This is a genomic window from Bradyrhizobium diazoefficiens, assembly GCF_016616885.1.
GTDB lineage: Bacteria > Pseudomonadota > Alphaproteobacteria > Rhizobiales > Xanthobacteraceae > Bradyrhizobium > Bradyrhizobium diazoefficiens_F.
This window is the reverse complement of sequence record NZ_CP067102.1, coordinates 3,076,527-3,191,869: the sequence shown is the minus strand read 5'-3', so window position 1 is coordinate 3,191,869 and position 115,343 is coordinate 3,076,527. Positions and strand designations below refer to the sequence as shown.

The 115,343-nt window shown below is 64.3% G+C and carries 93 protein-coding genes and 4 pseudogenes (2 of these 97 cut by a window edge); 40 read left to right on the top strand and 57 right to left on the bottom strand.

Going from position 1 to position 115,343, the window contains the following annotated elements; all coding sequences use genetic code 11:
• Nucleotides 1-1,855: the 5' portion of a bifunctional diguanylate cyclase/phosphodiesterase gene (locus JJC00_RS14480; RefSeq protein ID WP_200473218.1), read on the bottom strand. It extends 545 nt beyond the left edge of the window; 1,855 of the gene's 2,400 nt are visible here — the first part of the coding sequence; it begins with the start codon at nt 1,853-1,855; its stop codon lies off the left edge, out of view.
• 106 nt (nt 1,856-1,961) lie between these two features.
• Nucleotides 1,962-3,374, bottom strand: a complete 1,413-nt coding sequence (locus tag JJC00_RS14475) for an MFS transporter (protein WP_200473216.1) — start codon at nt 3,372-3,374, stop codon at nt 1,962-1,964.
• Nucleotides 3,375-3,603: 229 nt separating this feature from the next.
• On the opposite strand from JJC00_RS14475, the gene JJC00_RS14470 reads away from it, so the two are divergent.
• Nucleotides 3,604-4,878 carry an MFS transporter gene (locus JJC00_RS14470; protein WP_200473214.1) on the top strand — a complete coding sequence of 425 codons (1,275 nt, stop codon included), beginning with the start codon at nt 3,604-3,606 and terminating at the stop codon, nt 4,876-4,878.
• A 17-nt stretch (nt 4,879-4,895) separates the two neighbouring features.
• On the opposite strand, the gene JJC00_RS14465 is transcribed toward JJC00_RS14470, so the two are convergent.
• Nucleotides 4,896-5,402, bottom strand: coding sequence for a ferritin-like domain-containing protein (locus JJC00_RS14465; RefSeq protein WP_200473212.1), 507 nt, complete (start codon nt 5,400-5,402; stop codon nt 4,896-4,898).
• Nucleotides 5,403-5,823: 421 nt separating this feature from the next.
• Here JJC00_RS14465 and JJC00_RS14460 point away from each other — a divergent pair, with 421 nt between their 5' ends.
• The 10 genes from JJC00_RS14460 to JJC00_RS14415 all read left to right on the top strand — a co-directional run bounded on the left by JJC00_RS14460 (nt 5,824) and on the right by JJC00_RS14415 (nt 20,262).
• Nucleotides 5,824-6,906 (top strand): lysylphosphatidylglycerol synthase transmembrane domain-containing protein, encoded by a 1,083-nt coding sequence (locus JJC00_RS14460; protein ID WP_200473210.1) that lies wholly within the window; start codon nt 5,824-5,826, stop codon nt 6,904-6,906.
• A 109-nt stretch (nt 6,907-7,015) separates the two neighbouring features.
• Nucleotides 7,016-8,968, top strand: coding sequence for a hypothetical protein (locus JJC00_RS14455; protein ID WP_200473208.1), 1,953 nt, complete (start codon nt 7,016-7,018; stop codon nt 8,966-8,968).
• Nucleotides 8,969-9,204: 236 nt separating this feature from the next.
• Entirely contained in the window at nt 9,205-10,803 is a 1,599-nt protein-coding gene (locus JJC00_RS14450) for an alkaline phosphatase family protein (RefSeq protein ID WP_200473206.1), read from the top strand.
• Between the two features lie 277 nt (nt 10,804-11,080).
• Complete coding sequence (locus tag JJC00_RS14445; RefSeq protein ID WP_200473204.1) at nt 11,081-12,421, top strand: MFS transporter; 1,341 nt, start codon at nt 11,081-11,083, stop codon at nt 12,419-12,421.
• A 126-nt stretch (nt 12,422-12,547) separates the two neighbouring features.
• A complete protein-coding gene (locus JJC00_RS14440; RefSeq protein WP_200473202.1) occupies nt 12,548-13,453 on the top strand; it encodes a LysR substrate-binding domain-containing protein in 906 nt (301 codons plus the stop codon).
• 127 nt (nt 13,454-13,580) lie between these two features.
• A complete protein-coding gene (gene kdgD / locus JJC00_RS14435; protein WP_200473200.1) occupies nt 13,581-14,525 on the top strand; it encodes a 5-dehydro-4-deoxyglucarate dehydratase in 945 nt (314 codons plus the stop codon).
• A 26-nt stretch (nt 14,526-14,551) separates the two neighbouring features.
• The gene (gene gudD, locus JJC00_RS14430) at nt 14,552-15,895 is read left to right on the top strand and encodes a glucarate dehydratase (RefSeq protein WP_200473199.1); all 1,344 of its coding nucleotides are present in this window, start codon (nt 14,552-14,554) and stop codon (nt 15,893-15,895) included.
• 27 nt (nt 15,896-15,922) lie between these two features.
• A complete protein-coding gene (locus tag JJC00_RS14425) occupies nt 15,923-17,371 on the top strand; it encodes an aldehyde dehydrogenase family protein (RefSeq protein ID WP_200473197.1) in 1,449 nt (482 codons plus the stop codon).
• 114 nt (nt 17,372-17,485) lie between these two features.
• Nucleotides 17,486-19,027: a galactarate dehydratase gene (gene garD, locus JJC00_RS14420; protein ID WP_200473195.1), complete on the top strand. Its 1,542-nt coding sequence runs from the start codon at nt 17,486-17,488 to the stop codon at nt 19,025-19,027.
• Nucleotides 19,028-19,056: 29 nt separating this feature from the next.
• Nucleotides 19,057-20,262, top strand: a complete 1,206-nt coding sequence (locus JJC00_RS14415; RefSeq protein ID WP_200473193.1) for a mandelate racemase/muconate lactonizing enzyme family protein — start codon at nt 19,057-19,059, stop codon at nt 20,260-20,262.
• Nucleotides 20,263-20,436: 174 nt separating this feature from the next.
• On the opposite strand, the gene JJC00_RS14410 is transcribed toward JJC00_RS14415, so the two are convergent.
• The gene (locus JJC00_RS14410) at nt 20,437-20,793 is read right to left on the bottom strand and encodes a hypothetical protein (RefSeq protein ID WP_200473191.1); all 357 of its coding nucleotides are present in this window, start codon (nt 20,791-20,793) and stop codon (nt 20,437-20,439) included.
• 370 nt (nt 20,794-21,163) lie between these two features.
• Here JJC00_RS14410 and JJC00_RS14405 point away from each other — a divergent pair, with 370 nt between their 5' ends.
• Nucleotides 21,164-22,219, top strand: a complete 1,056-nt coding sequence (locus JJC00_RS14405; protein WP_246774214.1) for a hypothetical protein — start codon at nt 21,164-21,166, stop codon at nt 22,217-22,219.
• Between the two features lie 30 nt (nt 22,220-22,249).
• Here the strand turns inward: JJC00_RS14405 and JJC00_RS14400 are convergent, their stop codons facing one another.
• On the bottom strand, nt 22,250-22,846 hold the full coding sequence (locus JJC00_RS14400) for a DUF2147 domain-containing protein (protein WP_200474120.1): 597 nt from the start codon (nt 22,844-22,846) through the stop codon (nt 22,250-22,252).
• A 108-nt stretch (nt 22,847-22,954) separates the two neighbouring features.
• A complete protein-coding gene (locus JJC00_RS14395; protein ID WP_200473187.1) occupies nt 22,955-23,983 on the bottom strand; it encodes an NAD(P)/FAD-dependent oxidoreductase in 1,029 nt (342 codons plus the stop codon).
• A gap of 181 nt (nt 23,984-24,164) precedes the next feature.
• Here JJC00_RS14395 and JJC00_RS14390 point away from each other — a divergent pair, with 181 nt between their 5' ends.
• The gene (locus tag JJC00_RS14390) at nt 24,165-24,632 is read left to right on the top strand and encodes an acyl-CoA thioesterase (RefSeq protein ID WP_200473186.1); all 468 of its coding nucleotides are present in this window, start codon (nt 24,165-24,167) and stop codon (nt 24,630-24,632) included.
• Between the two features lie 10 nt (nt 24,633-24,642).
• Here the strand turns inward: JJC00_RS14390 and JJC00_RS14385 are convergent, their stop codons facing one another.
• A complete protein-coding gene (locus JJC00_RS14385) occupies nt 24,643-24,963 on the bottom strand; it encodes a 2Fe-2S iron-sulfur cluster-binding protein (protein ID WP_200473185.1) in 321 nt (106 codons plus the stop codon).
• 172 nt (nt 24,964-25,135) lie between these two features.
• A complete protein-coding gene (locus JJC00_RS14380; RefSeq protein WP_246774213.1) occupies nt 25,136-25,480 on the bottom strand; it encodes an Hpt domain-containing protein in 345 nt (114 codons plus the stop codon).
• A 422-nt stretch (nt 25,481-25,902) separates the two neighbouring features.
• Between JJC00_RS14380 and JJC00_RS14375 the strand changes: the two genes are divergently transcribed.
• Both JJC00_RS14375 and JJC00_RS14370 read left to right on the top strand, forming a co-directional pair.
• Nucleotides 25,903-31,551, top strand: coding sequence for a negative regulator of septation ring formation (locus tag JJC00_RS14375; protein WP_200473181.1), 5,649 nt, complete (start codon nt 25,903-25,905; stop codon nt 31,549-31,551).
• A gap of 89 nt (nt 31,552-31,640) precedes the next feature.
• Complete coding sequence (locus tag JJC00_RS14370; RefSeq protein WP_200473180.1) at nt 31,641-32,153, top strand: hypothetical protein; 513 nt, start codon at nt 31,641-31,643, stop codon at nt 32,151-32,153.
• Nucleotides 32,154-32,168: 15 nt separating this feature from the next.
• Here JJC00_RS14370 and JJC00_RS14365 read toward each other — a convergent pair whose 3' ends face one another.
• The gene (locus JJC00_RS14365) at nt 32,169-32,576 is read right to left on the bottom strand and encodes a hypothetical protein (RefSeq protein ID WP_200473178.1); all 408 of its coding nucleotides are present in this window, start codon (nt 32,574-32,576) and stop codon (nt 32,169-32,171) included.
• A 706-nt stretch (nt 32,577-33,282) separates the two neighbouring features.
• On the opposite strand from JJC00_RS14365, the pseudogene JJC00_RS38110 reads away from it, so the two are divergent.
• Nucleotides 33,283-33,459, top strand: a pseudogene (locus JJC00_RS38110) (NUDIX hydrolase); the annotation flags it as partial.
• A 3-nt stretch (nt 33,460-33,462) separates the two neighbouring features.
• Here JJC00_RS38110 and JJC00_RS14360 read toward each other — a convergent pair.
• The 4 genes from JJC00_RS14360 to JJC00_RS14345 all read right to left on the bottom strand — a co-directional run bounded on the left by JJC00_RS14360 (nt 33,463) and on the right by JJC00_RS14345 (nt 37,032).
• Nucleotides 33,463-33,759: a hypothetical protein gene (locus JJC00_RS14360; RefSeq protein ID WP_200473177.1), complete on the bottom strand. Its 297-nt coding sequence runs from the start codon at nt 33,757-33,759 to the stop codon at nt 33,463-33,465.
• A gap of 471 nt (nt 33,760-34,230) precedes the next feature.
• The gene (locus JJC00_RS14355; protein WP_200473176.1) at nt 34,231-35,109 is read right to left on the bottom strand and encodes an MlaD family protein; all 879 of its coding nucleotides are present in this window, start codon (nt 35,107-35,109) and stop codon (nt 34,231-34,233) included.
• A 16-nt stretch (nt 35,110-35,125) separates the two neighbouring features.
• Nucleotides 35,126-35,896, bottom strand: coding sequence for an ABC transporter ATP-binding protein (locus JJC00_RS14350; RefSeq protein WP_200473174.1), 771 nt, complete (start codon nt 35,894-35,896; stop codon nt 35,126-35,128).
• A gap of 2 nt (nt 35,897-35,898) precedes the next feature.
• Entirely contained in the window at nt 35,899-37,032 is a 1,134-nt protein-coding gene (locus JJC00_RS14345; protein ID WP_200473173.1) for an MlaE family ABC transporter permease, read from the bottom strand.
• Nucleotides 37,033-37,166: 134 nt separating this feature from the next.
• Here JJC00_RS14345 and dgcA point away from each other — a divergent pair, with 134 nt between their 5' ends.
• Nucleotides 37,167-38,162: an N-acetyl-D-Glu racemase DgcA gene (dgcA, locus tag JJC00_RS14340; RefSeq protein WP_200473172.1), complete on the top strand. Its 996-nt coding sequence runs from the start codon at nt 37,167-37,169 to the stop codon at nt 38,160-38,162.
• Here dgcA and JJC00_RS14335 read toward each other — a convergent pair.
• Nucleotides 38,132-39,328: an MFS transporter gene (locus JJC00_RS14335; protein ID WP_200473171.1), complete on the bottom strand. Its 1,197-nt coding sequence runs from the start codon at nt 39,326-39,328 to the stop codon at nt 38,132-38,134. The two genes, dgcA and JJC00_RS14335, sit on opposite strands and share 31 nt — an antisense overlap.
• 75 nt (nt 39,329-39,403) lie before the next feature.
• Between JJC00_RS14335 and JJC00_RS14330 the strand changes: the two genes are divergently transcribed.
• Complete coding sequence (locus JJC00_RS14330; protein WP_200473169.1) at nt 39,404-40,672, top strand: hypothetical protein; 1,269 nt, start codon at nt 39,404-39,406, stop codon at nt 40,670-40,672.
• A 160-nt stretch (nt 40,673-40,832) separates the two neighbouring features.
• Nucleotides 40,833-42,587: a caspase family protein gene (locus tag JJC00_RS14325; RefSeq protein WP_200473168.1), complete on the top strand. Its 1,755-nt coding sequence runs from the start codon at nt 40,833-40,835 to the stop codon at nt 42,585-42,587.
• 697 nt (nt 42,588-43,284) lie between these two features.
• On the opposite strand, the gene JJC00_RS14320 is transcribed toward JJC00_RS14325, so the two are convergent.
• From JJC00_RS14320 to thiD, 4 genes are all read right to left on the bottom strand, one after another.
• Nucleotides 43,285-44,268 carry a threonine/serine dehydratase gene (locus JJC00_RS14320; protein ID WP_200473167.1) on the bottom strand — a complete coding sequence of 328 codons (984 nt, stop codon included), beginning with the start codon at nt 44,266-44,268 and terminating at the stop codon, nt 43,285-43,287.
• 128 nt (nt 44,269-44,396) lie between these two features.
• Nucleotides 44,397-45,440, bottom strand: a complete 1,044-nt coding sequence (locus JJC00_RS14315) for a glycosyltransferase family 4 protein (protein WP_200473166.1) — start codon at nt 45,438-45,440, stop codon at nt 44,397-44,399.
• Nucleotides 45,440-46,252, bottom strand: coding sequence for a UDP-2,3-diacylglucosamine diphosphatase (locus tag JJC00_RS14310; protein WP_200473165.1), 813 nt, complete (start codon nt 46,250-46,252; stop codon nt 45,440-45,442). Before JJC00_RS14310 ends, JJC00_RS14315 begins: the two co-directional genes overlap by 1 nt.
• A 218-nt stretch (nt 46,253-46,470) precedes the next feature.
• Nucleotides 46,471-47,271, bottom strand: coding sequence for a bifunctional hydroxymethylpyrimidine kinase/phosphomethylpyrimidine kinase (gene thiD / locus JJC00_RS14305; protein ID WP_200473164.1), 801 nt, complete (start codon nt 47,269-47,271; stop codon nt 46,471-46,473).
• A gap of 277 nt (nt 47,272-47,548) precedes the next feature.
• On the opposite strand from thiD, the gene JJC00_RS14300 reads away from it, so the two are divergent.
• Together JJC00_RS14300 and JJC00_RS14295 are read left to right on the top strand one after the other, a co-directional pair.
• Entirely contained in the window at nt 47,549-49,528 is a 1,980-nt protein-coding gene (locus JJC00_RS14300; RefSeq protein ID WP_246774212.1) for a hybrid sensor histidine kinase/response regulator, read from the top strand.
• Nucleotides 49,529-49,643: 115 nt separating this feature from the next.
• Nucleotides 49,644-49,889, top strand: a complete 246-nt coding sequence (locus tag JJC00_RS14295) for an Lrp/AsnC ligand binding domain-containing protein (RefSeq protein ID WP_135162037.1) — start codon at nt 49,644-49,646, stop codon at nt 49,887-49,889.
• A 29-nt stretch (nt 49,890-49,918) separates the two neighbouring features.
• On the opposite strand, the gene JJC00_RS14290 is transcribed toward JJC00_RS14295, so the two are convergent.
• On the bottom strand, nt 49,919-50,845 hold the full coding sequence (locus JJC00_RS14290) for a c-type cytochrome (protein WP_200473162.1): 927 nt from the start codon (nt 50,843-50,845) through the stop codon (nt 49,919-49,921).
• A 153-nt stretch (nt 50,846-50,998) separates the two neighbouring features.
• On the opposite strand from JJC00_RS14290, the gene JJC00_RS14285 reads away from it, so the two are divergent.
• Nucleotides 50,999-51,418: a CHRD domain-containing protein gene (locus tag JJC00_RS14285; RefSeq protein WP_200473161.1), complete on the top strand. Its 420-nt coding sequence runs from the start codon at nt 50,999-51,001 to the stop codon at nt 51,416-51,418.
• A 166-nt stretch (nt 51,419-51,584) separates the two neighbouring features.
• Here JJC00_RS14285 and JJC00_RS14280 read toward each other — a convergent pair whose 3' ends face one another.
• From JJC00_RS14280 to JJC00_RS14270, 3 genes are all read right to left on the bottom strand, one after another.
• A complete protein-coding gene (locus JJC00_RS14280) occupies nt 51,585-52,868 on the bottom strand; it encodes a cystathionine gamma-synthase family protein (protein ID WP_200473160.1) in 1,284 nt (427 codons plus the stop codon).
• 147 nt (nt 52,869-53,015) lie between these two features.
• Complete coding sequence (locus JJC00_RS14275; RefSeq protein ID WP_200473159.1) at nt 53,016-53,465, bottom strand: cytochrome c; 450 nt, start codon at nt 53,463-53,465, stop codon at nt 53,016-53,018.
• 98 nt (nt 53,466-53,563) lie between these two features.
• Nucleotides 53,564-55,873, bottom strand: coding sequence for a xanthine dehydrogenase family protein molybdopterin-binding subunit (locus JJC00_RS14270; protein WP_200473157.1), 2,310 nt, complete (start codon nt 55,871-55,873; stop codon nt 53,564-53,566).
• Between the two features lie 275 nt (nt 55,874-56,148).
• On the opposite strand from JJC00_RS14270, the gene JJC00_RS14265 reads away from it, so the two are divergent.
• Nucleotides 56,149-57,690, top strand: a complete 1,542-nt coding sequence (locus JJC00_RS14265; protein WP_246774211.1) for a hypothetical protein — start codon at nt 56,149-56,151, stop codon at nt 57,688-57,690.
• Nucleotides 57,691-57,705: 15 nt separating this feature from the next.
• On the opposite strand, the gene JJC00_RS14260 is transcribed toward JJC00_RS14265, so the two are convergent.
• On the bottom strand, nt 57,706-58,305 hold the full coding sequence (locus tag JJC00_RS14260; RefSeq protein WP_200473155.1) for a class I SAM-dependent methyltransferase: 600 nt from the start codon (nt 58,303-58,305) through the stop codon (nt 57,706-57,708).
• Nucleotides 58,305-59,345, bottom strand: coding sequence for a glycosyltransferase family 2 protein (locus JJC00_RS14255; protein ID WP_200474117.1), 1,041 nt, complete (start codon nt 59,343-59,345; stop codon nt 58,305-58,307). The genes JJC00_RS14260 and JJC00_RS14255 overlap by 1 nt, the downstream gene beginning before the upstream one ends.
• 195 nt (nt 59,346-59,540) lie before the next feature.
• Between JJC00_RS14255 and JJC00_RS14250 the strand changes: the two genes are divergently transcribed.
• The gene (locus JJC00_RS14250; RefSeq protein ID WP_200473154.1) at nt 59,541-60,236 is read left to right on the top strand and encodes a class I SAM-dependent methyltransferase; all 696 of its coding nucleotides are present in this window, start codon (nt 59,541-59,543) and stop codon (nt 60,234-60,236) included.
• 99 nt (nt 60,237-60,335) lie between these two features.
• Here JJC00_RS14250 and JJC00_RS14245 read toward each other — a convergent pair whose 3' ends face one another.
• The 6 genes from JJC00_RS14245 to JJC00_RS14220 all read right to left on the bottom strand — a co-directional run bounded on the left by JJC00_RS14245 (nt 60,336) and on the right by JJC00_RS14220 (nt 67,511).
• Nucleotides 60,336-60,734 carry a DUF1127 domain-containing protein gene (locus JJC00_RS14245; RefSeq protein WP_200473153.1) on the bottom strand — a complete coding sequence of 133 codons (399 nt, stop codon included), beginning with the start codon at nt 60,732-60,734 and terminating at the stop codon, nt 60,336-60,338.
• Nucleotides 60,735-60,998: 264 nt separating this feature from the next.
• Nucleotides 60,999-62,525, bottom strand: a complete 1,527-nt coding sequence (murJ, locus tag JJC00_RS14240; RefSeq protein ID WP_200473152.1) for a murein biosynthesis integral membrane protein MurJ — start codon at nt 62,523-62,525, stop codon at nt 60,999-61,001.
• A 191-nt stretch (nt 62,526-62,716) separates the two neighbouring features.
• The gene (locus JJC00_RS14235; protein ID WP_246774209.1) at nt 62,717-63,904 is read right to left on the bottom strand and encodes a DegT/DnrJ/EryC1/StrS family aminotransferase; all 1,188 of its coding nucleotides are present in this window, start codon (nt 63,902-63,904) and stop codon (nt 62,717-62,719) included.
• 10 nt (nt 63,905-63,914) lie between these two features.
• Nucleotides 63,915-64,919 carry a Gfo/Idh/MocA family protein gene (locus tag JJC00_RS14230; RefSeq protein WP_200473150.1) on the bottom strand — a complete coding sequence of 335 codons (1,005 nt, stop codon included), beginning with the start codon at nt 64,917-64,919 and terminating at the stop codon, nt 63,915-63,917.
• 182 nt (nt 64,920-65,101) lie between these two features.
• Nucleotides 65,102-66,514 (bottom strand): mannose-1-phosphate guanylyltransferase/mannose-6-phosphate isomerase, encoded by a 1,413-nt coding sequence (locus JJC00_RS14225; RefSeq protein ID WP_200473149.1) that lies wholly within the window; start codon nt 66,512-66,514, stop codon nt 65,102-65,104.
• Nucleotides 66,515-66,521: 7 nt separating this feature from the next.
• Complete coding sequence (locus JJC00_RS14220) at nt 66,522-67,511, bottom strand: SDR family NAD(P)-dependent oxidoreductase (RefSeq protein ID WP_200473147.1); 990 nt, start codon at nt 67,509-67,511, stop codon at nt 66,522-66,524.
• 227 nt (nt 67,512-67,738) lie between these two features.
• Between JJC00_RS14220 and JJC00_RS14215 the strand changes: the two genes are divergently transcribed.
• Together JJC00_RS14215 and JJC00_RS14210 are read left to right on the top strand one after the other, a co-directional pair.
• Entirely contained in the window at nt 67,739-68,698 is a 960-nt protein-coding gene (locus JJC00_RS14215) for a lysylphosphatidylglycerol synthase transmembrane domain-containing protein (RefSeq protein ID WP_200473146.1), read from the top strand.
• A 26-nt stretch (nt 68,699-68,724) separates the two neighbouring features.
• A complete protein-coding gene (locus JJC00_RS14210) occupies nt 68,725-69,714 on the top strand; it encodes an MraY family glycosyltransferase (RefSeq protein ID WP_433996529.1) in 990 nt (329 codons plus the stop codon).
• Here the strand turns inward: JJC00_RS14210 and JJC00_RS14205 are convergent.
• The 6 genes from JJC00_RS14205 to rfaD all read right to left on the bottom strand — a co-directional run bounded on the left by JJC00_RS14205 (nt 69,702) and on the right by rfaD (nt 77,629).
• The gene (locus tag JJC00_RS14205) at nt 69,702-70,649 is read right to left on the bottom strand and encodes an NAD-dependent epimerase/dehydratase family protein (protein WP_200473144.1); all 948 of its coding nucleotides are present in this window, start codon (nt 70,647-70,649) and stop codon (nt 69,702-69,704) included. The two genes, JJC00_RS14210 and JJC00_RS14205, sit on opposite strands and share 13 nt — an antisense overlap.
• Nucleotides 70,646-71,866, bottom strand: a complete 1,221-nt coding sequence (locus JJC00_RS14200; RefSeq protein ID WP_200473143.1) for a glycosyltransferase family 4 protein — start codon at nt 71,864-71,866, stop codon at nt 70,646-70,648. The genes JJC00_RS14205 and JJC00_RS14200 overlap by 4 nt, the downstream gene beginning before the upstream one ends.
• A gap of 2 nt (nt 71,867-71,868) precedes the next feature.
• A complete protein-coding gene (locus JJC00_RS14195) occupies nt 71,869-73,782 on the bottom strand; it encodes an SDR family NAD(P)-dependent oxidoreductase (RefSeq protein ID WP_200473142.1) in 1,914 nt (637 codons plus the stop codon).
• 83 nt (nt 73,783-73,865) lie between these two features.
• On the bottom strand, nt 73,866-75,155 hold the full coding sequence (locus tag JJC00_RS14190) for an O-antigen ligase family protein (protein WP_246774208.1): 1,290 nt from the start codon (nt 75,153-75,155) through the stop codon (nt 73,866-73,868).
• A complete protein-coding gene (gene rfaE1 / locus JJC00_RS14185; RefSeq protein ID WP_200473141.1) occupies nt 75,152-76,636 on the bottom strand; it encodes a D-glycero-beta-D-manno-heptose-7-phosphate kinase in 1,485 nt (494 codons plus the stop codon). Before rfaE1 ends, JJC00_RS14190 begins: the two co-directional genes overlap by 4 nt.
• Before the next feature lie 12 nt (nt 76,637-76,648).
• On the bottom strand, nt 76,649-77,629 hold the full coding sequence (gene rfaD / locus JJC00_RS14180) for an ADP-glyceromanno-heptose 6-epimerase (protein ID WP_200473140.1): 981 nt from the start codon (nt 77,627-77,629) through the stop codon (nt 76,649-76,651).
• A 171-nt stretch (nt 77,630-77,800) separates the two neighbouring features.
• Between rfaD and waaF the strand changes: the two genes are divergently transcribed.
• Nucleotides 77,801-78,871: a lipopolysaccharide heptosyltransferase II gene (waaF, locus tag JJC00_RS14175; RefSeq protein ID WP_200473139.1), complete on the top strand. Its 1,071-nt coding sequence runs from the start codon at nt 77,801-77,803 to the stop codon at nt 78,869-78,871.
• Nucleotides 78,864-79,394 carry a D-glycero-alpha-D-manno-heptose-1,7-bisphosphate 7-phosphatase gene (locus JJC00_RS14170; protein WP_200473138.1) on the top strand — a complete coding sequence of 177 codons (531 nt, stop codon included), beginning with the start codon at nt 78,864-78,866 and terminating at the stop codon, nt 79,392-79,394. The genes waaF and JJC00_RS14170 overlap by 8 nt, the downstream gene beginning before the upstream one ends.
• A 204-nt stretch (nt 79,395-79,598) precedes the next feature.
• Here JJC00_RS14170 and JJC00_RS14165 read toward each other — a convergent pair whose 3' ends face one another.
• Nucleotides 79,599-80,636, bottom strand: coding sequence for a glycosyltransferase family 4 protein (locus JJC00_RS14165; protein WP_200473137.1), 1,038 nt, complete (start codon nt 80,634-80,636; stop codon nt 79,599-79,601).
• A 126-nt stretch (nt 80,637-80,762) separates the two neighbouring features.
• Here JJC00_RS14165 and galE point away from each other — a divergent pair, with 126 nt between their 5' ends.
• The 3 genes from galE to JJC00_RS14150 all read left to right on the top strand — a co-directional run bounded on the left by galE (nt 80,763) and on the right by JJC00_RS14150 (nt 84,435).
• Nucleotides 80,763-81,776 (top strand): UDP-glucose 4-epimerase GalE, encoded by a 1,014-nt coding sequence (galE, locus tag JJC00_RS14160; protein WP_200473136.1) that lies wholly within the window; start codon nt 80,763-80,765, stop codon nt 81,774-81,776.
• A 119-nt stretch (nt 81,777-81,895) separates the two neighbouring features.
• Nucleotides 81,896-83,698, top strand: a complete 1,803-nt coding sequence (locus tag JJC00_RS14155; protein ID WP_200473135.1) for an ABC transporter ATP-binding protein — start codon at nt 81,896-81,898, stop codon at nt 83,696-83,698.
• Between the two features lie 35 nt (nt 83,699-83,733).
• Complete coding sequence (locus tag JJC00_RS14150; RefSeq protein WP_200473134.1) at nt 83,734-84,435, top strand: fumarylacetoacetate hydrolase family protein; 702 nt, start codon at nt 83,734-83,736, stop codon at nt 84,433-84,435.
• A 77-nt stretch (nt 84,436-84,512) separates the two neighbouring features.
• On the opposite strand, the gene JJC00_RS14145 is transcribed toward JJC00_RS14150, so the two are convergent.
• The 10 genes from JJC00_RS14145 to JJC00_RS14100 all read right to left on the bottom strand — a co-directional run bounded on the left by JJC00_RS14145 (nt 84,513) and on the right by JJC00_RS14100 (nt 95,127).
• Complete coding sequence (locus JJC00_RS14145) at nt 84,513-85,853, bottom strand: MFS transporter (protein WP_200473133.1); 1,341 nt, start codon at nt 85,851-85,853, stop codon at nt 84,513-84,515.
• 164 nt (nt 85,854-86,017) lie between these two features.
• Nucleotides 86,018-86,476, bottom strand: coding sequence for a YybH family protein (locus JJC00_RS14140; RefSeq protein ID WP_200474114.1), 459 nt, complete (start codon nt 86,474-86,476; stop codon nt 86,018-86,020).
• Between the two features lie 32 nt (nt 86,477-86,508).
• Nucleotides 86,509-87,438, bottom strand: a complete 930-nt coding sequence (locus JJC00_RS14135) for an aspartyl/asparaginyl beta-hydroxylase domain-containing protein (protein ID WP_200473132.1) — start codon at nt 87,436-87,438, stop codon at nt 86,509-86,511.
• Nucleotides 87,439-87,583: 145 nt separating this feature from the next.
• Nucleotides 87,584-87,739, bottom strand: coding sequence for a hypothetical protein (locus tag JJC00_RS14130; RefSeq protein WP_200473131.1), 156 nt, complete (start codon nt 87,737-87,739; stop codon nt 87,584-87,586).
• Nucleotides 87,740-87,895: 156 nt separating this feature from the next.
• Nucleotides 87,896-88,582, bottom strand: coding sequence for a phasin family protein (locus JJC00_RS14125; protein WP_200473130.1), 687 nt, complete (start codon nt 88,580-88,582; stop codon nt 87,896-87,898).
• Nucleotides 88,551-89,213: a ParA family protein gene (locus tag JJC00_RS14120; RefSeq protein WP_200473129.1), complete on the bottom strand. Its 663-nt coding sequence runs from the start codon at nt 89,211-89,213 to the stop codon at nt 88,551-88,553. The genes JJC00_RS14125 and JJC00_RS14120 overlap by 32 nt, the downstream gene beginning before the upstream one ends.
• 135 nt (nt 89,214-89,348) lie before the next feature.
• The gene (locus tag JJC00_RS14115) at nt 89,349-90,809 is read right to left on the bottom strand and encodes a flavin-containing monooxygenase (RefSeq protein WP_200473128.1); all 1,461 of its coding nucleotides are present in this window, start codon (nt 90,807-90,809) and stop codon (nt 89,349-89,351) included.
• 160 nt (nt 90,810-90,969) lie between these two features.
• Entirely contained in the window at nt 90,970-92,391 is a 1,422-nt protein-coding gene (gene ahcY, locus JJC00_RS14110) for an adenosylhomocysteinase (protein WP_200473127.1), read from the bottom strand.
• A gap of 126 nt (nt 92,392-92,517) precedes the next feature.
• Entirely contained in the window at nt 92,518-93,714 is a 1,197-nt protein-coding gene (gene metK, locus JJC00_RS14105; protein WP_200473126.1) for a methionine adenosyltransferase, read from the bottom strand.
• A gap of 60 nt (nt 93,715-93,774) precedes the next feature.
• A complete protein-coding gene (locus tag JJC00_RS14100; RefSeq protein ID WP_200474113.1) occupies nt 93,775-95,127 on the bottom strand; it encodes a hypothetical protein in 1,353 nt (450 codons plus the stop codon).
• Nucleotides 95,128-95,438: 311 nt separating this feature from the next.
• On the opposite strand from JJC00_RS14100, the gene JJC00_RS14095 reads away from it, so the two are divergent.
• Together JJC00_RS14095 and JJC00_RS14090 are read left to right on the top strand one after the other, a co-directional pair.
• A complete protein-coding gene (locus JJC00_RS14095; protein ID WP_246774207.1) occupies nt 95,439-96,398 on the top strand; it encodes an aspartyl protease family protein in 960 nt (319 codons plus the stop codon).
• A 75-nt stretch (nt 96,399-96,473) separates the two neighbouring features.
• A pseudogene (locus tag JJC00_RS14090) lies at nt 96,474-96,821 on the top strand (caspase family protein); the annotation flags it as partial.
• Nucleotides 96,822-96,994: 173 nt separating this feature from the next.
• On the opposite strand, the gene JJC00_RS14085 reads toward JJC00_RS14090, so the two are convergent.
• The 6 genes from JJC00_RS14085 to JJC00_RS14060 all read right to left on the bottom strand — a co-directional run bounded on the left by JJC00_RS14085 (nt 96,995) and on the right by JJC00_RS14060 (nt 102,883).
• The gene (locus JJC00_RS14085) at nt 96,995-98,113 is read right to left on the bottom strand and encodes a cobalamin-independent methionine synthase II family protein (RefSeq protein WP_200473125.1); all 1,119 of its coding nucleotides are present in this window, start codon (nt 98,111-98,113) and stop codon (nt 96,995-96,997) included.
• A 21-nt stretch (nt 98,114-98,134) separates the two neighbouring features.
• Entirely contained in the window at nt 98,135-98,851 is a 717-nt protein-coding gene (locus tag JJC00_RS14080; protein WP_200473124.1) for an ABC transporter ATP-binding protein, read from the bottom strand.
• Nucleotides 98,844-99,599, bottom strand: coding sequence for an ABC transporter ATP-binding protein (locus tag JJC00_RS14075; RefSeq protein WP_200473123.1), 756 nt, complete (start codon nt 99,597-99,599; stop codon nt 98,844-98,846). The genes JJC00_RS14080 and JJC00_RS14075 overlap by 8 nt, the downstream gene beginning before the upstream one ends.
• Complete coding sequence (locus tag JJC00_RS14070; RefSeq protein ID WP_200473122.1) at nt 99,596-100,624, bottom strand: branched-chain amino acid ABC transporter permease; 1,029 nt, start codon at nt 100,622-100,624, stop codon at nt 99,596-99,598. The genes JJC00_RS14075 and JJC00_RS14070 overlap by 4 nt, the downstream gene beginning before the upstream one ends.
• Nucleotides 100,625-100,632: 8 nt before the next feature.
• Nucleotides 100,633-101,502 carry a branched-chain amino acid ABC transporter permease gene (locus tag JJC00_RS14065; RefSeq protein WP_200473121.1) on the bottom strand — a complete coding sequence of 290 codons (870 nt, stop codon included), beginning with the start codon at nt 101,500-101,502 and terminating at the stop codon, nt 100,633-100,635.
• 202 nt (nt 101,503-101,704) lie between these two features.
• Nucleotides 101,705-102,883 (bottom strand): ABC transporter substrate-binding protein, encoded by a 1,179-nt coding sequence (locus JJC00_RS14060; RefSeq protein WP_200473120.1) that lies wholly within the window; start codon nt 102,881-102,883, stop codon nt 101,705-101,707.
• Between the two features lie 531 nt (nt 102,884-103,414).
• Between JJC00_RS14060 and JJC00_RS14055 the strand changes: the two genes are divergently transcribed.
• The gene (locus JJC00_RS14055) at nt 103,415-103,696 is read left to right on the top strand and encodes a hypothetical protein (RefSeq protein ID WP_200473119.1); all 282 of its coding nucleotides are present in this window, start codon (nt 103,415-103,417) and stop codon (nt 103,694-103,696) included.
• Nucleotides 103,697-103,779: 83 nt separating this feature from the next.
• Here the strand turns inward: JJC00_RS14055 and purU are convergent, their stop codons facing one another.
• Nucleotides 103,780-104,643, bottom strand: a complete 864-nt coding sequence (purU, locus tag JJC00_RS14050; protein ID WP_200473118.1) for a formyltetrahydrofolate deformylase — start codon at nt 104,641-104,643, stop codon at nt 103,780-103,782.
• A 145-nt stretch (nt 104,644-104,788) separates the two neighbouring features.
• Here purU and JJC00_RS14045 point away from each other — a divergent pair, with 145 nt between their 5' ends.
• Complete coding sequence (locus JJC00_RS14045; protein WP_200473117.1) at nt 104,789-105,628, top strand: uroporphyrinogen-III synthase; 840 nt, start codon at nt 104,789-104,791, stop codon at nt 105,626-105,628.
• A 10-nt stretch (nt 105,629-105,638) separates the two neighbouring features.
• Here the strand turns inward: JJC00_RS14045 and JJC00_RS14040 are convergent, their stop codons facing one another.
• Nucleotides 105,639-106,319, bottom strand: coding sequence for a peroxiredoxin-like family protein (locus JJC00_RS14040; RefSeq protein WP_200473116.1), 681 nt, complete (start codon nt 106,317-106,319; stop codon nt 105,639-105,641).
• A gap of 123 nt (nt 106,320-106,442) precedes the next feature.
• Nucleotides 106,443-109,769: an adenylate/guanylate cyclase domain-containing protein gene (locus JJC00_RS14035; protein WP_200473115.1), complete on the bottom strand. Its 3,327-nt coding sequence runs from the start codon at nt 109,767-109,769 to the stop codon at nt 106,443-106,445.
• Nucleotides 109,770-110,020: 251 nt separating this feature from the next.
• On the opposite strand from JJC00_RS14035, the pseudogene JJC00_RS14030 reads away from it, so the two are divergent.
• Nucleotides 110,021-110,581: pseudogene (locus tag JJC00_RS14030) on the top strand (MFS transporter); the annotation flags it as partial.
• Nucleotides 110,582-110,601: 20 nt separating this feature from the next.
• Here the strand turns inward: JJC00_RS14030 and JJC00_RS14025 are convergent.
• Nucleotides 110,602-111,275, bottom strand: a pseudogene (locus tag JJC00_RS14025) (Crp/Fnr family transcriptional regulator).
• Nucleotides 111,276-111,613: 338 nt separating this feature from the next.
• On the opposite strand from JJC00_RS14025, the gene JJC00_RS14020 reads away from it, so the two are divergent.
• The 4 genes from JJC00_RS14020 to JJC00_RS14005 all read left to right on the top strand — a co-directional run.
• The gene (locus tag JJC00_RS14020; protein ID WP_027532026.1) at nt 111,614-112,435 is read left to right on the top strand and encodes an ABC transporter ATP-binding protein; all 822 of its coding nucleotides are present in this window, start codon (nt 111,614-111,616) and stop codon (nt 112,433-112,435) included.
• Nucleotides 112,432-114,363: a long-chain fatty acid--CoA ligase gene (locus JJC00_RS14015; protein ID WP_200473114.1), complete on the top strand. Its 1,932-nt coding sequence runs from the start codon at nt 112,432-112,434 to the stop codon at nt 114,361-114,363. The genes JJC00_RS14020 and JJC00_RS14015 overlap by 4 nt, the downstream gene beginning before the upstream one ends.
• 76 nt (nt 114,364-114,439) lie before the next feature.
• Entirely contained in the window at nt 114,440-115,333 is an 894-nt protein-coding gene (locus JJC00_RS14010; protein ID WP_200473113.1) for a branched-chain amino acid ABC transporter permease, read from the top strand.
• Between the two features lie 3 nt (nt 115,334-115,336).
• Nucleotides 115,337-115,343 carry the beginning of a branched-chain amino acid ABC transporter permease gene (locus tag JJC00_RS14005; protein WP_200473112.1) on the top strand. 1,067 nt of this gene lie beyond the right edge of the window, so the window shows 7 of its 1,074 coding nt (coding positions 1-7); the start codon lies at nt 115,337-115,339; its stop codon lies beyond the right edge, outside the window.

The following is a 115,343-nucleotide window of genomic DNA, read 5'->3' as shown; positions in this document are numbered from 1 at the left end:
AGGCACTGTGCAGCACCAGCTCACCGAGCTGGATGATGAGACCAGTCTCCTCGGCAAGTGGAATGAAGTTGATGGGCGAGATCAGGCCGCGCTGCGGGTGGTTCCAGCGCAGCAGTGCCTCGAAGACGACCACGCGATCGCTCGCGACGTCGCGGATAGGCTGGTAGTACGGCTGGAATTCGTCGCGCTGGAGCGCCGCCCGCATGTCCATTTCCAGCAGGCGCCGCGCCTGTGCGCGCGCGTCCATGCCGGTCTCGAAGAAGCGATAGGTGCCGCGGCCGTCCGCCTTGGCGCGGTACAGCGCGAGGTCGGCGTTTTTCAACAGCGCGTCGGGATTGCTGCCGTCCTGCGGCGACAGCGAGATGCCGATCGAGACGCCGATCACGATTTGATGGTTGTCGATCTCGTAAGGCGCGGAGATCACCTCGACGAGGCGGCCGGCGAGCGCCCGCGCGGCAGCCTCCTCCGAGCGGCCGATCTGGACCACGGCGAACTCGTCGCCGCCAAGGCGGGCCACGGTGTCGTGCTCGCCGACAGTGGCCTTCAGCCTGCGGCCGACCTCCTTCAGCAGTGCGTCGCCGATGGGATGGCCGAGCGAGTCGTTGATGTCCTTGAAATGGTCGAGGTCGAGACAGAGCACCGCGAGCTGGTCGTTGGCACCCGCCCGGCGCAATCCCTGTTCGAGCTCCTCGTGGAACAGCACGCGGTTCGGCAGATTGGTGAGCGCGTCATGGCGTGCCATGTGCGAGATCTTGGCCTGCGCGTCCAGCCATTCGGTGATGTCCTCGAAGGTGGCGACCCAGCCGCCGCCCTGCATCGGCTGGTTGACGACGCGGATCGAGCGGTCGAACCGGCGGACAACATCAGTTGTCGTACGCCCCTCCCGGGCATCCTCGACCAGGCGTGCAAAAAATTGTTCGGGCTCGCCATTCCACTGCCCTTTCGCCGCCTCCTCGCGGAGAATGTCGAGCAGGACGCGGCCGGTGAGCTGCATGTCGGAGCGGCGGACCATCGCCGCATAGCGTTCGTTGAACAGGATGATCTTGCCTTCGGCATCGAACATGCACAATCCCTGCGACATGTTCTCGAGTGCTGTGTCCAGCACGACCTGCTGGCGTCCGATCTCGCCCTTGGCGCGACGGTCGAGCACGGCCGCGGTAAGCGCAATGACGAGAATGGCCGCGGCCGCGCTTGCGGTCAGAATGGACAGCGACTGCGGCGGGATCGAAAGACCGCTGATCACAAGCGTGGGATCGGGCGTCAATTCCAGCGCGCCCATCGCAGTGAAATGGTGAGAGACGATGGCGATCGTCAACAGGATCATCGCAGCAAGCGCGTTGGACGGGCTATCGCCTCGCCCCGCGACGTGCAAGGCGGCCGATCCAAAGAGGATGCCGAGCAAGATCGATACCGTCACGGTCCCCGCGGTCCAGCCGACATGGGCAGGTATCTCGAACGCCATCATGCCGGTATAATGCATCGCGGCCACGCCTGCGCCGACGACGGCGCCACCGACCGCGACCAGACCCCCGCGCGTCGTCGAAGCCGATATGCTGAGACCGATGAAGGTGACTGCGATCGCAAAGATCAGCGACAGGACCGTTACGGGGATGTTGTAGGCGCCACCGGCGCCCGGCCCATAGGCCTGCATCGCGATGAAATGGGTTGCCCAGATACCGCAACCGGCGACGACAGCATCGAGCATGATCCAGACCAGGCGAGCCGACCCGCTCGCCGCACGCGCGCGGTGAAACAGGCTGATTGCCGCCGCGCTGGCGAGCAAACACACCACCCCGCCAAGTGCGACCAGACGCCAATCATGCTGGTCCGTGAGACAAAACAGAACTTGATACATTGCCGGCCTCTATTCCCATCGGGCACTAGAACCGGCAGAAGTGGACAGTCGGTAACCGGCTGTCTGCCGGTTACCCGAATGGTGAACAGGGAATGTGCGCGGTTACTCACATTGTTCGCCCGCGCGTTCGTGCACCAATCCCAATAGTCGCAGCCGCAAGTAGCAGGACAGCGGCTGAGATAACCAGCGCGAGATGCAAGCCCTGCATGAATGCGCCTTCGCCGCCGACCAACGAACCGAACAACGCAACGCCAAGGACGCTGCCGGTCTGCCGCGTCGCGTTGAGCACACCCGCAGCGATACCGGAACGCGCCTTCTCGACGCTACCGAGCAAGGTCGAGGTGAGAGGCGGCACCAGGAGACCAAGCCCACCGCTGATCGCGATCATCTGCGCGAAGATTGCCCAATAGCTCGTCCCCGCCTCGATCCAGACCAGACCAAGACAGCCAAGCGCCGAGATGCAGGCGCCGACGACGATAGTCGGGCACGGGCCGATACGCTCGGCGAGGCGCGGCGCCAGCAGATTGACCGGCAGCACCGCGCCCATCATCGGCACGAAGGCGAGCCCGGTCCACCAGGCCGACAGGCCGTTGATGCGCTGGAAGTAGAGGCTGAGCACGAAGATCAGGCCGTAGATCGCGATGTTGACGAGGAGGCCGACGACCGTGGTCAGGGTAAACAGCCGGTGACTGAACAAGGACAGCGGAAGCATCGGCTGCGACGTGCGGCTCTCGCGCCAGACGAACAGCGTGGCGAGGACCGCGGCCGCCGCGAAGGCCGAAAGCACGAGCGAATGCTGCCAGCCAAGCTCGCCGCCCTCGATGATCGCGCCCGCGAGGGCTCCGAGCGCGCCGATGGCAGCAAACTGGCCGGGCAGATCAATCTCGCGCGAGCGCGCCCGCGTGGTCTCCACCGCATACCGCCAGCTCAGCCACAGACCAGCGAGGCCGATCGGCAGATTGACGAGGAAGATCGCGCGCCAGCCAACCAGCGTGATCAGCGCACCGCCGACGAAGGGACCGGCGGTCAGCGCCAGGCTCGCGCCCGCGGCCCAGACCGCGACGGCACGGCCGCGCGCGCGGTCGTCCGTATAGGTGTGGTTCAGCAGCGCCAGCGAATTGGGCACGAGGATCGCCGCCGCCAGCCCCTGGACCAGCCGCGCGCCGATCAACATGATGGCGTGGGGAGACAGCGCGCAGGCCAGCGAGGCCGCGGTGAAGAGCGCAAACCCCGCCATGAAGATACGCTTGGCGCCGATCCGGTCGCCGAGTGCGCCGGCCGTCAGGATGAAGGCGGCAAAGGCGATGGTGTAGGCGCTGACGACCCATTGCAACTCGGCAACGCCGCCGCCGAGCGACTTGCCCATGGCGTCGAGCGCGGTGTTGACGATGGTGACGTCGAGCTGCACCACGCCATAGCCGAGGCTCATTGCAGCCAGCGTCAGAGCGGACGCAGCTTGCGCGCCTCGCACGTTCCACTCTTTCGAAAACGAGTGCAGCTGAAGATATTCTGCCGGCATGATCCACCTCGATGTTTGCGGGGTGAACGCCATCAATACGCTTTCGTTGCGTGATCATGCTTCGGTTCTGATCGAAACATCATCGCGAGCCCGAATCGTATCCTGCGCCGGAAAGCATTGAGGCCTCGCGCCCTGCTCGCCATGCAAGCCCCGTCTGCGCGGAGGCATGGGAACGCCGCGAATGTGCTTCGTGTTGAGCCCCTTATCTTCTCTGCAAGAAAGCGAAGCCATGGCAAGAGTTGGCACCACCTCGGTTCCGTCAAGCGCAAGATCAGAGTTCGGCAGGACCGCGACCATCCTCGCTGTCGGCTGCCTGATCGGCGCGCTGTTCGCCGGCAGCACGGTCGCAACCCCGCTCTACATCATCTACAAGCAACAGTTGGGTTTCTCCGAGATCACGTTGACCCTGATCTACGCCGTCTATGTCGTCGGAAACCTGACCGCACTTATGATATTCGGCCGGATGTCCGATCAGGTCGGGCGGCGGCGCACTGCAGTCATTGCCGTCGGCATCGCCATCGTGGGGGCGCTCGTATTCCTGTTCGCTCACGGGGTCGCCTCGCTCTATGTCGCAAGGGTGCTCAGTGGTCTTGCGATCGGAATCGGTGCCGGAACCGGCACCGCATGGCTTGCGGAACTGATCGCCGAACAAGATCGCTCCCGCGCCACGGTGATCGCAACGATCGCGAATTTCATCGGCCTTGGTCTCGGCGCGTTGATCTCCGGCCTGCTTGCCGAATATGTCGCGCTTCCGCTGCGAACGCCGTTCATCGCCTATCTCGCGGCGCTGATCGTTGTCGCGGCCCTTCTCGCCTTCGCGCACGAGACGGTAAATCGTCCTTTGACCGCCTTCGCGCAACTGTCGGTGCGGCCGCGCGCCGGCGTTCCTTCGTCAATCCAGCCGCGGTTCGTTGCGCCCGCAGTCACCGGCTTCGGCGCCATGGCCCTCGTCGCCTTTTTCGCCGCGCTCGCGCCGAGCGTGCTCGCCGGCGAACTGCATGTCACCAGCCACGCGGTCGCTGGCGCGATATTCCTCGAGCTTGCGGCTGCTGTTGCGCTCGTCATTGCCCTGACGCGGTCGCTGTCGAGCCGCGCTGCGATGCTCTGGTCGCTCGGCCTGATGTTGCCGAGCCTTGCCCTGCTCGTGACCGCACAGTTTGCGGAATCGCTCGTCGTCATGATCGCGGCGACCGCGACCTGCGGCGTAGCAGCGGGCCTGGGCTATCGCGGCAGCCTGCAGGTCGTGAACCAGATCGTACCCGATGATCGCCGCGCCGAAGTGGTCTCGGCCTATTTCATCTGCTGCTTTCTCGGGAACGCGCTTCCGGTGATCGGAATCGGTGTCCTCTCGACCCTGATCAGCTCGACGGTGGCGAGCCTGGTCTTCGCCACGACGATTGCGGTCTTTGCTGTGGTCGCCCTGGTGTTCGGCCTGAAATACCGAGCCAGCCAGACGCAGCCGAAAAAGGAGACGCCGCGCGGGATGCGCGGCGGCGTCTCCTGACAGAGGGTAACTTGCGGTCAGCTCGCCGCGCGCAGGTTTACCTTGCTCTCGGCAATCGTTGTCAGTTTCTTGTCCGTTGCCTTCTCTTCCTCGAGCGTCTTTGCGAGTACGGCGGCACAGTCGCTGCGGCCGAGCTGCTTGGCCCAGGCGATCAGGCTGCCGTAGCGGACGATCTCATAGTGCTCGGCGGCCTGTGCCGCGTTGATCAGTGCCGCGTCGAGCACCGCCTTGTCCGCGACTTCGCCAGCGGTCTCGTCGGCCTCTTCGATGATGCCGTCGATGGCGGGACAGTCGACCGCCTTTACCTTGGCACCGTGCATCTTGAACACTTCCTCGAGCCGTGTGACGTGCTGCTTGGTTTCTTCAAGGTGCGTCAAAAAGCCCTGTTTCAGCTGCGGATCGGTCGCCTTATCCGCCATTTTCGGCAGCGCCTTGGTGAGCTGCTGCTCGGCGTAATAGATGTCCTGCAGCTGATGCGCGAACAGGTCGTTCATGGTCTTGATGTCTTTTGTGAACAGTCCCATCGTTCCAATCCTCGAGAGGTTTTGGGAACACGGCAGCACCGGCCTGCACGAAAAGCCAGTGTTTTGCCGTGTTCGATTGCTGATGCGGCGCTAACCAGAGCGCAGCGCGGTCGTTCCAAAAAATGCCCGGATCGTCTGCTTCGGAACAACGCTTGCGGCGGCAGGATTTGAAACCATCTGGACATGCGGGTGCACGACGCAAGCTCGACTCATATGCTTAACGCGCGCGCCATATGAACCACTTGTGACAAGAACAGCGGGTCCGGCGCAGAACCTATTGTTGTCAAGGGCTGCACAAGTCGGTGTTTTTGCCTTAAATGAGCTACATCATGCCTAGCGATCGATGCCCATTTCGGGCACTGATCGCAACCGACCGGCCAATGTCTGGCCCGGTCGGTCTTGCCCCCCGCCGGGAGGATGAATGCACGGACTGCTGCCCGCGCTGAAACGCGGCTTCACGAGATGGATCGGCTGGCGACGGCTCGGTATTGCCGCGAGCGTGATGATCATCGCCTTCGCGGTCACCACGCTGCTGCGGACCCTCAAGGGCATCGATACCGGCGTCATCCTGACCGCATTGACCGATATTCCCCGCGGGCATATCGGCCTGGCCGCGATCTGCGTGCTCTTCGCGTTCTGTACGCTGACCTTCTACGACTTTTTTGCACTGCGAACGATCGGCAAGAAGCACGTGCCCTACCGCATCGCAGCGCTGTCGAGCTTCACGTCCTATTCGATCGGCCACAACATCGGCGCCACCGTGTTCACCGGCGGCGCGATCCGTTTCCGAATTTACTCGGACTACGGGCTGAATGCGATCGACGTCGCCAAGATCTGTTTCCTCTCCGGCCTGACCTTCTGGCTCGGTAACATCTTCGTGCTCTCGATCGGCATGACCATCCACCCGGATGCGGCCTCCTACATGGATCAGCTGCCGTCGTCGATCAACCGGCTGATCGCGATCGGCGGCCTCGCCTCGATTGCCGCCTATCTGGCCTGGCTCTGCATGGGCGACAAACGCCGCGAGCTCGGCCAGAAGGGCTGGAAAGTCGTGCTGCCGTCGGCGCCGCTGACGCTGGTGCAGATCCTGATCGGGGTGGTCGATCTCGGCTTCTGCGCTCTTGCGATGTACCTGCTGATGCCGGCCAATCCGCCGATCGACTTCCTGTCGCTTGCGGTGGTGTTCATCCTGGCAACGCTGCTGGGCTTCGCCAGTCATGCCCCCGGCTCGATCGGCGTGTTCGACGCCGCCATGCTGGTGGCACTGCCCGAATTCGGCCGCGAGCAGCTGCTGGCCACCCTGCTGGTCTTCCGCATCCTCTATTTCGTGATCCCGTTCGGCCTCGCCATCTCCATCATGGGCACCCGCGAGCTCTGGATGAACGTCGTCAAGCCCTGGCAGGAGCGGCGACGGCTGGCGGAAGCCTGCGCGCAGGCCAACCTGCCCAAGCAGGTGACGCCGATGGAGCGCGAGCGGTTGGTGCGCCAGGCCAGCAAGCGATAAGGCCACCAGCGGTCACGTCGGCAGCCCGTAAGGCGGCAGACAAAGGTTGCGGGGCGGGACGCTATGCTCTCTTATTTCCGCCTCAACTTTGCCGTTGAAGACGCGGGCCATGATCCCTGTTTCCCTTCGCCGTTGTCTCTCGGGCGCCCTGCTGCTGACCGGGCTCCTTACCGTTTTGCCGCTTCAGCGCGCCGTCGCGCAGGATGGCGGCGCCATCCAGATCAGCTGGGAGGTCCGCAACCGCTTCCGCCTGTTCCGCGAGGAGCGCGACTTCCTGCTGCATGTCGAGAATGCGCGTAACCGCAGCATCCTCGCTGCCGAGCAGTCGCTGGAGCTGCAGAGCGAGGGCCGCGGCTGGGCCCGCAACATGGTCAATCGGCTCTGCATCGACCTCCAGGGCCGGGTCAACCAGCCCTGCACCCGCGACAACGTCAAAGAGAACTACATCACCCCGATCGACCACCCCGTTACCGTTCGCCTGACCGGCGCTGTGCCGGTCGGCGCCACCTGCGCATGGTCGTTTGACGACGGCGACGGACCGCAGACCTCGACCTTCGACTGTGCCGAACCGGTCAATCTGCGGGTCCGCTACGGCAAGCAGACGGTCGCGAGCGTCGACGTCTCCTCCGGCTCCGATCCGAGCCAGCGCGTTCAGACCGAGATCCAGGTCCGCGACATCTTCATCGCCGGCCTTGGTGACAGCATCGCCTCCGGCGAAGGCAATCCGGACCGGCCACTGGCGCTGTCGGACGAGGGCTTTTGCTTCCGCTCCTATCTCGGCACCGCCGGCGGACAGTATTACCGGCCGAGCCGCGCCGGCTTCAAGGGCGGTCGCGCCTGCGAGGCGCCGGATACGCTCGCCAACTGGCAGCGCTACAGCGCGCTCTGGCTCAACTCACCCTGCCACCGCTCGCTCTACAGTTACCAGACCCGCACCGCGCTCGCGCTCGCGGTGCGCTACACCCATATCGCCGTCACCTATCTGCCGCTCGCCTGCACCGGCGCCAGCATCAGCGACGGCCTGCTCGGCTCGCAGCGCGCCCGGGAATGCCCACCCGGCAAGTCCGGCGTCTGCAACACCAGCGTCAATGCCCAGGTCGCGGAGTTGCGCGAGGCGGTTACCGCGGCGAAGAAACGTGAGCCGGATCGCAATCTCGATCTGGTGCTGCTCTCGATCGGCGCCAACGACGTCTACTTCTCCGGCCTCGTCGCCGACGTCATCGTCGACACCGCGACCGAGCGTGCATTGTTCCGCCGCTCCGGCGTGATGGCGAGTGTCGACGATTCCCGCGATGCGCTCCAGCGCGAGCTGCCGCAGAATTTCGTCAAGCTGCGCGAGGCGCTGAAGCCGCTGGTCGGTGGCGATCTCTCGCACGTGGTCTACGTCTCCTACGCCAATCCGGCGCTGGCCGACGGCGGCGTGCCCTGCCGCGGCGGTCGCGCTGGCTTCGACATCCACCCCGCATTCAATGCCGATCCGCAGCGGCTCGCGCACGTCTCGACTTTCGTCGACACCGAGTTCCTGCCACAGCTGAAGGGACTCGCCACCTGCACGCGCGGCGCGCTGTGCCGCGATCCCGAGGCTGACCGCATGACCTTCGTCGACACGCATCAGGCTGCGTTCGCGGATCACGGTTTTTGCGCCCACGCCGGCAATGATCCCGAATTCGATCGCACCTGCTTCGCCGAGAACGGCCAGAGCTTCAATCCGGATATCGTCAGCGGGGCGAGCCAGCCGATGCTGTGTGGCCGCGGCGCCTCGGAATATCGCGCCTACCTGCCGCGCGCGCGCTGGATCCGCGATGCCAATGACAGCTATTTTGCGGCGATGACCTATCCGCAAGGCTTGCCGTCGGCGAGTCAGCCGACCGACATCCACGACGCGACCTGGGGCGTGCTCTCGGCCGTCTATGGCGGCGCCGTGCATCCCAGCGCCGAAGGCCACGCGGCGATGGCGGACGCCACGCTGCCGGCGGCGAGCGCAGTGCTCGGCCTGGATGCCGTGCCGCCAGGCGTCACGCGCGGACTGCTGGCTCCGCTCCTGCCCGGCGCGCGGCAGTAACCAGCGCAGCTTCACAGGTGTGCATTCGACAAACCCGGCGTCGGTTTGATTTGACGGCGCCACGCACAATATTTTCGCGTGCGGCGTAATCGCAGCGTCATCCAAGGTTCATCGCTGCTACCTAGTTTTCCCGGTGCTACGAATTGACACACGTGGCGGCGAGCACAGGCTCTCCGCTGCGCGGTGTCGCCTGCCTGCATGTCAATCAACACATGACACTACTGGGGAGTTCATCAATGACGATCGAGAAACGGCCGTTCGCGGGCGTCGCTATCGCTTTTGTCTCGGCCCTTGGTCTTTCGCTACTGGCTCCGTCGTTCGCGCATGCCGAGGACAAGGACAAGGGCGACGTCAAGCATGTCCTGCTGATCAGCGTCGACGGCATGCATGAGGTCGACCTGCAGCGCTATGTCGGTGCCCACCCTTCGTCGAGCTTCGGCAGGTTGCTCGCGCATGGCGTGCATTTCGCCGATGCGCACACCGCCCGGCCCTCCGACTCCTTCCCGGGCCTCCTTGCGTTCATGACCGGCGGCACTCCGAAAACCCATGGCGTGTTCTATGATGACAGCTACGACCGCAAGCTGTTCGCACCTGGCAGCAACTGCCAGGGGCAGCCCGGCACCGAAGCGCTCTACGCCGAGAATCTGGCCTACGACATCACCAAGCTCGACGGCGGCGGCCCGGCCGGCTCCGACCACATCGACCCCGCGCATCTGCCGATGCGGCTGAAGGGCGGCAAGTGCGAGGTGGTGTATCCGCATCAATATCTGAAGCTGAACACTATCATGGAAGTCATCCACGAGGCGGGTCGGCGCACCGCCTGGTCGGACAAGCATCCGGCCTACGAGATCATCAGCGGTCCGTCCGGCAAGGGTCTCGATGAGCTCTACGCACCCGAGATCAACTCGACCACGGTGCCGGGCCAGCCCGGCGCAGACTGGACCACCGACCCGAGCTTCACGCGCACCTATGACCAACTCAAGGTCACGGCCGTGCTCAACTGGATCAAGGGTTTTGATCACACCGGCAAGACCAAGGTCGGCGTTCCCGCGATCTTTGGCATGAACTTCCAGGCCGTCAGCGTCGGCCAGAAGGTGACGGCCGACGGATATCTGGACGCCGCGGCGACGCCGAGCCCGCAGCTCCAGGCATCGCTCGACTTCGTCGACGCCTCGCTCGGCCAGATGCTGGATGCGCTGGCGGACCAGCACATTGCCCGCGACACGCTGGTCATCGTCGGCGCCAAGCACGGTCAGTCGCCGATCGACGTCAACAAGCTTCACATGCTGACCGGCAGCACCAATCCGAAGCTGGGCGGCGGCGTGCGCGCCGACGTGACCGATCCGGCTGACTTGCTGACGAATGGCGGCGTCCAGCTCGCCCAGGAAACCGCCGATGACGTTGCCTTGATCTGGCTCCAGAATCAGGGCGACGCCGAGAAGGCCGTCGCGATCCTCGAAGCTGATCGCAAGGCCAGCAACCGCGCCCGCATCGAGAAGATCTATGCCGGCGAGCAGCTGGTTGATCGGTTTGGCGATCCGGCGGCCGGCCGTACGCCTGACATCATCATCCAGCCGATCGCCGGCACGATCTATAGCAAGAGCAAGAAGAAGATCGCCGAGCACGGCGGCTTCGCCGAGGATGATACGCACGTCCTGCTCGTCGTCTCAAATCCGAAACTCGCTCCGACGATCGTCCACGAGCGCGTTGCGAACCGGCAGGTCGCGCCCACCATCCTGAAGGCGCTCGGCCTGGAGCCGGACGAGCTCGAGGCGGTCCGCGGCGAGGACCATACCCATCTGCTGCCGGGCGTTCGAGTGAAGGATAGGGACTGACGAAACAAAGCGGGACGAGCCTCTTTCGAGGCTCGTCCCGCTATACTCACCGCCGTCATTGCGAGCGCAGCCAAGCAATCCAGAGTCCGACTGCAGAGAGATTCTTGGATTGCTTCACTGCGCTCGCAACGACGAGTTTGCGGTCACGTTCCCGCGACCTGCCGTTCCATCAATTCAAAAACGGCATCAATCGATACTCCCTTGAACTTGGACACCTTCCCGCGTGCGCCTCTAGGACTCGCAGTGAGGAAACAATCGAGTTCTAAGGAGGCGCCTGATGAGCGCAGTAGTGTCCGCAACGGACGTGAGGAGGTCTCGCGTCAGGCTATTCATCGTGACCATGTTGTTCCTGGTCACGACGGTCAATTACGCCGACCGCGCCACGCTCTCGATCGCGGGCCCCGCGCTCTCCAAGGAGTTGCATCTCGATCCCGTCGCCATGGGCTGGATCTTCTCGGCCTTCGGCTGGTCCTATGTCGTCGCGCAGGTGCCGGGCGGCTGGCTGCTCGACCGCTACGGCTCGCGCCTCGTCTATGCCTTCAGCATCATCGTCTGGTCGCTGTTCACGATGATGCAGGGCTGGGTCGGCTTCTTCAGCGCAGGCACCGCCATCATCGTGCTGTTCGCGCTTCGCCTCCTGGTCGGCGTCGCGGAAGCGCCGTCCTTCCCCGCCAACGCCCGCATCGTCGCGGCCTGGTTTCCCGGCAATGAGCGCGGCACCGCGTCGGCCTTCTTCAATTCGGGGCAGTATTTCGCGACCGTGATCTTCGCACCGCTGATGGGCTGGATCGCCCATGATTACGGCTGGCGCTATGTGTTCTTCGTGATGGGCGGCCTTGGCGTCATCATGGGCCTCGCCTGGATCAAGACCGTCTACGGTCCGAAGGAGCACCCCGGCATCAACGAGGCCGAGTTCGACTACATCAAGGAAGGCGGCGCGCTGGTCGATCTCGACGCGCCCAGAGACGAGCGTGCGCCGGATTCCGGTCCGAAATGGGACCATATCCGCCAGCTGCTCTCCAACCGCATGATGCTCGGCGTCTACCTCGGCCAGTACTGCATCAACACGCTGACCTATTTCTTCCTGACCTGGTTCCCGGTGTACCTCGTCAAGGAGCGCGGCCTGTCGATCCTGCAAGCCGGCTTCGTGGCGACGCTGCCCGCGCTGTGCGGCTTCATCGGCGGCGTGCTCGGCGGCGTCATCTCCGACGCCATCCTGCGCAAGACCGGATCGCTGACCATGGCGCGCAAGATCCCGATCGTCGGCGGCATGCTGCTGTCGATGTCGATCATCGCCTGCAACTATGTCGACGGCCAGGCGCTGGTGGTCGGCTTCATGGCGCTCGCCTTCTTCGGCAAGGGCATCGGCGCGCTCGGCTGGGCGGTCGTCTCCGACACCTCCCCCAAGGAGGCCGGCGGCGTCTCCGGCGGCCTGTTCAACTCCTTCGGCAACCTCTCCTCGATCACGACGCCCATCGTGATCGGCTACATCGTGGCCGCGACCGGCTCCTTCAACGGCGCCCTGGTGTTCGTCGGCATCAACGCGCTGGTCGCCGCGGTGGCCTATCTCGTGGTGGTCGGCAAGATCGAGCGGGTGGTGCTCAAACGTTCCTCCTGAGCGCTCCGAGTGATCGGAGTGGGACAGGCAACTCAACGGCGGCTCACAAGGCCGCCGTCTTTGTTTTGGGGATGATCGATGCTAGAAGTGCCGGGGAAACGCCTTATTCATCTAAGGCATGTATCGATGTTCGACCTCAATCAGCTCCGCTGCTTCGTCACGGTGGCCGAAGAACTGCATTTCGGCCGCGCCGCCGCGCGGCTGAACATGACCCAGCCGCCGCTGTCTCGGCAGATCCAGGTGCTGGAGCACATCATCGACGCGCCGCTGCTGGAACGCACCAGCCGCTCGGTGCGCCTGACGCCGGCGGGGCGCAGCTTCCTCCCCGAGGCCCGCCGCATCCTGAAGCTTGCGGAGAGCGCCTCGCAGGTTGCCCGCCGGATCGCGCTCGGCAAGACCGGCTCGCTGAAGATCGGCTTCACGGCCGCCGCGGCTTACGGCTTCCTCCCCGAACTGGTCGCGGCCTGCCGCGCCAAGCTGCCGGAAGTCGACTTCTCACTGAAGGAGATGGTCTCAGGCGACCAGTTCGAGGCGCTGACCTCGGGCCAGATCGACGCCGGCCTGCTGCGGCCGCCGATCGCGCGCCCTGAAGTTGCCAGCCGCCGCGTCGTCGCCGAGCCCCTGCTCGCCGCGATCCCGAAGAAGCATCCGCTGGCGAATGCCGAGAGCATCACCATCAAGGATTTCGACGACCAGCCGTTCGTGATGTATTCGCCCTATGAGAGCCGCTACTTCCATGATCTCCTGGTCGCGCTGTTCACTCGCGCCGACATCCTTCCGCGCTATGTCCAGCATCTGAGCCAGATCCACTCGATCCTCGCCATGGTGCGCGCCGGTCTCGGCCTTGCCATCGTGCCGGCGGCGGCGGCAAGCCTGAAGATCGCGGACGTGCGGCTGCGGCCGCTCAAGCTGCGCACGCGCGTGCCCGTCGAGCTGTTCATGGTCTGGCGCCGCGACAACGAGGATCCGCTGTTGTCCGCGCTGGTCAAAATCGCAGGCGAATTGTCCGCCGCGGAGGTGGCGGACGATTGATGCTCAATCCGCATCGGTCGATATAGGCTTTGGCTTGGACGCGCATCGAACGGTTGCCTAAACACCAGCGCATGGACGCGCGGCCTTGTTGCGTCCTCCACAACACTGGAAACAAGGAGCAGCGCCCATGAGCAAGATGACCCCGCAGGAAATGGCCCAGAAGATCGGATCCGGGCTCCTGTCCTTCCCCGTCACGCCGTTCAAGGCGGACTATTCCTTCGACGAGGCGACCTACCGCGCCAACATGGATTGGCTGTGCGGCTATGATGTCGCAGGTCTGTTCGCCGCCGGCGGCACCGGCGAGTTCTTCTCGCTGACGCCGACCGAGGTCCCTGAGGTCGTCAAGGTCGCCGTCGAGGAGACCAAGGGCCGCGTGCCCGTGCTTGCCGGCACCGGCTACGGCACCGCGATCGCCCGCGAGATCGCAATCGGTGCCGAGAAGGCCGGCGCCGACGGCCTGTTGCTGCTCCCGCCCTACCTCACCCATTCCGAGCAGGAAGGCCTTGCCGCCCATGTCGAGGCCGTCTGTGCCTCCGTGAAGATCGGCGTCATCGTCTATAACCGCGACAACGCCATCCTCCAGCCCGACACGGTCGCCCGCCTCGCCGAGCGCTGCCCGAACCTCGTCGGCTACAAGGACGGTATCGGCGACATCGAATTGATGACCCGCGTCTACACCAAGCTCGGTGACCGCCTGACCTATGTCGGCGGCCTGCCGACCGCCGAGACGTTTGCGCTGCCCTATCTCGACATGGGCGTGACGACCTACTCGTCGGCTGTGTTCAATTTCGTGCCGGAATTCGCCACCAGCTTCTACGCCGCGGTGCGCAAGCGCGATCATGCGACGATCCACGCCGGCCTGAAGGATTTCATCCTGCCGCTGATCGCGATCCGAAACCGCAAGAAGGGCTATGCGGTCTCGATCATCAAGGCTGGCATGAAGGTCATCGGCCGCGATTCCGGCCCGGTCCGTCCGCCGCTGACCGATCTCACCGAGCAGGAGATTGCGGAACTGACCGCGCTGGTGCAAAAGCTGCCCGCCGCAGGATCGACACAACAGGCGGCAGAATAAAGCGAGACAACAGGGAAGGAGCTGCGATGGCCCAGACTGATATTGCTGGCGCACCGGTCGTCACAACGATGCAGGTGATCCCGGTCGCGGGCCGCGACAGCATGCTCCTCAACTTAAGCGGCGCGCATGCGCCGTTCTTCACCCGCAACATCGTCATCCTCACCGACAATGCCGGTCACACCGGTGTCGGCGAGGTGCCGGGCGGGCAAAAGATCTGGCAGACGCTCCAGGACGCCCGCGATCTCGTGATCGGCAAGACCGTCGGCGCGATGAACAACATCCTGGCAGACGTTCGCACAACGTTCGCCGACCGCGACGCCGGTGGCCGCGGCAAGCAGACGTTTGACCTGCGCGTGATGATTCACGCTGTCACCGCGATTGAATCCGCCCTGCTCGATCTGCTCGGCCAGCACCTCGATCTTCCCGTCGCCGCACTGCTCGGCGAAGGCCAGCAGCGCAAGAGCGTCGAGACGCTCGGCTACCTCTTCTTCGTCGGCGACATCAGGAAATCCAAGCTCGACTATGTCAAGGGCGAGACCGGCAAGCCCGACTGGTTCAATCTCCGCCATCAGGAGGCGATGACGCCGGAGACCGTGGTGCGGCTGGCGGAAGCCACGCAAGACCATTACGGCTTCGCCGACTTCAAGCTGAAAGGCGGCGTGCTCCGCGGCGAACAGGAGATCGAGGCCGTCACGGCCATCGCCAAACGCTTTCCCAACGCACGCGTCACGCTCGACCCGAACGGCGCCTGGTCGCTCGACGAGGCCATCAGCCTCTGCAAGGATATGCACGGCATCCTCGCCTATGCCGAGGATCCCTGCGGGGCCGAGGCCGGCTTCTCCGGCCGCGAGATCATGGCCGAGTTCCGCCGCGCCACGGGCTTGCCGACCGCCACCAACATGATCGCCACCGACTGGCGCCAACTTAGCCATGCGCTGCGCCTGGGTGCGGTGGACATTCCGCTGGCCGATCCCCATTTCTGGACCATGCAAGGCTCGGTGCGGGTCGCCCAGACCTGCCGTGACAACGGCCTGACCTGGGGCTCGCATTCCAACAACCACTTTGACATTTCGCTCGCGATGTTCACCCATGTCGGCGCTGCGGCCCCCGGCAAGGTCACTGCGATCGACACCCACTGGATCTGGCAGGACGGCCAGGCCCTCACCAAGGAACCGCTCCAGATCAAGGGCGGCAAGATCGCGGTCCCGGATCGTCCGGGCCTCGGCATCGAGATCGACCGTGCGGCCATCGAGGCCGCGCATGAACTCTACAAGCAGTATGGCCTCGGCGCCCGCGATGACGCCACGGCCATGCAGGACCTGATCCCCGGCTGGACGTTTGACGACAAGCGGCCCTGCCTCGTTCGGTAAGACAAGACTTCCTCGGAGGAAAAAGAGATGACTGCGATCCTCAAAAACTTCATCGGCGGCGAATGGGTCGACGGCTCCGGCGTCACCAAGAACATCAACCCCTCCAACACCAACGATCTGGTCGGCGAATACGCCAAGGCCGATAAGGCGCAGACCGAGAAAGCGATCGCGGCCGCGAAAGCCGCCTTCCCCGCCTGGGCCCAGTCGACACCGCAGGTGCGCTACGACGCGCTGAACAAGATTTCTCTTGAAATCCTCGCCCGCAAGGAAGAGCTCGGCCGCCTGCTCGCCCGCGAGGAAGGCAAGACGCTCCCCGAGGGCATCGGCGAGGTCGCCCGCGCCGGCCAGATCTTTGCGTTCTTCGCCGGCGAAGCGCTACGCCTGATCGGCGAGAAGGGCGCCTCCGTCCGCCCCGGCCTCGACGTCGAGCTGACCCGCGAGCCGGTCGGTGTCATCGGCATGATCACGCCCTGGAATTTCCCGATCGCGATTCCCGCCTGGAAGATCGCGCCCGCGCTCTGCTACGGCAACACGGTCGTGTTCAAGCCGGCCGAGCTGGTGCCCGGCTCCGGACATGCGTTGTCCGAGATCATCGCCCGCTCCGGCATCCCGGCAGGCGTGTTCAACCTCGTGGTCGGCTCCGGCTCCGTCGTCGGCCAGACGCTGCTCGACCACCCCGATGTCGCGGCGATCTCCTTCACCGGCTCGGTGCAGACCGGCCGCAAGATCGCGCAGGCCTGCGTGCTGTCGACTCCGATGAAGAAGTTCCAGCTCGAGATGGGCGGGAAGAACCCGCTGGTCGTGCTCGACGACGCCGACCTCAAGACCGCCGTCGAAGTCGCCGTCAATGGTGCCTATTTCTCGACCGGCCAGCGTTGCACGGCGTCCTCCCGCCTGATCGTCACCGAGGGCATCCATGACCGCTTCATTGCGGCGATGGCCGAGCGCCTGAACGGCCTGTCGGTGGACGACGCACTCAAGGCCGGCGTCCATATCGGCCCGGTGGTCGATCAGAGCCAGCTCGACCAGGACCTGCGCTACATCAAGATCGGCCAGGACGAGGGCGCCAAGCTCGCCTTCGGCGGCGAGTTGCTTAAGCGCGAGACGCCCGGCCACTACCTCCAGCCGGCGCTGTTCACCGAAGCCAACAACAACATGCGCATCGCGCGCGAGGAGATCTTCGGGCCCGTTGCCGCCGTCATCCGCGCCAAGACCTACGAGGAAGCGCTGGCGATCTCCAACGACACCGAGTTCGGCCTCTGCTCCGGCATCTGCACCACCAGCCTGAAATACGCCTCGCACTACAAGCGCAACAGTGAGTCCGGCATGGTGATGGTCAACCTGCCGACCGCCGGCGTCGACTATCACGTGCCGTTCGGAGGCCGGAAGGGCTCGAGCTATGGCGCCCGCGAGCAGGGCTCCTATGCGCGCGAGTTCTACACGACGGTGAAGACCGCCTACACCTATCCGGGTTGATGGGTTGATATCGTAGGGTGGGTTAGCGTCAGCGTAACCCACCACGTCTCCTACCGCGGAAGCATGGTGGGTTACGCCTTCGGCTAACCCACCCTACAGTTTCGGAGTCCTTCCATGGACCAGGACGTCGCAGCGAAAGAACAGCCCCGCTATATCAAGCTCAACGCGCGCGACAACGTCGCGATCGTGGTCAATGATTTCGGGCTTCCCGCCGGGTCCCGCTTCGCCTGCGGGCTGACGCTACGCGCCTTCGTGCCACAGGGGCACAAGACAGCGCTGGTCGATATCGCGCAAGACCAGCCGATCATCCGCTATGGCGAGGTGATCGGTTACGCACTCGCGCCGATCCTGGCCGGCGAGTGGGTCGACGAGGCGCGCATCCGCATGCCGGAGGCCCCCGACCTCGACAAGCTCGAAATCTCCACCGCCGTCCCCGCGCCGCTGCCGCCGCTCGAAGGTTTCACCTTCGAAGGCTTCCGCAATCCGGACGGCTCGGTCGGCACCAAGAATATCCTCGGCATTTCCTCCTCCGTGCAATGCGTCAAGGGCACGATGGAATATGCGGTGAAGCGCATCCGCTCCGAGCTGCTGCCGAAATATCCGAACGTCGATGACGTCGTGCCGTTGACGCACGCCTATGGCTGCGGCGTTGCCATCACCGCGCCCGACGCGGTGGTGCCGATCCGCACGCTGCAGAACCTCGCGCTCAATCCGAATTTCGGCGGCGAGATCCTGGTCATCAGCCTTGGCTGCGAGAAGCTGGCGCCCGAGCGGCTGGTGCCGGAGGGCATCAGCGATGCGATCGTGCGCATGCAGGACGAAGCCTTCGACGGCTTTGGCGCGATCGTCGATGCGATCATGACCCAGGCGGAGGCCCGCCTGAAAATCCTGAACAAGCGCACCCGCGAGACCTGCCCTGCCGCCGATCTCGTGATCGGCCTGCAATGCGGCGGTAGCGACGCGTTCTCCGGCGTCACCGCGAACCCCGCCCTCGGCTTCGCCGCCGACCTTCTGGTGCGCGCTGGCGCCACCGTGATGTTCTCCGAAGTCACCGAGGTGCGCGACGCCATCCAGCTCCTCACCCGCCGCGCCATCAACGAGGACGTCGGCCGCGCGCTGGTGCGCGAGATGGCTTGGTACGACTCTTATCTGGCCCGTGGCGGTGCCGATCGCAGCGCCAACACCACGCCTGGCAACAAGAAGGGCGGCCTTGCCAACATCGTCGAGAAATCGCTCGGCTCGATCGTCAAATCAGGCTCGAGCGCCATCACCGGCGTGCTTTCGCCTGGCCAGAAGGCGACGCAGAAAGGCATGCTGTTCGCGGCGACGCCGGCGTCCGATTTCATCTGCGGCACGCTGCAGCTTGCCTCCGGCATGACCTTGCAGGTGTTCACCACCGGGCGCGGCACGCCCTACGGTCTTGCGGCAGCACCCGTGATCAAGGTCGCGACCCGCAGCGAGCTGGCGCGGCGCTGGAAAGACCTGATCGATTTCGACGCGGGCGGCATTGCCACCGGCGAGAAGACCATCGAGGAAACCGGCTGGGACCTGTTCAACCTGATCCTTGATGTCGCGAGCGGCCGCACCAAACCGTGGTCGGATCGCTGGGGCATCCACAACGACCTCACGCTGTTCAATCCGGCACCGGTGACCTGAGCGTCGGCAACTCGGCCAAGAGGACCTTGATGTCCGGCATCACGACCCTGCGCACGATCCGCATTGAAGAGCGGCCGAACCTGATCTGGGTCGAGATCGAGACCGACGAGGGACTGACCGGCCTCGGCGAAAGCTTTCGTGGCGCGCAGGCGGTTGAGGCCGCGGTGCATGAGCTCGCCGCGCCGCTGGTGCTCGGCCAGGACTCCCGCCGCATCGAGGCGATCTCGCGCCAGCTGCTGAGGCCCTATCTCGGCTTCCACAGCGTCAGCGCCGAGGTGCGCGCGGCGAGCGCGATCGACATCGCACTGTGGGACCTCAAGGGCCAGCGTCACGGCATTCCCGTGCACGAGGCACTCGGCGGTGCGAGCCGGCTCGAGATCCGCGCCTACAACACTTGCGCCGGCTACTCCTACAACACCAAGAGCGCCAAGCGCCGCGAGATCGGCGCTGATGATGCCGCGCTCGGTCCCTATGACGACCAGATCGCCTTCATGCGCGATGCCGGCACGCTCGCCGAGAGCCTTCTCAGTGAAGGATACAGCGCCATGAAGATCTGGCCGTTCGATCCCTTCGCTGCCAATGGCGGCCATGCGATCTCGCTCGCCGAGCTCAAGACCGGACTGGAGCCGTTCCGCAAGATCCGCGATGCCGTCGGCGACCGCATCGAGATCATGTGCGAATTGCACAGCCTGTGGGGCATGCACACGGCCGAGCGCATCTGCCGCGCACTCGAAGATTACGGCGTGTTCTGGGTCGAGGATCCCCTCAACAAGATGGATGACGCGCAGGGCCTCGCCGATCTCAGGCGGCGCGTGAAGACGCCGATCTGCGGCAGCGAGACGCTGGCGGGCGCGGCGAGCTTCCGCAACCTGCTCGCGGCCGATGCCGTCGACGTCGTGATGCTCGACATCGCCTGGTGCGGCGGCCTGAGCGAAGCGCGCAAGATCGCGGCGCTTGGCGAGGCCTACAACAAGCCGCTCGCGCCGCATGACTGCACCGGCCCGGTGGCGCTGATGGCGGGCCTGCATCTGGCGTTGCATGCGCCGACCGCGATCTTCCAGGAGGTCGTGCGCGCCACGCTGTCGACCTGGTACCGCGACCTCGTCACCGCGCTACCCGTCGTGAACAACGGCGTCGTGTCGGCGCCGACCGCGCCCGGTCTCGGGCTTGCCCTCAATCCGGACTTGCGCCGCCGCGCCGGCGCAGTGGTGCGAGAGACCAAACTCGGCGCGTAAAGCACGATCGGCCGTCTTTCGCGAAACCGTCCAGAAATATTGACGCGGAAAACTTCTTCCTCGTTTCGTCCTGTCGTCTCACGCAACCAAACTTACCCGCGCGCGGGAGACAAATGTTCGCATGCAAGCGAACCTGTTGCGGCACTGCGACGAATCTTTTCCGCGTCAGCATTCTCACGTCATGCTGCCCGGCATGAAGCACCGCACGCGCGGGTGGCCGTCGATATAGTGCTTCCACACCATGGTGCGGCCGATCTTGTTCGGCTCGGTGATCACCGCGCCGTCGGGGACGACGACCCACTCCTCGTCGAGATGCACGCGGTAGTGTCCCTTGTCGGACTCCCAGTCGACATCGGCAACGATATAGCCGTCGGCATCCGAGCAGCACTGTCCATACTCGCTGCGCAGACTCTCAAACCAGGGTTTGAGTGGTGAGCTGGCATAGCGTCCGTCGTCGCGCGCCATCGCCGATGTTGCGAGCAGTGTCATCAGCCCCAGCAACGTCGCCGCACACGGTCTTGCAGGTCTCATAGCGTCATCTCACGGATCGAAGTCAGCGCCGCGTGGAACAGGCGACGTCGCTCACGCCCTTGAACAGGCGCGGCAGCGGCGACTCGTTCCTCCGGCAGATTTGCCGACAGCTATGCAAATCCGGCGCCAGCGCGCATTCCGGGGAACTACTGGCGGAGGCTTTCCTTGTCGTGGCAGGACGTGTACGAAGCTGGCGCGGACGCGACCGCTATCCGCTTAACCGACTGTTTCGAATGGAAGAATTGGGTATTGGCGTGACAGGCATTGGACCGTCAGCGCTATGAGTGACTCGAGGGACCTGCTTCCCGGTCAACAGGACCCGACCGATTTGCCCGCAAACCAGGTGCAGTTTGCGTTGGTGATTTCGCGCATGCTCGATACGGTCAAGGACGACGCCGAGGCCATGCGGCAGATGGTCTACGATCTCGCCCGCTACAAGCTCCAGGAACAGTTCACCTACGCCGACGCGAAAAACATCGACGAGATGAAGCAGGCCCTCGAGGTCGCGATCGACGAGGTCGAGAAGTTTTCGCGCGACCAGGCACCGCTGGAGCGCTTGCCGTCGCATCAACTCACATCAGCCAAGGTGACCGAAGCCGGCACTCTTCTGGTGTCCGGCGACCCGACTGTCCTGCCATCAGCGATCGGGACGTCCCGCAGCAAGCGGCCGGCGGTCTCCGGCCCGCTCCTGCCGGTGATCAAGCGTACCGTCGCCATCCTGGTTGTCGTAGGCGCAGTCGTCGTGATCGTATCGCACCGAGACAGGATCGCCGCGCTGCGCCGGCTGACGTCGTCGCAGACGCCGGAGATCGCGCAGGTCACGCCCAAGCCGGAGACGACGATCACGGTCGCCAAGCCGGAAATGGTCCCCTCCGCCCCGCCTCCACCAGCGCGTGTGCTTCCGAGCGATTACGGTATCTATGCCTTGATCGACGACAAGTCGCTGGCTGAGTTGAACGCGACCAGCGTGATGGCGCCGGACATGCGCATTGCGATTTCACCGGAGTTCAAGAAGCCCGACCGGCCGCATCTGCCGAACGGCCGCGTCAAGTTCATCGTGTTCCGCAGGGACATTGCAAATGTGATCCCCGAGCGCGTCGAGGTCCGTGTTGTCGCAAAGGTCAAGGAGTTTTCGACCGACGCTGCAGGCAAGACGACGGGAGGCGGAGCCGACGTCGGCGTGATCCGCAATTTCTCCTATCCGTTCCGGATATCGCCGATTCCGGGGAAAGCCGAAATGTACGAGCTCCACGCCAGCGATGCAGAGCTCGAGCTTCCGCCGGGACATTACGTCCTGAGCCTGGGACCGCAGGCCTATTATTTCCAGATCGACGGCGAGATCACCGATCCCCGACAATGCCTCGAGCGGGTCGTCGCCGGCAACGGCACGTTCTATGCGCCTTGCAAGAAGGCGCGAACGTATTGACGTCCGTTGCCCGGGCAGTGTGAAAGCAGCCTACTTCTTCGCTGCCGGCGCCATCATCATCGCGCCGCCCTTTTTGGTCGCGGGCGCGGGCTTGGTCGCGGCGGCCTGTGCGGGGAGATATTTGGCGACGATGGCAGGATCGACTTCGGCCATGCTTGCATCCGGCAAACGCTGCCAGGTCTCGTCCTTGCCGAACAGGGAAATGCCGAGGAAGCCGCGCATGGTCAGGACCTGACCATCCGGGCTCACCGTCATCTTGGCCTTCCAGACGTTGCCGTCGCGCGGATTGATGACGTTGCCGCCCTCATACTTCAGCCCGTCACGCTTCATGTCGCGGATGAAGGAGAGCCCGAGCACCGGCTGGTTCTTGCGATCGTCCGTGCATTTCGCGCAGACCTCGTTCGGATCGTCGCCAGGGCGCGGGAAAGTCTTGGCGATGACGCCTTCGAAGATGCCGTTGTGGTCGATGAAGAGGAACCAGCCCACCGGCCTGCCGTCCTCGACCTTCTGCCAGAGGCCCGCAGCGGTGGGCTGCTGTGCTTGCGCCGCAGCCGGGCTCGCCGCGCCGAGCGACAGCGCGAGCGCGAGCAACGGGAGCAGCCGAAAGCTGGAAAAGAGATGGCGCATCATGATCACCTTGCTAAGCCGCCACTGCAATGGCCGCAGACTACGGCGATTTCGCGAACGGTTCCAGCACCAGAAACATGGGGCATCGCCCATCCGCTTCCGTCGCGATCAGTTGACACCGAGTTTCTTTTGCAGGCTGGAGGACGAGGTCGTGTACTGGAACACGAGCCGTTTATCCGGATAGACGTAGCGGTGGGCCTTTTGCGACATCAGTGCGCCCTCGTGGAAACCGCACAGGATCAGCTTGATCTTGCCGGGATAGGTGTTGATGTCGCCGATGGCGAAGATGCCTGATACGTTGGTCTCGAACGCGGAGGTCTCGACCGGCACCAGATTGTTCTCCAGCGCAATGCCCCAGTTCGCGACCGGACCGAGCTTCATGGTCAGGCCGAAGAACGGCAGCATGGTGTCGCAGGCGATATCGCTGACAATGTTGTCGTTGCCCTTGACGGTGGCGCCGGTCAGTTGGCCATCGGCGCCCGAGAGCGCGGTGACCTGGCCGAGCCGCAGATCCATCTTGCCGTCGGCCACCAGCGCGCGCATCTGCTCGACGCTGTGGGGCGCGGCACGAAAATCGTCGCGCCGGTGCAGCAGCGTGATGCGCTTGGCCAGCGGATGCAGATTGAGCGTCCAGTCGAGCGCGGAATCGCCGCCGCCGACGATCAGCACATTCTTGTCGCGGAACATTTCCATCTTGCGCACGGCGTAGTGCACCGAGGTGCCTTCATAGGCTTCGATCCCCGGCACCGGCGGACGTTTTGGCTGGAACGAGCCGCCGCCGGCCGCGATCACCAGCACCTTGCATTCGAACACCTTGCCGGCATCCGTAGTGCAGCGAAACGCGGGATCGCCGATCTTCTCCACGGTCTCGATCATCTCGCCGAGATGGAAGGTCGGATGGAACGGCTTGATCTGCTCCATCAGCGCGTCGGTCAGACCCTGCCCAGATACGTGCGGGATGCCGGGAATGTCGTAGATCGGCTTTTCCGGATAGAGCTCGGCGCACTGGCCGCCGACCTTGTCGAGGATGTCGACGAAATGCGCCTTCATGTCGAGAAGGCCAAGCTCGAAGGCCGCGAACAGACCGCAAGGGCCAGCGCCAATAATCAGCACATCGGTTTTGATCACGTCGCTCATGTCGTCTCTTTATCGGTCGTTATCGGTTGGACGGCGCCCTTTGGGCCGAGGTGACCCTGCCTGTCTAGCCAACGGGGATGGATCAGGGAAGGCATAAAAGCGGGAGCGCCCCGCAGCCGCGCCCACTTGCCGGGTCAAAATAACTGGGCTGTAACGGGTTGGATATGACGGAGATCAATCGGTGAACGCACCAAGCCGCCTCGATACGACGCCGCGCCTGGAGGACTTCCCTTTTTGCCTCGGCGACAACGTCCGCTTCGGCGATCTCGACCCGAACCAGCACGTCAACAACGCGGTCTACGCCACTTATTTCGAGACGGGCCGTGTCACGCTGATGAAGAGCCCCGAATATGGGCTGACACCGCCAGGGCTCGCCTGGATCATGGTGCGGCTAGACATCCATTTCCGCGCCGAGTTGCACTGGCCGAACACGATCGAGCTCGGCCTCGGCGTGGTGAAGCTCGGACGCACGTCAGTGACCTTCGAGCAGGTCGTGTTTTCGAACGGGAAGTGCATCGCGTCAGCGACGTCCGTCGGCGTCTTGCTCGACGAGGCGACGCGCCGGCCGGCGCCGCTGACCGCAGAGGTGATCGAGAAATTCAAACCCTGGCACAAGCGCGGCATCGAGGTCACGCCGCCGGGCGCTTAAGTCACAAAGATCAGGCCTGACGTTCCGGCGTCGACACCACGAGTCCGTCGAGGTCGTCGGAGACCTTGATCTGGCAGGACAGGCGCGAGTTCGGGCGCACGTCGAAACCGAAGTCGAGCATGTCCTCTTCCATCGGCGTCGGGCTGCCGACCTTCTCGCGCCAGGCTTCGTCGACATAGACATGGCAGGTTGCGCAGGCGCAGGCACCGCCGCACTCGGCTTCGATGCCGGGAATGCTGTTGCGGATGGCGGCTTCCATCACGGTGGCGCCGTTCTCGACTTCCACCGTGCGGGTTTCGCCCTTGTGGTCGACAAAGTGAATTTTGGCCATGTGTGCTCGTGCTGCCGCGATCTGGGGAAAGGAGGGTCCGGGCTGTCCTATAACGGGTCGATCCGGACCGCGCCATAGCGTTTTCAAGCGAAGTGGATACCGGTTCGCGGGCAGAAAACGCGTCAAAACAAAAGACTAGTGCGCGAGGCCCCAACTTCCGGGGGGCGCCGGCCTAGTGCTTGAGGATCGCCGCAATGGCCGCGCGAACCTCGGCAACCGCCTCTTTCAGCGCGGCGAAGGCGCGGGGCTGGTTGTGGCCGATCCGGATCGCAGTTTCCAGGCTGGCGGCGGCATCCGCGACCGCAAAGGCGCCAATCCCGCGCGCCGAGCCTTTCAGCTTATGCGCGAGCGCACCGGTCTCAGCCGGCAGCGCTGTCATCGCCGCGATCAGCCGAACCGCCTGCTCGGCGAACATCCCAAGCACTTCCTGCTCCAGCTCGGCATCGCCGAGCGTCATGCGCGAGAGATGGTCGAGGTCGAGGGGGCTGTCGATTGGCGCAAGCGGGGGCGAGGGCATCCAGTCCATCCGTTGCAGTTCAGGCATCATGGCGCAGGCCCCGGCATCGCGCGATGGTCCGCCGGTCCGGCGGTTCGCCCCACCGAAGCATGGAAATGGTTAACGAAGTGTTTGGGCCGTTTTACGCAAATCCGCCCGTTTATTGACGAAAAGTTGCCGCAATCGGCCGAGTTCGGTGGAGAATTTCATTTAGGCCTAAGGTGTTACGGCCCAATGCTGTTAACGATGATTAAGATTGTCTTAATCGCGGGCATTTCATTCGCGACGCTCTGCCAATAGGATGTTGCAGAAATTGGCGGACAAGCCGTCCGGGTGGGGATGGCTCGGAGATCCGCGCAAGCGGCATGATCCGGTCTGTGGGCTTGCGCAGCGCGCAGGGCTCGCGGGGGGACGCGTAAAAGTAACGAGGGCTCAGACTGAACATGGCCAACACTCCCAAAAAGGTCAAAGACCCCACAGAAGTTGCGCTTTCTGCGATCCAGGAAGCCCTCAACATCAGCGATACGGCTGCCGACACCAGCCGCAACGCATCGATGCGCAACGAAACGGCGCCGCAGGTGGCACCGCCCACGCCTCCCGTATTCGACGATCCGGCGTTCGAGCCGCGGCCTGCCGCCAACGAGCGCGCCGTGTTCGATCCGATCGAGGAACCGCGCACCTCGCGCCGCGCCGCCAATGACGACCGCGAGACCATCGGCCAGCTGCTCCAGTCGCTGCAGACGGGCCGCCCTGCCCGCAACATCTACGCCGGCGCAACCATCTTTACCGTCGTCTGGCTTGCGGCCTGCGCCGCCCTGACGGTCGGTTTCCTGCCCTCGATCCAGGCCGCGATGGGCCAGAGCGGCGGCGTGCTGGCGATCGCCGGCCTCGTCACGATGTTCTTCGCGCCGATCATGCTGTTCTACTTCCTCGCGAGCCTGGTCTGGCGCGGCCAGCAGATGAGCCAGGTCGCACAGGCGATGGCGCAGGTCGCGATCCGCTTCTCCGAGCCGGAAGGCTCGGCGTCCGATTCCATGGTCACCGTCGGCCAGGCCATCCGCCGCGAGGTCGCGGCGATGGGCGACGGCATCGAGCGCGCCATCGCGCGCGCCGGCGAGCTCGAGACGCTGGTCGCCAACGAGGTCGCCGCACTTGAGCGCGCCTATTCCGACAACGAAGTGCGCATCCGCGCCCTGCTCCAGGACATCGCGCATCAGCGCGACAATCTGGTCGGCCAGGCCGAGCAGGTCCGCAGCGCCATTTCCGGCGTGCAGATCGACCTCCGCCACGACATCGCGCTGATCTCGGACGCGATCGCCTCGCGCGTCGACGAGGTCGCGAAATCCATCACCGGCGCGCTGGAAGAGCGCGGCGCCCACATCACCGGCGCGCTGAGCCACGCCGGCGACAACATGATCCTGGCGCTCGGCGAGCGCGGCGGCGACCTGCTCGACCGCCTCGAGGAGGCCAGCGCCGAGACCACCCGCGCGGTGCTCGACGCCAGCGAGCGGCTGACCACCAGCCTCAACTTCAAGACCGGCCACGTCCACGACGAGTTCGTCGACCTTGCCGACCGCGTCCACGAGATGCTGAACGAGCGCATCGACCGCATCACCGGCGAGTTCGAGCAGCGCTCCGCCGCGATCGTCGATGGCATCTCCGAGCGCACCGAGCAGGTGCACGATAGCCTGAAGAACTCGTCGGACTCGCTGCTGCTCGAGCTCGAGCTGCGCTCCAACGACCTCTCGGCCAAGATCGACGACGCCGGCAACCGCCTCGCCGGCCAGATCATGACCTCCGGCGACAAGGCGAGCGAAGCGCTCGACGCCACGGTCAACACCCTCGTCGCCAAGGTCGTCAGCCAGACCGAGACCGCGCACGACTCGCTGTCGCTGCAGATGAGCGCGTTCGACGAGCTGGTGAAGAACCAGGGTTCCGAGCTGGTCGAGAAGTTCGCCCGCGATTCCGGCACGCTGGGTGCCCTGATCACGCGCCACATCTCCGAGTTCGACCGCACCGTGAAGACGTTCGGCGGCGAGATCGTCGAGCGCATGGGCCAGCGCACCCATGACATCCATGAGTCGCTGAAGACCTATGTCGATAATTTCGACACCCGCTTCACCTCCAACGGCGGCGCAATCACCGCCGTGCTCGACCAGCGCCTGGTGCAGTTCGAGACCACGATTGGCGAACGCGTCACCAATCTCGACGCCTCGCTGAATGGCAAGATCGCGAGCCTCGACGGCACCATCGAAGGCCACATCAGGACCTTCGACGAGCGGCTTGTCGGCCGGGTCGCCGAACTCGAACAGTCGTTCGATACGCGCGCCAAGTCGGTGACCGAGACCATCGATGGGCGCCTCAACATGCTGTCCACGTCGCTGACCGACGGTGCCGCGCAGGCGATCCAGTCGGTTGATACGCGGTTGACGCATCTCACGACGACGCTGACCGACGGCGCATCGCAGACGATCCAGGCGATCGATACACGCCTGACGCATCTGACGACGACGTTCAACAGCGGCGCATCGCAGGCGCTGGAGTCCGTCGACAGCCGCCTCACCTACCTGACCACCGCGCTGACCAACGGCGCCTCGCAGGCGGTGCAGTCGATCGACACCCGCCTCACCCTGCTGACCTCGACACTCACGGACGGCACGGCGCAGGCGATCGAGGCGGTCGACCGCCGCATCATGGGCGTCGCCGACCTCATCGACGGCCGCAGCATGCACCTGACCGACACGGTCACGGCGCGCTTCCAGGACATCCACCAGGCGATCGAGACCAAGGTCGGTTCGGTTGCCAACGACATCGACGTGCGCGTGGCGCAGTTCGAAGACCTGCTCGGCTCGCGTGTCGAGGCCGTCGCCGGCCGCATCGAAAGCAGCGGCCGCCAGGCCAGCGAGGACATGATGTCCCGCGCCGAGATGATCTCGACCGCGATCCGCTCGCATGTCGAGGACGCCGAGCGCTCGCTCACCAACCTCGTCGTCAACACCAGCGAGACGATCCAGACCGGTGCGCGCACTGCGCAGCAGTCGCTGATGACGGTCTCCTCCGACGTCAACGCCCAGCTCAAGATGACCTCCGCCGAGGTCGAGCGCGCGCTGACCGCGGTCGGCACCGGTGCTGCAAACTCGATCCTGACCAGCGCCCGCGAGGCGCAGTCGTCCCTGGTCGCGGCTTCGGGCGAAGCCTCCAACCAGATCAAGGGGCTCGCGGCCGACGTCGAACGCACGCTGTCCGCAGCCGGTTCGGCCACCGCGGCCTCGATCCTGGCCGGCGCCCGCGAGGTGCAGACCACGCTCGTCACCGCTTCGTCAGACGCGGCCAACCACGTCAAGACGCTCACCGCCGACGTGCAGCGCTCGCTCTCGATGGCCGGCACCACCACGGCGGAATCGATCACCGCCGGCGCCCGCGACGCGCAGGGCACGCTGATCGCGGCCTCGACCGAGACCGCCAACCAGATCAAGGCGCTGTCCTCCGACGTGCAGCGCTCGCTCTCGATGGCGGGCACCTCGACGGCCGAGACCATCATGACCGGCGCGCGCGAGGCCCAGAGCACCCTGGTCAATGCGTCCTCGGATGCGGCGAGCCAGGTCAAGTCGCTCGCGGCCGAAGTGCACCGCTCGCTCTCGCAGGTCGGCCAGACCACCGCCGAAACGATCACGGCGAGCGCCCGCGACGCCCAGAGCACCCTGCTCGCGGTCTCTGCCGAGCAGACCGGCCAGGTCCGTTCGCTTGCAGCCGAGATGCAGCGCGCGCTGGCGACCGCCGGCGGCGCCACCATCGAGGCGCTCACCAGCGGCGTGCGTGAAGCCCAGGGCACGCTGATATCCGCGTCGAGCGACGCGGCAAGCCAGATCAAGTCGCTGACGACCGACATCGAGCGCACGCTGACCGCGGTCGGCGCCGACACCGCCTCGACGATCCTCAACAGCGCACGCGAGGCCCAGACCTCGCTGACCTCGACCTCGGCGGACGCCGCGAGCCAGATCCGCACGATCTCGACCGAGATCGAGCGCGCGCTGAGCACGGCGACGGCGAACGCGACCAACGACATCCAGACCAGCGCGCTCAACGCCCAGAATGCGCTGATCAACGCCTCCAACGAGGCGAGCTCGCGGGTCAAGTCGAGCTCGGCCGACGTCGAGCGCTCGGTGCTCTCCGCCTCGAGCAGCTTCGGCCAGGCCATGACCGGCAAGACCGACGAGATCGTCACCTATGTGCAGCAGCAGGCCGACCGCCTCTCCAACATGATCGACGCCAAGCGCGGCTCGCTCGTGGACGCGATCGGCTCGAAGACCAGCCAGCTGACGCTCGACATCGACCGCGTCACCTCCGACGCGCTGAAATCGATCGAGACGCGCGGCACGGCGTTCTCGCAGACCATGATGGGCAATGGCAACGAAGTCGCCCGCACCATCAACGCGGCGAGCGAGATCGCGACCAGCGCGGTCGGCAGATCGCTGAAGGACCTCGAGACGGCCTCGCGCTCGGCAATCGACCAGTCGCGCCAGGTCTCGATCGCGGCCGTCACCGAGATGCAGGAGACTAGCAAGATCCTGCGCACCGACACGGTCGCCCTGTTCGAGCGCCTGCGCGAAGGCAACATCCTGCTCCAGGAGGTGCTGACCGGTGCGCACGACAACCTGAACTCGCTCGAGCGTGCGCTGGTGACGCGTGTCGCCGACTTCGTCTCGGCGATGAACGACGTCACCTCGCGCAACGGCGCTGCGACGCAGAACCTGGAAGACCAGCTCAACGTCTTCAACACCAAGACGACGCGGGCGCTCCAGGATCTCGGCGAGCTGTCGACGCAGTTCGACGCGCACGGCAAGGCGCTCGTCGATGCCGCGCAGGTCGTCGAGCAGAGCAACAAGAACACCACCGCCTCGCTCGCCGAGCGCAAGCAGGCGCTGGAATCGCTCGTCACCACCATCGACCTGCGCACCACCGATCTCGACCAGCGCCTGTCGCGCTTCACCGGACTGCTCGATGAGTCGCTCGCTGCGGCCGAAGAGCGTGCCCGCGACATCGCTCGCGTGGTCGCCGAGACCGCCGGCGCAGGTTCGGCCGCGATCACCCGCCAGTTCGAGGCGGTGCGGTCGGCGTCCGAAGAGGAGCACCGCCAGACCATCGAGGCCATGCACGACATCTACCGCCAGACCACCGACGAGGCGGATGCGATGTTCAAGCAGTCGGCCGAGAAGTTCGGCAACCTCGTCTCCAGCATGAAGCAGATGGCGTTCGAGATGCACAACGAGCTCGAAGCCACCCGCAACGAGCTGCGCCGCGGCGTGCTCGAGATGCCGCAGGAGGCCGCCGAGAGCACCGCGCAGATGCGCAAGGTGATCGTCGACCAGATCGAGGCCCTCGCCGAGCTCAACCGCATCGTGGCCCAGCACGGCCGCGGCCTCGACGTCACCACGACGGGGCGCGCTTCTGTCGCCGTCCAGCGCCAGGAAGAGCCGATGATGGCAACTGCGGGCGGTCGTGGCACCGAAACCCGCATGCGCGACACCGGCAGCGCCTCGACGCTGCCGCCGCCGGACCTCGGCACGCCTGCCGCCTCGCGTCGCACCGAGGCGCCGCCGGTTGCACCTGCTAGCAACGACCAGGGCCGCGACGGCTGGCTGTCGGATCTGTTGAACCGCACGGACGCCAATCAGGCTGCTCCGGCCGGACGTGAGGCCCCGCGTGGCCGCCAGGCGGCACCCGCTCCGCAGCCGCAGGCCCCGCAGGCTAGCGGCAATCCGCTGGAATCGCTGTCGCTCGACATCGGCCGGCTGATGGACCGCAACCTCGCCACCGAGATGTGGGACCGCTACCAGCGCGGCGAGAACAAGGCCTTCACCAAGCGCCTGTACACGCCCGCCGGCCAGAAGGCCTTTGACGAGGTCGCTCGCAAGTATCGCGCCGACCGCAACTTCAAGGGCACGGTCGACCGCTATATCGGCGAGTTCGAACGCCTGCTCGACGAAGTCGCCCGCGACGGCCGCGGCCCGCAGGAGCTGCGCAGCCACCTGACCTCGGAGACGGGCCTGGTGTACACGCTGCTGGCGCACAGCGCGGGCCGCCTGGGGTAAGCGGCCAAGCTCGCGAACAGGCAAATGCCAACGGAGGCCTCGCGGCCTCCGTTTTTCCTTCTAGCTTAGTGAACCAACAGGAACTGCCGATGGTATTCATTCTCTCGGGTGACGGGCGCGACGATGAATATCCCGAAGCAGAACGCGCATTCGGGCGGTACGAAACCTATCTCGCTGAAAACCAGGCGGTGTTCCCGCCTCGCGCCTACGAACTCGCAACCTCCGACTGGTTCTACCATACGAGAGATCACCGTTGTCCGCACGACGCTTGGCTGGAGTCGTTGCAAGTATTGGAGAAGCCAGGCTCCCAGCCTGGTCAACGATCCTGCTCGATCGCGCTTCGCATACTCGGCGCCTATAAAGATGGGCATATCGAGATTACGTATCCGACGGTGTACGCCTACTCACTCCAGGAGCTCTCGCCAAATGCGCCGTCGCATGGTGATTGGCGCTACGACGAGTTTCGTATCTCGGATCGCGGTCACTTGATTCACGAGATTGAGTGGGCCTATCGCGCCCAATGCAAAGCATTCGTATGGGTGATCGAAGCCGATGATATCGATTTCCGATGGATACCCATGCAGGGAGCTAACGGAAATTAAGACGGTCGGAACTTACTACCGCCGGCGCTCCGTCGCGGCCGGCTTCGACGGCTCGGCCGCCGCCGGCGTGGCGCCTGCCAGCGCATCCGAGGCTTCGGACATATGGCGAAAGCAAGCGGCGAGCGGCTCTACGGGAAGCTCTGACAGTTTCGATCTATGGCTCCGCGGGACACGAAGGCACAGACCGACGTGAAAAGTGACAGCCAAGTCCATGTTTGGAAACTGTACCTGAGAGTACAGGTTGGTCGGATTAGTTATCACCCACCAGCGGTCAACGTTGGTGTGAACATCCCACACGACATGCTGATGGTTGAGAATGGTTTCGGCGTAGACTTTTTGCAAGAACTCGACGGTCAGGTCGGGTGCTTGCCAGTTCATGTAGTCCACAATCGCCTGCATCTCTTCGGGCGTAGATGACAGCATGGTACCGAATAAATGTTTCGATTGATCTTGGCTTGACAATACTCAAGTCTTTACGCCCAGGGAGAGGGCCTGTCATCCAGTAGTTTTAGCGCACCGATACACCTTGCGCGTGCCACCGGCTTCGGTTTCAATGGTCGCTCATTTGCGGGGCCATGTAGTAACTCGTTCTCTCAGGTGTTTCAAAGTTTGAGGCTTGCGCGGTCGCGCGGTCGAGGGCCCAGAGCGCGCCGATCGGCAACGCGCCACTTGATGCGGCTCGAAACAAAACCCGACGCTCTTGCGAGCGCCGGGCTAATTTCTAGTCGCACCGGCGGACCCTACGGACCGAGCCGTCGTCGCGCTCGATCGTAACGGTACGGCATCCGCGATATCCGCGATCATATCCATATCCGCGATCATATCCGTAGGCGCGATAAGCGGGTCGATCATAGTCGCGGTAATAGCGCCGCTCCGGGCCCACTGTCACGCCGCCGATCGGTGTATCAACGGAAACTTGAGCTGACGCGGGTGCAACCGAGATCGGCGTGGCGATAGCGAAACCGGCAACCGCCAATACGCTAGCCATTAACAGAGGTCGCATGACGTTCCTCCTGAATTAATACACATTGCTTTTCTCAACGTCCCCAGGCAGGTGACGGTTCCTGCGCTAACGCCTTCGTAAGCGGATTAGAACTTGAACGGCCGCAGACTTGCGTCCCGGCTTAGGTCCGCCGGACGAAAGATGAGTGATGCGGTCTTCGTAGCCAAGAAGGTCTCCGGCCGCTTGAAGATCGGCGACAAGTGGGAGATCGACAAGGCAGTGTGGCGGAAGCCCCGTGGCGTGAGGTTGACGCCCACGTCCCGCTATATCCGAGACAAGTTGTTTCCGAAGCGACGGCGGTAACTTTCAGTCGCGGGACGGCTCCTTGGCGGGCGGGCCGCTCTTGTTGCCTGGCAGTCCCTTAATATTTGACGGGTCCTGCAACTGAACCTTCGGGTTCTCCTGGTTTGTCGTCGAGCTAGAACCAACCGTCTCTCCTGGTTTGACGGCTGGACCGCTCTTGTTGCCCGGTTGACCGGGGATTCCGGCGCCCGAGTTCTGCGCGCTCGGAGCAGTGGAGACGTCCGGTTTGGTCGTTTGCGCCGACACCGCTGACGCCAGAACCGTCACCACAAGGGCGGCGGCGCTTATGATCAACTTCATGGTGTTTACCTCCCTATCGAAAGGCTCTGTCAGGCGAACGTGCGCCTCCTCAGTGCGTTCCGACCGCTGGTGAATTTAAAGTGGGCGGATGGGCGCATTCACGAGCGAGAAGTGTGGCCACTGCTCGCGCCTTGGCGGCTGGGAGCGCCGCCGCCTGCGCCGCTGACTTGGATCAAGTGAGGAGAGGCCGACCGCCCCCCAGCGTTCTACCATTCTGCCGTCTTGGGGGCCGATCATGGGTAAAGCGAGAGAGACCGACGACGACGCGACGAACGCGCCAAAAGATCCACTCGCCTTGGACACGCGGTCGCGGCGCTCGATCAACTGGAGCCGATTTTTTTGCCTAGAATAAGCCAAGGCCGCCCGCGAAGGTGCGCAACCGTAGCCGAAGCTTCGCTTCGGCGTTCTTAGGAACGGCGGCCGAAGGCAGCCTATGCCACCTTCTCCCACAAGGGGAGAAGGGAGGAGGCGCTACTGCCGCCGGCGCTCCGTCGCGGCCGGCTTCGGCGCCTCGGCCGCCGCCGGCGCGGCGGCTGGTGCGCTGTTGCTGGCGCCGAACAGAACGCGGGTCGGGTTGCGGTCAAAATTGTTCACGGCGCGGCTGATGTCGCCGAGCGTGCGGCGGCCGTCGGTCATCAGCGCACCTGAGCGCTTGTCGAAATCCTCGGCGAGCTCGCGGATCGATTTGACGGTCAGGAACAGCTCGCCACCGTCCTTGCCGCCGGCGAGCGTGTTGAGGCCGAGCATGAGGCTGTCGGCCTTGAGCATGACGCCGTCGACCTTGGCCATCACGCCGTCGATCTTCTCGGAGTTGCGGGCGAGCGAGTTGGTGAAGGTCTCCAGGTTCTTCAGCGAGTTCTTCACCGACTCCTGATTGTCGGCGACGATCTTGTTGATGTTCTGGAGCGTGCCGCGGATCGCCTCGGTGACGTCCTGAAGCTTGTTCGGATCGGCCATCAGCGTCGGGATGCCGTCCTCATCGAGCGCCGGCGGAGGTGCGGCCTCCTCGCCGCCCTTGAGCGAGATCGCGGCGACGCCGGTCAGGCCCTGGAATTCGAGGCCGACCAGGGTATCCTTGCGGATCGGGGCGTTGTTCTCGACCATGGCGAGTGCGACAACCCGCCGCGGATTGTCGAGCTTCACCGAGACCACCTCGCCCACCCGGATACCGTTGAAATTGACGCTGCCGCCATTGCGCAGGCCCGCCGCCGGGCCCTCGAACACGACGCGCAGGGGACTGCGCTGCTTGGTGGTGTGCAAAGACTGGAACCACAGCACGAAGCCGATCGCAGCCGCGATCACCGCCAGCGTGAAGGATCCGATCAGTACGTAATTCGCCCGCGTTTCCATCAGGTGCTCCGGCTACTCAACTCATGACCGCGCGGGCGCGCTTGCCATGGAAATACTGCCTCAGCCAGGGATGCTGCGAGGCCTGCATGTCGGCGATCGACCCTGCCGCAATGATCTTACCGTTGCCCAAAACGGCGATGCGGTCGCAAGCTGTGTAAAGGCTGTCGAGGTCGTGGGTTACCATGAAAACGGTCAGCCCCAAAGTCCGCTGCAGTGTCCGGACCAGTTCGTCGAAATCGCCGGCGCCGATCGGATCGAGGCCGGAGGTCGGCTCGTCCAGGAAGACGAGGTCGGGATCGAGCGACAACGCGCGAGCCAGCGCGACGCGCTTGATCATGCCGCCGGAGAGTTCCGAGGGGAAACGCTCGGCCACCTCCGGCTTGAGGCCGACCATGGCGAGCTTGGCCATGGTGATCTCGTCCATCAGCCGCTGCGAGACGCGCAAATATTCGCGCATCGGAAACTGGATGTTCTGCCGCACCGTGAGCGAGGAGAACAGCGCGCCCTGCTGGAACAGCACGCCCCAGCGCCGCTCGACGTTGCGGCGCTGCGATGTGTTGGAGGAATCCAGATCGACGCCGAACACCTCGATGGAGCCCGCGACCTTCGGCACCAGGCCAATGATGGTGCGCGTCAACACCGACTTGCCCGCACCGGAGGGACCGACGAAGCCGAGGATCTCGCCGCGCTTGACGTCGAGGTTGAGGCCGTCGAGCACGCGCGTCGCGCCGAACTGCACGGTGATGTCGCGGACGCGGATGATGGGGTTTTGAATTTCGCCAGCCATCATCACATTCCGATCGAGGCGAAGAAGATCGCGAAGACACCGTCCATGACGATGACGAAGAAGATGCCCTTCACCACTGACGCGGTCGTGTGCTGTCCAAGCGATTCCGCGCTGCCCTGCACGGCGAGGCCCTCGACGCAGGCGACGATGCCGATCACGGCAGCCATCACCGGTGCTTTCACGATGCCGACGATGAAATGATCGATCGAGATGGCATCGCGCAGGCGCAACAGAAACGCTTCGGGATCGACGCCGCCATAGAGCCAGGCGACCAGCCCGCCGCCATAGAGCGCGGCCATGGCGCCGAGGAAAGCGAGGATCGGCAGCGCCAGCACCAGCGCCAGCATTCGCGGCAGCACCAGGACTTCGATCGGATCAAACCCCATGGTGCGCAGCGCGTCGATCTCCTCGCGCATCTTCATCGAACCGAGCTCGGCCGTGTAGGCGCTGCCCGATCGGCCCGCGACCATGATCGCGACCAGCAGCACGCCGATCTCGCGCAAGACCAGCACGCCGAGCATGTCGACGACGAAGATGTCGGCGCCGAACCGGCGGAAATGGAAGATGCCCTGCTGGGCGATGATGCAGCCGATCAGGAAGGTGATCAGCACGATGATCGGCACCGCACGCCAGCAGACCTGCTCCAGATGATGCACGGTCGAGGTCAGGCGGAGTGAGCGGGGATGGATCAGCACGCGCCCCCCGGCCGCGAGCACGGCGCCGAGCATGTCGATCAGGCCCGCGACCGTGCCGCCGATGCCGGCGACAGTGCGGCCAATCTGCTCCAGCATGCCGGTGATGGTGATCGTGCTTCTATCGACCACCGGCGTCGCCCTGACCCGCCGCACCTCGTCGACAAGGCTCGAATAGTTGGCTGACAGACCCGCGATCTGCGCCTCGACGGCGCCTTGGGTCAGGCTGCGGCGCAGCCGCTCGATCAGCCAGGCCCCAAAGGTGTCGAGCTTGGCGACCTCGGAGACGTCGATGAAGATGCTTTGGGGGCTGCCGGCGAGCTTCTCGGCGTCGGCCACCATCCGCTCCAGGAGCGGCGCGAAGGTCGCGGTCCAGGTTCCGGTGGCGCAGAGGGCCAGCGCGTTGCCTTTGGCAATCCGTTCCAGCTTCGGATCGCCGCTCAAGGTGTCCGCTCCCTAATCAGGGCGGAGAAAATCAGATTGTTGCGCACGCGCCCATACCCGGAAAAGGTATCCCCAACTGGTTAATGTTAGTTGCTAGAGGTAACCAGCTGGTTCAGATTTCGCCAGAGTTCAAAATGACTTCCAGCAAAGTTCCTGCGCTTGCCGCGCGAATCGAGCGGTTTCCCATCGCTGGCAGTTTCACCATCAGCCGGGGCGCCAAAACCGAAGCAGTGACCGTGGTGGCCGAAGTGAGCGAAAACGGCCTGATCGGCCGCGGCGAATGCGTGCCCTATCCCCGCTATGGCGAGACGCCCGAGGCGACGTTGGCCGCGATCCAGGCCATGCAGGCGGCCGTGGCGGGCGGGCTGACGCGGCAGGCTCTTCAGGCCGCCATGCCGCCCGGTGCGGCCCGCAACGCGCTGGATTGCGCCCTGATCGACCTGGAGGCCAAGGCTGCGGGCCTGAGGGCCTGGAACCTGCTGGACCGCCCGATCCCGGGCGAGCGCACCACCGCCTACACGATCTCGCTGGGCACGCCTGAAGCCATGGCGGTCGCGACCGCCAAGGCGGCGCACCGGCCGCTGCTCAAGATCAAGCTCGGTGGCGACAGCGACGCGCTGCGGATCGCGGCCGTGCGCAAGGCAGCGCCCCACTCGGAGCTGATCGTGGACGCCAACGAGGCCTGGACCGAAGCCAATCTGGAGCAGAACCTCGCGGCCTGCGCGGCCGTCTGCGTCACCCTGGTGGAGCAGCCGCTGCCGGCCGGCAAGGACGACGCGCTGGCGCGGATCAAGCGGCCGCTCGCGGTCTGCGCCGACGAGAGCGTGCATGATCGCAATTCGCTGGCCCCGTTGCGCGCGCGCTACGACGCCGTGAACATCAAGCTCGACAAGACCGGCGGTCTCACCGAGGCGCTGGCCATGGCCGATGCCGCGCAGGCGCTCGGCTTCGACATCATGATCGGCTGCATGGTCGCGACCTCGCTGTCGATGGCGCCCGCCATGCTGGTGACGCCGCAGGCGCGCTTCGTCGATCTCGACGGTCCCCTGCTGCTGGCGCGCGACCGCGATCATGGGCTTCGCTATGACGAGAGCCTGGTCTATCCGCCGGATGCCTCGCTCTGGGGCTGAGCCTTGAGCCGATGCCGCGCCGACCAGATCACAATCGCGCCGGCCGCGGCCATTGCCGCCATGATGTAATAGAGATTGCCGCCGATCCGGGCGTAGATCGCGCCTGAGGCGATCGAGGTCACAGCGCCCAACAATCCGCTGCACGCTGCGAGGTAGCCCTGCCCGCGCGCGATCTGATGCGACGGCACGCGCTGCACCAGCAGATTCATGGTGCCGACCACAGTCATTCCGAAGGTCAGGCCGTGACCGAGCTGCGCGATCGCGAGCAGCGCCAGCGGCGGCTCCTGCGCCGTGACGATCCAGCGCAGCACCGCGCTCACTCCGCCGATCGCCATCAGCGATGACGAATGCAGCGCGAAGCGCGGCGACAGCGCGAAGACGACGATCTCGGCGACCACACCCAGCGTCCACAGCCCCGCGATGGTCAGCCCGCTCAGACCCTGGAGCTGCCAGTTGATGGCGGAGAATATGTAATAGGCGGCGTGACTGCCCTGGATCAGCGCAGCCGACGCGATCACGGCCCAGAAGCCGCCATCGCGCAACAAGCCCTTGTCGGCTGGCGTCTCCGTGGTCTTGCGCCTGGCATCGTCGAGCGGCGGAAGCAGCAGGCTGGCGAAGACCGCAGCCACCGCCCATGCGACGATGATCCAGATCAGGTCGCGCGCCGCGATGCTGTCGACGAGATAGCCGCAGGCCAGCGAGCCGGCGGCGAACGCCGCCGAGCCCCACAGTCGCAAGGGCCCGTAATCGAGCCCGTAACGCGCGACGCCGCGCAGTGCGTAGGCATCGGTGAGCGGCGTCGTCGGCGTCCACATCACGCAGGTCAGCGCATAGATCAGGAACAGCGCCAGCGGCTGTTGCTGCAAGCCGAGGACCGCAAGGCCGATTGCGGTCGCGAGCACCGAGATCATGATGCCGGCGCGAATCGCGTGTCGCCTTTCGGCAAAGGCTGTGACCTGCGGCAGCGTGGTGAAGCGCGTGAGCGACGGCAATGCGTTGATGATCCCGATCCAGGCGGCATCGACGCCGATCGCCTTGAGCCAGACCGGGAAGAACGGCAGATGCGTGCCCGACACCGCGAACACGGCCGAGTAGAACAGCGCGAGACTCACGGCGAATCGCCGCTTGACGGTTGCTGCGATGGGGATTTGTGATTCGGGTGGCATCAAACCAATTGCGATTCGGTCGATATCGTGGTGATCGTTACAGTAACGCGCGGTGATTTGCGCGACGAGATTGTCATGGCCAACGAAGCATTCGCCCTCTCGCCCATGTCTGCCCGCGCGGCCGAGCCGAACGAGCAGGATTACGACGCGATCCGCGAAGCCTTCATGGAAACCGCGCGCGGCCGCTGGTTCCTCGGCGAATACGCCAAGCGCAACCGCAATGCCGACACGGCCATGGTGCTCGATGCGGTCGCCAAAATCGAAGAAACCCTTGCGGCACAGCGACAACCCGTCGTCGAGGACCGCCTGCCCGAAGCGCTGGTCGCGATCCGCCGCGCAATCGAGGACGCAGAAAGCGCCGCGGCTAAGGCGTACGATCCGGCCGCGCTCGAGGCGAGCCTCGCACCGATCCCGCGCGGCGTGCGCATCATCAAGGAGATCTCCTGGCGCTGGCGCGAGATCGGCGCCGACGGGCGAATCTGCGACCTGATTGATTCGCAGCTCGCCTCGATCGAAGCAGCCTGCGCCCAGGTGTCGACCATCGACCCGCGCGGCGACCTCAAGGCCGCCTTCGATCTGCTCAAGGACCGGGTCGAGCAGACCGTCGCAGCCGGCGTCGCAGCGTCAGAGGCCGCGGCGCGGCCGCGTCCTGCGCCTGCGCAGGAAGCACCGCCGGTTGCAGAGGCGCCCGCGGCGATGGCGAGCGAAGCCCCTGTGGCTTTGACGGAGACGCCACAGGACATCGCGCCCGAGGCAGCCGCCAACAAGAGCGGCATCGCCGAGGACGCGATGATGGACGTCGCGATCGAGCCCGAGATCGCCGACGAGTTCTCGCTCGATGCCGCCGCGGAGGCCGAGGACGACGCCGTGCTCGCGCGGATCGCGATGGAGATGGCCGCGCCCGATCCGGAGTTCGACGAGATCGTCGAGCCCATCGAGATGGAAGCGGCCATTCCTGAGTCGACGCCCGAGCCGATGGCCGCGGACGTCGCCGAGCCGGTCGCCATGGAGGCGCCGATCGCGCCGCACGTTGAGGAACTGGTTGTCGAGGAGCCGGTTGTCGAAGCCCCGATCGCGATGGAATCGCTCGCGCGCCTCACCGATGCCATTGCGGAAGCCGCCGCCGAGGTGATGGAGCAGCCGGCCCCCGCCATGGCGGCCGCGGCGACATCCGGCGCAGCACCGACCGCGACGCTTCCAATGCCGTCACCGATGCCCGAACCCTCGCTCGGCGCCACCATTCTCGCCAGCGGCATCGTGCAAAAGCCGCGCCCCGCCGCCAACGACGCCCTCGCCCCGATCCGCCGCATGACCCAGGCCGAGAAGATCGCGTTCTTCTCGTAAGAGACGCACGGCTCTCTGCACCAAGCAATCCAGAATCCCCGCGGCGTGATTTAGATCACGACCGCGCCTTGGTGATCGCGATCACAGACCTCGGGCTCGAACGCGGTCAGGCTTCCTCGCAACCAATCTCGCATCGAGATGAGCCCCGAGGGAGCACGCCATGTTCCGCCTGAAATCCGCCCTGATGACTGCCGGCCTGCTGGGAAGCCTGTTTGGCTTCGCCTGCGGCCCGGTTTCCGCACAAGTCGCACCTGTCGAACCGGCTGCGCCTGCCGCGCTGCAGGGCCCGGAGCAGCGGGTGGCGCTGGTGATCGGCAATTCGAACTATCAGAACGCGCCGCAGCTCGCCAATCCCGACAATGACGCGCAGTCGATGGCGCAGTTTCTCAACTCGGCCGGCTTCGAGGTGATCTCGGCGACCGACCTCGGCCAGAACGACATGCTGCGTGTGGTGCAGGATTTCTCCGCAAAAGTGTCCGCGCGTGGACCGAACACGGTGGCGATGGTCTATTACGCCGGTCATGGCGTGCAGCTCGCCGGCGAGAACTATCTCGTCCCTGTCGACGCGAAGGTTGCGAACCAGACCGACCTCGTCAACGACTCCGTTCGCCTGGTCGACGTGATGTCGACGCTGGAGACGATCCCGAGCCGGATGCGCATCGTCATCCTCGACGCCTGCCGCAACAATCCGTTCCCGAACGTCAACGACGCCGGCCGGGGCTTGGCAATCGTCGATGCGCCGAACGGCTCGATCGTCGGCTATTCGACCGCGCCGGGCGCCGAAGCGCTCGACGGCAGCGGCGGCCACAGCCCCTACACGCAGGCCTTCCTGAACGTCGCACGTGAGCCCAACGTGCCGATCGAGCAGCTGTTCAAGCGCGTGCGACTCCAGGTGAACCAGTCCACCAGCGGCGCGCAGATTCCGTGGGAGAGCTCGTCGCTGACGTCTGACTTCACCTTCTTCGGCGACACGGCCGTGGCTGCCAACCGCGCGCCGGTGAACGCGCCGGTGGTGCAGATGGCCTCCAACCTGCCGAGCCGTTCAACGCGCCAGGCCTATGACTACGTCGTGTCCGAGGGACGGCCGGAGTACTATCAGGAGTTCATCCAGATGTATCCGCACGACCCGCTGTGCGATCACATCCGCTGGCTGCTGTCGAACCTCCTGCTCTCGCAGGCCTGGCACCAGGCGGTGCTGGCGAACTCGCCGATCGGCTACAAGGCCTTCTACGACAGCTATGGCAACAGCCCCTATGCGCAGATGGCGCTGAAGCTCGAGACGCAGCCAAAGATGATCCCCTTGATGCAGGCGACGAAGTTCCTGGCTCCGCAGAACATCGCCCCGATGCTCAAGGTCGGCAATCTCGGCCAGCCCAAATACATGCCGCTGATCCAGCAGGGCAATGGCGGCTCTCAGATGAACGCCAACCTGCCGGTCGCGCGGAAGCCGGTCGACAGCAACGTCATCGGCAAGCTCGGCAATGGCGGCAAGATCGTCACCCTGCCCGCGCCGACTAACACGACGACGAACAACAAAGGCATCGGCAAGATCACGACACTGCCGGTGACCACCACGCAGAACACCGGCAACAACAATGCCGGCTCGACCACCGGCACCCCTGGCAAGGTCGTGAGCATGCCCGTGACGATCGGCAGGGGCGGCTCGACCGTCGATGTGAAGCCGGTGAACGTTCAGACGCAGAACAACCCGATCCGCATCAACAACGGCGTGAAGCTCAACAAGAGCCCGGTGAACAAGGTGCAAGTCCAGAACAACGTCCAGAACAACGTCCAGAGCAACGTCCAGAGCAACCGGCCGCAATTCAATGGAATCGGGAATGGCGGCGGCAACAATGTCCGTCAGTCGATGAACCAGTCAAACGGCGGCAACAACCACGGCAGCTTCATGCACTGATGCCACGAAGAAGGTGCGCTCCCTCTCCCGCTTGCGGGAGAGGGCTGGGGTGAGGGTGTCTCCGCAACGGGACAGTTAGTGGCCGACCGAGAATATCCTCGCTTGGAGAAAGCCCCCACCCGGCGCTTCGCGCCGACCTCCCCCGCAAGCGCAGGGCTATCGCATATGGAAGCGGCTTCCCTGCGGCCATCCTTCGAGACGCCCGCCTTTGGCGGGCCCTCAGGATGAGGACGGTGTACGCGGCAGCAGTTTCAGCAGGAAAAGGTGCCGCTTAGCCTCATCCTGAGGAGACCGCAGAGCGGTCGTCTCGAAGGACGAGGCGTGCGCTCAGGCCGTCCAACATCCCATATGCGATTGCCCTGCCCGCAAGCGGGAGAGGTTGCACCGAGCAAGCAGCAGGTTCGAACCCAACAAACATAGCAAAGGGGCAGAGCGGCAACGCTCTGCCCCTTCATGTCAACAAACAAAGCTTCATGGGATTGAGTACCGGAGACGGCCCAGGCGCCACCTCTCCCGAAGGGAGAGGTCGGATCGCATCGACAGATGCGATCCGGGTGAGGGGTTTTGGTCTTACGAGATGCCGCGGCCCCTCACCCGGATTGCACTGGACGATGCTTCGCATCGCCAGGCGCAATCCGACCTCTCCCCGCTGGGAAGAGGCGGACCGAGCACCCTCGCTCGCACCGTTCAATTGGGATCAAGCCACCAGCTCGGCGAACAGATCCGCGTCGACGTTGCCGCCGGAGAGCACGATGACCACGTTCTTGCCGGCGACGTCGAGCCGGCCGGCCAGCAACGCTGCAAGGCCCACCGCGCCGCCGGGCTCGACTACGAGCTTCAGCTCGCGATAGGCAAAGGCGACGGCCGCGCCGACTTCCTTGTCCGACGCGGTCACGCCGCGCGCCAAAAGCTTGCTGTTGATCGCAAAGGTCATTTCGCCGGGGATCAGGGCCATCAGCGCATCGCAGATGGTGCGGCCCGCCGGCGGATGCGGCTCGCGATGGCCTGCGGTCAGCGACAGACCGTGATCGTCGAACGCCTCGGGCTCGGCCACCACGATCTCGGCCAGCGGATAGCGCGCCTTCACGGCCGTGGCGACGCCTGCGATCAGGCCGCCGCCGGAGGCCGGCGCCACCACGATGTCGGGCGAAAGGCCGAGCGTTGCCATGTCCTCCGCGATCTCGCGGCCGGCGGTGCCCTGCCCCGCGATCACGAATGGATCGTCATAGGGCCTGACCAGCGTCGCACCGCGCCTCTCGGCGATGCCGCGCGAGATCGCCTCGCGATCGTCGCGGTCGCGATCGTAGAGCACGACCTCCGCGCCATAGGATTTGGTGCGCTCGCGCTTCGAGAGCGGCGCGTCCGCCGGCATCACGATGGTCGCGTGCATATCGAGGATCTTGGCCGCCGCCGCCACGCCCTGCGCGTGGTTGCCGGAGGAGAACGCGACGACGCCACCGGCGCGCTTGTCCTGCGGGATCGAGAACACCTTGTTAAAGGCGCCGCGGAACTTGAAGGAGCCGGTGCGCTGGAGCATCTCCGGCTTCAGGAACACTTTTGCGCCGACACGCTCGTTGAGCACCGGAAAGGACAACAGCGGGGTGCGGACGGCGAAGGGCGCGAGCACGCGCGCTGCGGCATCGATATCGGCGGGGCCGATCGGAAGGGGCTGTTCGGACATGGGGCGATGTTATCGCGCCCGATGAGGCGCGGGCAAGACACCTCCGCGCGAGGATTCCATAGCGTTTTCGAGCGAAGTGGATACCGGTTCGCGTGAAGAAAACGCGTCAAAACAAGAATCTACCCCACTCAGGCGACGTAGCGTGGCTGTTCCGAGCCGGTCCGGCCGGACAGCACGGCGCCGACCGCCCGGATGCTGTCCACAAAAGCCCTCGCCGAGGCCTCCCAGGTGTAATTGGCGGCGAATTCGACGCAGGCCTGCCTGGAAATGTCGAGCGCCGCGAAGCAGGCGTTGCGCAGGTCATTGTCCAGCGCGCCGACCGGCGCATCGCCGATGACGTCGCGGGGTCCCTTCACCGGGAAGGCCGCGACCGGCAGGCCGCTCGCCAGCGCCTCGAGCAGGACCAGGCCGAACGTGTCGGTCTTGCTCGGAAACACGAAGACGTCGGCTGCCGCATAGATGTCGGCCAGCTCCTCGCCGTGCTTCTCCCCCAGAAAAATCGCGTCGGGATAGGCCTCCTCCAGCGCGTTGCGCGCCGGGCCGTCGCCGACGATCACCTTGGTGCCGGGCAGATCGAGGTCGAGGAACGCCTCGAGATTCTTCTCCACCGCGACGCGGCCGACCGAGAGGAACACCGGGGCCGGCAGGCAGAGGTCGATGGCGCGGGGATGGAACAAATGGGTGTCGACGCCGCGTGGCCACAGCACGACATTGTCGAAACCGCGCTCGCCGAGCTCTCGGGCCAGCGCAGGCGTAGCCGCCATCACGGCGCGGCTCGGGCTGTGGAAGCGGCGCAGCGCCCGCCAGATCAGCGAGCCCGGAACCGGCACGCGCGCGCGGACATATTCGGGAAAGCGGGTGTGGAAGCTGGTCGTGAACGGCAGCTTGCGCTGGCGGCAATAGCGGCGGACCATCAGGCCGATCGGCCCTTCCGTCGCGATATGGATGCTGTCGGGCCGCGCTTCCTCGATCAGCTTTGCGATGCGCGCCGGGCGCGGCATCGCAAGCCGCACGTCGCGATAGCTCGGCATCGCAAAGGTGCGGAACGATTGCGGCGTCAGGAACGTGAACTCGACGCCAAACGTCGCGGCAGCGTCAGCGAGCTTGGTCAGCGTCCGAACCACACCGTTGACTTGCGGGTGCCAGGCGTCGGTCGCGACCAGGATGCGCATCAAGCAGCCCTTGCTGCCACCTGCGGAACTTGCGCCGGCTTCTGCAAATGGTCCGCCCAGGTGATGATCTCGAAACGTCCGTCATCGTGCTCGACGAGCGCGGTGCAGCTCTCGACCCAGTCGCCGCAGTTCATGTAACGGATGCCGTTCTCGTCGCGGATCACGGCGTAGTGGATGTGGCCGCAGATCACGCCATCGGCGTCATGACGCCGTGCTTCGGCCGAGAGCGCCTGCTCGAACGCGCCGATATAGTTCACCGCGTTCTTGACCTTCTGCTTGGCCCATTGCGACAGCGACCAATACGGTACCTTGAACATGCGGCGGAAGAAGTTGACGAAGCGATTCATCTGGATCGCGAAGTCGTAAGCCTTGTCGCCGAGATGGGCGAGCCAGCGCGCGTTCTGCACCACGAGGTCGAAGATGTCGCCGTGGATGACGAGATAACGCTTGCCGTCCACGCCGGTGTGGACGGTGTTCTCGACGACGTCGATGCCGCCGAAATGCGTGCCGTAATAGTTGCGCAGGAACTCGTCGTGATTGCCGGGCACGTAGATGATTTTGGCGCCCTTGCGCGCCTTGCGCAGCAGCTTCTGGACCAGATCGTTATGCGATTGCGGCCAGTGCCAGCTCGATTTCAGCGCCCAGCCATCGACAATGTCGCCGACGAGATAGATGGTGTCGGCATCGTGGTAGCGCAGAAAGTCCAGCAACAGGTCGGCTTGCGAGCCGCGGGCTCCGAGATGAACGTCGGAGATGAACAAGGTGCGAAAGCGCCTTTCAGGGCTCTCGTCACTCACATCGTAGCTTCCCATGCGACAGCCTGTAACAATGTCCCGTGACAGGGGGATGACCAATTGAACCTTTGAGGCACCCTCAGATACGAATCAAACCTCGCCTCGCCCTCCCCGCGAATATCAGTCGCATGCGACAATCAGGCGACATGAGGCGGCAAGGGGCGCCCGCAAAAAGCCCGGAACCGGATCGGCTTATTGGTTAACGGCAGGAACCATCGCGCCGCGCGAAGCCAGCGTCAGTAAAACTTGTGGAAATGATGGATCGGCCCGTGGCCGTGGCCGACACTGAAGCGGTCGGCCGAAGTGATCGCCGCGCTGATCCAGCTCTTGGCATTGCGCACGGCCGTCTCGAGATCCTCGCCCTTGGCAAGGCTCGCCGCGACCGCGGAAGACAGCGAGCAGCCGGTGCCATGGGTGTTTTGGGTGGCGACCCGCGGGGCGGCAAGCGCGATCGTTTTGTCGGCGCTGACGAGATAGTCGACGCTCTCGGTGCCCTCGCCGTGCCCGCCCTTGATCAGCACTGCGCGACAGCCGAGGCCGAGCAGACGACGCCCCTGGCTTTCGATTTCGGCCTCGCCTCGCGCAATCGGCTCGTCCAGCAGTGCGGCCGCCTCCGGCAAATTGGGCGTGATCACCGACGCCAACGGCATCAGCTTCGTGCGCAATGCCTCGACCGCCTCCGCGGCCAGCAGGCGATCGCCGGAGGTCGCGACCATCACGGGATCGAGCACGATATGGCCGGGCTTCCAGCGCGACAGCGCAGCAGCGATCGCATCAATGCTCTCGGCCTGCGCCACCATGCCGATCTTGACCGCGCCGACATCGAGATCAGAGAACACCGCATCGATCTGCGCGGTGACGAACGCAGCCGGCACCGCATGAATTCCGGTGACGCCTTTGGTGTTCTGCGCCGTCAGCGCCGTGATCGCAGACGCGCCGTAGACGCCGAGCGCGGCAAAAGTCTTCAGGTCGGCCTGAATGCCGGCACCGCCGCTGGAATCCGAGCCGGCGATGGTGAGCGCCACGGGCGTCGTCATGGGGTGATTTTCCGCGTTTTCGAAGCCAGGCTTTTCGAAGTCATGACCTGTCCTAGCGCGCCCCCCGAACCCCAGCAAGCCGGACCGGCCAGCGCCGGCGAATCAGGCCAAGTCTTACGGAGGATTGTCGTCCCGGAAACGTGCACATGCAGCGAAAATATGGCCCGGGCATCATCCGGCCTTGGCGCGCCCATCAAGATGAGTGAAATGTTGTTCGATTCGCTGGCGATGCGACGTTGCGGGCCGCCCCGGCCTGCAACCCTCACGGGATTGTATCATGTGGGCCTTTTTCGAACGTCTCCTCGATTCGTCGATGCTGTCACCGCTCGGCATCTGCCTGTTGTGGGAGCCCGAGCTGATCTGGCTGCACGTCGCCTCCGACGCCATCATCGCCATCGCCTATTTCTCGATCCCGTTCGCTCTCACCATTCTCGTCACCAAGCGGCGCGACCTCCAATTCGGCTGGGTCTACTGGGCGTTTGCGATCTTCATCATGGCATGCGGCCTGACACATGTGCTGTCGATCTACACGCTCTGGGTCCCGATCTACGGCATCGAGGGTATCGTCAAGGCGGTCACGGCTGCGGCCTCCATCTTCACTGCCGGTGCACTTTGGCCCCTGCTGCCGAAGATCCTGAAGATTCCCTCCCCGTTCGAGCTGCAGAAGGTTCAGGCCGCGCTCGAAGAAGAGGAGATCAAGAGCCGGGACGCGACGCTGCTGCTGCGGCAGGTCGGAGACGCCCAGCGCGCGATGCGCGAGAGCATGACGCGGCTCACCGCGGTCGTCGAGACCGCGGTCGACGGCGTCATCCTGTTCGACGCGCAAGCCCGCATTCTGCTGTTCAATCCCGCTTGCGAACGGCTGTTCGGCTATCGCGCTGCCGAGGTCATGAATCTCGACATCGGCATGCTGATGTCGAGCGAGGAGAGGCGCCCATCCGCCGGTCACGCGCGGCGCTTCGCAACCGGGGAAACCGCCGGCCTGCGCAAGGACGGGTCGAGCTTTCCGATGGATCTGTCGGTCGGCCAGGCGTGGCAGGACGGCGAGCTGATCTACGTCGGCATCATCCACGATTTGACCGCGCGCAAGCTGACCGAGCAGCAGCTCCAGCAGGCGCAGAAGATGGAGACGGTCGGCCAGCTCTCCGGCGGGATCGCCCACGACTTCAACAATCTCCTCACTGTCATCATCGGCAACGCCGAGCATCTCAGCGAGCAGCTCAAGACGCGGCCCGATTTGCGACAATTTGCCGACGACATCTGCGAGTCCGGCGAACGCGGCGCGGAGCTGACGCAGCGACTGCTGGCATTCAGCCGCCGCCAATTGCTCCAGCCAAAGCCGATCGATTGCCGCGAGTTGCTGGAGTCCATGCTCAAGCTGCTCAAGCGCACCCTGCGCGAAAACATTGAGATCAAGACGGCGTTCGGTCCTGGCACCATCCAGGCCTTTGCGGATCGCGCCCAGCTTGAATCCGCCGTGCTGAACCTTGCGCTCAACGCACAGGACGCGATGCCATCAGGCGGACGTCTGACGCTGAGCACCGAGCTCGCCGCAATCGACGAGGACTATCGCGCCCGGCACCCGGAGGTGGCATCCGGCGCCTACACGCTGATTTCCGTCACCGACGACGGCGAAGGCATGACGCCCGAGGTCATCGAGCACGCCTTCGAGCCGTTCTTCACCACCAAGGAGGTCGGCAAGGGTTCGGGGCTCGGGCTGAGCATGGTCTATGGCTTCGCAAAACAATCCGACGGCCATGTCTCGATCTATAGCGAACAGGGCCTCGGGACGACGGTCCGGATCTACCTGCCGCGCGCCGGCGGCGGACACTCGCCAACCGACATGCCGGACAGCGAAGATGCCGCGCCGCGCGGCCACGAGACTATCCTGATTGCTGAGGACGATCCGTTCGTGCGCTCCTCGGTGATCCTCCGGGTCGAGGCACTCGGCTATCGCGTCGTCGCCGCCGTCAACGGCCGGGAGGCCCTGCAACGGCTACGCGCCGACCCCGGCATCGACATGCTGTTCACCGATATCGTCATGCCCGGCGGGATGAGCGGCTGGGAGCTCGCCGACCAGGCTCGGCGAATTCGGCCGGACCTGCCGGTGCTGTTCACCTCCGGCTATGCGCTGGAGACCCTGGTCGAGCAGGGTCGCGCGCAGGCGCAGGCCGTCGTGCTGACCAAGCCCTATCGCAAGGCCGAGCTCGCCCAGCGGCTCAGGGACGCCTTTGCCGCGGCCACGGTGATTTCGTAGGGCAGAACCGGTATTGGCGCGCGGGCGGCTTATCCCCGCGGGCAGCAAGTCCGCTTGCTAAATCCGGACGGTTTTGGCCTATTAGCCGGAAGAATACGCCTTCGGAGTGACTGCAATGGTTCCCTTTTTCGTCCAGATCAAATGCAAGCTCGGCCAGTCCTACACGGTGGCCAATGCGCTCGCCGAAGCCGAGATCGCCTCCGAGATCTACTCCACCGCCGGCCAATACGATTTGCTGGTGAAATTCTATGTCGACAAGGACACCGACATCGGCCACTTCGTCAACGAGAAGGTGCAGGTGCTGCCCGGCATCCAGGACACACTCACCATCATCACCTTCAAGGCGTTCGGCACGAGCTAGTTGGGCGCGATCGGCGCAAGCTGCAGCGTTCAGCCGTCACCTTCCTTGCGCTTGGGCGGCGTCGGGCCGTCGATTGGCGGCAGCGACTTCAGGTAAGCGGCCATCGCGGCGCGATCCTCGGGTGTCAATTGCGCGAGGTTCTTGATCACCGGCCGCATCGAGCCTGATGCAGTGTCGCCTTCTGGCATGTCGCCGGTCTCGAGGAAGTCGGCAATATCTTTCTCACTCCAGCTACTGATGCCCTTCTGCGTGATGTTGGGCACCCAGCCTTTGCCCTCGGGATTGGGGCCGCCGGCAAAACGCTCGCCCCGGATGACACCGCCGAGGGCGTTGCGCGGGCTGTGGCATTCGGCGCAATGGCCGAAACCGTTCACGAGATAGGCGCCGCGATTCCATTGCACGGACCGCGCTGCATCCGCCATGAACGGCCGGACATCCATGAACAGCAATTTCCAGATGCCGACGTTGCGGCGGATGTTGAAGGGAAATGGCAAATCGTGGTCGCGCACCCGGCCGGGCACCGGCGGCAGCGTCTTCAGATACGCAAAGAGATCGCGGACGTCGTCGACTTTGGCGATGTGGTAGGAGGTGTAGGGAAACGCCGGGAAGTAGTGCGTGCCCTCGGGCGAGATGCCGCGCATCACCGCATTGACGAAATCGACCTCGGTCCAGCGGCCGATGCCGTCGGTGGCATCAGGGGAAATGTTCGGCGCATAGAACGTGCCAAACGGCGAACGGAGCGCCAGCCCGCCGCCGAGCCGCAGGCGATCGGGCTGATTGGGCACGGCGTGGCAGGACGAACATCCGCCGGCGTTGAACAGCTCCTGTCCATTTGCGAGATCGGGTCCGCGCGCCGGCGCCGGCAAGGCCAAGGCGGTCGGCCCGGTCAGCCACCAATAGCCGGCGAGGCTTGCGACGGCGGCGATCAGGATGACAGAAATTATTCGTCGCAGCATTCGGGATCCCATCGAGCTCGGGCGAATTTACGGATCATCCCGCAGCCGCTCCAGCCACGAATAATTTAGATGGTTTGATCGGAATCCGGGAATAAAGTCGGAACCGCACTGTTTGCAAGTTGACCGCAATCAGGCGTCAATAGGGAGAGACCCATGAACAAAGCGCTTTTTGCCACGCTGGCGCTCGGAGCCGCCGTCGCATTCGCAGGCTCGGCCAGCGCGGAGAAACTGAAGGCGACGCTGGACGGCAAGTCCGAAGTGCCCGCCACCGCCAGCAGCGGCACCGGCGCGGCCGATCTCGACTATGACGCCGCCACCAAGAAGCTGTCCTGGAAACTGACCTATTCCGGCCTCTCCGGCCCCGCCACCGCCGCCCATTTCCATGGCCCCGCCGAGACCGGCAAGAATGCCGGCGTCATGGTGCCGATCCCGGGTGCTGCCAAGAGCCCGGCTGAGGGCTCGGCGACGCTGACCGACGCGCAGGCCGCCGATCTCCTCGCCGGCAAGCTCTACGTCAACATTCACACCGCGGCCAACCCGGGCGGCGAAATCCGCGGCCAGGTGACCAAGTAGGTTTTATAAAAACGTCATCGGCGAAGGCCGGGCGCAGGAGGGAGCGCCCGGCCTTTTCGATTCTGCGGGAATGCTTTTTTGTCGGCTGAATTCGCAGTCGCGCAAACCGACGTGGAAAAGCAGGCTCAATGCGAGCTGTCCGCCATCCGTGACACGAATAGCCCTTTCAAGCCGCACTCAACGCATGCTCGAGATCCGCGATCAGGTCCGACGGATTTTCGATGCCGATCGACAGCCGGATCGTGGAGTCCAGAACGCCGATCTTGCGACGGATGTCGGCGGGGACGCCGGAATGGGTCATCGTCGCCGGCAGGCTCGCCAGCGATTCCGTGCCGCCAAGGCTGACCGCAAGCTTGAAGATTTGCAAGCCATTGAGGAATTTCTCCGCCGCCGCCTGACCGCCGACGATGTCGAACGAGAACGTCGATCCCGCACCGAGACATTGCCGCGCGAACACGCGTCCGGCCGGCGAGGTCTCCTCGTGATGACCGAGATAGTGAACCTTGGCCACCTTGGCATGGTCGCGCAGATAGTCCGCGACGAGGCGCGCATTGCTGTTCGCTTTCTCCATGCGCAGGCTCAAGGTTTCGAGCGAGCGATTGATCATCCAGCAGGAATGCGGATCGAGCTGGGTGCCGATGGCGCCGCGCAGCGCCTTGACGCCCTTCATGATCGCCTTGGTGCCGAGGGCCGCGCCCGCGATCAGGTCGGAATGACCGCCGACATATTTGGTCAGCGAGTACAGCGAGAGGTCCGCGCCATGCTCGATCGGCCGCTGAAACACCGGGCCGAGCAGCGTGTTGTCGCAGGCGATGATCGGCGTGCGGCCCTGGGCCTTGCCGATGGTGTCGGCGACGCGGCGCATCAGCGCGATGTCGACGAGGCCGTTGGTCGGATTGGCCGGCGTTTCGACTAGGATCATCGAAACCCGGCCCTTGCGCATCGCGTCCTCCGAGGCCTGGTTGACCGCCACCTCGTCAATGCCGTCGGCAAAGCCGACCGCACCGATCGAGAGCCGCGCCAGCGTGTTGGTCAGCAGCGTTTCCGTGCCGCCATAAAGCGGCTGGGAATGCAGGATGACGTCGCCGGGACGGACGAAGGCCAAAATCGTCGTCGAGATCGCCGCCATGCCGGACGAGAACAGCGCGCAGCTCTCGGTGCGTTCATAGATCGCGAGCCTGTCCTCGACGATCTCGCTATTGGGATGGTTGAAGCGCGAATAGACCAGGCCCGCGCCCATGCCAGCCGGCGGCTCGCGCCGACCGGCAACGTAATCGAAGAAGTCCTGCCCGTCCTCGGCCGTCCTAAACACGAAGGTCGAGGTCAGGAACACCGGCGGCTTGATGGCGCCTTCCGACAGCTGTGGATCGTAGCCATAGGTCAGCATCAGCGTTTCCGGATGCAGCATATGGTTGCCGATATGGGTTTTCGACGGGAACGGTTTTGCCATGGCCTGTCTCGCTGTTGCCTGAGATCGCCGCCGCGCGTCGGAACTCCAGACGTCGTGACGCATCAACGCCGCGACGGCGCGAGCAAACATAGTCGTTCTGACGGCGATCCGTCAGGCCATGCGAACAGAAATAGCTAACGCGCCGCCTTACTTCAGCTTCAGCCGGTACGTCTCGTGGCAATCAGTGCAACGGTCGTTCATCGCGGTGTAGGCGGCCTTCAGGCTCGCGAGATTGGTGATCTTGCCCTTGACGTCGGCGATCGCCTTCTGCACCGGCGGGATCTTGGAATCGAAATCAGCCTTGTGCTGCCAGACCTTTGGCGACGCACCGTAGGTCGCGTTGACCACGTCCTGCTTGGGATTGACCTCAAACGTCTTGGCGATCTTGGCGACATCAGCTTCGAGGCTGGCCACCGCCTGGTCGACCGCCTTCTGATCATAGGGAATTTCGCCCTTGGTCATCTTCAGGATGACGCCATACATGCTCTTGGCCTGCGAGCGCATCAGGTTGTCCTGCTGGACGGCAATCTCCTGCTGCGCCATCACGGCGCCCGCACCCAGAACGAGGGTGCCCGCGACAATCAAAATCCGTTTCATCGGCGTGTTTCTCCGGCTCGCAAGTCGGTTTGGGGGAAGGTCATCGAGGATAGAGCCCGGCGGCGGGCACTTAATTCCCGCCGCGGGAGCGCCGAGCTCTAGAGGCTGTGGCGCCGATGGTGCTCGTTGATCGCGATCCAAACACGTTCCGGTGTCGCCGGCATGTCAATGTGGTCGATCTTGTATTCGCGCCAGAGCCCGTCGACGATGGCGTTGACGACGGCCGGACAGGAACCGATCGCGCCGGCCTCGCCCGCGCCCTTCACGCCCATCGGATTGGTCGTGCACGGAATGTTGTTGGTCTCGAACACGAAGGACGGGCCATCCGCTGCGCGCGGCAGCGCGTAGTCCATGAAGGTCGCGGTGATGAGCTGGCCGTCGCCCGCGCCATAGACTACCTGCTCCATCAACGCCTGGCCGATGCCCTGCATGGCGCCGCCATGCACCTGGCCCGCCAAAAGCAGCGGATTGAGCGTCTTGCCGAAATCGTCGACGATCACGTAGTTGACGACCTTGATGATGCCCGTCGCCGGATCGATCTCGACTTCCGCGAGATGGGTGCCATTGGGATAGGTGCCGTCGGCGCTGGCAAACGTCGCGCTCGCGTTCAGCTTCGAGGGATCGGCGCCGGGACGCTTGGCGAGATCGGCGAACGAGATTGAACGGTCGGTGCCGGCGATGCGCACGATGCCGTCAGTGATCTCGAGGTCACCGGCGCTGGCTTCCAGCGCCTGCGCCGCGATCTCCTTGAGTTTTTGGCCGAGCGCGCGCGTGGCACGCTCGACGCTGACGCCGCCAGAGGGAATCGAGGCCGAGCCACCGGTGCCGAGGCCGGTGGCGATCATGGCGGTGTCGCCCTGATGGACATGCACGCGCTCTGGCGCGACGCCGAACTGTTCGGCCACGATCTGCGCATAGGCGGTCTGGTGGCCCTGCCCGCTCGACTGCGTGCCGATCAGGACGGTGATGTCGCCATTGGGGTCCATCCGCACATTGGCGGTCTCCTCGCCCATGGTGCCGCAGATCTCGACATAGCTCGCAAGACCGATGCCGCGGATCAGGCCACTCTTCTTGGCCGCCTTGGCGCGCTTTCCAAACTCCTTCCATTCGGCGATCTCCATCGCGCGCTTCAGATGCGCGGCGAAGTCGCCGGAATCATAGACCTTGCCGGTCGCGGTCTTGTACGGCAGCGCTTTCGGCTGGATGAAATTCTTGCGGCGGATCGCGTCCGGCGTCATGTCGAGTTTTCGCGCGCACGCATCGACAAGGCGCTCGATGACATAGGCCGCCTCGGGCCGGCCCGCGCCGCGATAGGCATCGACCGGCACGCTGTTGGTGAAGATGGTGCGCACCCGGCAGTGGAAGGCCTGGATGTCATAGAGGCCGGGCAGCATGCCGGCGCCGCCATGCGGGATGTAGGGGCCGAAGGTCGAGAGATAGGCGCCCATGTCGCCCATCAGGTCGCAATCCATGGCGAGGAATTTGCCGTCCTCGGCCAGCGCCATCTTCGCGGTGGTGACGTTGTCACGGCCCTGCGCGTCGCCCATGAAATGCTCGGAGCGGTCAGCCGCCCATTTCACCGCTTTTTTCAGCTTGCGCGCTGCGACCGCCACCAGGGCGTATTCGCGATAGGGAAACAGCTTCGTGCCAAAGCCGCCGCCGACATCGGGGCAGATCACCCGCATCTTGTCGGTCGGGATATTCAGCACGTTCTGACAGAGGATGTCGCGCAGGCGATGGCTGCCCTGGCTGCCGATTGTCAGCGTGAGGTGATCGTTCTTGGCGTCGTATTCGCAGACCGCCGCACGCGTCTCCATGAAGCTCGCGACCACGCGCGGATTGACGATGGAGATCTCGGCCACCGTATGCGCCTTGGCAAACGCAGCTTCAGTGGCGGCCTTATCGCCGATCGAAACGTCGAACAGCACATTGCCGGGCTTGTCCGGCCAGACCTGCGGCGCGCCCTTCTTGATGGCGTTGACGACGCCGGTCACCGACGGCAAAGGGCTCCATTTGACGTCGATCGCCTCGATCGCGTCGCGAGCCTGGTCGATGGTCTCGGCGACGACGAAGGCGACGGAATCGCCGACATGGCGGACCTCGTCCTTGGCGAGGATCGGGTAAGGCGGGCCGGTGAAGGGATCGGTCTCGAGGTTGAACAGGCAAGGCAGATTGCCGAGATCCCCGACCTCAGCGGCGGTCAGGATCAACGCCACGCCCGGGAGGGTGCGGGCGCGGCTGGCATCGATGGTGAATTTGGAATGCGCGTGCGGCGAGCGCAGCATCAGGCAGCGAAGTGCGGCCTGCGGCGCATAATCGTCGGTATAGCGGCCCTTGCCGCGGATCAGCGCGTCATCCTCCTTGCGCAACACGCTTTGGCCAACGCCGAACTTGATGGGAGCCGCCATTTTCTTATCCCGTCCTATGGTTGTTTTGCCGCATATTGCAGCGGAACGAAGGGGAGCGCAAATGGCTTTAGCAATTGGCCGTCCGTAAACGCTATTCAGAGAGATCGTGCCGCGCTGTGCCTGCGCGGGCTGTCCACGCCCTACGTCCGATCAATCAGGTCCCCAAAATAGCCATAGAGGTCTTCAAGCACTGCGGCCGTGCAGTAGTTTATCCCGAAAGTCACTCGTTAACGCACCTCCGTTAACGTGGGTGCGTTTCCTCGCGGGATAGGCCCATGAGTTCGGAGATGAGTTCGGAGATGGGTTCGGAGATCGGAGACGTTTCCCGCCACGCACAGGTCAGCCCGCATGACCGCGAACGGCCGGCCCCAATGCCTTGGCTGCTGATCGGCGCAGTGTTCTTGCTCGCAATCCTGATGCGGGAGCTCGTTCCGCTCAATACCGATGTCAGCTGGCTGCTCGTGATCGGCGAGCGCATGCTGGATGGCCAGCATCTCTATGGCGATATCATCGAGATCAATCCGCCGATGGCGGCGTTCGCCTATCTGCCCGGCGTTGCGCTGGGCCGCCTGCTTGGCGTCGATCCCCGACATGTCATCGATGTTCAACTTCTGCTGCTGGCGGTCGCTTCGCTCCATGCCGTGTCGCGGATCGTGCGGCTGTCGCCGGCATGGACTGAGGCGAACTGGGGACCGTTCGCGATCTGGGCCACGGCCGTCGTCACCGTCTTGCCGATGCACGTGTTCGGCCAGCGCGAACATATTGCGACGCTGACATTCCTGCCCGCGCTCGCAGTTTATGCGTTGCGCAGCGATCGCATTTCGGTTCCGCTTTGGGCGATCTTGATTGCCGGCCTCGGCGCCGGGATCACACTTGCCTTCAAGCCGTTCTTTGCTGTGCCGGTGGCGTTGTGCATGCTGGCGAGCGCCGTTCGCGCGCGTTCATGGCTTGTGTTGTTTGCGCCGGAAAACATCATTGCGGGCGTGCTGGTAGCCACCATCAGTGTCGGCACGTACCTCCTCTATCCCGAATATTTCACGGTGACCTATCCGCTGGTGCGCGACACGTATCTGTCCTGGTCGATGCCGCTCTCCATCATCTTCCTGAATGCGGCCTCGCTGCTCTTCGCCGTCGCGATGCTGTCGGTGCTGTTGGCGATGTGGGGACGAACGCCCAACTCGCTGCTGCTCGCGGCCGTTCTTGCCGCGAGCGGATTTGCGATCTCGTTTTTCCTGCAGCGGCGCGGCTGGGCCTATCATTCCTATCCGATGGTGGCGGTCGCCATGCTCGCGATGGGATACGCGTTGCTGGTCGCGTATGGCGCGCCGGAGCGCCGGCGCCTTGGCTTGGCGGCGCCGCTGATCCTGGCCGCGACCTTTCTGTTCGGCGCCCAATGGTTCAACGGCAACGTCTATGTCGGTCTAGTCAGGGAAGCGGTCGCCGCCCTCAAGCCGCATCCCCGGATCCTGATGCTGAGCGGCGAGGCGGCCCTCGGCCATCCGCTGGTGCGCGACATCGGCGGCACCTGGGTATCCCGGCAGGAGAATCTGTGGATTCGGGAGTTCGTGCGGCTGACGCGCGAGAAGACTATCGTCGACGCGGCAACCGACACGAGGTTGAAGGACTATCTGGCGCTGGAGCGCAACTGGCTGATCGAGGATTTCAGAAAGATGCCGCCGGATATCGTGCTGGTCGATAATCTCCGCGACGGATGGGGCGACTGGGTGCGCGCCGATGCCGAACTGTCCCAGTTGCTCAAGCCGTATACGCTGGTGCGTTCGGTAGACGGAATCGACGTGCTGCGGCGGAACGACTAGTCTTTCTGGCCGGCGCTATTTCTGTGAGACGCCGATGATGAACGTGTAGGGCACCCGCGAATAATCGTCGCGAATCGCGAGGTTTACCTTGCCGAAGGCGCCGCGCAGCACCTGATCGTAGCCGTCGTGATCCCTGACGAATTCGCCACGGTCGTTGTCGAGCAGCCATCTTGCGATGCGCGACTGCCCCTCGCGATAACAGCCGTCGAGCGTGAACAGCACGCCGTCCGCCTTGAGCACGTCCCTGATATCGGCCAGTGTGGTCTGCAAATCCGCATCGGCGATGTGATGCAGCACGCCGTTCATCATGACGACGTCGGCGCCGGCAAATTCCCGCGCGGCGGCGGCATCGAAATGACGGCAGTGAAAGGTGCCGAGATGACCGAACGCGCGCTGCGCATGCGCGATATAGGCCGGGTCGATATCGAAGCCGGTATAGTCGATTCCATCGGGCAGATGGCGCAGGATGTAGCCGGGCCCGCAGCCGATATCGATCACCCGCATGCCCGGCCGCAGCGTGAGATAATCCGCGATCGCCTTGACCCGCGCGCCGAAAAAGCCGCCGGCGTTCTGGTAGGCCTGATAGAGCACGGGATGGTTGAGGATCGCCTTCATCAGGGCACCTCGTCGTGAACCTGGCCGCGCGCCTCCGGTCCGGATTGCGCGAGCAACGTCCTGAATGGCGCCCGCTCCAGATCGGTCGCCGGCTCCGCACCGTGCGGCAGCCGGCCGCGGCGGTGGATATGCGAGATCAGGAACAGCGGGCGGTTCTTCGACTGGATATAGATGCGGCCGATATATTCGCCCATCAGCCCGAGCACGAGGAGCTGCACAGAGGAGATCATGACGACCAGGAGCGTCAAGCTGGTCCAGCCGGGCACGGTGCCGGAGAACACCCAGCCTATCACCGCGGCGATGCCGACAAACGTCAGCAGGGTCGTCAACAGCGCGCCGACATAGGTCGCGATCCGTAACGGCACCATCGAAAAACTGATCAGCGCGTCGGCGGCAAAACCGATCATCTTCACCAGCGGATATTTGGTGGTGCCGGCGAAGCGCGGATGGCGATCGTATTCGTAGGCGACCTGCTTGTAGCCGAGCCATGCCACCATGCCGCGGATGAAGCGGTCATGCTCCGGCATCTGCACGAGCTGGTCGGAGATCCGCCGGCTCATCAGGCGGAAATCGCCGGTGTCGACGGGAATCTGGACGCGGGTGACTTTGGCGAGCAGGCGGTAGAATGCTTCCGCCGATTGCTTCTTGAAGCGGGTTTCGCCGGCGCGGCTTCGCCGCATGCCGTAGACGACGTCGGCGCCTTCGCGGACCATCATCTCGTACATCGGCGTCAGGAGTTCCGGCGGGTCCTGCAAGTCTGCATCGATGACAAGCACGAGATCGCCGCGCACGGTCGAAAGCCCGGCGGTGAGCGCGAGTTGATGGCCATGATTGCGCGCGAGCCGGACCGCGACCACGTTGCGGTCCTCCGCCAGAAGCTCGTTGATGATCTTCCAGGTGTTGTCGGTCGATCCGTCATCGACCAGAATCAGCTCGAACTTAGCGCCGCACAGCGCGCGCGCCGCCGACACCATCTGGCGATGGAATTCGCGCAGGCCCTCTTCCTCGTTGTAGCAGGGCACAACGATCGACAGAAACATCTTTCCAGGGCGCGGCATCTCGTCCTGAAGGTCCATTTATCAGCCAGCTGGTCGGAGGGTTGGATCGGTCCGATTCCTGCCGCCGATATTCGGCGAAGTCCGGTTAATTGTTCATCAATTTTTAGACCCCCTGATGCATGATTCGGGCGGGCAACCCCCGATATCTCATCAAGCGCCGGATAGCTGGATCGCCGTATGGACAAGGCCGAGTTCGATCGCTTCGCAGACGCCTATGAGGACCAGCATCGCGAGAACATCGCAGTGACCGGCGAGGGCCCGGAATATTTCGCGGAATACAAGATCAGGGCGCTCCGCGAGATCGTCGATCACACCGGCCTCGACGTGAAGCGGATCTGCGATTTCGGCTCCGGGATCGGCAATTCGATTCCGCATTTCCGGCGCCATTTTCCCGAGGCAGCGCTGACCTCGTCCGATGTCAGCGAACGCAGCCTCGCATTGGGCCGGCAGCGGTACCCCGAAGCCGGCAACTGCGTACTGATCGAGAACAATCGGATTCCGGTCGAGGCCGACAGCTTCGACGTGGTGTTTTCAGCCTGCGTGTTCCACCACATCCCGCACGGAGAGCACCTGTCGTGGTTGCAGGAGTTGCATCGGATCACGCGGCCGGGCGGCCTGATCGCCATCTTCGAGCATAATCCGCTGAACCCGCTCACCGTGCGTGCGGTGAACACTTGTCCGTTCGACGAGAACGCCAGGCTGATTTTCGCCCGCGATCTGGGCAAGCGGCTGCAAGCCGGCGGTTGGGCTTCATCGCGCATCCAGTACAATTTGTTTTTCCCTCGCGCCCTCGCCCGGCTGCGGCCGTTTGAGAACAAGCTCGGCTGGTTGCCCTTGGGGGCGCAATACGTCGCCACCGCACGCAAGGCTTGATGCTACGGCCATACGGCGAACCAGCGCACGTGAGAACAGGCAGCTGTACCGAGCGCCGCTTGTTCTCAGAGCGCATGTCCGCCTCTCGCAGTTGATCATCTACATCCCGCCGCGGTTCCAGAGATACCGCGTGCTGTCTCTCAGTCTATCGATCGCTCGCTGAGGTGTGAGGTAGTCGATCTCACTGCGCGTCAAGCCAATGTCCATCAGCTCCCTGTCACTCAGGTCCTGCAAGGTGAGCCGTTGGTTCCAGCGCCGCTCCTGAAACGCGAGCCAGACTCGCCTGAGCAGGCCCAGGACGCTTCGCGTCGATGCGGCCGCTGGTCCGGCAGTATCCTTGTCCGGCAAAGCATCGTCCAGCGCCGCAGCGGACGCCTTGAGGCGTGCTGCCAACGCCTGGTCGACTGCGCTCTTGGCCGACACGATCGAAAGGCTGAGGCCGCGCCTTGCGGCCTCGCCCTCATTCCCGCGTGAGATATTCGTCAGTTGTGGTGGCATCGGACGCTCCTGCTGTTGTGCCGGCAGGGAGCGTGGCCGAACAAAAGGCCCCGTCCGATGCCGGCGGGGCCTGGTGGAAAAGGTGTCGTCGTCGAATTCCTAGCGCACGACTCCTTCCACGGCCCAACCGAAGCGGGTCATGTGGTTGAAGGTGACTTTGCGCGAGCATTTGATCATGAGCGGCTCATACCATGGCAAACGCACGTAATCAAGAGATGTAGAAAAATAGGCTGCATCCTGAAGGCGAACCAATTTCGGCTTCTGCTAACCGCGCACCAGCGAGACCAGCCAGCTCCGGCCGAACAGCACGAGGATCGTCAGCGCGTAGACGACCGTGCCCCCGGCGGCCAATAGCACCAGCGTCATCTCGTCCCGGAAGCGCATCGCGCCCAGTGCAGAAACGCCAAAGCGCGCGATCAGCCAGAAGGCCGCGGCGAGGATCACTCCGGTCAGCAGGAATTTGGCGAGCGACAACAACCAGGCGCGGTCCAGCACGAGAAAGCCGCGCCGCACGGCGAAAAACAGCACCAGCAGCAGATTGGTCCAGACGCCGATGGCGGTTGCCAGCGCCAGGCCGATCTGGGCGAGCGATCCCATCAGGGCGAGCTTCAGCGCGACATTGACGGCGATGCCCGACAGCGAGGCGCGGACCGGAGTCGCGGTGTCCTTGCGCGCATAGAAGGTCGCGACCGCGCTGCGGATCAGCACGAAGGGGATCAGGCCGATGGCATAGGCCGCGAGCGTGCTGCCTGCGGCAACCGCATCGGCCTTCGAGAACGCGCCGCGGGCGAACAGCGCGCGCATGACCTCGTCGGGCACGGTGAGGAAGGCCGCGACGAACGGCACCGAGAACAGCAGCGTGAAATCGAAGGCGCGGCGTTGCGCCTTCATCGCGCCATCGTGATCGTTGGCCGTGATCCGCCGCGACATCTCCGGCAGCAGCACCGTGCCGATGGCGATGCCGATGACGCCGATCGGCAATTGATTGAGCCGATCGGCATAATAGAGCGCCGACAGCGCGCCCGCAGGCAGGAAGGTCGCGATGATGGTGTCGGCGAACAGCGCGACCTGCGTGCCCATCGAGCCCAGCGTTGCGGGCCCCAGCGCCCTAAAGAAGCCGCGCACGTCTTCGTCGAGCTTGAGCGGCGCAAAGCGCGGCAGGCCGCCATGGCGGGCGAGGTCGCCCGCGAGCAGAAAATATTGCAGGAAGCCCGAGATCAGGACGCCCCAGGCGGCTGCGTGGCCAGCGGTTGGAAACCAAGCGGCGAGCGCCAGCGTCATCATCATCGCGACGTTGAGGAAGATCGACGCGGCGGCTGCGCTGGCAAAACGCTGCATCACGTTGAGCATGCCGCCATAGAGCGTCACCAGCGTGATCAGCAGGAGATAGGGAAAGGTGATCCGGGTCAGCTCGATCGCGAGCTTGCGCTGCTCGGCATCCTCGCTGAAACCGGGCGCCAAAATGCTCATGGCCTGCGGCATGAACAGCCAGGCGACGATCAGCAGCACCACCTGCGAGGCCAAGAGCAGCGTGAAGATGCGGTCGGCGAACAGCCGTGCCGCCCCCTCCCCGCGCTCGCCATGGACGTGGGCATAGGCCGGCACCCAGGCGGCGTTAAAGGCGCCTTCGGCAAAGATCGCACGGAAATGATTGGGCAGCCGCAGCGCCACGAAGAAAGCGTCGGCCACGGGGCCGGCGCCGAGGATCGCCGCGAGCATGATGTCGCGGGCGAATCCCGTCAGCCGCGAGAGCAGCGTGTAACCACCGACCGTGAAGATGCGTCCGAGCATTCGGTTGTTTTAGAGCATGGCAAGATTAGGTCTAGGTGCAAGCTGCGACGGAAGTGCGCGCCCTCCCCCGCTTGCGGGGGAGGGTTGGGGAGAGGGTGTCTCAACAACGAAGGCCCCCCAAAGGAGAAAGCCCTCACCCGGATCGCTTGCGCGATCCGACCTCTCCCGCAAGCGGGAGAGGTAAAGCAAGATCAGGCCGAAAGCGCGCCGCGCACGGCCGGGATGATTCGCTCCTGATCGGCTTCGGTCAAATAAGCGTGCATCGGCAGGCTGATAACGTCCTGCGACAGGCTCTCGCAACCCGGCAGCCCGCCCTCGGCGACCGGATACTGCTTGTAGGCAGTCTGCTGGTGCATCGACTTGCCGTAATAGATCGCGGTCGGCACGCCCTGGGCTTTCAGCGCGGCGGCGAAGCCGTCGCGGTCGGTACCCTCAGGAAGGCGAATGGTGTACTGCGCCCAGACCGAGGTATTGCCCGGCGCCAGCCGCGGCACCGTCACGACGTTGGACAGGCCGCGCGCGTAGCGCTCGGCGACCTTGTTGCGGGCGGCGATCTCGTCGTCAAAAATCTTCAGCTTCTCGATCAGGATCGCGGCCTGCATGGTGTCGAGCCGGCCGGTCAGGCCGAGGCGGACGTTGTCGTATTTGTCGACGCCCTGCCCGTGCACGCGGATGCTGCGCAGCGTCGCCGCAAGCTCGTCGTCATCGGTGAAGATCGCGCCGCCGTCGCCGAAGCAGCCGAGCGGCTTTGCCGGGAAGAAGCTGGTCGTGGTGGCGAGCCCGAAGGTGCCGAGCTTGCGGCCCTTGTGGCTTGCGCCAAAACCTTGCGCGGCGTCATCGATCACGAACAGGCCTTCATCCCTGGCGATCTCGGCGATGGCATCGTGGTCGGCGGGCTGGCCGAACAGATCGACCGGAATCACCGCGACAGGCTTCAGACCAGCCTTCCGCGCGCTCGCAATGCCGCGCTTGAGCGACTCCGGGCTCATGTTGAAGGTCGCTTCATCCACATCGACGTAGACCGGCGTCGCGCCCATCCGCGCCGCCGGCGACGCGGTCGCGATGAAGGTGAACGACGGGCACAGCACGGCATCGCCGGGACCGACGTTCTTCGCCATCAACACCATGAGCAGCGCATCGGTGCCGCTGGCGCAGCCGATCGCGTGCTTGGCGCCGCAATAGGCCGCGAGCTGCTTTTCGAGCTCGGCGACCTCGGGTCCATTGACGAACTGGCAATGGTGGAGCACGCGCTTGACCGCAGCATCGAGCGAGGCGCCGAGCCGTTGGCGCTGCGAGGCGACGTCGATGAAGGGAATGGGTTCGGAACGCAGATGCTGGTTCATGGCCTGGTTCTTGGCGCCTTCTTGCGTGGTCGACATGGAAAGGGTTTTAGCCGGCGACGCGGCGCGGGCCCTTGCGGGCGGGCGACGTAGCTGCGGGCCGCGACGGTGTTTCGAGGCACTGCGTCGCGATCTCGAGGCTGGCGACGCCCTCGTCGCCCGTGACCGCCGGCGTCTCGCCGCTACGCACGGCCTTGAGGAAGGCGATCAGTTCGGCACGCAGCGGCTCGTCGTGGCCGACCGGCAGATGCCGCATCGAGTAGCTGCCATCAGGCTTGAAGCCGAAGCATTCGGTGACCTGGCGCGTCAAGAGATCGCCCATCACGTATTTGCCGCGGGTCGCGACCGTGACGCTGCGCGCCTTGAACGGCGTCAGCCAGTTGGTGTTGATGTGGGCGAGCACGCCGTTGGCGGTGCGGAACTGGAGCAGCGCGATGTCCTCGCGCTCGGCGACCGCGCTCGACAGCTGCGGCTGCACCTCGACGATGTCGGATTCGGTGAACCAGCGGATCAGATCGATGTCGTGCACGGCCAGATCGATGACGACGCCGACATTGGACATGCGCGGCGGGAATGGGCCGACGCGGGTGATCGCGATCGAGAGAATGTCCTCGCCCGCGATGGCCTGCTTGACGGCGGCGACCGCCGGATTGAAGCGCTCGACATGACCGACCATCAGCGTGACGCCGGCCTTTTGCGCGGCGGTAACGATCTCGCGGCCCTCTTCCACCGTGGACGCGATCGGCTTCTCGACCAGCACATGGATGTTCCTGGCGATGCAGGCGAGCGCAACCTCGTGATGCAGATGGGTCGGCGCCGCGATGGTGACGGCATCGACGCCCTCAGTGAGGAGCTGGTCGAGCGTCTCGAAGCTCGCACAATTGGCAAGCTCGGTCGCGCGCGTCCGATGCGCCGGCGAAGGATCGACCACGCCGACGAGGCTGACGCCGGGCAGACCGCCCAGCACGCGCGCATGGTTGCTGCCCATCACGCCCGCACCGATGACGCCGACGCGCAAGCCGGCCCTTGCCGGCTGTGACCCTTTGGAACTCATCTGATCGAACCCCGATTCAACGCAAATCCCCGGGCCGCTTCTAGCACGGGCGCCACATTTGTGGCGAATGCCGGCAAAACTGCCCGGACACGATTTGATTCAAAAAATTACACGTTCTCCGGGCCTTAAGCCGCTAGAAGCGGACTTTTCAGGCCCGGATCCCGTGACTCGGAGTTTGCTGGTTACGACCTTTGATAGTCGTCTTCAATCCGGATGATGTCGTCTTCCCCGAGATAGGAGCCGGTCTGGACCTCGATCAGTTCCAGCATGATCTTGCCGGGATTCTCCATCCGGTGGACCGCGCCCATCGGGATGTAGATCGACTCGTTCTCGTGCACCGTCTTCACGGTCTCGTTGACAGTGACGCGGGCCGCACCACGAACCACGATCCAGTGCTCGGCACGGTGATGATGCTTCTGCAGCGACAGCCGCCCGCCCGGCTTGACCACGATGCGCTTGACCTGATGGCGCTCGCCATTGTCGACCGACTGGTAGCTGCCCCAGGGGCGATGCACCTTGAGATGCTCCTCGGTGACCTTCGGTGCAACCTCCTTCAGCTTGGCCACGAGACGCTTGAGGCCATTGGCATCCTTCTGCCGCGAGACCAGCACGGCATCTGCGGTCGCGACGACGACGAGGTCGTCGACACCTTCGAGCGCGACCAGGGCATGATCCGTCGTGACGTTGCAGTTACGCGAATCCTCGAACACGGCGGTACCGTGCGCCGCGTTGCCTTGCGTATCCTTGTCGGACAATTCCCACACCGCGCGCCAGGAGCCGACGTCGGACCAGCCGCAGGACACCGGCACCACCGCTGCGCGCGAGGTCTTCTCCATCACCGCATAGTCGATCGAGATCGCCTTCGCCGCGCCAAACGCCTGCGGCTCCAGCGTGACGAAGCCGAGATCGCGGCCGGCGCTGGCAACCGCATTGGACACCGCTTCCACACTCGCCGCATCGAGCTTGCGATATTCGTCGAGCAGCAGGGCCGCGGGAAACATGAAGTTGCCGCTGTTCCAGAGATAACCCGAATTGACGTAGTCGGCGGCCTTCACCGCATCCGGCTTCTCGACGAAGCGCGCGACCGCGTGCACCTCGCCGGAGATCACCTCGCCCGGGCTGATATAGCCGTATTCGGTCGCCGGCCGCTCCGGCTTGACGCCGAAGGTGACGATGCGCCCCGTGCTTGCGGCAACCAGGCCTTCGCGGCAGGCAGCGACGAAGGCGGCATTGTCCTGCACCACATGGTCGGCCGCGAGCGCGAGCATGATCGCTTCACTGGTGCGGCTTTGCGCGAACGCCGCGCCGGCGGCGATCGCGGGACCGGAGTCGCGCCGCATCGGCTCGAGGATCACGTCGGCCTCGATGCCGATCTCGGCGAGCTGCTCGAGCACCATGAAGCGGTAGGAGGCGTTGGTGATGACGATGGGTCGATCGAACAGCGCGGCGTCCGAGACGCGCGTGAGCGTGTCCTGGAAGGTCGAGCGCGCGCCGAACAGCGGCAGGAACTGCTTCGGGCGCACCTCGCGCGAAGCCGGCCACAGCCGCGTGCCGGCGCCGCCGCACATGATCAGGGGGATAATGCGTTTGTCCATCGTCATTTCAAACCTTGTAGTGGTCGCGATACCAGGTGACAAAATTGTGGACCCCGTGCTCGATCGGCGTTGACGGTGCAAAGCCGGTGTCGCGCATCAAATCCTCGACATCCGCGAACGTTTCCACCACGTCTCCCGGCTGCATCGGCAGCAATTCTTTGACCGCCGTCCGACCCAGCTCCCGCTCCAGAAGGCCGACGACATGCATCAGCTCTTCGGGACGGTGATTTCCGACATTGTAGACCCGAGACGGCGCATTTGCGGCAGCCGGATTGTCCGCAGGCACAAGATCGATCAGCTTGGACACTACACGGGTCACGTCGTCAATATAGGTGAAGTCGCGGCGCATTTTGCCATGGTTAAAGAGCCGGATCGGCTGGCCCGCCATGATGGCGTTTACAAACAGAAACATGGCCATATCAGGCCGTCCCCACGGGCCGTAGATGGTAAAGAAGCGCAAGGCGGTGACCGGCAGTCTGTAGAGGTGGCTGTAGGACTGCGCCATCACCTCGTTCGCCTTCTTGGTCGCGGCATAGAAGCTCACGGGATGATCGGTCCGGTCCGGCACGGAAAACGGCAGTTTAGTGTTGGCGCCATAAACGGACGATGACGAGGCGTAGACGAGATGACGACAACCGCACCTCCGGCAGCCCTCGAGCACGTTGAGAAAGCCCTGCAGATTGGAATCGGCGTAACTCTGCGGATGCTCGATCGACTGGCGCACGCCGGCCTGGGCGGCGAGATGCACGACCTCTGAAAAGCGATGCCGCGCGAACAGCGCCGCCATCGTCTCGCGATCGGCGAGATCGGCCTGGACAAAAGAAAAACGGGACTCGTTGCCGAGTTGCGCCAGGCGCGCCTGTTTCAACGCCGGATCGTAATAGCTGTTGAGATTGTCGAGCCCGACCACGGACCGCCCCTCGGCCAGGAGCTGCCGGGCGACGTGAAAGCCGATGAAACCGGCGGCCCCCGTGACCAAAATCGCCTGATCCGTCATCCTGTTCCCAAGTGATCCCAAGCAATCCCCAAAGCCGGCCCGCGGCGCCTCTTTAGCCGGTACCGAGGGGGCGCAACAGGCCGCCGCCCTCCACGACAGCTTCTCCGTGACGGCGCCTGCATGACAGCTATTGCAAGATCGGCGCCAAGACCATACCAAAGCGGCCTAATTCGGCGCCTCGCGTCGGGTTGCCACGAATCTTCGCAAGCCCTGTTCAAGCGGACGAAATGCGCCGAATCCTGCTGTCGACGGCCAAAATCCTGATCTCCGCGGCGCTGCTCTATCTGGCACTGCGCAAGGTCGATCTGACCGAGCTGTTTTCGCGCTTCACCGCGACCAGCCTGTTCTGGATCGGCATGGCGATCGCGGTGACGTTCCTGCAAATCTTCGTCGGCGTGCTGCGCTGGCGCGAGGTCAGCGCCGCATGCGGTGCGCCGCTCGAGGTCGGCCGCGCGATGCGCTACAACGTGATCGGCTCCTTCTTCAACCAGACCTTGCCGTCCGCGATCGGCGGCGACGCGGTTCGGCTATGGCTGGTGGCGCGCGGCGGCGCCGGATGGCGTGCGGCGACCTATTCGATCTTCGTCGATCGCGCGATCGGCCTCGTTGCGCTCGCCATCCTCATCGTCGCGAGCCTACCCTGGAGCTACGCGCTCATCACCGATCCGCACGGCCGCTCGGCGCTGCTGCTCGTCGACTTCGCCGCGCTTGCCGGCGGCATCGGCTTCCTGATCTTCGGCGCGCTGAAATGGTCGTGGCTGAAGACCTGGTGGGCCACCCACCACATCCACGCCTGCGCAGTGATCGCCAACCGCGTGATCTTCAACCGCACGCGCGGACCTGTCATCGCGATCCTGTCGCTGCTGGTTCACGTGCTTGCCGTCGTCATCGCTTGGTGCGTGGTGCAGTCGATCGCAGCGCCGGTCAGCTTCGCGCAGGTCTTCCTGCTGGTACCGCCGGTGATGCTGATCACACTGATGCCGATCTCGATCGCCGGCTGGGGCGTGCGCGAGGCGAGCATGGGGCTCGCCTTCGGCTTCGCCGGGTTGGCTGCCAATGAAGGCGTCAACATCTCGCTGCTGTTCGGCGCGGTCTCCTTCATCGTCGGCGCGTTCGGCGGCCTGGTCTGGATCCTCAGCGCGGAGAAAGCTGCGCACGGCTCGGAGCCGATCGGGGTGCCGGAGTGAACCCGGGCGCCGAAGCCGTTGCCGTCATGCCCTCGCTGCTTGCCCTCGCGATCGCCGCGCTGATATCGGCCATCATCACCTGGACCAGCCGTCCCCTACTCCAGCGCTATGCTTTGGCGCGGCCCAACGCACGCTCGTCGCACCGCATTCCGACGCCGCAGGGCGCGGGCATCGCGGTCATTGCCGCGACGCTTGTCGTCGCATCGGCGTGGGCGGTCTGGGCGAGCGTCGCGATCCCCCCCGCGCTCGTCATTGCGACGATCGTGATCGCGCTAGTCGGCTTCGCCGACGACGTCGTGTCGCTGCCGGTGCTGGTGCGCCTGGTGCTGCAAGCAGCCTGCGTCGGTGCAGTCGTCGTCATCGCACCCGAGACCGCGCGCATTGTGCCGGCGCTGCCGCTCGCACTGGAACGAGGTCTCATCCTGCTCGCCGGTGTCTGGTTCGTGAACCTCGTGAACTTCATGGACGGGCTCGACCTGATGACGGTGGCGGAAGTGGTGCCTATGACGGCGGCGCTGCTGCTGCTCGGATGGCTCGGCGACCTCTCATGGCCAGCCGTACTGATTGCCACGGCCCTGTTCGGCGCCATGCTCGGCTTTGCGCCGTTCAACAAACCGGTCGCAAAAGTATTTTTGGGTGATGTCGGCAGCCTGCCGATCGGCCTCCTGCTCGGCTGGTGCCTGCTGGAACTTGCCTGGTACGGGCAACCGGCCGCAGCGCTGCTGCTGCCGGCCTATTACCTCGCAGACTCGACCATCACGCTGTTTCGCCGGATCGCGCGCCGCGAACAATTCTGGTCGGCGCATCGCTCGCATTTCTACCAACGCGCCACCAATAACGGGTTTACAGTCCCGCGCGTCATCGGCGAAACGTTTACACTCAACCTCGTGCTGGCGGCGCTTGCCATCCTCACCGTCCGCGCCGGCTCGGTGATTGTCACGTTGCTCGCCCTGCTCGCTGGCGCGATCGCGACCGCCTTTGTGCTGCACCGGTTCTCACGTTCTCAGGCGTCCTGAGCTGCCAGCGCTAGCCGCAGACCTTCGTCGAGCGACACCACCGGCTGCCATCCCGTCGCGATCGCCTTGGAGACGTTGAGCTCGAGTGAGCCGATCAGGCTGTCATGGGTGTCCTGCCGGCCGACCAGGCCCAGCAATGAGCTCAGCAGCTCCGGCGACATGCCGAACAGTCGCGGGCGCTTGCCGGACGCCCGCGCCATGCGCTCGATGAATTCGGGCGTCGAGACCTGCTCCCTGTCGGCCACCAAAAAGATCTCGAAATTGCTCGCGGAGTCCGGATGCACAAGTCGGCGCAGGATGAAAGACGAGAGGTTCTGCACGGCGAGGAAGGCGCGGTGGTTGCGGATCGCAGCAAAGGGCAGCGGCAATCCAAAATTCACCACGCGTGTCAGCAGCTCAAAATTACCCTTGGCACCCGCGCCATAGACCAGCGGCGGTCTGATCACCGAGATGTTCATGTCGCTGTCGCGCGCGAGCATCCTCAGGCCAGCCTCGGCTGCCGCCTTGGACATACCATAGAGGCCGCGCGGCGTCAGAATGTCGTCCTCGCTGAACGGGGGGCGGCCCTCGTTGGTTCGGCCATGTACGAGAACGGTGCTGATAAAGATGAACTGGCGCACGCCAGCGGTCGCCGCAGAGCGCGCCAAGTTCAGCGTGCCGGCGATGTTAACGTTGCGATAGAGCTGGACCGCGTGCTCCTCATGCTTGTGATGCACGCGCGCGGCGAGATGAACGACCGCGTCGACGCCCTCGAGCGCGGCCGTCCAATCGGTGTCCGGGCCGACCGTCTCGACGACGACCTCGTCGTCAAGGCCTTTCGGGCTGCGGACCGCGCGGCGGACCGACCATCCCTCGCGCACCAGGTCAGGCACAACGTGACGGCCGACAAAGCCGCTCGCGCCGGTCACCAGCACGACTCGCCTGTTCTCGCTCATCGTTGCTCCGGAAGGTTCGGGTTGCGCAACAATTCGTCGATCAGGGCAGCATAGGCGTTCATCGCAACGCTGCGATCGAACTTCGATGCCGCCTTGACCGCGCGTTCCGCCATAGCGCCGTCGCAGGACGCGGACGCCGCACGGATTGCCGCGGCGAGTTGATCGGCGCGGCCCGGCGTCACCACCCAGCCGAGACCGTTCTCCACCACCGTCAGCGCGGCCTCGGCCTCGGGCTCGGAGACCAGCACGACCGGACGGCCAACCGCCAGTAGATTATAGAAACGACTCGGCACCGACACCCCGGCGACGTCCTTGCGGTACGGAATGATCCAGATGTCGGCCGCGGCCAGGAACGCCTCGAGCTCGGCATCCTTGACCCGCGCCACAAAGGAGACATTAGGCAGGTTCGCATCCGCCTGCAACTGCTTCAACCGCTCGAAGCCGATGCCCCAGCCCGAGAGCAGAAAGTGTATGTCCACCTCGTCGCTGAGCAGGCGCGCCGCCTCGAACACAATCTCCGGATCATGGGTGAAGCCGAGATTGCCGGACAGGCCGACGATGAAGCGGGCGGCCAGCGTCTTGCGGAACGGATTGCCCGATGTCACCGGCCGCGCCGCTGGCGCCAGCGTCGCCCAGTTCGGGATGAAGCGGACCTTGCTCCGCGTCATGCCGGAATAGCTGAGGAGCGGCCGCTCGGCATCGCGGCCGATGGTGATGACGGCGTTGAGCGCTCGGAACATCAGGCTGTTGGCGGCGCGCATCGCGCCCGCCACGATCGAGTGCGGCTTCAACAGGCCCGCCATCACCAGCACATCCGGAAACAGATCGTGCATGATCAGCGCCGAACGCGCGCCCTTGAGCCACGCCGCGGCCGCAACCGCGTAAGGCAATATGAACGGCGCCGTGACGGTGAGCACGACATCTGCTCGCCGCAACTGCCGCAACAGCGCGACGAAGATGCGCAGCACGAACAGCAGTTCGGAGAGGCCGCGCCGGACCAGCGCCGCCTTTCCCGCCATCCGGTTCTTGACGGCGATCACGCGTGGCTTGTCCGTACCGGTCTGCGAGGCCGGCAGCGCGCCAGGCGAGCCCGACAGCACCACGACCTCATGTTCCTCGGCGAGGCGGCAAGCGATCTCAGCCATGATTGCCGCGGTCGTGCTCGGATCCGGCGGATAATGCTGGCTCGCGACGACGATCTTACCTTGGAGCTGCATGGTCAGGCCGCGGTCGACCCGAATTCAGGGATCGCATCCTTCAGAATAGTCCTGATGGTCGCCCGATCGTCGCGCGCGATCGCCTGATCGAGTGCCACGATCCATTTGCGCAGCGTCTGCATCGGCGGTTCGTTCGGCTTCGCCGCCATGACGCCGGCGACCCCGATATCGACGGTCGGCTCCTCGGAGGCGAACAGAATTTCGTTCAGCCGCTCGCCCGGCCTCATGCCACTGAACACGATCTCGATGTCGTGGCCGGGCTGCAAACCCGAGAGCCGGATCATCCGTTCCGCCAGATCGACGATCTTCACCGGTTGGCCCATGTTCAGCACGTAGACCGAAACGTCGAAACGCTTGGCGCCGAGCGCGTGGGTGGCGGCCGTGATGACGAGATCGCAGGCTTCGCGGATGGTCATGAAATAGCGGACCATGTCGGGATGCGTCACGGTGACCGGACCGCCGGCCTCGATCTGCGCCTTGAACTTCGGCACGACCGACCCGTTCGAAGCCAGCACGTTGCCGAACCGGACCGAGATGAAGCGCATCGCCGGCTTGCTGCCGCCGGCATGCGCGACGAGGTCGTGGTCGAGCGCCTGGCAATACATCTCCGCGAAACGCTTGGTCAGACCGAGCATCGAGACCGGCTCGATCGCCTTGTCGGTCGAGATCATCACCATGGCCTCGGCGCCTGCCGCAAGCGCGGCGTCGGCCACGTTGATCGAGCCAAAGATGTTGGTCTTGACGCCCTCGCTCCAGTCCCGCTCCAGAATCGGAACGTGCTTGAGCGCCGCGGCATGGAACACGATGTCCGGCCTGAACTCCGCCATCAGACGCGTGATGCGCTCCCGGTCGCGAATATCCGCGATCCGACCTTCGATCTCGGCGCCGGAACCGCGCGCGACGAGCGCCTCGGTGACCGCATAAAGGGCCGGCTCTGAATTCTCGACGATCAAGAGACGCGCCGCGCCGAACGCAACCACGCGCTCGCAGATCTCCGAGCCGATCGAGCCACCGCCGCCGGTGACGATGACGCTCTTGTCCTTGATCAGGGCTTCGAGACGCGCGTAGTCGATCGTCTCGCTCGGCCGCAGCAGCAGGTCCTCGACCGCAACCGAGGTGAGCCGCGGTACATCCCCCTGCTCGAGCGACGGCAGGCGGCTGACGATCACGCCAAGCCGCCGCGCCCGCATCAGCACGGACTCGGGATGCAATTCGGGCTCGAAGGCGGACGGCGTCATCACCACGCGGGCAATCGATTTATTGCGCTTGGCGAAGCTGCCGATGACATCCTCGATATCGTCGATCGCGCCGACGACCGGCACGTTGCGGATGAGCTGGCCGAGATCGGCCCGGGACGGCGACAGCACTCCGACCGGGCGGAGGTGCTTGATGGCGCCGCTCTCGACGCCGCGCAGCACGACCTCGGCATCGGCGGCGCGCCCGATCAGGAGCGTCATTGCGGCATTTTCGGTCCTGACGTGATGCATCACGCGGGTATAGCGGAAATAGCGATAGGTCAGCCGCAGCGCGCTCAGCGCAGAGATTTCCAGGAACCAGTAGAGGAGGATGGTGATCTTGCCGAGGAAGAAAGCCCCGTGCACGTTCGGCGCGACAAAGATGTAGTCGAGCGCGAGAAGCGCGACCGTCAGCACCGTGGCGACGCGGATGATGTTCAGCGCATCGGGCAGCGAGATGAAGCGCCACTTCGTGGTCGTCAGGTTGAAGACGTAGAAGACGACCACGCTGAAGGCGAGGAAATAAGGCAGGATCTGCAGCAGCAGCGGCAAGCGAGCAAAGAAGCCCGCGCCGCCCTCGAAGCGCAGATAGAACGCAACGAACAGGGCCGCGGCCGTCGCCACCAGGTCGTGAAGCGCGATCAGGAAGTTACGCAAGGTGAGATGCGAAAGACGCGTCATCTGCGGCCGAATATCTCCAGTGCTACATACAACCTGACCGCGCTGATAGCGCATCTCGCCGGGACTTGCCAGCGCTCCGAAGCTCAGCCGCGGGCTTGTCCCGGGCTCCGACCGTTCTGGTGTGAATTGAGCACCATGCCGCCAGCCACGCCGACGCCGATGACGTACATCCAGCCCTCGTGGAAATCAAACAGATGGGAATTGAAGAGCGAGGTGAATACGTTTTGGACAACGACCAGCAACCCGATCCAGCTGGCGAGCGCATCACCGCGGAACAGAAGGAGATGGACCGCCCACATCGCGTACAGGATGATGATGCCGACAACGCCCCATTGCACGGCCACGTTCAGCGTCTGGTTATGGGGATTGCCGATCACCTCGTTTGAGGCCTGGTTGGGGCCGCCGGTCGCGGCCTGCTCGAACAGGCCGCGCGTCGAGCCGGTTCCATGACCGACGAGCGGCGCCTCGGCGAAGAAAGCCAGCGACTTGCGCCAGAACTCGAGCCGAAGTCCGATCGATGTCGGGATGCCCTTGTCCTTGTAGAGCTCGTACTGAACGGAGAATGTTTCAATCGTGTTGTGCAGCGTCGACGAGGTCTTCCATGTCACCGCGGCGAGGGCCGCGAGAGCCGCGAAGATGATCAGGACGCTGCGCCATTTCAAATGCAGCAGCCCGAAGACCGCCAGCATGATCGGTACGGTCACGAGTGCGGTGCGCGAGATCACCACAAAGGCCATGTTGACGAAGAAGCTGAGCGCGACTGCCGCCAGCAGCGCAGCCAGCCAGACCCTCTTCTGCTGCAACAACTTCACGATCGGAAATGCCAGCGCGACCGCGCACAATGTGAATTCCTGGCTCTGGTCGATATAGTTCTTCACGAAGATGCCGCGCGAATTGGGTTCATCAGGCGGCTTCAGCGACAGCGTGGGATGGAGAAACACGAGCCAGGACATCACCGACAGCAGCGCGCAGGACACCAGAAATGAGATGAACACGAGGTGCCCGCGCGACGAGCGTTGGAAATGATAGATCAGAACCGGGAGCACGAGCAGCTTCGTCGTCGGATTCACGGCGTAGAACCGCGCGCCCCAGGACGCCTCCGACCACAGCGTGCCGACGAGCGCGAGCAGGAACAGCGCGATCGGCAGCGCGCAGATCGGCCGCTTCAGCGACTGCAGAAAGTCCCCGACGTCGAGAAACGGCACCATGCAAAGCAGCATCGCGACATTGAAGATCGCCGCCAGCGACGTCGACCACGGCAGCGAGGCCGCGGTCAGGATGGCAAACAGGTCGACCGTCTCGGACCATGCCGCCGGACTGCGCAAGCGCCGCAGCGTCGTCCCCCACATCGAGTCCCGCACGAGCTCCGTCACTTCGTCTCTCCGCGCGCGCGATGAACCAGCGCGGTCGTGCTGAAACCCTTGAGGATATCGACCAGCACGACCGTTCCGCCGGCGGCCTCGACAACCTCGTGGCCGACCACCTGCTCGCGGGTGTAATCGCCGCCCTTGACCAGCACGCTGGGCGTGATGCGCATGATCAGGTCGATCGGCGTGTCCTGCTCGAAGATGACGACGAGATCGACGGCTTCGAGCGCAGCCAGCACTTCGGCACGCGCCCGCTCGTCCTGGACCGGGCGATCCGCACCCTTCAGCCGCCGCACCGAGGCGTCGCTGTTTAGTCCTACGATCAGGCGGTCGCAGGCCGCGCGCGCCGCGGTCAGCACCTTGACGTGGCCGGGATGCAGGATGTCGAAGCAGCCATTGGTGAAGCCGACGCGTAGCCCCTGCCGCTTCCATTCGGCGAGCTGGGCCGCGAGTGTACCAGGCGCGCTCACGACCTTCTCCTCGGCGGCAAGAGTGGCATGCGGCAGGATCCTTCGCCGCAGCTCGTCGGCGCTCACGCTGGCGGTGCCCTGCTTGCCGACCGCGACGGCGGCGGCTGCACTCGCCATGCGCAGCGCCGTGTCCCAGTCCGCCCCCGCCGCGATCGACACCGCGAGCGCGGCGGCCACGGTGTCGCCGGCGCCGGAGACGTCACGCACCTTCACCGGGAAAGCTGGAACATGGACGGCTTCACCCTTGCGCGGCACCAGCGTCATGCCGTGCTCGCCCTGCGTGACCAGGATCGCCTCGCAATCGGCCAGCCGCATCACATCCTCGCTGGCATCGACGATGCTCTGCGGCGTGTCGGCGCGGCTGCGGGTGGCTTCCGAGAATTCCTTGCGGTTGGGCGTGAGCAGCGTGGCGCCACGATAGATCGCCCAGTTCAGGCTCTTGGGATCGACGATCACGGGCTTGCCGAGGTTTCGCGCGGCATCGATGGTGTGGCGGATCACGCGCGCGGTCAGCACGCCCTTGGCGTAATCGGACAGCAGCACGATATCGGCGCGCGCGATCTGCGGCAGGATCGCCTCGATCAGCCTGGTCTCGACCTCGTCGGAGGCGGGCTGCGCCTGCTCCCAATCCGCGCGCAGCATATGCGCGGAAAAATGCTCGGAGACGAAACGGACTTTTCGCGTGGTCGGCCGCGACGGGTCGCACACCAGCGCGCTCTCGATGCCGGCGTGGTCCGCCAGCGCGGCCTTGAGCCGCGCCCCCGCATCGTCCTCGCCGACAAGGCCGACGAAGATGCAGCGCGCACCGAGGGAAGCGATATTGCGCGCGACGTTGCCGGCGCCGCCGATATGGATCTCGCTGCGCTGGGCCGCGATGACGGGCGCCGGCGCTTCCGGCGAAATCCGCGACACCTCGCCGTAGACGAACTCGTCCAGCATGATGTCGCCGATGCAAAGCACCGTGCGGCCGGAGATGCCTTGCGCGAGGGCATCGAAATCGAGAAGGGGCGTCGGCATGGTGATTGGGCCTCAACGGAAGCGATCGGGCCGGTCGAGATAATCCCCGACATAGGCCTTCACCGCGTCCTCCAGCGTCGTGAAGCCGCTGTTATAGCCGGCGCGGTGGAGGCGATCGACCTTGCTCTCGGTGAAATATTGGTAGCTGCCGCGGATCTGCTCGGGCATGTCGACATAGTCGATGTTGGGCCTGGTGCCGAGCGCGGCATAGGCAGCCAGCATCAGCTCCCGGAAGCTGCGCGCCTTGCCGGTGCCGACATTGAACAGCCCCGACACCGCAGGCGTCGCCAGCAGCCACAGGATCACGCGCACGACGTCGTCGACGTAGATGAAATCGCGGCGCTGGTCGCCGTCGGCGATGCCGTCGCGATGCGACTTGAACAGCTGCACGACGCGGCCCGCCTTGACGTCGTCGAAGCGGCGCGCCAGCACGCTCATCATCGTGCCCTTGTGGTATTCGTTCGGGCCGAACACGTTGAAGAATTTCAGGCCCGCCCATTGCGGCGGCAGCTTCTCAGCCCGCGCGACGCGCTCGGCGACGGCGAGATCGAACAGCTGCTTGCTCCAGCCATAGAGATTCATCGGCCGCAGCTTCTTCAGCGCCGGCAGCGAGGCATCGTCGTCAAAGCCTTCCGCGCCGTCGCCATAGGTCGCAGCCGACGACGCGTAGATCAGCGGCACCGCATTGGCCGTGCACCAGTCGAGCAGGCGCATCGAGAAGCGGAAATTGGTCTCGATCACGAGATCGCCGTCGGTCGCGGTGGTCTCGGAAATCGCCCCGAGATGGATCACGGCGTCGAGCTTGCGGCCCTTCAGCCAGTCAGGCAGCTCGGCCGGGGGAACGATATCCACAAGCTGCCGCTTGGCGAGATTGCGCCACTTGCCGTCGCTGCCGAGGAGATCGCAGACCACGACATCGCTATGGCCGGCGTCGTTCAGCGCGGCGACAACATTCGACCCGATAAAACCGGCCCCGCCGGTCACCAGCAACATTCCAAAATCCCTGCCCGAATTATGAGGCCCGATATCTGCCGTAGCGCATCATCTGCCAAAGTGTAAGCATTTTGGGACTGACGCTTTGGATTCGCGCTCTCCCGGCTTTACCTGCCGGCCGGGAGCGGCTAACCGAACCGCCCCAACAGGGCCCCGCGGCACAATTAACGAATGAACAACGATTCGCAATTTGGCGGAAGTGAGGATCGGAGCGACACGCGCCCGATCCTGATCGTCCCCTATATGTGGATCGGCGATTTCGTCCGGAATCACACAGTGGTCCGGGTGCTGAAGGAGCGATGGCCGAATCGGCCGGTCGATCTCCTGACCACGTCCCTGTGCGCCCCCCTGGTCGACTACATGCCCGGCGTACGCGCTGGGCTCGTCTGGGACTTGCCCCGCAGCCGCCTCGCCGTGGGCCGCCAGCTCGGCCTGGCGCGGCTCCTGCGCGAGCGGAACTACGGCACCGCCCTGGTGCTGCCGCGGACCTGGAAGGCGGCCATTGCGCCGGCGCTGGCCGGCATCCCTGAACGGGTGGGCTTCGTTGGCGAGTTCCGGTTCGGCCTACTCAACCGCTGGCGCTGGGGCGAGAAGAAGCTGCCCCGCTTCATCGACAAGAACGCCGCGCTGGCCCAGCCCGACGGCGCCCCCCTGCCGCCGGAATGGCCGGTGCCGCAATTGCGGGTCCCGGCCGAGGAGATTGCTCGCTGGCGGCAGGCCAATGGCCTCAGCGCCGGCGCCACGATCGCGCTCGCCCCCGGCTCGGTCGGGGTGTCAAAACGCTGGACCTACTATCCAGAGGCCGCCCGCCTGCTGGTCGAGCGCGGGCTCGAGGTCTGGGTGGTCGGCGGCCCCGCGGAAAAGGGCCTCGCCCAGGAGATCGTCGCGGCCGGTGGCCCGGGCGTGCGGGACCTCACCGGCAACGATTTGCGCAACGGCATCCTCGCCATGGCCGCGGCCGGCGTCGCGATCTCGAACGATTCGGGCCTGATGCATATCGCGGCCGCGCTCGATACGCCCACCATGGGCATCTTCGGCCCGACCAGCCCCTATCTCTGGGCCCCCCTCAACGGCCTCGCCGCGACCGTGGTCCAGACCAAGAGCGTGCTCGCCTGCCAGCCCTGCCAGAGCACGATCTGCCGGATCAACGACCACCGCTGCATGCGTGACATCGCGGCGGAGGACGTGGTCGAGATCGCACGAGACGTGCTGGCCAGGACACACGGACTTGCAAATGTCTGACGGCCGCCGGGCGAAGCCCGCCGCATTCCTGGATCGCGACGGCGTCATCAATCATGACGATGGCTATATCGGCACGCGCGACCGCATCCGTTGGATGCCAAACGTTGCCAGGGCCATCCGCCGTCTCAACGAGGCCGGCTATTGGGTGTTCGTCTTCACCAACCAGTCCGGCGTTGCGCGCGGCCTCTTCACCGAAGATGATGTGAACCGGCTACACGGCTGGATGCGCGACGAACTCGCCCGCGACGGCGCTGGGATCGATGACATTCGCTTCTGTCCACATCATCCGCAAGGAACGGTTGCCGGCTACATCGGGGAGCACGATTGGCGCAAGCCCGCGCCCGGCATGTTGCGCGATCTGGTCCGGCACTGGCCGGTGCAGCTCGACGGCAGCTTCGTGATCGGAGATCAGGCCCGGGACATCGAGGCCGGCCAAGCGCTCGGACTGCCGGGCTTTCTCTTCCCCGGCGGCGACCTCGACGCGTTCGCGACTGAAGTGATTGCTCAGACCAGGCGGGGGTAAACGGCTGCGATTCGGCCGGCCTTCGAGGGCGAGACTAAATTCTCGAGACTTCGTGATGTTGGCACTCTAGACGTGTTTTGCCCGACGCGTCAAATGAAATTCGAAAAATCCGCATCCACCTCGCACCCGCCCGTCAAGCCGTTGATTTCGCTGCCACGGGCTACTGTGCATGGGGTTGTTTTCGCGTTTTCGGTCTGCGATCACTCAGAGCAGCGGACGATAGACCTCGCCGATCCGGGCCGCCTCGGCATCGAGGCTAAACTTTTCGAGCACGCGCTCGCGACCGCGCTCGCCCATCGCAGTCGCTAGAGCCACATCGCGCATCAACGGCTCGAGCGCCGCCGCCAGCGCCTCCGCATCACCGGTCGGGATCAGCACGCCGCTCACGCCATCCTCGACCACGAGTTCGGCAGCTCCAGCGCGTGCGGCAACGAGCGCGCTGCCGGTTGCCATCGCCTCGATCAGCGTCAGGCCAAAACCTTCGTTGCGCGACGTAAAGGCGTAGATCGTCAGCCGCTGATACCAGCGCTGCACGTCTTCGATCGGTAATTCGCCGGTGATGACGATGCGCGATGGCAGGCCGGCCAGCTCGATGCGCTTCTTCAGGTCGTTGGCAAAGGGCGTCTGTTCGGCCGTGACTTGTCCGACGATGACCGCCGTGAACTCCGGGTAGTGCGGCAGCAATCGGCACATCGCATCGACGAACACATCAGTACCCTTCTGCGCGCGCACGCGGCCGAAGCAGCCGATGGCGTAACGGCCCGGCAGCGCGGCTTCCGCAAACGCCGCGGCGCGATCGACCGGCGGCGCATAGACATCGGTGTCGACGCCGTGCGGGATCACTGTCGATTGCACTTTGAGGAACGAGGCCGAGATGTCCGAGGTCGCGATGATCGCGTCCATGCGCCGGATCAGCCAGCGCGTGATCCAGCTGTGATGCCGCTGCGCCGCCGAGGTGAATACGAGTTTGAGCGGCCAGCCGAGTGCGCGCAGCACAACACCTGCGATCATCTCGTTATTGCGGCGCGCATGCCAGATCAGCGGCGACTTGCGGCGCCATAGTTTCAGGACATCGGCGACGCTCAGCCGCGAAATCCCCTCCGGCGCATCCGAGCCGAACCATGCGGCGCGATAGAGCTTTGCCAGCCGCGGCGCCACCATCCGGTTGGTCGCGGTGACCCCGGAATAGCGCCTGTGCAGATTTGGCACGATCACTTGCAGATCGTCCGGGAAATTGGCCACGTCATGCTCCGTCTGGTGCGCCCCCTATACGCAACATTAAGCATAGTGACCAGTTCACTCCTGCCGAAACCCCCTCTTCACCGCGCAAACGCTAACTTGGTGCGTTGATCGAAGACGGGTGAGATCATGACCGTGCTAGTCACCGGCGGCGCCGGCTATATCGGAAGTCACACGGTCCTGGCGCTGGCGGAAGCCGGCGAGGACGTCGTCGTGATCGACGATCTCTCCACCGGTTTCTCCGCTTATCTGCCGGAAGGCGTGCCGCTGTTCATTGGCGATGCCGGCGACGAGAACCTGCTTGAAGGCGTGATCGCCCAGCACAACATCGAGAGCATCATCCATTTCGCAGGCTCGGTGGTCGTACCGGAATCGATGCGCGATCCGCTCGGCTATTACCGCAACAATTTCATGACCGCGCGCAACCTGCTCAACGTCGCGGTGAAGCGCGGCATCAGTCGCTTCATCTTCTCCTCGACCGCCGCCGTCTACGGCGATCCGGATCAGGTGCCGGTGCCCGAGCACGCGCCGACGCGGCCGCTGTCGCCCTACGGCTCGTCGAAGCTGATGACCGAGATCATGCTGCACGACGTCGCCGCCGCCTACGGCATGCAGTACGTGACCTTGCGCTATTTCAACGTCGCGGGCGCCGATCCGCAGGCGCGCATTGGGCTGGCCACCGCCGGCGCCACCCATCTGCTCAAGATCGCGGTGGAAGCCGCGACCGGCCAGCGCGCCAAGATCGACGTGTTCGGCACCGACTATCCGACCCAGGACGGCAGCTGCATGCGCGACTTCATCCACGTGACGGACCTTTCGCAGGCGCATCGCTCGGCGCTCGCTTATCTGCGCAATGGCGGCGCCTCGACCACGCTGAACTGCGGCTATGGCCGCGGCTATTCGGTGCTCGAAACCATCGACGCCGTGCGGCGGGTGTCGGGCCGCAGCTTCGCCGTGCAATACGCTCCGCGCCGGCCCGGCGACATCATGACCATGGTCGCCGACACCAGCCGCATCCGCGGCCTGCTCGACTGGAAGCCGCAATACGAGGACCTCGAGACCATCGCGGCGCACGCGCTGGCCTGGGAGGACAAGCTGTTCCGCGAGCGCCACGGCGAGCTCCGCCACGCCGTCTCGGCCTAAAATCGCTTCCTGCGCAAGCCCTTAATTGGGCTTGAAAAGCGGAGCTTTAGCGGGCACAGAGGCCATTCGATCCCTGACGTGCGGGCAGGCTTTTCGCCTTGGCCGTCAATGGACACCGGATGGCCCAGTTTCCAAAGAAAATCACCGACGATCCCTATGCGGCAGCGATCCTGATTCGCCGCCTGGTCACGGAACAGGGGATCATCTACTGGCGGCGCTACCTCGTTGCCTTTGCGCTGATGGCGGCTGCGGCCGGATCGACCGCGGGGGCGACCTATGTGCTCGGCCAGGTCATCAACCAGGCCTATGTCGACAAGAACATCCCGGGCATCGCGATGTTCTCGGGCATCACGGTGATCCTGCTCTTCATCAAGGGCGTGGCGACCTACGGCCATATGGTGATCCTGACCAAGATCAGTAACGCCATCCTCGCCACCAACCAGCGCCAGCTGTTTGCCAAGCTGATGCGCGAGAGCGTCGGCTTCTTCTCGGAGCGTCATTCGTCTGAATTCCTGGCGCGGCTCACGGCCGGCGCCAAGTCGATCACCGACGTGCTCAACATGCTGGTCAATGCAGTCGGGCGCGACCTGATGATGCTGCTTGCCATGATCGGCGTGATGGTGTGGCAGGATCCGCTGATGTCGCTGATCGGCCTCGTCGCGGTGCCGCCGGCGATGCTGGTGCTGCGCAAGCTGGTCAAGCGCATCAAGGGTCTCGCCTTCAACCAGTTCACCGGCACTGCCGACATCATGGAGACCATGCAGGAATCGCTGCAAGGCATCCGCACGGTCAAGGCGTTCACGCTTGAAGAGACGATGCAGAAGCGCATCGACGAGAACATCGCGATCGTCGAGCGCACCGCCAACAAGATGGCCCGCGTCGCCAACCGTTCCAACCCGCTGATGGAAATGCTCGGCGGCTTCGCGGTCGCCGGCTGTTTGCTCTATGGCGGTTACAGCGTGGTCGCGCTCAACGCCACGCCCGGCGCGTTCTTCTCGTTCATGACCGCCTTCCTGATGGCGACCGAGCCGGCCAAGCGGCTGGCGCGGCTCAACATCGACCTCAACAGCCAGCTCGTCGGCGCGCGCATGCTGCTCGAAGTCGTCGACAGCCCGGCGAGCGAGCATTCCGACGACGACAAGGCCGCGCTGAAATTGTCCGACGCGCGGATCGAGCTGCGCGACGTCAGCTTCTCCTATCGCGCCAATGAAACCGTGCTCAACCGCATGAGTTTTGTCGCCGAGCCCGGCAAGGTCACCGCGCTGGTCGGCCCCTCCGGAGGCGGCAAGTCGACCGTCCTGGCGCTGCTGTTGCGCTTCTACGAGGTGACGCAAGGCGACATCGTGATCGACGGCCAGTCGATCGGCGCGGTGTCGCGCAAATCGCTGCGGGCGCAGACCGCCTATGTCGGCCAGGACGTCTATCTGTTCCGCGACACCATCCGCAACAACATCGCCTTCGGCAAACCGGGCGCGAGCGAGAACGAGATCATCGACGCCGCGAAGGCGGCCTGCGCGCATGATTTCATCATGGGCTTCCCGCTCGGCTACGACACGCCGGTCGGCGAGCACGGCACGCAGCTCTCGGGCGGCCAGCGCCAGCGCATCGCGGTGGCGCGCGCGCTGATCAAGAACGCGCCGATCATCCTGCTCGACGAAGCCACCGCCGCGCTCGATTCAGAATCCGAGCGGCAGGTGCAGGAGGCGATCGAGCATCTTTGCCAGAACCGCACCACCATCGTGATCGCGCATCGTCTGCACACCATCATGCACGCAGACAGCATCCTGGTGGTCGAGGGTGGCGAGATCGTCGAGCAGGGCCGGCATGACGAGCTCTTGCGCCGCTCCGGCCGCTACGCCTCGTTCTTCCGGCTGCAACATCGCGACGCCGGCGCTCTGGCGCCGATCAGCGCAACCGCATAGAGTTCCCTCCACCTCAAGAGCAGCGAGATCGCTTCATGAACGCCGCCTCCTACGTCGTCCCGCTTCCGCCGCAGGCTTCGCTTCCCGTCGTCGGCGAGGCCGGCCGTTATCCGGTGCGCCGCATCTGGTGCGTCGGCCGCAACTATCTCGAGCACATCCGCGAGATGGGCAATGACGAGCGCGCGCCGCCGTTCTTCTTCGCGAAGCACGCCGACATGCTGATGCCCGATGGCGCCACGATTCCCTATCCGCCGCTGACCAAGGATCTGCATCACGAGGTCGAGCTGATCGTCGCGATGAAGAGCGGCGGCCTGAACATCCCTGCCGAGAAGGCGCTCGATCATGTCTACGGCTACGCCGTCGGCATCGATCTCACCCGCCGCGACCTCCAGATCGCTTCGCGCAAGAAGGAACGTCCGTGGGAGGTCGGCAAGTCGTTTGACGGTTCCGCGCCGTGCTCCGCGGTGCAGCCGGCCTCGAAAATCGGCCACCCCTCCAAGGGCAAGATCTGGCTCACCGTCAACGGCAAGGAAGCGCAGAAGGGCGACCTCAGCGAGCTGATCTGGAATGTGCCGGAGATCATCTGGCAGCTCTCCCAGCAGGTGAAGCTCGCCGCCGGCGACATCATCATGACGGGCACGCCGGCCGGCGTGTCGCAGCTCCAGCCCGGCGACAAGCTCGAATGCGGCGTCGACGGCGTCGGCACGCTGAAGGTCTCGATCGGCCAGCCGGAGTAGGCTCGCCTCTAATTCGCGGAAATCGTCAGAGCCCCGGACGTAACGTCCGGGGCTTTTTTACGAAGGCTTTTCCGGTCTCAGGCCTGCGAACCGTGCGCGCCAACGGCGTTGATGTCCTTGCCGGTGTAGTCGGTCATCAGCGCGGTCGCGATCAGCGTGATGACGGAGCAAGCCGCGATATAGGCCGCAATCGCCGTCGCTGAGTGGAACGCACCGAACAGCCAGGCTGCGATCAGCGGCGCGGGGCCACCGGCAATCACGGATGCAAACTGATAGCCGAGCGACGCGCCGCTGTAGCGAAGGCGTCCGGTAAAGCTCTCGGCGATCAACGCGGCTTGCGGACCGTACATCATGTCGTGCGGGATCAGCGACAGGAAGATCGCGAGAAAAACGATCACCTCCGATCCGGTATCCAGCATCGCGTAGTAGATGAAGCCGAAGATGCCGGTGACGAGCGCGCCGGCCATGTACATGTTCTTGCGGCCAATCTGGTCGGACAGATGACCGCAGACCGGAATCGTCACGAATGACAGCACCGAGGCCGACAACACCGCTGTCAGCAGGAAGTCGCGCGAGAGATGCAGCGTGCCGATACCGTAGGAAAAGACGAACGCGGTGAAGATGTAGAACGGTGCCTGCTCGGCCATGCGCGCGAATGCCGACAGCAAGATTTCCTTCGGATGCTGCTTGATCACCGTCAGCATCGGCGTGCGGTCGAGCCGGCGCTCGGCCATCAATTTGGAGAACACCGGTGTTTCGAGGATGCCGAGCCGGATGTAAAGACCGACACCGACCAGGATGAGGCTGAGCGCAAACGGTATGCGCCAGCCCCAGGCCAGGAATCGGTCGCCCGCCATCTGGCTGAATGCCAGCACGGCCAGGTTGGCCAGGAACAGGCCGCAGGGCACGCCGAATTGCGGCCAGGACGCGATCAATCCGCGTGACCGGTCGTTGCGCGCCCATTCCATCGACATCAGCACCGAGCCGCCCCATTCGCCGCCGACGCCAACGCCCTGGATGAAGCGCAGCACGGTCAGGATCACCGCGCCCCAGATACCGATGCTCGAATAGGTCGGCACCACGGCCACCGCCGCGGTCGCCAGTCCCATCAGCAGCAGCGTCGCAATCAGCGTCGACTTGCGGCCGATGCGATCGCCGTAGTGTCCGAAGATCGCAGCGCCAATCGGACGCGCGACGAAGCCGACCGCATAGATGGCAAACGCCTCGAGCGTGCCAACCCGGGGGTCGGATTGCGGGAAGAACAGCTTTGCGAAGACCAGCCCCGTCACCGTGCTGTAGAGGAAGAAGTCATACCATTCGATCGCAGTCCCCACCGTGGAGGCGATGACGGCGCGACGAAGCTGGAGCCGATGTTCGGATGGGGACAGTTGGGCGGCGTCGAGGCCGAGCGTTGCCATGGAACGTCTCCTTCTGACGCGCCCCCCTTTCGATTTGAACCCTGACCGGGTCTTTTGACTACAAACTGTCTCGCGCGGCCGAGGGTTCCGGCAAAGCCTAGATGGCGCCTAGAACTTTCGTCGGTCGGCAGGGGCTGGAGGCTGGGTGGTCGCGCGAACTCGCTCTACCGCGCCTTCACCGGCCGGTTGGCGTGACTGGCCTGCGGCACGCCGCGATTGAGCGACATGTGCGAATGCACGCACAGCCAGCCATCGGCGCGCCTGGAAAACACCATCGTCGCCCGGCCCGGACGCGGAAACGGGCTGCCATCGAGATGATAGCCCGTGCTGGTCCACGGCGCGATCACCGTCGCCATCGTGCCATCGGAGGATGCCAGGATCGAGGTCTGTTCGAGCACGAACCGAAAGTCGGTCGTCTTCGGCCAGACGTTGTCCCATTGGGATGAGACCCACTGGTCGAGGCCCGGGATAACGTCGTTATGCGTACCGAAGGCCAGCACATCAGGATGAAAGAGCGGCCGCGCCGAGGCGTAGTCGACCTCGCGGACATAGCCTGCGAAGGTTTCCAGCCACTGACGGAAGAACTGCACCAACTCGGTGTTGGCGGTCGGCAAGGACGCTATCGCCGGCTCCATCTGCGGCACAACCACGCCGATCACCGCAGCGCCGACAGCACGATCAGGCCGAGGATCAACGCCGTCAGCGAGTACTTCAGCGTGTAGTAGACGTTACGGTTCCACTCCTTGACCTTGCGGCTGCCCAGATGGATCTCGTAGAGCTTGCCGAACACCTTGTTGAGCACGCCGACGCTCTCGCCATCGACGTTCTGGGTTGCTGACGCCTTGACGATGTGATGGCTGACCCAGCGGTTGATCGCGGTCATGAAGCCGAACTTCATCGGGCGCTCGACGTCACAGAACAGGATGATGCGGTTGACGTCGGTTGCATTCTCCGCGCTGTGAATGAAAGTCTCGTCGAACATGAAGGCCTCGCCGTCGCGCCAGACGCATTCGACACCGTCGACCAGGATGCGGCACTTGTTCGAGTTCGGCGTCACCAGGCCGAGGTGATAGCGCAGCGAGCCGGCGAAGGGATCGCGGTGCGCACCAAGCTTGCCGCCCGGCGGCAGCATCGCGAACATCGCGCCGTGCACGCTCGGAATCGAATTCAGCAGCTCGACCGTCTTCGGGCACAGCGTCCGCGCCGAGGGCAGGAAGTCGTCGTACCATTTCAGGTAAAAGCGCTTCCAGCCGCTCTTGAAGAACGAGTAGAAACCCCAGTCGTTATTCTTCGCGGCCGCGCGGATAAAACCTTCGTCGAACAGGCGAACGGCCTCATCGCGGATGGTCTCCCAGTTCTCGCTGAGCGGCTTCAACTCGGGAAACTGCTCGACGGCGATGACGGGCTTGTTCGGCACCGCCGAGCCCGCATACATCAGCACATTGTAGGGGGCGAGATAGGTCGAGTGATCGCCGAGCTGGCGCGCCAAGCGCAGTCGCTGCTTGCCGCGGAAGTGAACGTAAATCGTCGATGCCGCAAGCACATACAAAATGACAAGTTGCGGCGCAAAAAGCTGCTTCAGCATTTCCCCAAATCCCGAGTGACCCAGCCGGGGACGTGATCTAGCGCGGCCCGATCCCACCGGCAAGATATTCACCGGGGGGTTGCGGTCACGCTCGAGCGAGCTTTGGGGACGGAACTTGCGCTAAAATGGACCGAAACGAGCCGAATTACACCTTGGACAGCGCCTGGAGACCCCTAAAGGTCAGGCGCTTGGGGTCGGTGACGCCGGCGAGATAGAGCCGGCGAATGAATGCAATGACGGCGTCGCGGTCGCAATCGGTCAGCGCGACGACGGCGTCGACCGCGATCTTCTGGGCTTCCATTGGGTTCACCTCGGCCTTGCGAGTAACCCCGGCCGAGACAACGTAGGACCGGCGGGTTAATCCGCCGTTAAGCATGGCCCTCTTGAGCGCAGGCCTTGAATGGTCGAAACGACGCGCAGGATTGCGATCGAGGGTCCGGCACTCCAGTCTCGCGAACTATTCGGGACGGGACTTGGCTACGTTCCTGGCGAGCGATTTCAGCACTTCGGTTTGCTTGAGAACCAGCTCGCACTGCTTTCGTGCATGCGAGCTCGATAGTTCGACGAATTCAGACAGCGTTTTCGCCTGGCCCACCTCCCGCACATACGCAAGGGTCGCGCCTGCGTTGACCTTCATCAGTTCGAGCAGGACCGCACGGCACTCGGCCGCAGATCCAAGCGGATCGAGCTTGTCGCCTTCGCCGGCAGCTATGCCAGCCGCATTCACATCCCCGCCGGGTTGCCGCTGCGGGCGGGCAAGGTTCTTCGTGTAATCCAATGCGGTGTGCATGCTGACCTTCAAGCCTTCCAAAACACGGGCCTGCATGTCTTTGGCAATCTCCACCGACATATCAATGGTGTCGATGGTGCCGTCAGAATACTGGACTTCCACCGGCTGCGGCACCGCCCTGGCAGCCTCCGCGCGCGTTTCCATTGCATCAGCTACGGTCGACACATTGATCGAAGCCGGCGCCGCTGCTTGCTCGACCTGCGGTCCATCTTCTCCAGAGCTCGCAATGAGGCTGGTGGACATTCCCAGCAGGCGTTCCTCGGCGCTCCGGCTCGCCGCCTCCGTCAGCTCCACGAGCGAACGCCGCTTGGCGCGCGCATCGTTAGCAGGCGATCTTGACCGCGCCTTGCTCATGATCCATCGGCTCCGTGCCCAGATGCTGAGCGACCCAACTCCACAGTGCGGCAATTTCGGTCGCAGCCTTTCCCGTCGGAGCGAACTCGCTCACGCCCAATCCTGCGCCAAGCGCATCCTGGTGATCGTTGCGCTGCGCGATGAAGGGAAGCGCCAGCAGGCCTAGCGAGTTCAGCGAGATTGCGGCCTCGCTCAGCCGGCTGCCACGCGGCGGCGTTTGATTGAGCACGAAGGCAAAGCGGCGGCCGAGCTTGCGAATGGCAATCAGTGTCGGAATGGCAGCCTCGATATCAGCCGGGCTTGGACGCGCGGGGATCAGACAAAGATCGGCCCTCGCGATCGCCTGCATCGACAGGCTGTTGTTCGTGGCGGGGGTATCGATGATCGCAAGCCAGGTTCCATCCGCCTCAAGGCGCGCGAGCACCGGCTCGATCTCATCGGGATCGGCAATGCAATTGACGAAGGGGTAGCGACTTTCTCGCCGCTCTTTCCATTTCGAGATCGTTCCTTGCGCGTCCGCTTCGACGAGAGCGACGCGCTCTGCGTGCTTCATCGCGGCCACGGCGAGTCCCGCAGCCAGCGTGCTCTTGCCGCTACCGCCCTTTTGCGTAACCAGAGCGAGGACGTACATGTCCTTCCCTCCCTCCACGGCAGCGAAGCGGAACTCAGTCCGCCGTCGGAATTAAGTTGCATACAGCAACAAAACACTACCGCAAGTCGCGATTCGTCTCAAGCAACGGGTAGATTTCCCGGGAAGACACGGAGATCAGGAATATCGCATCACGCCGTCATTGATCCGGCCGAAGCGCAACGAGACGATGTCGAGGGCGTAGTTCTGGTACAGCCGCCACGGCTGCTTCGAGCCCTGCTTCGGCATCTTGGCGACCGAGCGCTGCACATAGCCTGAGGTGAAATCGAGCGACGGCTGCGCTGATATCTCCGGGTCGTCATTGTGCGGCATGCACTGGCGGAAATCGTGCCGGTCCATGTAATTGATCAGCCTGCAGACATATTCGCAGGTGAGATCGCATTTCAACGTCCACGACGCATTGGTGTAGCCGAAGGCCGAGGCCATGTTCGGCACGTCGGCATACATCATGCCTTTGTAGGTCAGCGTGCTGGCAAAATCGACGGCGCGGCCGTCGACGCTGATCTCGAGGCCGCCGACGACCTGGAGCACCAGCCCCGTCGCCGTCACGATGATATCGGCGGGAAGCTCGCTGCCGTCCTTCAAACGGATGCCGTCGTGGGTAAAGGTGTCGATCTCGTTGGTGACCACGGCGGCGCGCTTTTCGCGGATCGCCTTGAAAAGATCGCCGTCGGGCACGAGGCAGAGCCGCTGGTCCCAGGGGTTGTAGCGCGGCGTGAAATGCGTGGCGATGTCGTAGTCCGGCCCCAGCGCCAGACGCACGCCCCCAAGGATCAGGTTCTTCACCTTGTCCGGCCGCCGCCGGCTGAGCTGGAAGAAGAACATCCCCCACATCACATTGCGCCAGCGGATCAGGTGATAGGCCAGCCGCGCCGGCAGGTTGCGGCGCAATTTGTTGGCGACGGGATCCTGCGCCGGGCGCGACACCACATAGGTCGGCGAGCGCTGCAGCATCGTGACCTGCGCCGCGGTCTTGGCGAACTCCGGCACCAATGTCACCGCGGTCGCGCCCGAGCCGATCACGATGACGCGCTTGCCCGCGTAGTCGATATCCTCGGTCCACTTCTGCGGATGCACCATGCGACCGGCGAAATCCGCGACGCCATTGAACTCCGGCGTATAGCCTGCCTCGTATTTGTAATAGCCCGAGCACATGAACAGGAAATTGCAGGTGAAGTGCACGAGTTCGGTCGCGCCCTCGCCCGCCGTGCGCTCGACCTCGACGGTCCAGCGCGCTTCCCGCGTTGACCACGCCGCGCGCTTGACGCGATGACGGAAACGGATGTGCTTCTCGATGCCGTTCTCGGTTGCGGTCTCGCGCACATAGTTCAGGATCTGCGACCCATCGGCAATCGCCTTCGGATCGGTCCACGGCTTGAAGGAATAGCCGAGCGTGAACATGTCGCTGTCGGAGCGGACGCCGGGATAGCGAAACAGGTCCCAGGTGCCGCCGATGCAGTCGCGGCCCTCCAGAATGACGTAGCTCTTGCCGGGGCACTTGCTCTGAAGATGATAGCCCGCGCCGATGCCTGATAGCCCGGCACCGACGATCAGCACGTCGAAATGTTCTTGTTGCATGGTTTCCTCCGCCGAGGACGATTGTCCGCTCGTCGCTGCGGGCCGTCAATCGGCAAACAGCCGTGCCGCAACTGCAAAGCGAGTTGAATTCCACGCGCCGAAACAACAAAGCCCCGGATCGCTCCGGGGCTTTGCATCGATGATCGATGTGATCAGCTGTTCAGTACCGGTAGTGGTCCGACTTGTACGGACCTTCCTGCTTCACGCCGATGTAGTCGGCCTGGTCCTTGCGGAGCTCGGTGAGCTTGACGCCGATCTTGGCGAGATGCAGGCGCGCGACCTTCTCGTCGAGCGTCTTCGGCAGCACGTAGACTTCCTTCTTGTACTTGCCGTCCTTGTTGTTGGCGAACAGCTCGATCTGCGCCAGCGTCTGGTTGGTGAAGGACGCCGACATCACGAAGGACGGATGGCCCATCGCGTTGCCGAGGTTCACGAGGCGGCCTTCCGACAGCATGATGATGCGGTGCTTGTCGGGGAACTCGATCTCGTCGACCTGCGGCTTGATGTTGGTCCACTTCAGATTGCGCAAGGAGGCGATCTGGATCTCGTTGTCGAAGTGACCGATGTTGCAGACGATGGCACGATCCTTCATCGCGCGCATGTGCTCGATGGTGATGATGTCCTTGTTGCCGGTCGCGGTAACGAAGATGTCGGCGCGAGGCGCGGCGTCTTCCATGGTGGTGACTTCATAACCCTCCATCGACGCCTGCAGCGCGCAGATCGGATCGACTTCCGACACCATCACGCGGCAGCCGGCCTGGCGCAGCGAGGCCGCCGAACCCTTGCCGACGTCGCCGAAGCCCGCGACCATCGCGACCTTGCCCGACATCATCACGTCGGTGCCGCGGCGGATGCCGTCGACCAGCGATTCACGGCAACCATAGAGGTTGTCGAACTTCGACTTGGTGACGCTGTCGTTGACGTTGATGGCGGGCCACAGCAGCGTGCCGGCCTTCTGCATGTCATAGAGACGATGCACGCCCGTGGTGGTCTCTTCGGAAACGCCCTTGATGCTCTTGGCGATCTCGGCGAAGTAGCCCTTCGGCTTTTCCTTGAGCTGCTTCTTCAGAAGCGCGAAGAAGACTTCCTCTTCTTCCGAACCCGGCTTGTCCAGGAACGCGGCGTCGCCGTTCTCGGCGCGCAGACCGAGATGGACATACATGGTGGCGTCGCCGCCGTCATCGAGGATCATGTTCGGGTGACCACCGCCGTGCCAGTCGAACAGTTTTGCGGTGTAGTCCCAGTACTCGGTCAGCGTCTCGCCCTTGACGGCGAAGACGGGAATCCCGGCGGCGGCGATCGCAGCGGCAGCGTGGTCCTGCGTCGAATAGATGTTGCAGGAGACCCAGCGAATGTCGGCGCCGAGGGCTGCCAGCGTCTCGATCAGCACGCCGGTCTGGATCGTCATATGCAGCGAGCCGGCGATACGCGCGCCCTTCAGCGGCTGCTTCGGGCCGTATTCTTCGCGGGTGGCCATCAGGCCGGGCATCTCGGTCTCGGCCAGCGAGAGTTCCTTGCGGCCGAAATCGGCGAGCGAGATGTCCTTGACGATGTAATCGGTAAAGCCGGGCTTCGCGTTCATTGCGAGTGTCCTGTTGTTGAACGGGTCATTCCGCGTCACCCTGAACAGGCGAACCCGGAATCTTGATTTGAAGGATTAGCGATCCCGGTTCGCCGCTCTCGCGGCGTCCCGGAATGATTTCGGTAATCAGACCGCGCGCTTGAGCGCCTCGACGAGATCGGTCTTCTCCCAGGAGAAGCCGCCCTCGTTGTCGGGCGTGCGGCCGAAATGGCCGTAGGCCGAGGTGCGCGCGTAGATCGGGCGGTTGAGATCGAGATGGCTGCGGATGCCGCGCGGGGTCAGGTCCATCGCCTTGGCAGCGGCCTTCTCGAGCTGGTCCTCCGACACCTTACCGGTGCCGTGGGTGTCGATGTAGATCGACAGCGGACGCGCCACGCCGATGGCGTAGGCGAGCTGCAGCGTGCAGCGGTCGGCGAGACCGGCGGCGACGATGTTCTTGGCGACGTAGCGGGCAGCGTAAGCCGCGGAGCGGTCGACCTTGGTCGGATCCTTGCCGGAGAACGCGCCGCCGCCATGCGGGGCCGCGCCGCCATAGGTGTCGACGATGATCTTGCGGCCGGTCAGGCCGGAGTCACCATCGGGACCGCCGATGTAGAACTTGCCGGTCGGGTTGATGTGCCAGATGGTCTTCGGCGTGATCCAGTCCTTCGGCAGCGCCTCACGCACATAGGGCTCGACGATGTCGCGGATCTGCTTCGACGAGATGTCCTCGACCAGATGCTGGTGCGACACAACGATCTCGCGCGCGCCGACCGGCTTGCCGTTCTCGTACTGCACGGTGACCTGGCTCTTGGAGTCCGGACCGAGCACCTTCTCCCTGCCGGAGTGACGGGCTTCGGAGATGAGACGCAGGATCTTGTGGGCGTAGAAGATCGGCGCCGGCATCAGGTCAGGCGTCTCGTTGGTGGCGTAACCGAACATGATGCCCTGGTCGCCGGCGCCCTCTTCCTTGACCTCGCCCGGCTGCAGCGCATCGACGCCCTGTGCGATGTCGGCCGACTGCGGATGCAGCAGGATCTCGATGTCGGCCTTCTGCCAGTGGAAGCCGTCCTGCTCGTAACCGATGTCCTTGATCGCGTCGCGCACGACGCTCTCGATCTGCTCGTTGGTGACGGATTTCGGGCCGCGGGTCTCACCGGCGATCACCACCTTGTTGGTGGTGGCGAGCGTCTCGCAGGCGGCGCGGATGGCCCACGGATCGATGCCGGCCTTCGGCCCTTCGCGGTAAAACAGGTCGACGATTTCGTCGGAGATCCGGTCGCAGACCTTGTCCGGATGGCCCTCAGACACGGACTCGCTGGTGAAAAGATAGGACGCGCGCATCAGTAACCCCTTGTTCCGCCACTTCAGGCGGACGTTTGCGATGTTTACCCTTGGATTATGTCAATCACGCCGGCGCGAGATGACGTAGGATTCGTCGAGAAACCAGAGCCCGTTGTACTTTCGCAGCACATCCCTGGCGGCATCCAGAGTGCGGCCGTTTTGAGTCATATCTGTCAACCGGTCGTCCTCAATCTGAGCGACATACACCGCCGCATTCCACGCTGCAAAGGCCGTCGAGGTTCCGATGGTACCCGTTACCTCGTTGGGCAGCGCTTCCATATCATACCTGAAGATCGAACGGTTATCCGCGTAAGCATTCAAATTTAAGTCGCGGCCCAACGACCCAAGCTCGTACTTGACGGCGCGCAATAGCTCATGACGGCTCACCGAGAAAGGATTTTCTCCGGGCCAGATGGCCTGGATCATTTCCATGCCGGGATCGTGACCATGGGAGTGAATTCCAATCAGGCGGCCGCCCGGCCGCAAGGCCTTAGCCAGCGGTGCAATGATCCGCTTGGCCCGGAAATTGACCGAGGACAGGGCACGGTATGGCTGGGATGCGATGACGAGGTCGAAATTGGCCTCGGTCTGGCCCGGCCGCGGAATGGTCGAATCCAGCAGGAACCTGTGGTCTTCGCGGTAGAGCACCAGGACCACCGGCCGCTCATACAGCGGCATGGCCGTGCGCGGGCTGATCGCGGCACGCCAGTTCTGCTCCAGGAACGGCCGAAGCTCGGCGATCTGCTGCTCGAACTCGCCTGACGAGGCGCCCCGTAGCGGGACCTCGTGCCAGACGGTGGCTGCCGCTGCCGCAGGCGACGCCGGCGTAAGCCACGGCGCCTCCGAATAGAACATGTTGGTGAAGACGAAAATCGACGCCGGATGCTCGAAAATGCGGTCCGGCACCTTCTCCAGCGTCAGGCGCAAATCCTCGAGACTGAGCTCCTTGCCGGCGACATAGAACGGCATGTGCGGATAGCGCTGGTGCGTGGCACGCAGCACCCGCGCCAGCACCGTGCCGTCGCCGACACCGGCGTCGAAGATCCGCAATGCCGGGGGCCGCGGATGGATGGTGGCAAGCTCCAGCGCCACCCGGTCGGCGATCACCCGCTTCTCGCTGCAGGTGTGGACGAACAGCAAATATTTCTGCCGGTTCTCGAAGAAGCGGAAATTGCCGCGCGGATCGCGCTTTTCCGGGGGCACCTGAAGTCCCCGCGGCGGCGGCAGGCCTCCGGTCGACGCGGCCATGTAGGCCTGGATCCGCTCCAGCGTGTCGATGGTGATGCGCTTGCCCTCGCGCAGGCGATGCACGAGCTTCCCATCGTTCACCGCGCGCCGGCCAAACGTCGATTCCGCCATGTCCGCCTTGCGACAGAACTCGGTGATTTCGCTCAGGATTTCGTCGTTCTTCATGAATGGGATGATGGTGGGCAGGATGGTTGGGACCTGTCTCTTAGCAAGTTCTGCCCACTCAGGGAATACCCTCAGGAATTGGCTCCACTCCCCAATCGATTCCTCCGGGTACACCTCATCGTGCATTTGGCCGCGCCTACACTTGTTGGTATACGTGGCCAACGGGGATGGTCGGGGCAGGATATGTTCAGGTTGTTTTGGCTCGCCGCTTGCTTTCTGGCGGCAATATCGGGCGGCGCATGCGCAGGTTACCTGGATGAGAACCCCGACGAATTTTCGCACCAGTCTACGAAAGGATAGGCGCCCTGCCCGTGGCGGCCGCGCGCGATCCGTTTGTCTGGCTGCGCCTGGAAGAGTTGAAGCGCGAGCCGTGCGACCAGAAAAGCATCGGCGATCTCGCGTTGATGCTGGACAAGCTCGGCTACCGGCGAGAGGGCGCCAACGGGCTCTATAAGTTCGTCATGAATTGCGGCGCGCCGATCACGGCACTGCATCGCTCGATCGATATCTATCTCAAGCTCACCGACTATCCCAGAGCCGTGGAGGTCGCCGACGAGTTCATGCGGCGCGCACCGACCAATCACGACGCGCATTACTTGCGAGGCGTCGCGCTTGAAGGCCTGCAAGACTACCACCGTGCGCTGGCCGATTATTCGGATGCCATCGAGCTCTATGGCGCAGACAAGAAATCGATTTCGAGCCGCGTGTTTCTGCGCATGGCAGGCGCCTATGCCGCGCTCAAGCAGTTCTGCGAGGCCGCAGCGCCGATCAGTCTATGGGTAGCGCTCGATCCGGCCATCCGTGATACCACCCAGACTCGGAAGATTATCTCCGACTACGAAAGCCAGGGCCACTGCACCGCGTCGACGGGATTTCGCAAGGAGAGCTTCCCTCTCCGCGGGCAGAAGGACGTCGTTACAGTCAAGGCAACGATCAACGGCGTTTCCGGACTATTCATCCTCGATACCGGTGCGACCTACGTGTCCGTGAAATCCACTTTTGCCGGCCGCGCCAAAATCACCGACGCAGGCGCCAGCGAGATCATGCTCATGACAGCCAACGGCCAGAGCAGGGCGAAGCTCTCCAGGGCCGACAAGGTTGCGCTCGGCAAGCTGGAAGCAACCAACGTGCCCGTAGCGATCCAGAACACGGATGACAAGAGTTACGACGCCGGCGTCGATGGCCTGCTTGGCATGAGCTTCCTGTCGCGATTCGAAGTTCAGATGGCCGGAGGTTCTATCGAGATCCGCACCCGCCAACCGAAAAAGTAAGACCGCATCCGCAACTACTGGGATCTGAACCGGCGATCCATTGGGGGCAACAAAGGGGCACGTTCCCTTTCTGTCGCCTGCCGCAACAATCCGATGGCGCAGCAGGTCGCAAGCGCCGGCAGCAGTCGCGGTATCGAGGGCGCATCAGGCCTTGCCGCGCCGTCAAGCCTCGGATCCGGTGCGACGTTGGGAGCCGGCACGCTGATCGCATTCGCGACCGCACCGGGCCAAGTGGCGCTCGACGGCGAAGGCGCCAATTCGCCCTTCTCCGCGGCGCTGTCCCGCCATATCGGCGCGCCCGGGCTGGAGGTGCAGCAGATGCTGACGCGGGTGCGGGCCGAGGTGGTCTCGGGCACGAAGAACAAGCAGGTGCCGTGGTCGAACTCGTCGCTGCTGGGCGAGGTCTATCTGGCGGTGAAGTGAGGCTGGCGATTGTGCCACCACGTCAGGATCGAGAAGCTGCCCGCCACACACTCAGTGTCATCGCCCGGCTTGACCGGGCGATCCAGTACTCCGAGACGTCCGTGATTTATCGAGATGCCGCGGCGTACTGGATTCCCCGCTTTCGCGGGGAATGACAGCAACCACGAGGCAACTTAATTGCCCCACACTTCCTTCGCGATCTCGACCGCAAGGCTGAGCTTGGCCCACTGCTCCTCCTCGGAGAGGATGTTGCCCTCCTCCGTCGAGGCAAAGCCGCACTGTGGCGACAGTGCGAGCTGCTCCAGCGGCGCAAACTTGGAAGCTTCTTCGAGACGGCGCTTGATGTCGTCCTTCTTCTCGAGCTCACCGAACTTCGAGGTAATGACGCCGACCACGACGACCTTGTTGCCCTTGGGCAGGAAGCGCAGCGGCTCGAAGCCGCCGGCGCGGTCAGAGTCGTATTCGAGGAAGTAGCCGTCGTAATTGGTGCCGGCGAGCATGGTCTCGGCCACCGGCTCGTAGCCGCCCGAGGAAATCCAAGTCGAACGGAAATTGCCGCGGCAGACGTGCGTGGTCACCACCATGTCGGCGGGCTTCTCGGCCAGCGCGTAGTTGATGATACGCGCGTAGATCTGCTGGAGGCCTTCCGGATTGTCGCCACGCTCGCGCGCCTTCTGCAATTCGTCCGGCGAGCAGAGATAGGCCCACACGGTGTCGTCGAACTGCAGATAGCGGCAGCCGGCGTCGTAGAACGCCTTCACGGCCTTGCGATAGGTCTTGCCGAGATCCTCGTAGAAGGCGTCGAGATCGGGATAGACGTCCTTGGAGATCGCCTTGCGGCCGCCGCGGAAGTGCAGCACGGCCGGCGACGGGATCGTCATCTTGGCGGTGACGTGGGCCTGGTCGGCTACCTTCTTCAGGAAACGGAAGTGGTCCAGCATCGGGTGATTGTCGGGGAAGTCCAGCTTGCCGATCACCCGCACCGCGTCATGCCGCGTCTCGACGCCGGCGAACTGGATGCCGGTGTCCGGGTGGAACATTTCGCAGCCGGTGAGCTTGGCCAGGAAATCGAAATGCCACCAGGAGCGGCGGAATTCGCCGTCGGTCGCGAGCTTCAGGCCGACCGAGGCCTGCTTGTGCACGACCTTCTCGATCTCCATGTCCTCGATCTTGCGCAGATCGTCGGCCGAAATCTCGCCCTTCTCGAGCTTGGCGCGGGCTTCCTTGATCTTGGCGGGGCGCAGGAGGCTGCCGACCTCGTCGGCACGGAAGGGGGCTTTGGTTCGCTGCATTTTTTGACTCCCGAGGATTTTTTAGTGGGCCGCCGCCCCTGCGACACCGAGGTGGCGCTCCAGGACCGACGGGTCGGCCTTCAGCGCGGCGCTCGGGGCGTCGTGGACGATCGTTCCGCGTTCCAATATCACAACGCGGTCGGCAAGCCCCAGAATCTTTTGGGCATTCTGCTCGACGATGATCGAGCAGATGCCGCCGGCCCGGGTGATGGTGCCGATCGCCTTCAGAAGCTCCTCGACGATGATCGGGGCCAGGCCCTCGGTTGGCTCGTCCAGCAGCAGAACTTTTGGGTTGAGGGTCAGCGCGCGGCCGATCGCCAGCATCTGCTGCTCGCCGCCGGAGAGCTGGTTGCCGAAGTTGCTTCGCCGCTCCTTCAGCCGCGGAAACATCTCGTAGACCTTCTCCACGGTCCAGGGACCGGGCTGCGCCACCGCGGTCATGTTCTCCTCCACCGTCAGCGAGCGGAAGATGTTGCGCTCCTGCGGCACCCAGCCAATGCCGGCGCGCGCCCGCTGGTCCGGCCGCATGGTGGTGACGTCGGTGCCGCCGAGGGTGAGGTTGCCGGAGAAGCGGCGGGTGACGCCGACGACGGAATTGATCAGCGTGGTCTTGCCGGTGCCGTTACGCCCGAGCAGCGCCAGCACCTGCCCCTCGGCCAGGCGCAGGGACATGTTGGGCAGCACTACGGCCTCGCCATAGCCGGCGCGCAGAGACTTGATTGCGAGCAGGTCAGACATTGACCGCCTCCTCGCCGAGATAGACCGCCTTCACCTGCGGATCGCGCGCGACCTGGTCGGGCGGGCCTTCGGTCAGCAGCGCGCCGGCGACCAGCACCGAGATGCGGTCGGCAAAGGAGAACACGAGATCCATGTCGTGCTCGATCAGCAGCACGGTGACGTCGCGCGGCAGGCTACCTACGACGGCGAGAATGTCGTGGCGCTCGCTCTCCGGCACGCCCGCGGCGGGCTCGTCGAGCAGCAGCACCCGCGGCTTGGCGGCGATCGCGACCGCGATCTCGAGCAGGCGCTGCTTGCCGTAAGGCAGCGTCACGGTCTGTTCGTTCATGACATCGAGCAGATGAAAGCGCGTCAACAGATCGGCGATCTCGCCGTTGACGTCGTTGCGGGTGCCCATTCGCCGCCACCAGTCGCCGCCATGGCCGAGGCGCTCGGAGACGGTCAGGCCGATGGTCTCAAGCGGGGTCAGATCAGGATAGAGCTGGTTGATCTGGAATGTGCGCGACAGACCGCGCAGTACGCGCTTGTGCACGGGCAGATCGGTGATGTCCTGGCCTTCGAGCAGGATGCGGCCCGAGTTCGGCTTGAGCACGCCGGTGAGCTGGTTGATGACCGTGGTCTTGCCCGCGCCGTTCGGACCGATCAGCGCATGGCGGGCGCCCTGCTCGATCTTCAGCGACAAGTCGCGGGTGACGCGCAGGCCGCCAAAGGTCTTTTCGAGATTCCGGGTTTCAAGCGCGATGGTCATGCGTCGCTCTCCGGCACGGCGACGACGGCCTTGCGCCCCATCACCTGCTTGATCACCAGATTGGGCACATAGAGCACCCAGCGATGCAGGCGCTGGCGGCCGACCAGCACGATCACGACCAGCACGAGGCCGATCCAGAACTGCCAATATTGCGGGGTGATCGTGGAGAACACTTCCTGGAGCATGCGGAAGATCACCGCGCCGATCAGCCCGCCATAGAGATAACCGGTGCCGCCGATCACGAGCACCAGCATCAGATCGGCGGAGCGCTCGAAGGCGAACACGTCGAGCGAAGCGATCGCGGTGGTCTGGGTGAACAGCGCGCCTGCAATACCGGCATAGAACGCTGCTAGAGTATAGATCGCAATCAAGCGGCGGTTCACCGGGATGCCGATCGCGGCGGCGCGGAGCGGATTGTTCTTGATCGCGCGCAGCGACAGGCCGAACGGCGAGTGCACGATGCGGCGGGCGAGAAGGAACAGCACAAACAGAACGGCCGACGAATAGAAGAAGCCGGCTTTGCCGAACATATCGAACGGGATCTCGCCAAGGATCGGCTGCATCTCGATGCCCTGCAGGCCGTCGGTGCCGCCAGTAATGTTGGAGAAGCGCTCGGCCAGCGCCTCCAGCAGTAGCGCGATGCCGAGCGTCACCATCAGCCGGGTCAGGTCGACGCCGCGGATCACCAGGAAGCTGGTGGCAAAGCCGAGCACCATCGCAGCCAAGCCCGCAGCGATCAGCGCCAGCACCGGCTCGTTGATGATGCCGTGCAGCGCCAGCAATCCCGCGGCATAGGCGCCGACGCCGAAGAAGGCGGCGTGGCCGAGCGAGACGATGCCGGCATAGCCGAGGATGAGATCGAGCGACATCGCAAACAGCGCCAGCCGCAGGATGTCGGTCATGATCAGATAGCGCGTGGGAAACAGAAAGCCGCAGGCGAGCACGACGAGCCAGAAGGCGGCCTCGCCATAGTGCCAGCGCGCCTGCCGCTGGGCGTGATAACCGACGTCGGACGAAGCGCTCATCGGCAAACTCAACGCGCGGCCGTGCGGCCGAACAGGCCGTTCGGGCGCCAGATCAGGATCACGATCATCATGGTGTAGATCACGAAGGGTCCCATCTTCGGCACGTAATATTTGCCGGCGACGTCGCCGATGCCGAGCAGGAGCGAGGCCAAAAATGGTCCGGTGATCGAGGACGAGCCGCCGACGGTGACCACGATCAGGAAGTAGATCATGAACTTCAGCGGGAAATACGGATCGAGGCCGAGGATCTCGGCGCTCAGCGCACCACCGAGACCCGCAAGCCCGCATCCAAAGGCGAAGGTAAACGCGAACACCTGCGGCACGTTGATGCCGAGGCCGCTCGCGGCGCGGGGATCGTCGACGGCGGCGCGCAGGCGGCTGCCGAAGCGGGTCTTGGCCAGCACCATCTGCAGACCGATGGTGAGCAGGCCGCAGATCACGATGATCATCAGCCGGTAGCGGCCGATGCCGACGCCGAACACGTCGAACTGGCCTTGCAGCGCGGCCGGCAGGTTGATGAACACCCGCGACGAGCCCTGGATGTAGTCCACGGCTGCGACCGACATGAATGTCAGTCCGATCGTGAACAGCACCTGGTCGAGGTGACTGCGCGCATAGAGGTGGCGATAGAGCGTGCGCTCGAGCGCAATTCCGATTGCGGCCGCGGAGACAAAGGCCAGCGGCAGCGCGGCGAAGAACGGCCATCCCATCCTGTTGACCAGCACCATGCAGACATAGCCGCCGGCCATGGCGAAGGCGCCATGGGCGAGGTTGACGAAGTTCATCAGGCCGAGCGTAACCGCGAGCCCGCAAGCGAGCACGAACAGCAGCATGCCGTAGGCAACGCCATCGAACAGGTTGGTGAGGATTGAGGTCATCGTGCGTCGAAAATCATCTCAAGTGTAGTAGCCAGGTGCCGTGCTGCGCTCCCTCTCCCGCTTGCGGGAGAGGGTTGGGGAGAGGGTCTCTCAACAGAGAGACTCCCCTAGAGGAGAGAACCCTCACCCGGCGCTTCGCGCCGACCTCTCCCGCAAGCGGGAGAGGTAAGAAGAGAGCCCCGGGATGACGCGCTTTCGCGCGTCACTTCTTGGTCTTGCCGAGATCCTTGACGGCCTCGAAGGTCGCGAACTCGACGTTGTAGAGCTCGCCGTCGGCCTTCTCGACCTTGCGGATGTAGACATTCTGGACGATGTCGCGCGTCTCCGGATCGATCGAGATCGGACCGCGCGGGCTTTCCCACTTCTGACCTTTCATGGCTTCGACCAGCTTGGTACCGTCGGTGTCGCCATTGGTCTTCTTCAACGCCTCGTAGATCAGGTGGATGCCGTCATAGCCGCCCACTGCCATGAAGCCGGGACGCGTGCCGAACGCCTTCTTGTAAGCGGCGACGAAATCCTTGTTCATCTGCGAGGGATGCGCCGCTGAATAGATGTGCGCGGTCACGGTCCCGAGCACGGCGTCGCCCATGTTGTTCAGCAGGTCGTCGTCGGTGACGTCGCCCGGTCCGATCACCTTGATGCCGGCCTTGTCGAGGCCGCGCTCGGCGTATTGCTTCATGAAGTTGCCGCCCTGGCCCGCCGGCACGAACACGAAGATCGCGTCGGGCTTGGCATCCTTCATGCGCTGCAGGAACGGCGCGAAGTCGGGGTTGGCGAGCGGCGTCTTGACCTCTTCGACCACCTCACCGCCGCCAGCCGTAAAGTGCTCCTTGAAGAAGTTGAGCGCGTCATTGCCCGGCGCATAGTCCGACGTCAGCGTCGCCACCTTCTTGATGCCGTTCTTCACCGCCCAGTCGCCGATGATGGTCGAGGACTGCGCGAGCGTGAAGCTGGTGCGCACGATATAGGGCGAACGCTCGGTGATGATCGATGTGCCGGCCGCCATCACGACTTCCGGGATCTTCGCCTGCGTCGCCAGCGGGGCGGCTGCGAGCGCCGCCGGCGTCACGCCGAAGCCGCCGATGAAATTGACCTTGTCGTTGACGATCAGTTCCTGCGCGGCGGTCTTGGTCTTGTCCGGAATCGCCGCGTCGTCCTTGAGGATGATCTCGATCTTCTTGCCGGCGACGGTGTCGCCCTTCTGCTGCATGTAGAGCTTGATCGCGTTCTCGATCTGCTTGCCGGTCGAGGCCTGCCCGCCTGTCATCGGCAGGATCAGACCGACCTTGACGGTGTCTTCCGCCTCGGCCGGCGCGACGACCGCGAGGCCGGCGATGGCGACAAGTGCGGCCGCCCGAGAAAACTGTTTGCGTTCGAACATCAGATGTCCCTCCCCTTCATTCCTGACCTCTTGTGCGCCGGACCGAGTGCCCGGTCCTTGCCTCACCTTAACCCACGCACGAGCGATGTCGCGCGTCACAAAGGCGTCTTTCGCGCCCTCATTGTCAATCGGACGTTTGGCGACCATTCGGCGCAATCCGCGCATTCCGAATACCAAGCGTGGAAAGCAATGTCGCGGTTACGCCGGGGAAACCCGAGCATCCCCCGAGCCTGCACTTCCATTTGTACGAATGTACAAATAGAATGGACCTGTCAACGAAAAAGCCGGGTCGCCGACCAAGCCAGAATGTCGCGAGGTGATGGCCGTAGTCTAGAAATGCGACCCGGCAGATGGATGGAGGATTTGGTTCTTTCATTTGCAGGATTTGAACATTGCAGGCGCGATGCTCATTCAATTCGGTATTTTGATACCCACCTCGAATAAGCCAATTTTACCTTGTTGAAGGCTATCGTTCCTCACCGCTGGTTATCCGGCGTCCGATCACCTCGTTCCAATTCCGGCGCCCGCACGATGTCCATGCGTTTCCAATCTCTCCTTCTCGTCGGGCTTGCCGCGGGCCTGTCCGGCTGCGGCACCGTCAACGAGAAGCTGTCGGCCGGCATGGGCGACTATGTCCCGCGATGGGCTGGCGGCCTCCCGGCGGACGCCCCACCGCGACCAGGCACCCCGCAATACGACGCATGGATGAAGGAACGGGAGCAGAAGCGGCTGATGCCGGCGGCCAATCGCGAGAGGGAAGAGCAGACGCAGAAGGGCGCGACCGGATCCACCTCGGGAGACGCGCTGCGCTGAGTTGTCATTTCCGCAGCGCCTCGAAGATGCGAACCAGGAATCTCGAGATTCCGGGTTCGATGTCGACGCATCGCCTCGGCGCGCTAATCCATGAACACGACCGTCTTGCGGCCATTGAGGATGACGCGGTCGTCGAGGTGATAGCGGATCGCGCGCGCCAGTACGCGGCGCTCAATGTCGCGGCCCTTGCGGACAAGATCTTCCGGCGTGTCGCGGTGGCTGATGCGCTCGACGTCCTGGTCGATGATCGGGCCTTCGTCGAGGTCGCGCGTGACGTAATGGGCGGTCGCGCCGATCAGCTTCACACCGCGCTCATGAGCCTGATGATAGGGCTTTGCGCCCTTGAAGCCCGGCAGGAACGAGTGATGGATGTTGATGCAGCGGCCGGACAGGTTTGCCGAGAGATTGTCGGATAGAATCTGCATGTAGCGGGCGAGCACGACGAGGTCGGTCCCGGTCTTGGCAACGAGATCGAGAATCTGCGCCTCCTGCTCGCTCTTGGTCTCCTTGGTAACAGGCAGATAGTGGAACGGGATGCCGCCGAAATCGAGCCCGGCATAGGCCTCGCGGGGATGGTTGGAGACGATCGCGGCCAAGGTCATCGGCAATTCGCCGGTGCGCCAGCGGTAGAGGATGTCGACCAGGCAGTGGTCGGACTTCGACACCAGCAGCATCACCTTGCGATGCGCGGCGCGGTCGCGCATCTGCCACTCCATGCCGAAACGCTCGGCGATCGCGGCAAAGCCGGTCTGGAGCGCTGCCAGCTCCACGGCAAGATCGGCCGCGGTAAACACGACGCGCATGAAGAATTTCTTGGTCTCGACGTCGTCGAACTGCTGGGCGTCGAGAATGTTCTGTCCATTATGGGCCAGGAAGGTCGACACCGCCGAGACGATGCCGGGTCGATCCGGGCAGGACAGGGTTAGAACATATTGATGATCGGGCATGGCTCTTGATGAAGGATGGTGCAAAGGCCGCGGAACAACCCGCGATTTGCGTCTTGCTCTAGCACCGACGCGCCCCTTGCGCCAATCCCGACGACGATGCCAAGATAAACAGACGATTGCGATATTTGCTCACAGGAGCACGCCCATGGCCGACCGTTTGACCGGCACCCGCATCCTGATCCTGGAGACCCGCGAGGAGGCGCAGTTCTCAAAACTCCTGGCCGAGCAAGGCGCCGAGGTCGTGCAGTGCCCGATGTTCACCATCCAGGACGCGCCCGACCCCGCCCCGGTCGAGGCCTGGATTCGTCGCGCCGTCGACAAGCCGCTTGACGACCTCGTGCTGATGACCGGTGAAGGCTTGCGGCGGATCATGAAGCTCGCGCGCGCACGCGGCCTCGACCAGGCCTTCGTCGCGGCGCTGGCCCAATCGCGAAAGTTCACACGCGGCCCGAAGCCCGGCAAGGCGCTGCGCGAAATCTCGCTCGAGGCCCAGCAGACCACGGAGAAGCCGACCACCGAGGGCGTGATCGAGATGCTCGGCAAGCTTGACTTGAAGGGGCATCGCCTCGGCCTCCAGCTCTATCCGGACAAGGACCACAGCGCACTGACCGGCGCGCTGGCCGCGCAAGGTGCCGAGGTCGATACCGTGTTGCCTTACGTCTACGATTCCAAAGCCGCGGACGCCAACATCGTCGCGGCCATCGACGACATGGCCGAGGGACGAATCGATGCCATCGCGTTGACCAATCTCGGCCAGGTGCGTCGGCTGATCGAGGCCGCCAAGGCCCATGGCAGCGACGCGAAGTTGCGCGCGGGATTCGAGCGCACGTTGATCGCCTCGGTGGGACCGGCAGTCTCAGGTGAGCTTGCCGCGCACGGCCTGCGCACCGACATCTCGCCTGCGGACGACGCCTATTTCATGCGTCCACTGATCTCTGCGCTGGCGGCGGCGCTGGCGGAAAAACGGCCGAGGACAGCAAGCTAATCGTCTTTGCCTAGCCTGCCACCTGCGAGGCAGCCGACATCAATTCCTGTGGGCTCGGCGCTCCGAACATGCGCTGGCCGCCGTCAGGAACCTCGGTAAACGTCCAGCGCACGATGCCCTCTCGATCGAGCAGGAACTGGCCGAACAACTGGCCCGTGCCCGCTGCCGCCATGCGCTGATCGGCATCCGTCATCTCGTAACCGTCCTTGTTGTTGAGATATGCGGCGGCCTCCGGCCGATTCATCGGGCTGGGCAATTCGCCGGGCATGTCGACCTTCATGCTCATCACCACGTCCATGCCGATCTTGCGCGGCCACTCGGTCTCGTTCTCCGTGAACTCCATGTTGGGCAGGCCGAACGCGCGATGCGAGACCCTCTCGGGGTCGGACGCAGCGAGCAAGTTGGGCAGTGGATGATAGCGGAAGTAGAGCCGCGCCCGGTCGGCCGGCGTATTGACGACCGTGAGACTTTCGATGCCCTTCCCTCGGAGCGCGCCGTCAAGCTGCGCCTGCGCCGCGATGTGGCGACGGCAGAACGGGCAGTGCAGGCCACGATACAAGCCGACCAATATCGGACTATGCCCACGATAGTCCTCAAGTGCGATCTTCCCTTCGCGCGTGACGGCGTCGAGCACGAGGTTCGGTGCGCGGTCACCCGGCTGAAGCGGTGTATCGACATGACGATCTGACATGGTTGAACTCCCTCACATTGGCTAGAGCCTTTTCCGTTCCGATGGAATCGGAACGGGGCTCTAGATTCTTGTTTTGACGCGTTTTCTTTACGCGAACCGGTATCCACTTCGCTCGAAAACGCTCTAGTCCAGAAACGGCAGTACGATCAGCCCTGCGGGATCGAGCCCATGCCGGGCGCAGACATCATGCGCCAACGCGAAATACCGCTCGGCCTCGGGCATGTCGCCTCGATCAAGGTTCAGTGTCGCAAGACCATCATAGCACGGAAAGAGCTGTTGTGGCTCTCCAGTCTCGCTCGCCACCTCGATGGCCTCGTTGTAGCAGCGCGCGGCGAGATCGGGGCGGAAGTGGCATTGATGGATCTGACCGAGCACGATCAGGGGCACCGGGAGATGCTCGCGCTGATCGAGCGCACGGTCGATCTCGATCGCCTTTTCGGCAGCCGGCACCCCTTCGTCGGTACATCTGTCCGTGAAGGTGCAACAGGCGACGGCAAAGTTGGCAAGGAGGCGCGCCTGGAAGCCGAGATCGCCGATGCGATACGCGACATCGAGCCCGCGCCGGCAAACATCGATGGCTTGCGCCGGGTCGATGATCGTGTAGAGCACCCCGAGGTTGGTGTAGCCGCGGCACGCCACGTTGAGGAGGCCGGCGGCTTCGGCAGCTGCGACACATTGCTCCACCTCGCGCACCGCCTCCTGGTGTCGCCCAAGCCGCGCCAGCGCAACTCCTTTGGTGTTGAGTGCCTCCGCAATGGCGCGCGCCGCCTCGGGCCCGTCCTGCCCATCTGCGTCCACCGACACGGAGCGCGCGTAACCGAGCGCCTCGTCGGCCCATCGCGCGGCCGCGACGGGATCACCTACGCGAAACGCGAGACGGCCGCGCTCCTGCAGGAGGTGTGCCCACTCAATCGGCGCGTCGGTCCCGGCAAGCCGTTCTGCCGCCTCGGCATAGTGCGCCTCGGCGTTGACGCGCTTGCCGGCGTCCCACAACAATCGGCCGAGCTTGCGAAGAATTCGCGCTTCGCCGATGCAGTCTTCTACCGCGCGGTGCCCCTCCAGCGCGCCTTGGTAGTGCTCCTCGGCCACGCTTCGGCGGCCGGCTACGCGACAGAGATCCGCGATCCGCTCGTACAGGATCAGGCATTCCGGCTCCCGTTCGACGCCGGTCGACAGTACCGCGAGGGACTGCTGGTAGAAACGAAGGGCATCGTCATTGGCGTAACTTCCACGTGCGCGATCGCCGGCCGCGCGCAGATAGCGCGCGCCTTTCGGCTTGTTCGCGCTCAGACTGAAGTGGTGTCCGAGCAGTACGAGATCTTCGAGCCGCTCCGGCTCGTCGCCATAGAGCCGCTCCAGCGCGGCTCCAATCCGTCCATGAAGCTCGATCCGGCGCTGCAAGAGCAGGTTTTGATAGATGACGTCCTGAAGCATGGTTTGCGTGAAGCGGTAGCTCCGCAGGGAAATCGAGTTCGAGCCCGCGATCTCCTCGATGATCTCGGCGTCGCACAGAAGTTCGAGCCCTGCTTCGACCCTCGCCCGCTCAGTGGCGGCCGCACCGAGAACAGCAGCATCAAAGCGCGGGCCGATCACCGCGGCCTCCTGGGCCAGGTGACGTACCTGATGCGGCAAGCGGTCGAGGCGCGCCAGCAACAGAGCCTGAATGCTCGCCGGAATATCCGCGGCGGCTCCCTCCGACTTCGTTCGCCATAGCGCGCCAACGCGTTCCAGGGCGCCGGCTTCGATGAGGCCGCGGATGATCTCCTCGAGGAAAAGCGGATTGCCGCCTGCACGTTCGAGGATTCGATTGAACAGCCGTCCCGGCGGCTCGCACCAGCCGTGACTGAAATAAGCCGCCAGCAGCCTTTGTCCGTCGGTGTCGCCAAGTGGCGGCAGCCGAAGGGTTGCATGACTGATCCGGCTCGAGCCGAACTGGTCCAGCTCCAGCATGGGCCGATGTGTAAACAGCAGCATCAGCCGCGTCCGCTCCAGACGGTCCATCAGGAACCGCAGCGCTTCTAGGGATACCGCGTCGGCCCAATGCAGGTCCTCGACGATGATCAGAAGCGGCGACAAGGCGAGGCGGCGTTCGAAGACAGTGCGGATCGCGAAAAAGATCTGCCGGCGGAGCTGTTCCGGCTCGACATGCCTGAGCACGGCGTTGGGATCGCCGAGTCCAAGGACGTGCAGATAGAGAGGCATCAGGTGGTCGGCCTCCTCGGCCGGGAGGCCAAGCTCTGACAGCGCTTCGGCAAGCTTTGCCTCCGCCTCTGCAGCGTCGGCCTTCTGCGCGATGCCGTAGGCGCTGCGCAGCACGGCGGCGAGTGTGCCGTAGGATTGTTCACCCAGCGGCGAACAGACTGCCTGCCGGATCGCCACGCCTGCGAAGAGATCCTCATCGCGAATGCGGGCGACGAATTCGTTGACCAGGCGCGTTTTCCCGATACCCGCTTCGCCGACCAGCCGCACCAGTTGAGCGGCGCCACCGCACGCGCGATCCAGGCTGCCGATCACGCGCGCAAGCTCGGCGTCGCGCCCGATCAGCGGCGCATCAAGGCCCAGCGCGTCGAGCCCTCGTGCCGCACGGGGCGTCTCGAGCGGTCCCTTCAAACGATGGACCAGGACGCTGCCCATCTTGCCCTTGAGCGAGACCTCGCCAAGCGAGTCATAGGAGAACGCGTGCCGCGTCAGACGGTAGGTCAAGGGTCCGACCAGCACCTCGCCCGGAGGCGCCATGGACTGCAATCGCTGGGCGGTATTCACGGTGTCGCCGGTCACCGAGTAGGATTTGGCAACGCCAACACCCAGCCCACCCGCGACGACGTGCCCGGTGTTGATTCCGACATGAAGCAGGAGTGGTGAACCGGCATACGCCTTCGCGCGTTCGCTGAGGCGCGCCGTTCGGATGATCATGTCGAGGGCCGCGCGGACCGCCCGCTCCGGGTCGTCCTCGTGCGCGGCCGGTGCACCAAACAGAGCAAGCAGCGCATCGCCGATGAATTTGTCCACGAAGCCGCCAAAGCTTTGCACCGCGGCCGTCAGCTCCTCGAACAATTCGTTCTGAAGCGTCTGCATGACCTCGGGGTCGAGCCGCTCGCTCATCGAAGTGAAGCCGCTGAGATCGGCAAACAGCACGGTGATGGTACGACGATTTGCTTCGCTATCGATTTTATCCGCCTGTGGTCGAAACGCGTGCTGAGCCTCGGCCGTCGGCACGAGCGGTGGAGAGGACGACGACCCGATCGGAACCGTCATCGAGCTCGTCCGCTGCAATGCCTGCTCGCCGCCCTGGGTGGCCTCACCGACAAGAGCGCCGCATTTCGGGCAGTAGACGAAATCGGACGCGCATGGAAAGCCACAGCCAGCGCACGCGCTCGGCTGCTTCGTGCCGCACTTCGGGCAGAAGGCAAAACCGCTCTGAACCTCAGAACCGCAACCCGAGCACGTCATGGCTCAAGACCTCGCGGAAGCCGCGATCCGCGATCTGCTGGACCCATCCAATGGGCCCAGGCTATGGAGCACAATGGGCTCGGCGCGCTGGAAGTGCAAGCGGCGGCCGGTCTACGCGTCCCGCAGGGGACCTGCACGGCGAGGCGACGTTGCCGATGGGCTGGCGAAGGCAGCTGCTGCGCGCCAACCCCCACGCGATGGCCACATGTCGGCATGCGATAGCGTCAATTGACACGAGCACCATCACCGCTGCGGCGCTGTGCGTCGCCTTCCTGGCCAACCTCACGGCCTTTCCGATCATCAACGGATTGCTGCCCTTTCTTGCACGCGACATCTTCCACACCGACCAGACCGGTCTCGGCTATCTCTCGGCGAGCTTTGCCGTGGGCTTGCTGACGGGCTCCATCACGCTGAGCCTGGTCAGCGGGGTCCGCATCGCGCGGCTTTTGATCGGCGCGACGCTGGCCTGGTACGCGATGCTGCTGGTGTTCGTCGAGATCAGGACCATACCGGTCGCCATGGCCTGCCTCGTGCTCGCCGGCATCGCCCAGAGCATGTCGATGATCTCGGCGGCCGTGATTCTGATGCGCACGGCGAGTGCCCATCTGCGCGGCCGTGTCATGGGCGTGCGGATGATGGTGATCTATGGCCTGCCGATCGGCTTGCTTGCGGCGGGCAGCCTGATCGACCTGATCGGCTATTCCGCCATGGGCTCGGTCTATGCGGTCGCGGGTATCATCGCGATGTTGGCGATCGCGGTGCGCTGGCGCGAGGATCTGTGGCCGGCGCACGCCCCGGCCAATGCGGGCTGACGGACCGGCGCCGTCGCGCCTTAATCGCCATACCCGCGCAGCCGCCGATATCGAGGATGGTGACGCCACCGTATTCGAGCCGCAGCAACCCTTCCTTCTCCAGCCGGTTCAGCGCGCGGTTGGCGTTCTGGCGCGACATGCCGGAGAGCGCGCCGATCTCCTCCTGGGTGATCTCCAGATGCGCGGTTGATTCAGGATAGAGGATCGGATTGAACAGCGAGGCGATGCTGCGGGCGAGACGCGAAGTCGCATCGAGCGTGCGGTTGACCTCCAGCATGCCGATGAACTGGCCGAGCCGCTCGTTGAGCTGGCGCACCAGGAAGCGGTTGAAGCCGACGCTGTTCTCGAACAGCCACATGAAGGCGGAGCGTTCCATCAACGCAACGCGGCTGTCGCGCAGCGCGACCACGTCGTAGCGGCGCGGCTCGTTCTTGAGCACGCTGCCCTCGCCGAACCAGGCGCCCGCCGTGAGCCCCGCAAGGCTCGCCTCCTTGCCGTCGCGCGAAACCCCGCCCATACGGGCAAGGCCGCTCACCATGCCGGCCCAATAGTCGAATTTGTCGCCGCGCATGAACACGGTCTCGCCGGTGCCGTAGGACCGCTCCGTGATCCCGGCGCGGGCCACCTCGATCTCCGCTGGCGTGAGCTCGCGCGACCAGGCGGCCACGCGCTTCAGTTGATCCTCTGAAATCATGATCGAGAGGCCAGCCGCACCGTTTTGTCACTCCATTCTTCTGCTGCACTGCAGCACGATCATCCGGCCACCATCCGACGAAAGATGTAAGCCGCAGCCCACCCGAAAAAACTTTGTCGCAGAATTGTCAGGCCGGAGACATTTCAAAATAGCGCTTTCCCCTATTGAGGACCACCTCGGGTGATGCGGCTTTTGATCCCAAACGGGTACGAAAGTGGCGCGGCTCCGGTCGGGACCATGTGCTGCATGGCCTCACCGGCACGACCGTACTAGGATTGCCCGAGAGGAACGGACGAAGAGCGCCGCTGAACGCGCCATCACCGGGAGGGATTTGTTTGGTGGCTACCAGTCTCGAAGTGCGCGGCGTGTCCTTGCGGTTCGGCGGCGTTCGCGCGCTGACCGATGTCAGCTTCGCCATCAATGAGGGCGAGCTGTTCTCGATCATCGGCCCCAATGGGGCCGGCAAGACCTCGATCGTGAACTGCATTTCCGGCCGCTACAAGCCGACTGAAGGCCAGCTGTTCTACGGGGGACGCGACATCACCGGCCTGACGCCGAATGCGCGTCCCACGCTCGGCATCGGCCGCACCTTTCAGAACCTCGCGCTGTTCCACCACATGAGCGTGCTCGACAACATCATGGTCGGCCGTCATCACCTGCTGAAGAACAATTTCCTCACGGGCTCGCTGTACTGGCTCACCGGCGCGCGCAAGGAAGAGCTCGAGCACCGCCGCAAGGTGGAAGAGATCATCGACTTTCTTGATCTCCAGTCGGTGCGCAAAGCACAGGCCGGCACCCTCTCCTACGGCCTGCGCAAGCGCGTCGAGCTTGCGCGTGCCATGGCGCTCGAGCCGCGCCTCATTCTCCTCGACGAGCCGATGGCCGGCATGAATTTCGAGGAGAAGGAGGACATGGCCCGATACATCGTCGACCTCAACGAGGAGTTCGGGATGACCGTGGTGATGATCGAGCACGACATGGGCGTGGTGATGGACATCTCCCACCGCGTCATGGTGCTGGACTTCGGCCGCAAGATCGCCGAGGGCGATCCCGCCGCCGTGCTCGCCGATCCCCACGTCCGGCGCGCCTATCTCGGCGAGGAGGACGAGGTGCTGGTCGATCCCGACGATGCGCCGCCGGCGCAGGAGAGCGCGGCATGATGGATTATGCAGGCCGCGTCGCACAGGCCGATACCTATCCGAAGATGCTCCGGCTCAATGCCAGGGAGCATGGCAACGAGATTGCGCTCCGCGAAAAGGATCTCGGGCTCTGGCGCCCCTTCACCTGGAACGATTACCAGACCCGCGTGCGCGATTTCGCGCTCGGGCTGATCGAGTTCGGCCTTGGTCGCGGCGACGTCATTGGCATCATCGGCGACAACCGGCCGGACTGGGTTGCTGCGGAAGTCGCGGCCCATGCGATCGGCGGGTTGAGCCTCGGGCTCTATCGCGACGTGCTCGATGAAGAGGCGTCCTATCTTCTTAACTACGGCGAGGCCCAGCTCGTGTTCGCTGAGGACGAGGAGCAGGTCGACAAGCTGCTGGCGCTGGCCGAGCGCGTGCCGCGACTGAAGCACATCATCTATTCCGACCCGCGCGGCATGCGGAAATATGACGATCCCCGGCTGATGTCGGCGGAGAAATTCGCCGAGCTTGGGCGTGCCCGCGCGACCCGCGAACCTGAGCTGTACGACAAGCTGGTCGATGCCACCAAGGGCGAGGATGTCGCCATCCTCTGCACGACGTCGGGCACCACCTCACACCCAAAACTTGCGATGCTCGCCGCCGGCCGCGTGCTCGGCCATTGCGCGACTTATCTCACCTTCGATCCGAAGGGGCCGGACGACGAATACGTCTCGGTGCTGCCGCTGCCCTGGATCATGGAGCAGGTCTACGTGCTCGGCAAAGGTCTGCTCTGCCGGATGAAGATCAACTTCGTCGAAGAGCCTGACACGATGATGAGCGATCTGCGCGAGATCGCGCCGACATTCGTGCTGTTCGCGCCACGCGTCTGGGAATCCATCGCCGCCGACGTCCGCGCCAAGGTGATGGACGCGACGCCGTTCAAGCAGCGCCTGTTCGACATCGGGATGAAAAGCGGTCTCGCGGCGCTCGAGCAGGGCAAGCGCTCGGGCTTTGCTGATGCGATCCTGTTCCGCGCCTTGCGCGACCGGCTCGGCTTCACGCGGCTGCGCTCGGCCGCTACCGGCGGCGCGGCGCTCGGCCCTGATACCTTCAAGTTCTTCCAGGCCATGGGCGTGCCGCTGCGCACGCTCTACGGCCAGACCGAGCTGCTGGGGGCCTACACGCTGCATCCCGCCGGCAAGGTCGACCCTGACACGACAGGCGTGCCGATGGCCGACAGCGTCGAGATCCGCATCGACAATGCCGACATCCATGGTGTCGGCGAGATCGTGGTGCGGCATCCCAATATGTTCCTCGGCTACTACAAGAACCCGGAAGCAAGCGTCGCCGACATCCGGGACGGCTGGATGCTGTCGGGTGACGCCGGCTATTTCAACGCGAACCGCCAGCTCGTCGTCATCGACCGCATCAAGGATCTCGCCGAGACCTCGCGCGGCGAACGCTTCTCACCGCAGTTCATCGAGAACAAGCTGAAATTCTCGCCCTATATCGCCGAAGCCGTAGTGCTGGGGGCCGGCCGCGATGCGCTCGCCGCGATGATCTGCATCCGCTACTCCATCATCTCGAAATGGGCGGAGAAGAACAGGCTTTCGTTCACGACCTACAGCGATCTCGCCTCACGGCCCGAGGTCTATGCCCTGCTTCGCAAGGAAGTCGAGACCGTCAACGCCACGCTGCCGCCGGCGCAGCGCATCTCGCGCTTCCTGTTGCTCTACAAGGAGCTCGACGCCGACGACGGCGAGCTCACCCGCACGCGAAAAGTGCGCCGTAGCGTCATCAACGAGAAATACGAAGGCATCATCGACGCAATCTATCGCGGCACCGCCGACATTCCCGTCGACACCGTGATCCGCTTCCAGGACGGCACAACGCAAAGGGTACGAACCACGCTGCGGGTGGTGGATCTGGGCGGACAAAGTCCCCTGGCGGAGGCTGCGGAGTGAATTCGCTTCGATGCAGAGCCGGCAATCGATCTACCCCTCCCTGCGCAAGCGGGGAGAGGCGAAAGGTCCATCATACATGAACACCGCCTTCCTCATCCAGCTCCTGGTCAACGGCCTCGTGGTCGGCACGCTCTATGGCGTGGTCGCGATGTCGTTCGTGCTGATCTACAAGGCGACGCAGGTCGTCAATTTCGCGCAAGGTGAACTGCTGCTGGTCGGCGCCTGGGTGTGCTGGGCGCTGCTCGCGAAATACCAGGTGCCGTTCTGGATCGGCATGCCGATGACGCTGGTGTTCATGTTCGTGTTCGGCATCGCGATCCAGGTCCTGATCCTCAGGCCAATGATCGGCGAACCCATCATCTCGGTCATCATGGTGACGATCGGCCTCTCCACGGTCCTGCAGGCGACGCTGAAATGGATGTTCGGCGTCAACCCGCAGCCGTTCCCCCGCGTATTCGAGAGCCAGTCGGTCGGCCTGTTCGGCCTCCAGATCCAGACCGTCTATGTCATGAGCCTGGTCGTGTCGGTCGCGATGATGATCGGCATGGCCTGGTTCTTCCGTGCATCGAAATACGGCCTCGCAATGCGCGCCACTGCGTTCAACCAGCAAGTGGCGCAGTCGCTCGGCATTTCCGTGAAGAGCGTGTTCGCGATGGCCTGGGCGATCTCGGCCACCGTCTCCGCGGTCGCGGGCGTCGTCGTCGCCGTGGTGAACGGCGTGTCCTCGGGCCTTGCCGCCTACGGCATCAAGGTGTTTCCGGCGGCAATCCTCGGCGGGCTCGATTCCGTCGGCGGCGCCGTGCTCGGCGGCATCATCATTGGCCTGCTCGAGAACATCGCGCAATATGTCGACAGCCAGTACCTGCACTGGGGCAATCTCTACGAGATCGCGCCGTTCTACGTCCTCATCATCGTGCTGATGATCAAGCCTTACGGCCTGTTCGGCACCCACGACATCGAGCGGATCTGATCCATGGCCG

Coding starts and splice junctions, on each gene's coding strand:
- ahcY (WP_200473127.1), bottom strand. CDS start 92,391: ATGAACGCGAAGCCCGGCTTTACCGATTACATCGTCAAGGACATCTCG.
- purU (WP_200473118.1), bottom strand. CDS start 104,643: ATGCCCGATCATCAATATGTTCTAACCCTGTCCTGCCCGGATCGACCC.
- JJC00_RS14170 (WP_200473138.1), top strand. CDS start 78,864: ATGTCTGACGGCCGCCGGGCGAAGCCCGCCGCATTCCTGGATCGCGAC.
- JJC00_RS14205 (WP_200473144.1), bottom strand. CDS start 70,649: ATGAGCGAGAACAGGCGAGTCGTGCTGGTGACCGGCGCGAGCGGCTTT.
- JJC00_RS14355 (WP_200473176.1), bottom strand. CDS start 35,109: ATGGAAACGCGGGCGAATTACGTACTGATCGGATCCTTCACGCTGGCG.
- JJC00_RS14255 (WP_200474117.1), bottom strand. CDS start 59,345: ATGTTTCTGTCGATCGTTGTGCCCTGCTACAACGAGGAAGAGGGCCTG.
- galE (WP_200473136.1), top strand. CDS start 80,763: ATGACCGTGCTAGTCACCGGCGGCGCCGGCTATATCGGAAGTCACACG.
- JJC00_RS14475 (WP_200473216.1), bottom strand. CDS start 3,374: ATGCCGGCAGAATATCTTCAGCTGCACTCGTTTTCGAAAGAGTGGAAC.
- JJC00_RS14235 (WP_246774209.1), bottom strand. CDS start 63,904: ATGTCGACCACGCAAGAAGGCGCCAAGAACCAGGCCATGAACCAGCAT.
- JJC00_RS14055 (WP_200473119.1), top strand. CDS start 103,415: ATGTCCATGCGTTTCCAATCTCTCCTTCTCGTCGGGCTTGCCGCGGGC.
- JJC00_RS14465 (WP_200473212.1), bottom strand. CDS start 5,402: ATGGGACTGTTCACAAAAGACATCAAGACCATGAACGACCTGTTCGCG.
- JJC00_RS14310 (WP_200473165.1), bottom strand. CDS start 46,252: ATGGGAAGCTACGATGTGAGTGACGAGAGCCCTGAAAGGCGCTTTCGC.
- JJC00_RS14265 (WP_246774211.1), top strand. CDS start 56,149: ATGAGTTCGGAGATGAGTTCGGAGATGGGTTCGGAGATCGGAGACGTT.
- rfaE1 (WP_200473141.1), bottom strand. CDS start 76,636: ATGCCGACGCCCCTTCTCGATTTCGATGCCCTCGCGCAAGGCATCTCC.
- JJC00_RS14100 (WP_200474113.1), bottom strand. CDS start 95,127: ATGAAGAACGACGAAATCCTGAGCGAAATCACCGAGTTCTGTCGCAAG.
- JJC00_RS14470 (WP_200473214.1), top strand. CDS start 3,604: ATGGCAAGAGTTGGCACCACCTCGGTTCCGTCAAGCGCAAGATCAGAG.
- JJC00_RS14275 (WP_200473159.1), bottom strand. CDS start 53,465: ATGAAACGGATTTTGATTGTCGCGGGCACCCTCGTTCTGGGTGCGGGC.
- JJC00_RS14015 (WP_200473114.1), top strand. CDS start 112,432: ATGATGGATTATGCAGGCCGCGTCGCACAGGCCGATACCTATCCGAAG.
- waaF (WP_200473139.1), top strand. CDS start 77,801: ATGAACAACGATTCGCAATTTGGCGGAAGTGAGGATCGGAGCGACACG.
- JJC00_RS14425 (WP_200473197.1), top strand. CDS start 15,923: ATGACTGCGATCCTCAAAAACTTCATCGGCGGCGAATGGGTCGACGGC.
- JJC00_RS14460 (WP_200473210.1), top strand. CDS start 5,824: ATGCACGGACTGCTGCCCGCGCTGAAACGCGGCTTCACGAGATGGATC.
- JJC00_RS14200 (WP_200473143.1), bottom strand. CDS start 71,866: ATGCAGCTCCAAGGTAAGATCGTCGTCGCGAGCCAGCATTATCCGCCG.
- JJC00_RS14070 (WP_200473122.1), bottom strand. CDS start 100,624: ATGAGCGCTTCGTCCGACGTCGGTTATCACGCCCAGCGGCAGGCGCGC.
- garD (WP_200473195.1), top strand. CDS start 17,486: ATGGACCAGGACGTCGCAGCGAAAGAACAGCCCCGCTATATCAAGCTC.
- JJC00_RS14040 (WP_200473116.1), bottom strand. CDS start 106,319: ATGTCAGATCGTCATGTCGATACACCGCTTCAGCCGGGTGACCGCGCA.
- JJC00_RS14455 (WP_200473208.1), top strand. CDS start 7,016: ATGATCCCTGTTTCCCTTCGCCGTTGTCTCTCGGGCGCCCTGCTGCTG.
- JJC00_RS14330 (WP_200473169.1), top strand. CDS start 39,404: ATGGCCAACGAAGCATTCGCCCTCTCGCCCATGTCTGCCCGCGCGGCC.
- JJC00_RS14270 (WP_200473157.1), bottom strand. CDS start 55,873: ATGGCGGCTCCCATCAAGTTCGGCGTTGGCCAAAGCGTGTTGCGCAAG.
- JJC00_RS14245 (WP_200473153.1), bottom strand. CDS start 60,734: ATGCCACCACAACTGACGAATATCTCACGCGGGAATGAGGGCGAGGCC.
- JJC00_RS14410 (WP_200473191.1), bottom strand. CDS start 20,793: ATGAGACCTGCAAGACCGTGTGCGGCGACGTTGCTGGGGCTGATGACA.
- JJC00_RS14080 (WP_200473124.1), bottom strand. CDS start 98,851: ATGTCTGACCTGCTCGCAATCAAGTCTCTGCGCGCCGGCTATGGCGAG.
- JJC00_RS14300 (WP_246774212.1), top strand. CDS start 47,549: ATGTGGGCCTTTTTCGAACGTCTCCTCGATTCGTCGATGCTGTCACCG.
- JJC00_RS14415 (WP_200473193.1), top strand. CDS start 19,057: ATGTCCGGCATCACGACCCTGCGCACGATCCGCATTGAAGAGCGGCCG.
- JJC00_RS14220 (WP_200473147.1), bottom strand. CDS start 67,511: ATGACGGATCAGGCGATTTTGGTCACGGGGGCCGCCGGTTTCATCGGC.
- JJC00_RS14445 (WP_200473204.1), top strand. CDS start 11,081: ATGAGCGCAGTAGTGTCCGCAACGGACGTGAGGAGGTCTCGCGTCAGG.
- JJC00_RS14065 (WP_200473121.1), bottom strand. CDS start 101,502: ATGACCTCAATCCTCACCAACCTGTTCGATGGCGTTGCCTACGGCATG.
- JJC00_RS14405 (WP_246774214.1), top strand. CDS start 21,164: ATGCTCGATACGGTCAAGGACGACGCCGAGGCCATGCGGCAGATGGTC.
- murJ (WP_200473152.1), bottom strand. CDS start 62,525: ATGCTCGGACGCATCTTCACGGTCGGTGGTTACACGCTGCTCTCGCGG.
- JJC00_RS14195 (WP_200473142.1), bottom strand. CDS start 73,782: ATGACGCGTCTTTCGCATCTCACCTTGCGTAACTTCCTGATCGCGCTT.
- JJC00_RS14350 (WP_200473174.1), bottom strand. CDS start 35,896: ATGGCTGGCGAAATTCAAAACCCCATCATCCGCGTCCGCGACATCACC.
- JJC00_RS14385 (WP_200473185.1), bottom strand. CDS start 24,963: ATGGCCAAAATTCACTTTGTCGACCACAAGGGCGAAACCCGCACGGTG.
- JJC00_RS14320 (WP_200473167.1), bottom strand. CDS start 44,268: ATGTCCGAACAGCCCCTTCCGATCGGCCCCGCCGATATCGATGCCGCA.
- JJC00_RS14365 (WP_200473178.1), bottom strand. CDS start 32,576: ATGCTGTCATCTACGCCCGAAGAGATGCAGGCGATTGTGGACTACATG.
- JJC00_RS14145 (WP_200473133.1), bottom strand. CDS start 85,853: ATGGCAACGCTCGGCCTCGACGCCGCCCAACTGTCCCCATCCGAACAT.
- dgcA (WP_200473172.1), top strand. CDS start 37,167: ATGACTTCCAGCAAAGTTCCTGCGCTTGCCGCGCGAATCGAGCGGTTT.
- rfaD (WP_200473140.1), bottom strand. CDS start 77,629: ATGTTGCTGGTGACCGGCGGGGCCGGTTTTATCGGGTCGAATGTTGTC.
- JJC00_RS14325 (WP_200473168.1), top strand. CDS start 40,833: ATGTTCCGCCTGAAATCCGCCCTGATGACTGCCGGCCTGCTGGGAAGC.
- kdgD (WP_200473200.1), top strand. CDS start 13,581: ATGAGCAAGATGACCCCGCAGGAAATGGCCCAGAAGATCGGATCCGGG.
- JJC00_RS14115 (WP_200473128.1), bottom strand. CDS start 90,809: ATGCAACAAGAACATTTCGACGTGCTGATCGTCGGTGCCGGGCTATCA.
- JJC00_RS14400 (WP_200474120.1), bottom strand. CDS start 22,846: ATGCGCCATCTCTTTTCCAGCTTTCGGCTGCTCCCGTTGCTCGCGCTC.
- JJC00_RS14010 (WP_200473113.1), top strand. CDS start 114,440: ATGAACACCGCCTTCCTCATCCAGCTCCTGGTCAACGGCCTCGTGGTC.
- JJC00_RS14440 (WP_200473202.1), top strand. CDS start 12,548: ATGTTCGACCTCAATCAGCTCCGCTGCTTCGTCACGGTGGCCGAAGAA.
- JJC00_RS14280 (WP_200473160.1), bottom strand. CDS start 52,868: ATGGCAAAACCGTTCCCGTCGAAAACCCATATCGGCAACCATATGCTG.
- gudD (WP_200473199.1), top strand. CDS start 14,552: ATGGCCCAGACTGATATTGCTGGCGCACCGGTCGTCACAACGATGCAG.
- JJC00_RS14230 (WP_200473150.1), bottom strand. CDS start 64,919: ATGAGTTCCAAAGGGTCACAGCCGGCAAGGGCCGGCTTGCGCGTCGGC.
- JJC00_RS14045 (WP_200473117.1), top strand. CDS start 104,789: ATGGCCGACCGTTTGACCGGCACCCGCATCCTGATCCTGGAGACCCGC.
- JJC00_RS14335 (WP_200473171.1), bottom strand. CDS start 39,328: ATGCCACCCGAATCACAAATCCCCATCGCAGCAACCGTCAAGCGGCGA.
- JJC00_RS14135 (WP_200473132.1), bottom strand. CDS start 87,438: ATGCTGAAGCAGCTTTTTGCGCCGCAACTTGTCATTTTGTATGTGCTT.
- JJC00_RS14360 (WP_200473177.1), bottom strand. CDS start 33,759: ATGAAGTTGATCATAAGCGCCGCCGCCCTTGTGGTGACGGTTCTGGCG.
- JJC00_RS14250 (WP_200473154.1), top strand. CDS start 59,541: ATGGACAAGGCCGAGTTCGATCGCTTCGCAGACGCCTATGAGGACCAG.
- JJC00_RS14375 (WP_200473181.1), top strand. CDS start 25,903: ATGGCCAACACTCCCAAAAAGGTCAAAGACCCCACAGAAGTTGCGCTT.
- JJC00_RS14060 (WP_200473120.1), bottom strand. CDS start 102,883: ATGTTCGAACGCAAACAGTTTTCTCGGGCGGCCGCACTTGTCGCCATC.
- metK (WP_200473126.1), bottom strand. CDS start 93,714: ATGCGCGCGTCCTATCTTTTCACCAGCGAGTCCGTGTCTGAGGGCCAT.
- JJC00_RS14120 (WP_200473129.1), bottom strand. CDS start 89,213: ATGTACGTCCTCGCTCTGGTTACGCAAAAGGGCGGTAGCGGCAAGAGC.
- JJC00_RS14370 (WP_200473180.1), top strand. CDS start 31,641: ATGGTATTCATTCTCTCGGGTGACGGGCGCGACGATGAATATCCCGAA.
- thiD (WP_200473164.1), bottom strand. CDS start 47,271: ATGACGACGCCCGTGGCGCTCACCATCGCCGGCTCGGATTCCAGCGGC.
- JJC00_RS14450 (WP_200473206.1), top strand. CDS start 9,205: ATGACGATCGAGAAACGGCCGTTCGCGGGCGTCGCTATCGCTTTTGTC.
- JJC00_RS14130 (WP_200473131.1), bottom strand. CDS start 87,739: ATGGAAGCCCAGAAGATCGCGGTCGACGCCGTCGTCGCGCTGACCGAT.
- JJC00_RS14285 (WP_200473161.1), top strand. CDS start 50,999: ATGAACAAAGCGCTTTTTGCCACGCTGGCGCTCGGAGCCGCCGTCGCA.
- JJC00_RS14210 (WP_433996529.1), top strand. CDS start 68,725: ATGCCCTCGCTGCTTGCCCTCGCGATCGCCGCGCTGATATCGGCCATC.
- JJC00_RS14075 (WP_200473123.1), bottom strand. CDS start 99,599: ATGACCATCGCGCTTGAAACCCGGAATCTCGAAAAGACCTTTGGCGGC.
- JJC00_RS14035 (WP_200473115.1), bottom strand. CDS start 109,769: ATGACGTGCTCGGGTTGCGGTTCTGAGGTTCAGAGCGGTTTTGCCTTC.
- JJC00_RS14215 (WP_200473146.1), top strand. CDS start 67,739: ATGCGCCGAATCCTGCTGTCGACGGCCAAAATCCTGATCTCCGCGGCG.
- JJC00_RS14395 (WP_200473187.1), bottom strand. CDS start 23,983: ATGAGCGACGTGATCAAAACCGATGTGCTGATTATTGGCGCTGGCCCT.
- JJC00_RS14295 (WP_135162037.1), top strand. CDS start 49,644: ATGGTTCCCTTTTTCGTCCAGATCAAATGCAAGCTCGGCCAGTCCTAC.
- JJC00_RS14125 (WP_200473130.1), bottom strand. CDS start 88,582: ATGAGCAAGGCGCGGTCAAGATCGCCTGCTAACGATGCGCGCGCCAAG.
- JJC00_RS14225 (WP_200473149.1), bottom strand. CDS start 66,514: ATGGACAAACGCATTATCCCCCTGATCATGTGCGGCGGCGCCGGCACG.
- JJC00_RS14380 (WP_246774213.1), bottom strand. CDS start 25,480: ATGCCCTCGCCCCCGCTTGCGCCAATCGACAGCCCCCTCGACCTCGAC.
- JJC00_RS14150 (WP_200473134.1), top strand. CDS start 83,734: ATGAACGCCGCCTCCTACGTCGTCCCGCTTCCGCCGCAGGCTTCGCTT.
- JJC00_RS14315 (WP_200473166.1), bottom strand. CDS start 45,440: ATGCGCATCCTGGTCGCGACCGACGCCTGGCACCCGCAAGTCAACGGT.
- JJC00_RS14260 (WP_200473155.1), bottom strand. CDS start 58,305: ATGAAGGCGATCCTCAACCATCCCGTGCTCTATCAGGCCTACCAGAAC.
- JJC00_RS14155 (WP_200473135.1), top strand. CDS start 81,896: ATGGCCCAGTTTCCAAAGAAAATCACCGACGATCCCTATGCGGCAGCG.
- JJC00_RS14085 (WP_200473125.1), bottom strand. CDS start 98,113: ATGCAGCGAACCAAAGCCCCCTTCCGTGCCGACGAGGTCGGCAGCCTC.
- JJC00_RS14290 (WP_200473162.1), bottom strand. CDS start 50,845: ATGCTGCGACGAATAATTTCTGTCATCCTGATCGCCGCCGTCGCAAGC.